This window comes from Methylomonas subterranea, from assembly GCF_024505185.1.
In the GTDB taxonomy this organism is placed as follows: domain Bacteria; phylum Pseudomonadota; class Gammaproteobacteria; order Methylococcales; family Methylomonadaceae; genus Methylomonas; species Methylomonas subterranea.
The window spans coordinates 1-115,343 of sequence record NZ_JANIBJ010000005.1; the positions used below are offsets into that span (position 1 = coordinate 1).

The 115,343-nt window shown below is 54.6% G+C and carries 116 protein-coding genes and 3 tRNA genes; 43 read left to right on the top strand and 76 right to left on the bottom strand.

The genetic code is table 11. The features are described 5' to 3' along the window. Positions 1–71 precede the first annotated feature (71 nt). Positions 72–287 (top strand): transposase, encoded by a 216-nt coding sequence (locus tag NP590_RS03635; RefSeq protein WP_256600872.1) that lies wholly within the window; start codon positions 72–74, stop codon positions 285–287. 382 nt (positions 288–669) lie between these two features. Continuing rightward, positions 670–810: a hypothetical protein gene (locus tag NP590_RS03640; RefSeq protein ID WP_256600874.1), complete on the top strand. Its 141-nt coding sequence runs from the start codon at positions 670–672 to the stop codon at positions 808–810. 170 nt (positions 811–980) lie between these two features. On the opposite strand, the gene NP590_RS03645 is transcribed toward NP590_RS03640, so the two are convergent. The 16 genes from NP590_RS03645 to map all read right to left on the bottom strand — a co-directional run bounded on the left by NP590_RS03645 (position 981) and on the right by map (position 20,062). Further along, a tRNA-Pro gene (locus NP590_RS03645) sits at positions 981–1,057 on the bottom strand. Positions 1,058–1,127: 70 nt separating this feature from the next. Further along, positions 1,128–1,481 carry a MerR family transcriptional regulator gene (locus NP590_RS03650; RefSeq protein ID WP_013818383.1) on the bottom strand — a complete coding sequence of 118 codons (354 nt, stop codon included), beginning with the start codon at positions 1,479–1,481 and terminating at the stop codon, positions 1,128–1,130. Beyond that, positions 1,465–1,761: an integration host factor subunit alpha gene (gene ihfA / locus NP590_RS03655; RefSeq protein WP_443192664.1), complete on the bottom strand. Its 297-nt coding sequence runs from the start codon at positions 1,759–1,761 to the stop codon at positions 1,465–1,467. The genes NP590_RS03650 and ihfA overlap by 17 nt, the downstream gene beginning before the upstream one ends. A 10-nt stretch (positions 1,762–1,771) precedes the next feature. Next, positions 1,772–4,147 (bottom strand): phenylalanine--tRNA ligase subunit beta, encoded by a 2,376-nt coding sequence (gene pheT / locus NP590_RS03660; protein ID WP_256600877.1) that lies wholly within the window; start codon positions 4,145–4,147, stop codon positions 1,772–1,774. Positions 4,148–4,161: 14 nt separating this feature from the next. Next, complete coding sequence (pheS, locus tag NP590_RS03665; protein ID WP_256600878.1) at positions 4,162–5,181, bottom strand: phenylalanine--tRNA ligase subunit alpha; 1,020 nt, start codon at positions 5,179–5,181, stop codon at positions 4,162–4,164. A gap of 142 nt (positions 5,182–5,323) precedes the next feature. Further along, complete coding sequence (rplT, locus tag NP590_RS03670) at positions 5,324–5,686, bottom strand: 50S ribosomal protein L20 (protein WP_256600879.1); 363 nt, start codon at positions 5,684–5,686, stop codon at positions 5,324–5,326. Between the two features lie 29 nt (positions 5,687–5,715). Next, entirely contained in the window at positions 5,716–5,913 is a 198-nt protein-coding gene (gene rpmI, locus NP590_RS03675) for a 50S ribosomal protein L35 (RefSeq protein ID WP_256600880.1), read from the bottom strand. A 145-nt stretch (positions 5,914–6,058) separates the two neighbouring features. Further along, a complete protein-coding gene (gene infC, locus NP590_RS03680) occupies positions 6,059–6,583 on the bottom strand; it encodes a translation initiation factor IF-3 (protein ID WP_256601020.1) in 525 nt (174 codons plus the stop codon). Between the two features lie 22 nt (positions 6,584–6,605). Next, the gene (gene thrS / locus NP590_RS03685; protein ID WP_256600881.1) at positions 6,606–8,513 is read right to left on the bottom strand and encodes a threonine--tRNA ligase; all 1,908 of its coding nucleotides are present in this window, start codon (positions 8,511–8,513) and stop codon (positions 6,606–6,608) included. A 49-nt stretch (positions 8,514–8,562) separates the two neighbouring features. Beyond that, positions 8,563–8,639 (bottom strand) — tRNA-Val (locus tag NP590_RS03690). 78 nt (positions 8,640–8,717) lie between these two features. Continuing rightward, on the bottom strand, positions 8,718–12,635 hold the full coding sequence (locus tag NP590_RS03695; protein WP_256600882.1) for a DUF3683 domain-containing protein: 3,918 nt from the start codon (positions 12,633–12,635) through the stop codon (positions 8,718–8,720). A 190-nt stretch (positions 12,636–12,825) separates the two neighbouring features. Beyond that, complete coding sequence (locus NP590_RS03700) at positions 12,826–13,521, bottom strand: PEP-CTERM sorting domain-containing protein (RefSeq protein ID WP_256600883.1); 696 nt, start codon at positions 13,519–13,521, stop codon at positions 12,826–12,828. A gap of 454 nt (positions 13,522–13,975) precedes the next feature. Further along, on the bottom strand, positions 13,976–14,665 hold the full coding sequence (locus NP590_RS03705; RefSeq protein ID WP_256600884.1) for a transglutaminase-like cysteine peptidase: 690 nt from the start codon (positions 14,663–14,665) through the stop codon (positions 13,976–13,978). Beyond that, positions 14,652–16,559, bottom strand: coding sequence for a bifunctional diguanylate cyclase/phosphodiesterase (locus tag NP590_RS03710; protein WP_256600885.1), 1,908 nt, complete (start codon positions 16,557–16,559; stop codon positions 14,652–14,654). The genes NP590_RS03705 and NP590_RS03710 overlap by 14 nt, the downstream gene beginning before the upstream one ends. A 111-nt stretch (positions 16,560–16,670) precedes the next feature. Further along, positions 16,671–19,301, bottom strand: coding sequence for a [protein-PII] uridylyltransferase (gene glnD, locus NP590_RS03715; protein ID WP_256600886.1), 2,631 nt, complete (start codon positions 19,299–19,301; stop codon positions 16,671–16,673). After that, complete coding sequence (gene map / locus NP590_RS03720; RefSeq protein WP_256600887.1) at positions 19,298–20,062, bottom strand: type I methionyl aminopeptidase; 765 nt, start codon at positions 20,060–20,062, stop codon at positions 19,298–19,300. Before map ends, glnD begins: the two co-directional genes overlap by 4 nt. 264 nt (positions 20,063–20,326) lie before the next feature. Here map and rpsB point away from each other — a divergent pair, with 264 nt between their 5' ends. The 9 genes from rpsB to NP590_RS03765 all read left to right on the top strand — a co-directional run bounded on the left by rpsB (position 20,327) and on the right by NP590_RS03765 (position 28,487). Then, positions 20,327–21,070, top strand: coding sequence for a 30S ribosomal protein S2 (gene rpsB, locus NP590_RS03725; RefSeq protein ID WP_256600888.1), 744 nt, complete (start codon positions 20,327–20,329; stop codon positions 21,068–21,070). 126 nt (positions 21,071–21,196) lie between these two features. Next, entirely contained in the window at positions 21,197–22,081 is an 885-nt protein-coding gene (tsf, locus tag NP590_RS03730) for a translation elongation factor Ts (protein ID WP_256600889.1), read from the top strand. A gap of 84 nt (positions 22,082–22,165) precedes the next feature. Beyond that, positions 22,166–22,885: a UMP kinase gene (gene pyrH / locus NP590_RS03735; protein WP_256600890.1), complete on the top strand. Its 720-nt coding sequence runs from the start codon at positions 22,166–22,168 to the stop codon at positions 22,883–22,885. A 1-nt stretch (position 22,886) separates the two neighbouring features. Beyond that, complete coding sequence (gene frr, locus NP590_RS03740; RefSeq protein WP_256600892.1) at positions 22,887–23,444, top strand: ribosome recycling factor; 558 nt, start codon at positions 22,887–22,889, stop codon at positions 23,442–23,444. 17 nt (positions 23,445–23,461) lie between these two features. Continuing rightward, complete coding sequence (uppS, locus tag NP590_RS03745) at positions 23,462–24,226, top strand: undecaprenyl pyrophosphate synthase (protein ID WP_256600893.1); 765 nt, start codon at positions 23,462–23,464, stop codon at positions 24,224–24,226. Between the two features lie 36 nt (positions 24,227–24,262). Then, the gene (locus NP590_RS03750; RefSeq protein ID WP_256600894.1) at positions 24,263–25,168 is read left to right on the top strand and encodes a phosphatidate cytidylyltransferase; all 906 of its coding nucleotides are present in this window, start codon (positions 24,263–24,265) and stop codon (positions 25,166–25,168) included. Then, positions 25,165–26,349 carry a 1-deoxy-D-xylulose-5-phosphate reductoisomerase gene (ispC, locus tag NP590_RS03755; protein WP_256600895.1) on the top strand — a complete coding sequence of 395 codons (1,185 nt, stop codon included), beginning with the start codon at positions 25,165–25,167 and terminating at the stop codon, positions 26,347–26,349. Before NP590_RS03750 ends, ispC begins: the two co-directional genes overlap by 4 nt. Beyond that, on the top strand, positions 26,349–27,713 hold the full coding sequence (gene rseP / locus NP590_RS03760) for an RIP metalloprotease RseP (protein ID WP_256600896.1): 1,365 nt from the start codon (positions 26,349–26,351) through the stop codon (positions 27,711–27,713). Before ispC ends, rseP begins: the two co-directional genes overlap by 1 nt. 63 nt (positions 27,714–27,776) lie before the next feature. After that, a complete protein-coding gene (locus tag NP590_RS03765; RefSeq protein WP_256600897.1) occupies positions 27,777–28,487 on the top strand; it encodes a DsbC family protein in 711 nt (236 codons plus the stop codon). A 72-nt stretch (positions 28,488–28,559) separates the two neighbouring features. On the opposite strand, the gene mutS is transcribed toward NP590_RS03765, so the two are convergent. Beyond that, positions 28,560–31,157, bottom strand: coding sequence for a DNA mismatch repair protein MutS (gene mutS / locus NP590_RS03770; protein WP_256600898.1), 2,598 nt, complete (start codon positions 31,155–31,157; stop codon positions 28,560–28,562). A gap of 166 nt (positions 31,158–31,323) precedes the next feature. Between mutS and NP590_RS03775 the strand changes: the two genes are divergently transcribed. The 8 genes from NP590_RS03775 to hbs all read left to right on the top strand — a co-directional run bounded on the left by NP590_RS03775 (position 31,324) and on the right by hbs (position 43,045). Further along, entirely contained in the window at positions 31,324–32,622 is a 1,299-nt protein-coding gene (locus tag NP590_RS03775; RefSeq protein WP_256600899.1) for a tyrosine-type recombinase/integrase, read from the top strand. Positions 32,623–33,033: 411 nt separating this feature from the next. After that, positions 33,034–33,939 carry a WYL domain-containing transcriptional regulator gene (locus tag NP590_RS03780; RefSeq protein WP_256600900.1) on the top strand — a complete coding sequence of 302 codons (906 nt, stop codon included), beginning with the start codon at positions 33,034–33,036 and terminating at the stop codon, positions 33,937–33,939. Positions 33,940–34,017: 78 nt separating this feature from the next. Next, entirely contained in the window at positions 34,018–36,387 is a 2,370-nt protein-coding gene (locus NP590_RS03785; RefSeq protein ID WP_256600901.1) for a type I restriction-modification system subunit M, read from the top strand. A 9-nt stretch (positions 36,388–36,396) separates the two neighbouring features. Next, positions 36,397–37,497, top strand: coding sequence for a PDDEXK nuclease domain-containing protein (locus NP590_RS03790; RefSeq protein ID WP_256600903.1), 1,101 nt, complete (start codon positions 36,397–36,399; stop codon positions 37,495–37,497). Continuing rightward, the gene (locus tag NP590_RS03795) at positions 37,490–38,794 is read left to right on the top strand and encodes a restriction endonuclease subunit S (RefSeq protein ID WP_256600904.1); all 1,305 of its coding nucleotides are present in this window, start codon (positions 37,490–37,492) and stop codon (positions 38,792–38,794) included. Before NP590_RS03790 ends, NP590_RS03795 begins: the two co-directional genes overlap by 8 nt. Next, a complete protein-coding gene (locus tag NP590_RS03800) occupies positions 38,794–39,450 on the top strand; it encodes an AlbA family DNA-binding domain-containing protein (protein WP_256600905.1) in 657 nt (218 codons plus the stop codon). The genes NP590_RS03795 and NP590_RS03800 overlap by 1 nt, the downstream gene beginning before the upstream one ends. Before the next feature lie 252 nt (positions 39,451–39,702). Next, positions 39,703–42,705, top strand: coding sequence for a type I restriction endonuclease subunit R (locus NP590_RS03805; protein ID WP_256600906.1), 3,003 nt, complete (start codon positions 39,703–39,705; stop codon positions 42,703–42,705). 67 nt (positions 42,706–42,772) lie between these two features. Then, the gene (gene hbs / locus NP590_RS03810; protein ID WP_256600907.1) at positions 42,773–43,045 is read left to right on the top strand and encodes a non-specific DNA-binding protein Hbs; all 273 of its coding nucleotides are present in this window, start codon (positions 42,773–42,775) and stop codon (positions 43,043–43,045) included. 11 nt (positions 43,046–43,056) lie between these two features. Here the strand turns inward: hbs and NP590_RS03815 are convergent, their stop codons facing one another. The 3 genes from NP590_RS03815 to NP590_RS03825 form a co-directional block, all read right to left on the bottom strand. Continuing rightward, complete coding sequence (locus NP590_RS03815; RefSeq protein WP_371927232.1) at positions 43,057–43,374, bottom strand: hypothetical protein; 318 nt, start codon at positions 43,372–43,374, stop codon at positions 43,057–43,059. A 235-nt stretch (positions 43,375–43,609) separates the two neighbouring features. Next, a complete protein-coding gene (locus tag NP590_RS03820) occupies positions 43,610–44,098 on the bottom strand; it encodes a PIN domain-containing protein (RefSeq protein WP_256600908.1) in 489 nt (162 codons plus the stop codon). Between the two features lie 6 nt (positions 44,099–44,104). After that, positions 44,105–44,449 (bottom strand): UPF0175 family protein, encoded by a 345-nt coding sequence (locus NP590_RS03825; protein WP_256600909.1) that lies wholly within the window; start codon positions 44,447–44,449, stop codon positions 44,105–44,107. A 619-nt stretch (positions 44,450–45,068) separates the two neighbouring features. Between NP590_RS03825 and NP590_RS03830 the strand changes: the two genes are divergently transcribed. From NP590_RS03830 to NP590_RS03840, 3 genes are all read left to right on the top strand, one after another. After that, positions 45,069–46,001 (top strand): HsdM family class I SAM-dependent methyltransferase, encoded by a 933-nt coding sequence (locus NP590_RS03830; protein ID WP_256600910.1) that lies wholly within the window; start codon positions 45,069–45,071, stop codon positions 45,999–46,001. A 102-nt stretch (positions 46,002–46,103) separates the two neighbouring features. Beyond that, positions 46,104–46,586, top strand: coding sequence for a hypothetical protein (locus tag NP590_RS03835; protein ID WP_256600911.1), 483 nt, complete (start codon positions 46,104–46,106; stop codon positions 46,584–46,586). A 204-nt stretch (positions 46,587–46,790) separates the two neighbouring features. Next, positions 46,791–46,988 (top strand): hypothetical protein, encoded by a 198-nt coding sequence (locus NP590_RS03840; RefSeq protein WP_256600912.1) that lies wholly within the window; start codon positions 46,791–46,793, stop codon positions 46,986–46,988. A gap of 57 nt (positions 46,989–47,045) precedes the next feature. Here the strand turns inward: NP590_RS03840 and NP590_RS03845 are convergent, their stop codons facing one another. From NP590_RS03845 to NP590_RS03855, 3 genes are all read right to left on the bottom strand, one after another. Further along, positions 47,046–49,496 carry an acetate--CoA ligase family protein gene (locus NP590_RS03845; protein ID WP_256600913.1) on the bottom strand — a complete coding sequence of 817 codons (2,451 nt, stop codon included), beginning with the start codon at positions 49,494–49,496 and terminating at the stop codon, positions 47,046–47,048. Positions 49,497–50,269: 773 nt separating this feature from the next. Beyond that, the gene (locus tag NP590_RS03850; RefSeq protein WP_256600914.1) at positions 50,270–52,009 is read right to left on the bottom strand and encodes a sulfite reductase subunit alpha; all 1,740 of its coding nucleotides are present in this window, start codon (positions 52,007–52,009) and stop codon (positions 50,270–50,272) included. A gap of 103 nt (positions 52,010–52,112) precedes the next feature. Next, positions 52,113–57,596 carry a glutamate synthase-related protein gene (locus NP590_RS03855; RefSeq protein WP_256600915.1) on the bottom strand — a complete coding sequence of 1,828 codons (5,484 nt, stop codon included), beginning with the start codon at positions 57,594–57,596 and terminating at the stop codon, positions 52,113–52,115. A gap of 251 nt (positions 57,597–57,847) precedes the next feature. Here NP590_RS03855 and NP590_RS03860 point away from each other — a divergent pair, with 251 nt between their 5' ends. Continuing rightward, positions 57,848–59,068, top strand: a complete 1,221-nt coding sequence (locus NP590_RS03860; protein ID WP_256600916.1) for an FAD-dependent monooxygenase — start codon at positions 57,848–57,850, stop codon at positions 59,066–59,068. 230 nt (positions 59,069–59,298) lie between these two features. Continuing rightward, a complete protein-coding gene (locus tag NP590_RS03865; RefSeq protein WP_256600917.1) occupies positions 59,299–61,113 on the top strand; it encodes a S8 family serine peptidase in 1,815 nt (604 codons plus the stop codon). A 296-nt stretch (positions 61,114–61,409) separates the two neighbouring features. Here the strand turns inward: NP590_RS03865 and NP590_RS03870 are convergent, their stop codons facing one another. The 33 genes from NP590_RS03870 to NP590_RS04025 form a co-directional block, all read right to left on the bottom strand. Then, positions 61,410–62,174 (bottom strand): DNA adenine methylase, encoded by a 765-nt coding sequence (locus NP590_RS03870; RefSeq protein WP_256600918.1) that lies wholly within the window; start codon positions 62,172–62,174, stop codon positions 61,410–61,412. Continuing rightward, positions 62,125–62,331, bottom strand: coding sequence for a Com family DNA-binding transcriptional regulator (locus tag NP590_RS20550; protein WP_371927233.1), 207 nt, complete (start codon positions 62,329–62,331; stop codon positions 62,125–62,127). The genes NP590_RS03870 and NP590_RS20550 overlap by 50 nt, the downstream gene beginning before the upstream one ends. Before the next feature lie 127 nt (positions 62,332–62,458). Next, positions 62,459–63,145 (bottom strand): DUF4376 domain-containing protein, encoded by a 687-nt coding sequence (locus tag NP590_RS03875; protein WP_256600919.1) that lies wholly within the window; start codon positions 63,143–63,145, stop codon positions 62,459–62,461. An 8-nt stretch (positions 63,146–63,153) separates the two neighbouring features. Further along, the gene (locus tag NP590_RS03880; protein ID WP_256600920.1) at positions 63,154–64,095 is read right to left on the bottom strand and encodes a phage tail protein; all 942 of its coding nucleotides are present in this window, start codon (positions 64,093–64,095) and stop codon (positions 63,154–63,156) included. 22 nt (positions 64,096–64,117) lie between these two features. Next, positions 64,118–64,696, bottom strand: a complete 579-nt coding sequence (locus NP590_RS03885) for a hypothetical protein (RefSeq protein WP_256600921.1) — start codon at positions 64,694–64,696, stop codon at positions 64,118–64,120. Next, complete coding sequence (locus NP590_RS03890; protein WP_256600922.1) at positions 64,687–65,733, bottom strand: baseplate J/gp47 family protein; 1,047 nt, start codon at positions 65,731–65,733, stop codon at positions 64,687–64,689. The genes NP590_RS03885 and NP590_RS03890 overlap by 10 nt, the downstream gene beginning before the upstream one ends. Further along, positions 65,730–66,131: a phage GP46 family protein gene (locus tag NP590_RS03895; RefSeq protein ID WP_256600923.1), complete on the bottom strand. Its 402-nt coding sequence runs from the start codon at positions 66,129–66,131 to the stop codon at positions 65,730–65,732. The genes NP590_RS03890 and NP590_RS03895 overlap by 4 nt, the downstream gene beginning before the upstream one ends. After that, a complete protein-coding gene (locus tag NP590_RS03900) occupies positions 66,132–66,629 on the bottom strand; it encodes a phage baseplate assembly protein domain-containing protein (RefSeq protein ID WP_256600924.1) in 498 nt (165 codons plus the stop codon). Then, entirely contained in the window at positions 66,622–67,584 is a 963-nt protein-coding gene (locus NP590_RS03905) for a phage baseplate assembly protein (RefSeq protein WP_256600925.1), read from the bottom strand. The genes NP590_RS03900 and NP590_RS03905 overlap by 8 nt, the downstream gene beginning before the upstream one ends. Further along, the gene (locus tag NP590_RS03910) at positions 67,577–68,734 is read right to left on the bottom strand and encodes a DNA circularization N-terminal domain-containing protein (RefSeq protein ID WP_256600926.1); all 1,158 of its coding nucleotides are present in this window, start codon (positions 68,732–68,734) and stop codon (positions 67,577–67,579) included. Before NP590_RS03910 ends, NP590_RS03905 begins: the two co-directional genes overlap by 8 nt. Further along, positions 68,734–70,719: a phage tail tape measure protein gene (locus NP590_RS03915; protein ID WP_256600927.1), complete on the bottom strand. Its 1,986-nt coding sequence runs from the start codon at positions 70,717–70,719 to the stop codon at positions 68,734–68,736. The genes NP590_RS03910 and NP590_RS03915 overlap by 1 nt, the downstream gene beginning before the upstream one ends. Positions 70,720–70,964: 245 nt before the next feature. After that, positions 70,965–71,264 (bottom strand): phage tail assembly protein, encoded by a 300-nt coding sequence (locus NP590_RS03920; protein ID WP_256600928.1) that lies wholly within the window; start codon positions 71,262–71,264, stop codon positions 70,965–70,967. Between the two features lie 81 nt (positions 71,265–71,345). Beyond that, positions 71,346–72,797, bottom strand: a complete 1,452-nt coding sequence (locus NP590_RS03925) for an SGNH/GDSL hydrolase family protein (RefSeq protein ID WP_256600929.1) — start codon at positions 72,795–72,797, stop codon at positions 71,346–71,348. Between the two features lie 9 nt (positions 72,798–72,806). Further along, a complete protein-coding gene (locus NP590_RS03930; protein WP_256600930.1) occupies positions 72,807–73,169 on the bottom strand; it encodes a phage tail tube protein in 363 nt (120 codons plus the stop codon). Positions 73,170–73,204: 35 nt separating this feature from the next. Next, positions 73,205–74,665 carry a hypothetical protein gene (locus NP590_RS03935; protein WP_256600932.1) on the bottom strand — a complete coding sequence of 487 codons (1,461 nt, stop codon included), beginning with the start codon at positions 74,663–74,665 and terminating at the stop codon, positions 73,205–73,207. After that, the gene (locus tag NP590_RS03940) at positions 74,662–75,150 is read right to left on the bottom strand and encodes a phage tail terminator protein (protein ID WP_256600933.1); all 489 of its coding nucleotides are present in this window, start codon (positions 75,148–75,150) and stop codon (positions 74,662–74,664) included. Before NP590_RS03940 ends, NP590_RS03935 begins: the two co-directional genes overlap by 4 nt. A 2-nt stretch (positions 75,151–75,152) precedes the next feature. Then, on the bottom strand, positions 75,153–75,647 hold the full coding sequence (locus tag NP590_RS03945) for a phage protein Gp36 family protein (protein WP_256600934.1): 495 nt from the start codon (positions 75,645–75,647) through the stop codon (positions 75,153–75,155). Next, on the bottom strand, positions 75,647–76,291 hold the full coding sequence (locus tag NP590_RS03950; RefSeq protein WP_256600935.1) for a hypothetical protein: 645 nt from the start codon (positions 76,289–76,291) through the stop codon (positions 75,647–75,649). Before NP590_RS03950 ends, NP590_RS03945 begins: the two co-directional genes overlap by 1 nt. Positions 76,292–76,389: 98 nt before the next feature. Continuing rightward, positions 76,390–77,289, bottom strand: a complete 900-nt coding sequence (locus tag NP590_RS03955; protein ID WP_256600936.1) for a Mu-like prophage major head subunit gpT family protein — start codon at positions 77,287–77,289, stop codon at positions 76,390–76,392. 36 nt (positions 77,290–77,325) lie between these two features. Next, positions 77,326–78,330, bottom strand: a complete 1,005-nt coding sequence (locus tag NP590_RS03960; protein ID WP_256600937.1) for a phage protease — start codon at positions 78,328–78,330, stop codon at positions 77,326–77,328. A gap of 431 nt (positions 78,331–78,761) precedes the next feature. Beyond that, on the bottom strand, positions 78,762–79,166 hold the full coding sequence (locus NP590_RS03965; RefSeq protein ID WP_256600938.1) for a hypothetical protein: 405 nt from the start codon (positions 79,164–79,166) through the stop codon (positions 78,762–78,764). Between the two features lie 2 nt (positions 79,167–79,168). Further along, positions 79,169–79,621 (bottom strand): regulatory protein GemA, encoded by a 453-nt coding sequence (locus NP590_RS03970; RefSeq protein ID WP_256600939.1) that lies wholly within the window; start codon positions 79,619–79,621, stop codon positions 79,169–79,171. After that, positions 79,618–79,797: a hypothetical protein gene (locus NP590_RS03975; protein WP_256600940.1), complete on the bottom strand. Its 180-nt coding sequence runs from the start codon at positions 79,795–79,797 to the stop codon at positions 79,618–79,620. Before NP590_RS03975 ends, NP590_RS03970 begins: the two co-directional genes overlap by 4 nt. After that, positions 79,797–80,306 (bottom strand): host-nuclease inhibitor Gam family protein, encoded by a 510-nt coding sequence (locus NP590_RS03980; protein ID WP_256600941.1) that lies wholly within the window; start codon positions 80,304–80,306, stop codon positions 79,797–79,799. Before NP590_RS03980 ends, NP590_RS03975 begins: the two co-directional genes overlap by 1 nt. A 93-nt stretch (positions 80,307–80,399) precedes the next feature. Further along, entirely contained in the window at positions 80,400–80,954 is a 555-nt protein-coding gene (locus tag NP590_RS03985) for an HI_1489 N-terminal domain-containing protein (protein WP_256600942.1), read from the bottom strand. Then, positions 80,951–81,190, bottom strand: a complete 240-nt coding sequence (locus tag NP590_RS03990; protein ID WP_256600943.1) for a hypothetical protein — start codon at positions 81,188–81,190, stop codon at positions 80,951–80,953. Before NP590_RS03990 ends, NP590_RS03985 begins: the two co-directional genes overlap by 4 nt. Positions 81,191–81,198: 8 nt before the next feature. Beyond that, on the bottom strand, positions 81,199–81,360 hold the full coding sequence (locus NP590_RS03995; protein WP_256600944.1) for a hypothetical protein: 162 nt from the start codon (positions 81,358–81,360) through the stop codon (positions 81,199–81,201). Positions 81,361–81,368: 8 nt separating this feature from the next. Then, the gene (locus NP590_RS04000) at positions 81,369–81,563 is read right to left on the bottom strand and encodes a hypothetical protein (protein WP_256600945.1); all 195 of its coding nucleotides are present in this window, start codon (positions 81,561–81,563) and stop codon (positions 81,369–81,371) included. A 10-nt stretch (positions 81,564–81,573) separates the two neighbouring features. Further along, positions 81,574–82,512 (bottom strand): AAA family ATPase, encoded by a 939-nt coding sequence (locus tag NP590_RS04005; RefSeq protein WP_256600946.1) that lies wholly within the window; start codon positions 82,510–82,512, stop codon positions 81,574–81,576. Between the two features lie 10 nt (positions 82,513–82,522). Next, a complete protein-coding gene (locus NP590_RS04010) occupies positions 82,523–84,154 on the bottom strand; it encodes a Mu transposase C-terminal domain-containing protein (RefSeq protein WP_256600947.1) in 1,632 nt (543 codons plus the stop codon). 41 nt (positions 84,155–84,195) lie between these two features. Then, positions 84,196–85,230, bottom strand: coding sequence for a hypothetical protein (locus NP590_RS04015; protein ID WP_256600948.1), 1,035 nt, complete (start codon positions 85,228–85,230; stop codon positions 84,196–84,198). Then, on the bottom strand, positions 85,223–85,567 hold the full coding sequence (locus tag NP590_RS04020; RefSeq protein WP_256600949.1) for a hypothetical protein: 345 nt from the start codon (positions 85,565–85,567) through the stop codon (positions 85,223–85,225). Before NP590_RS04020 ends, NP590_RS04015 begins: the two co-directional genes overlap by 8 nt. Next, a complete protein-coding gene (locus NP590_RS04025; RefSeq protein WP_256600950.1) occupies positions 85,564–85,812 on the bottom strand; it encodes a helix-turn-helix domain-containing protein in 249 nt (82 codons plus the stop codon). The genes NP590_RS04020 and NP590_RS04025 overlap by 4 nt, the downstream gene beginning before the upstream one ends. 48 nt (positions 85,813–85,860) lie before the next feature. Between NP590_RS04025 and NP590_RS04030 the strand changes: the two genes are divergently transcribed. The 6 genes from NP590_RS04030 (at position 85,861) to NP590_RS04055 (ending at position 88,091) form a co-directional block, all read left to right on the top strand. Next, on the top strand, positions 85,861–86,193 hold the full coding sequence (locus NP590_RS04030; RefSeq protein ID WP_256600951.1) for a hypothetical protein: 333 nt from the start codon (positions 85,861–85,863) through the stop codon (positions 86,191–86,193). A 114-nt stretch (positions 86,194–86,307) separates the two neighbouring features. Further along, complete coding sequence (locus tag NP590_RS04035) at positions 86,308–86,586, top strand: hypothetical protein (RefSeq protein ID WP_256600952.1); 279 nt, start codon at positions 86,308–86,310, stop codon at positions 86,584–86,586. A gap of 361 nt (positions 86,587–86,947) precedes the next feature. Next, the gene (locus NP590_RS04040) at positions 86,948–87,343 is read left to right on the top strand and encodes a helix-turn-helix transcriptional regulator (protein ID WP_256600953.1); all 396 of its coding nucleotides are present in this window, start codon (positions 86,948–86,950) and stop codon (positions 87,341–87,343) included. A gap of 39 nt (positions 87,344–87,382) precedes the next feature. Further along, positions 87,383–87,610: a hypothetical protein gene (locus NP590_RS04045; RefSeq protein ID WP_256600954.1), complete on the top strand. Its 228-nt coding sequence runs from the start codon at positions 87,383–87,385 to the stop codon at positions 87,608–87,610. A 2-nt stretch (positions 87,611–87,612) separates the two neighbouring features. Further along, a complete protein-coding gene (locus tag NP590_RS04050; protein ID WP_256600955.1) occupies positions 87,613–87,879 on the top strand; it encodes a hypothetical protein in 267 nt (88 codons plus the stop codon). A gap of 35 nt (positions 87,880–87,914) precedes the next feature. Next, on the top strand, positions 87,915–88,091 hold the full coding sequence (locus tag NP590_RS04055) for a hypothetical protein (RefSeq protein ID WP_256600957.1): 177 nt from the start codon (positions 87,915–87,917) through the stop codon (positions 88,089–88,091). Here the strand turns inward: NP590_RS04055 and NP590_RS04060 are convergent. From NP590_RS04060 to NP590_RS04080, 6 genes are all read right to left on the bottom strand, one after another. After that, positions 88,064–88,306, bottom strand: coding sequence for a hypothetical protein (locus NP590_RS04060; RefSeq protein ID WP_256600958.1), 243 nt, complete (start codon positions 88,304–88,306; stop codon positions 88,064–88,066). The two genes, NP590_RS04055 and NP590_RS04060, sit on opposite strands and share 28 nt — an antisense overlap. A gap of 10 nt (positions 88,307–88,316) precedes the next feature. Continuing rightward, positions 88,317–88,475 carry a hypothetical protein gene (locus tag NP590_RS04065; protein WP_256600960.1) on the bottom strand — a complete coding sequence of 53 codons (159 nt, stop codon included), beginning with the start codon at positions 88,473–88,475 and terminating at the stop codon, positions 88,317–88,319. A gap of 73 nt (positions 88,476–88,548) precedes the next feature. Beyond that, a complete protein-coding gene (locus NP590_RS04070; protein WP_256600961.1) occupies positions 88,549–88,704 on the bottom strand; it encodes a hypothetical protein in 156 nt (51 codons plus the stop codon). A gap of 105 nt (positions 88,705–88,809) precedes the next feature. Continuing rightward, the gene (locus NP590_RS04075; RefSeq protein ID WP_256600962.1) at positions 88,810–89,019 is read right to left on the bottom strand and encodes a hypothetical protein; all 210 of its coding nucleotides are present in this window, start codon (positions 89,017–89,019) and stop codon (positions 88,810–88,812) included. Then, the gene (locus NP590_RS20555; RefSeq protein ID WP_371927234.1) at positions 88,982–89,218 is read right to left on the bottom strand and encodes a Lar family restriction alleviation protein; all 237 of its coding nucleotides are present in this window, start codon (positions 89,216–89,218) and stop codon (positions 88,982–88,984) included. Before NP590_RS20555 ends, NP590_RS04075 begins: the two co-directional genes overlap by 38 nt. Next, on the bottom strand, positions 89,215–89,910 hold the full coding sequence (locus NP590_RS04080) for a DUF2786 domain-containing protein (RefSeq protein ID WP_256600963.1): 696 nt from the start codon (positions 89,908–89,910) through the stop codon (positions 89,215–89,217). The genes NP590_RS20555 and NP590_RS04080 overlap by 4 nt, the downstream gene beginning before the upstream one ends. Positions 89,911–90,256: 346 nt before the next feature. Between NP590_RS04080 and NP590_RS04085 the strand changes: the two genes are divergently transcribed. The 13 genes from NP590_RS04085 to NP590_RS04145 all read left to right on the top strand — a co-directional run bounded on the left by NP590_RS04085 (position 90,257) and on the right by NP590_RS04145 (position 99,227). Further along, positions 90,257–90,601: a putative holin gene (locus NP590_RS04085; RefSeq protein WP_256600964.1), complete on the top strand. Its 345-nt coding sequence runs from the start codon at positions 90,257–90,259 to the stop codon at positions 90,599–90,601. Beyond that, complete coding sequence (locus NP590_RS04090) at positions 90,601–91,206, top strand: transglycosylase SLT domain-containing protein (RefSeq protein ID WP_256601021.1); 606 nt, start codon at positions 90,601–90,603, stop codon at positions 91,204–91,206. The genes NP590_RS04085 and NP590_RS04090 overlap by 1 nt, the downstream gene beginning before the upstream one ends. Further along, entirely contained in the window at positions 91,203–91,541 is a 339-nt protein-coding gene (locus NP590_RS04095) for a DUF4406 domain-containing protein (RefSeq protein ID WP_256600965.1), read from the top strand. Before NP590_RS04090 ends, NP590_RS04095 begins: the two co-directional genes overlap by 4 nt. Next, positions 91,538–92,044, top strand: a complete 507-nt coding sequence (locus NP590_RS04100) for a hypothetical protein (RefSeq protein ID WP_256600966.1) — start codon at positions 91,538–91,540, stop codon at positions 92,042–92,044. The genes NP590_RS04095 and NP590_RS04100 overlap by 4 nt, the downstream gene beginning before the upstream one ends. Continuing rightward, a complete protein-coding gene (locus NP590_RS04105; protein ID WP_256600967.1) occupies positions 92,025–92,354 on the top strand; it encodes a hypothetical protein in 330 nt (109 codons plus the stop codon). Before NP590_RS04100 ends, NP590_RS04105 begins: the two co-directional genes overlap by 20 nt. 2 nt (positions 92,355–92,356) lie before the next feature. Next, positions 92,357–92,851, top strand: coding sequence for a DUF1804 family protein (locus tag NP590_RS04110; RefSeq protein WP_256600968.1), 495 nt, complete (start codon positions 92,357–92,359; stop codon positions 92,849–92,851). Between the two features lie 243 nt (positions 92,852–93,094). After that, a complete protein-coding gene (locus NP590_RS04115) occupies positions 93,095–93,280 on the top strand; it encodes a hypothetical protein (protein WP_256600969.1) in 186 nt (61 codons plus the stop codon). Between the two features lie 197 nt (positions 93,281–93,477). Next, positions 93,478–95,172 (top strand): phage terminase large subunit, encoded by a 1,695-nt coding sequence (gene terL, locus NP590_RS04120; RefSeq protein WP_256600970.1) that lies wholly within the window; start codon positions 93,478–93,480, stop codon positions 95,170–95,172. Next, entirely contained in the window at positions 95,162–95,401 is a 240-nt protein-coding gene (locus NP590_RS04125) for a hypothetical protein (protein ID WP_256600971.1), read from the top strand. The genes terL and NP590_RS04125 overlap by 11 nt, the downstream gene beginning before the upstream one ends. Continuing rightward, positions 95,394–96,980: a DUF935 domain-containing protein gene (locus NP590_RS04130; protein ID WP_256600972.1), complete on the top strand. Its 1,587-nt coding sequence runs from the start codon at positions 95,394–95,396 to the stop codon at positions 96,978–96,980. The genes NP590_RS04125 and NP590_RS04130 overlap by 8 nt, the downstream gene beginning before the upstream one ends. Further along, complete coding sequence (locus tag NP590_RS04135; RefSeq protein ID WP_256600973.1) at positions 96,977–97,297, top strand: hypothetical protein; 321 nt, start codon at positions 96,977–96,979, stop codon at positions 97,295–97,297. The genes NP590_RS04130 and NP590_RS04135 overlap by 4 nt, the downstream gene beginning before the upstream one ends. Next, positions 97,294–98,601, top strand: coding sequence for a PBECR2 nuclease fold domain-containing protein (locus NP590_RS04140; RefSeq protein ID WP_256600974.1), 1,308 nt, complete (start codon positions 97,294–97,296; stop codon positions 98,599–98,601). The genes NP590_RS04135 and NP590_RS04140 overlap by 4 nt, the downstream gene beginning before the upstream one ends. A gap of 104 nt (positions 98,602–98,705) precedes the next feature. Then, positions 98,706–99,227: a phage virion morphogenesis protein gene (locus NP590_RS04145; protein ID WP_256600975.1), complete on the top strand. Its 522-nt coding sequence runs from the start codon at positions 98,706–98,708 to the stop codon at positions 99,225–99,227. A gap of 411 nt (positions 99,228–99,638) precedes the next feature. Here NP590_RS04145 and pnp read toward each other — a convergent pair whose 3' ends face one another. From pnp to NP590_RS04215, 14 genes are all read right to left on the bottom strand, one after another. After that, on the bottom strand, positions 99,639–101,717 hold the full coding sequence (gene pnp, locus NP590_RS04150) for a polyribonucleotide nucleotidyltransferase (protein ID WP_371927235.1): 2,079 nt from the start codon (positions 101,715–101,717) through the stop codon (positions 99,639–99,641). Between the two features lie 88 nt (positions 101,718–101,805). Continuing rightward, the gene (gene rpsO, locus NP590_RS04155; RefSeq protein ID WP_256600976.1) at positions 101,806–102,075 is read right to left on the bottom strand and encodes a 30S ribosomal protein S15; all 270 of its coding nucleotides are present in this window, start codon (positions 102,073–102,075) and stop codon (positions 101,806–101,808) included. Between the two features lie 112 nt (positions 102,076–102,187). Beyond that, entirely contained in the window at positions 102,188–103,099 is a 912-nt protein-coding gene (gene truB, locus NP590_RS04160) for a tRNA pseudouridine(55) synthase TruB (protein ID WP_256600977.1), read from the bottom strand. After that, positions 103,099–103,500 (bottom strand): 30S ribosome-binding factor RbfA, encoded by a 402-nt coding sequence (gene rbfA / locus NP590_RS04165; protein WP_256600978.1) that lies wholly within the window; start codon positions 103,498–103,500, stop codon positions 103,099–103,101. The genes truB and rbfA overlap by 1 nt, the downstream gene beginning before the upstream one ends. Positions 103,501–103,503: 3 nt before the next feature. Then, on the bottom strand, positions 103,504–106,161 hold the full coding sequence (gene infB / locus NP590_RS04170; protein WP_256600979.1) for a translation initiation factor IF-2: 2,658 nt from the start codon (positions 106,159–106,161) through the stop codon (positions 103,504–103,506). 14 nt (positions 106,162–106,175) lie between these two features. Beyond that, positions 106,176–107,687, bottom strand: coding sequence for a transcription termination factor NusA (gene nusA, locus NP590_RS04175; protein WP_256600980.1), 1,512 nt, complete (start codon positions 107,685–107,687; stop codon positions 106,176–106,178). Continuing rightward, the gene (rimP, locus tag NP590_RS04180; protein ID WP_256600982.1) at positions 107,677–108,162 is read right to left on the bottom strand and encodes a ribosome maturation factor RimP; all 486 of its coding nucleotides are present in this window, start codon (positions 108,160–108,162) and stop codon (positions 107,677–107,679) included. Before rimP ends, nusA begins: the two co-directional genes overlap by 11 nt. A gap of 137 nt (positions 108,163–108,299) precedes the next feature. Next, positions 108,300–108,375: transfer RNA gene (locus NP590_RS04185), tRNA-Phe, on the bottom strand. Between the two features lie 92 nt (positions 108,376–108,467). Continuing rightward, the gene (locus NP590_RS04190; protein WP_256600983.1) at positions 108,468–109,664 is read right to left on the bottom strand and encodes a TFIIB-type zinc ribbon-containing protein; all 1,197 of its coding nucleotides are present in this window, start codon (positions 109,662–109,664) and stop codon (positions 108,468–108,470) included. Next, on the bottom strand, positions 109,665–110,759 hold the full coding sequence (locus NP590_RS04195) for an SPFH domain-containing protein (protein ID WP_256600984.1): 1,095 nt from the start codon (positions 110,757–110,759) through the stop codon (positions 109,665–109,667). It abuts the gene before it with no gap. Between the two features lie 10 nt (positions 110,760–110,769). After that, a complete protein-coding gene (locus tag NP590_RS04200; RefSeq protein WP_256600985.1) occupies positions 110,770–111,939 on the bottom strand; it encodes a toxic anion resistance protein in 1,170 nt (389 codons plus the stop codon). A 31-nt stretch (positions 111,940–111,970) separates the two neighbouring features. Continuing rightward, complete coding sequence (locus NP590_RS04205; RefSeq protein WP_256600986.1) at positions 111,971–112,828, bottom strand: 5-bromo-4-chloroindolyl phosphate hydrolysis family protein; 858 nt, start codon at positions 112,826–112,828, stop codon at positions 111,971–111,973. 597 nt (positions 112,829–113,425) lie between these two features. After that, positions 113,426–113,950, bottom strand: coding sequence for a PepSY domain-containing protein (locus NP590_RS04210; protein ID WP_256600987.1), 525 nt, complete (start codon positions 113,948–113,950; stop codon positions 113,426–113,428). Positions 113,951–114,207: 257 nt separating this feature from the next. Next, positions 114,208–114,867, bottom strand: coding sequence for a response regulator (locus NP590_RS04215; protein ID WP_256600988.1), 660 nt, complete (start codon positions 114,865–114,867; stop codon positions 114,208–114,210). Between the last annotated feature and the right edge of the window lie 476 nt (positions 114,868–115,343).

The following is a 115,343-nucleotide window of genomic DNA, read 5'->3' on the forward strand; positions in this document are numbered from 1 at the left end:
GGGGGGAACAGTATGCGGGGACATTGGGGTCAGGTCTTGCAATCAAGCAAACATGATCTATCCTAACACCCATGGCAAGACCACTCAGATTAGAATTAGCGGGCGTTTTATATCACGTGACGTCGCGGGGGAATGCGCGGAACGCGATATACCTTGATGATGAAGACCGATTAAATTGGCTAGAATTGTTTAACGATGTTTGCGTCCGGTTTAATTGGATTTGCCACGCCTATTGTTTGATGAGCAATCATTACCATGTGGTTGTCGAGATGCTAGAAACTCGATAATGTGAGCGGATAGGATGTCGCCGTCAGGCGCATCTGTCGAGTGAGCCAACCCAAAGATCAGGCCGCCGAACTCTGCTTTCGGTGGCCTATCTTCCCACCCCGAAAATCCTGAGCCACGGCCGTACGGCGGATCAACTTTGCGCCGGGTTGTAGGGTGGATTCGCCGCTAGGCAATCTGCGCTTGCTTGCCGGCCAGGTGCCGTTAATACGTCCGCGTAGGCTAGCCGGCGGCATCCTTGCCGCCAAAACCTCGAAACCACCCGGCGTTTTGCTAGCGCGAAAACGCCCTACGGTCCTCGGCATCACAGCGCGTGCCTTTACGGCGTTTGATTCATCGGAAACTTCGAAAATGGTATGCAGTGGCGATCAAATCACCTGCATTATGCAATATACCGACCACAGCATCCGGACGCTTTACGATGCCGCCGGCCAAGCCCGTCAAATACAAGCCGTCGAAAAAGGCTTCATCAGTCTGCTGGCGGACCACATCGACCTGCCGTTCGTGCCTATGCAAAGCCTTTAATGCGACAATGGCTTGGCGGTTCTTAAAGTACTCGCAGAGCTGTGTCAATAAAAAAAGTGAACGCCAAGGAGTTTACGTTTAACGACAGATAGCCGATTAAAAAATCGGTATCAGGGAATAGATGCTTCAGATTTACTTCGAAAGATGACTTTTTACGTCATTGATTTAATTGGTCGGGACGGCGGGATTCGAACCCACGACCCCTTGTCCCCCAGACAAGTGCGCTACCAGGCTGCGCTACGCCCCGATTATTGTTTGAAATTGATTTTGTTGTAAGCAACAAAGAAGCGGCATTTTAACACATTATTCGACCAGTGTTACTTCAACAATTCCAAAATATCTTCAAGTTCGCCGATCATTTGATGAATCAGTTGCTTGGTGCGCAAGGAGTCTTCCTTGGCGTTGTCGCTGGATAGGTGGGCTCTGGCGCCACCAATGGTGTAGCCTTGTTCGTATAGTAGCGCCCGAATTTGACGAATCAGCAGTACGTCGTGGCGTTGGTAGTAACGGCGGTTGCCGCGGCGCTTGACCGGGCTCAGTTCGCTGAACTCCTGCTCCCAGTAACGCAGTACGTGCGGCTTTACGCCGCACAGTTCGCTGACTTCGCCAATGGTGAAATAGCGCTTGGCCGGTATGACCGGCAGTTCGTTGTTATTACTGGGTTCCAGCATAGGCTTCCACTCGGGCTTTTAATTTTTGACCGGTACGAAAGGTTACCACGCGGCGCGGGGTAATGGGGATTTCTTCGCCGGTTTTGGGGTTTCTGCCGGGTCGGCCGCTTTTATCGCGTAGTTCGAACTTTCCGAAACCGGAAATTTTGACCTGTTCGCCGCTTTCCAGTGAGTGTTTGATTTCTTCGAAAAAAAGCTCGACGATTTCCTTGGCCTCGCGTTTGTTCAGGCCTAAATCCTCGAAAAGTTTTTCCGCAATATCTGCTTTGGTTAATGCCACAATCCCACCTTTAATCCCTCAGTTTTGCATTTAATTCTGCTGCCATTTTTTCCAGCAACCTGCGAAATATAGCATCAATTTCAGAGTCGGTAAGTGTTTGGGTGAAATCTTGCAGGATCAGACTCAGCGCCACACTTTTGAAACCTTCTTCGATGCCCTTGCCTTGGTAAATGTCGAAAACATTTACCTCCCGAATCGTCGCTTCCCGGCTGTCGTTGATGCAGTTGACGATGTCTGACGCGCAAATCCCTTGTCTGACCAGCAGCGCCATATCGCGGCGAACGCTTGGAAATTTGGACAAAGCCGAGAACTTCGGTAGCGCGCGTTGCAGAACGGCATCTTGGGCAATTTCGAACAGGAATACAGGGCTGTCGAAACTCAATTGTTTTTCCAGGGTGGGATGCAACATGCCCAGCAAGCCTACCACGTTGGAGTCGGCATCGACGATTTCGGCGGTCTGGCCGGGATGTAAGGCGGGATGCCGGCCCGCTTTAAAGCGTAAGCCGCCGGCGGTCAGGCTGAGTAGGGCTTCGACATCGGCTTTGACGTCGAAAAAATCGACGTTTCTGGATTTTTCACCCCACTGTTCGGCGTATAAGCCACCCATGGCCAGACCGGCCAGCATTTTTTGCTGCCGGGTCTCGCCGTTTAGGCGCGCGAAACGCAAGCCCGATTCAAACAGGCGCACCCGGGTTTGCTGACGGTTGATATTGTATTGCGCCGCCCCCAACAGGCCGCACCAGAGGGTGGTGCGCATGACCGCCAATTCAGATGAAATCGGATTTTGCAGCCGGATAAACTCGTCGTCGGGCGCCACGGCGGTTTGCAGGGATTCATCGACGAAGCTATAGGTAATTGCTTCCTGATAGCCCCGGTCCACCAGGCAATCCTGTAGCCTATCCAGGCTTAAGCGGGTTTCCGGGGCCTTGCCCAGTTCCGTGCGCATCAACAGGCTGCTGCCGGGCAGGTTGTCGTAACCGACGATGCGGCCAATCTCTTCCAGCAAATCCGCCTCGATGGCGATATCGAAGCGCCAGCCAGGCGGGGTAATCTCCCAACCTTCGGCGTGCTCGGCCACGTGCATGCCCAGGCCTTGGAAAAGGCAGGCGATTTCGTCGCTGGACAACGTGATGCCCAGGATTTTTTCGATGCGTTGGCGGCGTAATTTAACTGGCGAGCGGGCAGGGAAGTGGCTTTTGCTAATGACTTCATTGACAGGGCCAACACTGCCGCCGGCAATTTCGACGATCAACTGAGTGGCGCGTTCGATGGCACGTCGTTGCAAGTTAAAGTCGACGCCGCGCTCGAAGCGGTGCGACGAGTCGGTGTGCAGGCCGAATTTGCGTGCCTTGCCGGCGATGCCGAGCGGGCTGAAGAAGGCGCATTCCAGGAAAATGTCGCTGGTATCGGCGGAAACCGCGCTGCTGTCGCCGCCCATGACCCCGGCCAGGGCCAGGGCTTGCTGTTGATCGGCGATTAGCAGGGCTTCGCCGTCCAGCTCTATGATTTGGTCGTTCAGCAGGCTCAGTTTTTCGCCGGGGCGGCTGCTTCTGACCACGATGGGGGCGGATAATTTAGCGGCATCGAAGGCATGCAAGGGTTGGCCGAGCTCCAACAGTACATAGTTGGTGACGTCCACCACCGGACTCAGGCTGCGGACTCCGCAACGGCGCAGGCGTTCTTGCATCCACAGCGGGGTGACGGCGGCTTGATTAATGTTCTTGATCAGGCGTCCGAAATAAACCGGGCAGGCATCCGGCGCTTCGACTTGTATGTCCAGGGCTTCCTGGTGGTCAACGGGGGTCTCCGAGATGGCGAGTGGCTGAAAAGCCAGCCGGTTCAATACGGCCACTTCGCGCGCCACGCCTTCAATACTGAGGCAGTCGGCGCGATTGGGGGTCAGGCCCAGCTCGATTACATTATCGTTCAGCAGCAAATAATCTCGTATGTCGCGGCCCACCGGCGCATCGGCTGGCAATTCCATCAGGCCGTCGGAACTGGCGGCCAGCCCCAGTTCCTTTTCCGAGCACAACATGCCGAAGGATAGTTCGCCGCGCAGTTTGGATTCCTTGATTTTGAAATCACCCGGTAAAACCGCGCCGATCAGGGCCGCGGGTATTTTTAAGCCGGGGCGCACGTTGCCGGCCCCGCAAACGATTTGTAAGGGTTCCGGCTGGCCGACATCGACCCGGCAGACCTTGAGTTTGTCGGCATTCGGGTGTTGTTCGGTGCTGACGACTTTGCCCACCACCACGCCGCTGAATTCGGCGGCTACCGGCTGCACGGCGTCGACTTCCAAGCCGGCCATGGTCAATTGCGCGACCAGTTGACCGGTATCTATGGGTGGATTGATCAGTTCCCTCAACCACGCTTCACTTACTTGCATGACTCAAACCACTCTTATCTAAACTGTTGTAAAAATTTAAGATCGTTTTCGAAAAACATTCTTAAATCGTTAATGCCGTATTTCATCATGGCCAGACGTTCGACACCTGTGCCGAAAGCGAAGCCGGAATAGCGTTCCGGGTCTATGCCGACCGAATTGAATACTTCCGGATGGATCATGCCGCAGCCGCCGACCTCCAGCCAGCCGGTTTGCTTGCAGACCCGGCAGCCTTGGCCGTCGCACATCACGCAGGAAACGTCGAATTCGGCGGAGGGTTCGGTAAACGGAAAATAAGACGGGCGGAAGCGCACCTGTACGTCTTTTTCGAAGAAGGCGCGCAAAAATTCGAAGATAACCCCTTTAAGGTCACCGAAGCTGACGTCGGTATCCACTAAAAAACCTTCCACCTGATGAAACATCGGCGAGTGGGTCATATCGGAATCGCAACGGTAAACCCGGCCGGGAGCGATGACTTTCAACGGCGGCTGGGAGGATTCCATGACGCGAATCTGCACTGGCGAGGTGTGGGTGCGCAATACCGTGTGGGCGTCGAAATAAAAGGTATCGTGCATCGCCCGGGCCGGGTGATGCGCTGGAATGTTCAAGGCGCCGAAGTTATGGTAATCGTCTTCGATTTCGGGACCTTCGGCGATGCTGAAGCCGGCATCGGCAAAAATCTTGGCGATTCGGCGCATGGTGATGGTGACGGGATGCAATCCGGCAATGGCTTGGCCTCTGCCCGGCAGCGTTACGTCGACGCATTCGCTGTTCAGGCGCGCTTGCAGCTGTTCGGATTCCAGAGTCAGCTTGCGGTTGTCCAGCGCGTCCTGGAAGCTGTTTTTGGCGGTATTGATGACTTGTCCAACGCTTTTGCGTTGTTCCGGGTCCATATTGCCCAGCTCCTTCATGTGCTGGGTGAACAAGCCTTTTTTGCCCAGATAATTAACCCTTACCAGATCCAGCTCGGCAAGGTCTTTTGCATGTGCAAGCGCTTGTAATGCCTGCGTAAGAATTTCTTCGATACTAGCCGACACGACGCAGCTCACTTTTTGAATTAGGAAGGGTGACACCCGAATAGATTTCCGTCGGCTATGCCGCTCGAAAAACTCCCCGCAAAAGCGGGGAGACGATCTTTATTTCATTTGCCGGCATGGGCCGGCGGCAACCCAGGCTGACTTAGGGTTTGCTTTGGTTGGCGATGGCCACTTTTGCGATTTCGGCGAAAGCGTCCATGTCGCGCACGGCCAAATCGGCCAATACTTTACGATCAATAGCCACGTTGGCTTTGTTCAAGCCATTGATCATGCGGCTGTAGGAAATGCCGCACAGACGGGCCGCCGCGTTGATACGCACGATCCACAGGGCGCGGAATTGACGTTTTTTCTGTTTGCGGTCGCGGTAGGCATATTGACCGGCCTTGATGACCGCCTGTTTGGCTACGCGATAAACCCTGCTACGGGCACCATAGTAACCCTTGGCCAGTTTTAAAATCTTTTTGTGTCTTGCTCTTGCGGTGACGCCGCGTTTAACTCTTGCCATGTTCTTCTCTCTTTAAAGGATGGTATCGATCAGCTGTAAGGCAGCATGCGTGCTACCAATGGCGTATCCGAAGGGTGAAGAATGGCTGTTTTACGCAACTGTCTTTTACGCTTGGTGGTTTTTTTGGTCAGAATATGACGCTTGTGCGATTGCTTGCACTTGAAACCGCCGGTACCGGTTTTCTTGAAGCGCTTGCCGGCGCCGCTATGGCTTTTCATTTTTGGCATTTGTTTTCTCCAATGATTAAAAATAAAGTCCCTGAGATAAAACCCAGTGAGGCAAAATGCTTGGCCCCATTGAATTTTTGGCGGACAAAAGCCGCCTCAACCGAATCGTTCCTGAGTCGGCAAACTGTTTTGCAAACAGTTAAAACTATTTTTTCTTTTTCGGTCCCATGACCATGACCATTTGCCGGCCTTCCAGCTTGGGGAATTGCTCGACGGCGGCGTATTCTTCCAGGTCGGTCTCGATTCGCTTCAACAAATCCATGCCCAATTCGCGGTGCGACATTTCCCGGCCCTTGAAGCGCACGGTAATTTTGGTCTTGTCGCCCTCGTTGAGGAACTTGATCAAACTGCGCAGCTTGACCTGATAGTCGCCTTCCTCGGTGCCGGGCCGAAATTTGATTTCCTTGATCTGGATTTGCTTCTGCTTTTTCTTGGCGGCTTGCAGTTTTTTGTTTTGCTCAAACTGGTATTTGCCGTAATCCATGACTTTGCAAACCGGGGGATCCGCATTGGGCGAAATTTCGACCAGATCCATGTTTGCATCATAGGCAAGTTGTAATGCTTCGTTGATTGAAACAACCCCGACTTGTTCACCTTCAGCGCCTATTAACCGTACCCGTCTGGCGGTGATTTCGGTGTTTAAGCGCGTTGCATCTTTTTTAGAGCTGATACCCTAATCCTCCAAGTTGTTATTATTTTCTGTCCGCAATCTCGGCATTCAAACGTTCGATCAACGCGCTAATTGCCAGACTTCCCAGGTCTTCACCCTGTTGGGTGCGGACGGATACTGTTTGATTATCCAGTTCTTTGTCACCAATAATCAAAAGATATGGCACACGCTGCATGGAATGCTCGCGGATTTTAAAGCCTATCTTCTCATTTCTCAAGTCAATTTTGCTTCTAAAGCCTTGTTTTTCCAGTTCTAGGCGGACTTTTTCGGCATATTCGGCCTGACGATCGGTGATATTCATGATCATTATCTGCACCGGGGCCAGCCATAAGGGGAAATTGCCGGCGTGCTGCTCGATCAAGATGCCGATGAAACGCTCCAGCGAACCCAGGATGGCGCGATGCAGCATCACCGGCACGTGTCTGGCGCTGTCTTCGCCGATATAGGAGGCGCCCAGGCGCTCCGGCATGGAGAAATCGACCTGAATGGTGCCGCATTGCCAGACCCGGCCGATGCAGTCTTTCAGGGAGAATTCGATTTTGGGGCCGTAAAATGCGCCTTCGCCGGGTTGCAACTGCCAATCCAGGCCTTTGGTATTCAAAGCCAGTTCCAGGGCGTTTTCGGCCTTGTCCCAAACACTGTCGTCGCCGACCCGGTTTTCCGGTCGGGTGGACAGTTTGATGATGACTTCCTCGAAACCGAAGTCTTTGTATACCTCGAACAGCAGGTCGATGAAGGTGGCTACTTCGGATTGAATCTGGTCTTCGGTGCAAAAAATATGCGCGTCATCCTGCACGAAATTGCGCACCCGCATCAGGCCGTGCAAGGTGCCGGAGGGTTCGTTGCGGTGGCAGGAGCCGAATTCGGCCAGTCGCACCGGCAGGTCGCGGTAACTTTTGATGCCTTGGTTGTAGATTTGGATGTGGCAGGGGCAGTTCATCGGTTTGACCGCGTAATCGCGGTTTTCCGAATTTGTGGTAAACATCATGGCGCTGAATTTGTCCCAGTGGCCGGATTTTTCCCACAGGCTACGGTCGACGATTTGCGGCGTTTTAACTTCGCCGTAGCCATTCACGCGCAGTTTTTCCCGCACGTATTGCTCGACTTGCTGATAAATTGTCCAGCCCTTGTCGTGCCAGAATACCATGCCGGGAGCCTCTTCCTGGGTATGAAACAGGTCCAAGGCCTTGCCGATCTTTCTATGATCGCGTTTTTCCGCTTCTTCCAGGCGGTGCAGATAAGCCGCCAATTCCTTGCCGTCGGTCCAGGCCGTGCCGTAAATGCGTTGCAGCATTTCATTGTTGGAATCGCCGCGCCAATAGGCGCCGGCGATTTTCATCAATTTGAAGGCTTTCAGTTTGCCGGTACTGGGTACGTGCGGGCCGCGGCACAGGTCGGTGAATTCGCCTTGGCTGTACAGGGACAGGTCTTCGTTGGCGGGGATGGAGGCGATGATTTCTGCTTTGTATTTTTCGCCCAGGCCCAGGAAAAAGTTAACAGCCTCGTCGCGCGACATCAGCGAGCGGCTGACCGGCAGATCTTGCGCCGCCAGTTCCAGCATTTTTCTTTCGATGTCGGCCAAGTCGTCCGGCGTGAATGAGCGCTCGAAGGCGATATCATAATAAAAGCCGTTTTCTATCACCGGGCCGATGGTGATCTGCGCGCTGGGAAACAGCTGTTTAACGGCCTGCGCCAACAGGTGGGCAGTGGAGTGGCGGATAATTTCCAGGCCCGCTTCATCCTTGCCGGTAATGATTTGCAAGCTGGCATCGGCATCGATCAAGGTGCCGGCGTCTACCAATTTGTCGTTGATTTTGCCGGCCAAAGTGGCTTTGGCTAAACCGGAACCGATGGATTTGGCAACGTCCATGACTGTTACCGCGTGGTCAAATTGACGCTGTGAACCGTCGGGAAGAGTAATTACAGGCATGTTCGATTCCGCAATAAAAAAAGCACCGGCTAGCGGTGCTTTAAATGTATGGTAGGCGCGAGTGGACTCGAACCACCGACCCCCACCATGTCAAGGTGGTGCTCTAACCAACTGAGCTACGCGCCTAAAGTCTGTCGTTCGAGCCGCACATTATATCGGCATTATTCCATTGTGCAAGCTATTTCTGCCGGAACAGCGGTTTTATTACACCAGGACCCGTTCGATGCCGCCGTTGGAGGCCTGCTTGATATAGTTTTTCATCCAGTCCTTACCCAAAACGTGCTTGGCGATTTCCACCACCACGTAATCGACTTCCAGTTGCTCGACCTCGCCTTGGTAACGTTGCAATCCCTGCATGCAGGAAGGGCAGGAGGTGAGCATTTTCATCGGACCGGAATAGCCATCGCCGCGCAGTTTTTCGGCATCGTTTTGCAATTCCTCGGCCTTGCGGAAGCGTACCTGGGTGGAAATGTCGGGACGGGCCACCGCCAGAGTGCCGGATTCGCCGCAGCAGCGGTCGGATTTGTTGACCTTGGCGCCGACCAGGCCGGACACGGTTTTCAGAGGGTCTTGCAGTTTCATCGGGCTGTGGCAAGGGTCGTGGTAGACGTATCTGTCGCCGCCCACGCCGTCGAGCTTGACGCCTTTTTCCAACAGGTATTCGTGAATGTCGATCAGGCGGCAACCGGGAAAAATTTTGTCGAATTCGTAATCCAGCAATTGATCCAGACAGGTGCCGCAGCTGACTACCACGGTTTTGATGTCCAGGTAATTCAGAGTGTTGGCGACCCGGTGAAACAATACCCGGTTATCGGTGGTGATATCGCGGGCCTTGTCGTCTTGGCCGGCGGCGCGTTGCGGATAACCGCAGCACAAATAGCCGGGCGGCAGGACCGTCTGCACGCCGATTTCGAACAGCATGGCCTGGGTGGCCAAGCCGACTTGCGAGAACAGCCGCTCGGAACCGCAGCCGGGGAAATAAAATACCGCCTCCGAATCGGTTTGAGTTTTATGCCGGTCGCGTATGATGGGCACAATCTGATCGCTTTCTATGCCCAGCAAGGCTCTGGCGGTTTTGCTGGGCAATTTGCCGGGCATTTTGCGGTTGGTGAAATGAATCACGTATTCGCGCATCTCCGGCTTGCCGGTCGAGGAGGGTGGATGCGCCAGTTGCGCCCGGCCCCAGGGGCGTAGAAAAAAACTGCCCAGCCGTTGCGCCTTGTACGACCACTCGATCAGCAGTTTGCGCATCAGTTTGACGCTGCCGGGACGTCCGGTGCTTAAAAAGGCAATGGCGGCGGTTTTGACCGGGTTGAAACTTTGCTTGCCCATTTTGCGCAGCAGGCTGCGCATATTCATTGAGACATCGCCGAAATCGATGTCCACCGGGCAGGGGTTGAAACATTTGTGGCAGACCGTGCAATGGTCGGCCACGTCTTCGAACTCCTTCCAATGGGTGATGGAAATGCCGCGGCGGGTCTGCTCCTCGTACAAGAAAGCTTCGATCAGCAATGAGGTGGCCAGGATTTTATTGCGCGGCGAGTACAGCAGATTGGCGTTGGGCACGTGGGTGGAACAAACCGGCTTGCATTTGCCGCAACGCAGGCAGTCCTTCACAGAATCGGAAATGGCGCCGATATCGCTTTGCTGCATGATCAGCGATTCGAAACCCATCAGGCTGAACGAGGTGGTGTAGGCGCTACGTAAATCAGCGCCCGGCATCAATTTGCCGCGATTGAAACGGCCATCCGGGTCCACCTGTTGTTTGTAGGCATGAAAGCCGGCCAGTTCTTCGCTGCTCAAAAACTCGTATTTGGTGATGCCTATGCCGTGTTCGCCGGAAATCACTCCGCCCAGGGAGCGCGCCAATTCCATGATGCGCGCCACGGCCTGATTGGCTTCCCGCAGCATTTCGTAGTGATCGGAATTGACCGGCAGGTTGGTATGCACGTTGCCGTCGCCGGCGTGCATGTGCAGGGCCACGAACACCCGGCCGCGCAAGATTTCCTTGTGCAGGGCTTCGATACGCTCGACGATGGGGCGGAAATTGTCGCCGGCGAAGATTTCCTTCAGGCGCGGCAGCAGTTCCTGTTTCCAGGACACCCTTAGCGAATGATCCTGCAGGCGATGGAACAGAGTAGGGTGGGCGGCGCGATTGCTCAATTCGCCGGCCTGAATGTCATGCTCCGCAAACAGCGCCTCGGCCCGAGCCAGCGGCAGGTCCAGATTGTCGTAAATCCATTGCCAGCGGGCTCTTATTTGCTGGATAGCGGATATCGCTTGCTGGCGGCGGTCGTAAATCAAGGCGGCTTTGTCGACGCCCTCTTCGTAGAAGCGCACCGGCAGGTCGCCCGCTAAAAAAACGCCGAGAGCGGCGCATAAGCGCAATTTGTTGCGCAGGGACAGTTCGATGTTGATGCGCTCTATGCCGTCGCAATAGTCGCCCATGCGCGGCAGGGGAATCACCACGTCTTCGTTGATCTTGAAGGCGTTGGTATGCTTGGCGATGGCGGCGGTGCGGGCCCGGTCCAGCCAGAATTTTTTGCGGGTTTCCGCGCTGACCGCAATAAAACCCTCGGCGCCGCGGGCGTTGCAGATGCGCACCACTTCCGAGGCGGCCCAGGCCACCTGACTGTCGTCGTCGCCGACAATGTCGCCGATCAAGACCATTTTGGGCCGGCCTTGTTGCTTGGCCTTGCTGGCGTAGCCGACGGCCTTCACATAGCGCTCGTCCAGATGCTCCAGGCCGGCCAGCATCACCCGGGTCGAGCCGGTTTTGGGCAGCGAAGCCAGATAATCCCGAATTTCCACGATGGACGGCACGGCTTCGCGCACCTGACCGTAAAATTCCAGGCAAAAGGTGCGGATGTGCGGCGGCATTTTGTGCAAAATCCAGCGCGCCGAGGTGATGATGCCGTCGCAGCCTTCTTTCTGGATGCCGGGCAGGCCGCCGAGGAATTTGTCGGTAACGTCCTTGCCCAATTCGCCCTTGCGGAAATCCGAACCGGACATGACCAGCTGTTGTTCGGCCTGCAGGGTTTGCCGTTTGGCGTCGTAATATTTCAGATTGAAAACCACTCGCTCCTGGTCGTGAATCTTGCCCAGGTTATGGTTGAAACGCTCGACTTCCAGCCAGTTGCCGTCCGGGGTGACCATGCGCCAGGACAGCAGATTATCCAGCGCCGTGCCCCACAGCACGGCCTTTTTGCCGCCGGCATTCATGGCGATATTACCGCCCACGCAGGAGGCGTCGGCCGAAGTCGGGTCGCAGGCGAATACCAGGCCGGCGTAGTCCGCCACGTCCATGACCCGCCGGGTTACCACGCCGGCGCCGGTATGAATGGTGGCATAGCTTTGTTGCAGGCCCGGCGGGCGGCTGTCGGTTTCGACCCTGCCTATTTCCACCAATTTTTCGGTATTGATCACCGCCGAGTAAGGTGTCAGCGGAACCGCGCCGCCGGTGTAGCCCGTGCCGCCGCCGCGCGGAATGATAGTCAGGCCCAGTTTGATGCAGTCGCGCACCATGTGGCCGACTTCGTCTTCGCTGTTGGGATAAAGCACCACGAACGGATATTCCACCCGCCAGTCGGTGGCGTCGGTGACATGGGAGACGCGGGCGAAGCCGTCGAAGCGAATGTTGTCCTTGCGGGTGTGTTTGGAGAGCAAATGCTGGGCTTTGCGGCGCATCTCGCGGGTGCGGTCGAAGTGGGCGGCAAAGCTGTCAACCGCTCGGCGCGCCGCCTCTATCAGGGACATGACCCGGCGGGCGCGGTCGGGATTTTCGGCTTCGTGTTCCGCGTAACGTTTTTCCATTTGCCGCAAGCGGTGGCGCAAGGCGTCCAGCAAGGCGCGGCGGCGCTTGGCGTTGTCGAGCAGGTCGTCTTCCAGATAGGGATTGCGCCGAACAGCCCAAATGTCGCCCAGCACTTCAAACAGCATGCGGGCGGAACGGCCGGTGATGCGCTCGTCGCGCAACGATTCAAGCACCCGCCAATGCTGTTCGCCCAGCAGGCGGATGACGATTTCCCGGTCGGAAAAAGAGGTGTAGTTGTATGGAATTTCGCGGAGCCTGGCCGGCGCCGTATCGGTAAACAACGGAGAAAATGCGTGATCCACTGACATCCTGGTTAATGGCGTGGTTAAAGGAAGCCTGATTGTATCACCCGCCGTTAGCCGGAAATACCTTAAACAGCGGAATGAAATGTTTTGCGATTGGGGGTTGAGTGGGGGATGCCTCGAGAATTTTCCATGGGGCTAAACAAAAACGCCGGCATCGAGCCGGCGTTTTTGATCGGAGCTGAAGGCTTTGGTTTTAGCCTTGTTTTCTGAAGCGTTGAACGCCGAAACCGAACAGACCGATGCCAAGCAATGCGATTGAGCCTGGTTCTGGCAGGTCTTCATCGCACAAAGCAGGGTTGGTTAGACAGCTTGGAACTGTCTTGTCGCTGGTTCTGGCGTACAAGGCGTTATGTGACAGACCTTGTTGCACGACCAAATCGAATGAGCCGGTCGTGGATGTGGGGGTGCTCGTCAACAGAAAGTCATTAAAGAAAAAGTAAGCTATGCCTGCGCCGCCGTTGGAGGATTGGGTGCTGCCAGCCTTGAAGGAAAATACCAAGTCGATGTATAGCGGCAGGTTAGGCAGAGCGGCGCCATTTGTGTCAGCCCAGCTGAAGGTGAAGGTATCGACATTTGCGCCAACGTTAACACCCGTCAGGGTGAGTTGAATCGAGTTAAAAATGCCGGTTTGAGGTGATGTGTTAAATACTTCGGTAAAGCTTCCGCTGCCGTAAGTGCTGCTGCTAAAAGTTGGCAGTGCTGCTGTATTCAAGGTGTTCAACTCTACTGCAGGAGAGCCAAATGTGGTGTAGCCATAACATGCGTCGGCGTTAATTGTCGGATTTGTGCCTAATGACACTTCAGTTACCGCGCAGCTAGTTGCGTGGGCGGTATTGATGCCCGTGCCGGCCAGCATGAGTAATGATGATGCCAAGATGATTTTGTTCATTTTTCCTCTCCCATAAATTGATGAACTGATGGAAATTAAAAGGCATTATCTGTGCCAACAGTTGCGCAATTTTAAGAGAAATTTTGTAAATTATTGAATATCAGTGAGTATTCATTTAAGTCCGAAACGGGGTTGTACGTCTTTACAGGCTTTCACCAAGCAAAACGGGGAAAAATAGGCTGGGCGTTTGCCAAGCTAAAACCCACGTGTAAAAATTTATGACATGCCGATGAAAAGCTGCGCGGTCGAGAGCCGGTCGGGAGCCCGGGGACGGTCGAAAATCGCGCTGCAAATCGACCGGCGCTTAATTCTACTTTGTCAGATTCTTAAAGGAATTCGTCATTCCGGCGGGGATTGCCGGAATCCAGGCTATGGGCCGAAGCCTGCCTCCATGGTGCTGGGTACCCGCTTCCAGGCGGACATGACGGCGGTTTTTAAATGTGACAAAGTAGAATTAAAGATTCATCTCAAGCATTCTGAGCTTTAAATCTTCCCAGGCATTGATACTGCCGGCGGTTCCGAGATTCAGATCGATAGAACGTAGTTTGGCCAGCCACAAACCGCTGCCGTTAAAGCTGTATACCGGTTCCAGGTCCCGGCGTTCGTCGGCGGAGCGGATGTCGGGCTTGATATTGTCCAGTACCAAGGGCACTGCCGCCGGCGATTCATAATATGTCAGCACCATATGGGCTTGATTCAGTTCCAGCGCCTTGACGTAGGTTATTCTAAGTTTGCTGTCGTCAACGCCCATTTCCAGCAGGGTAAAGTATTTGGCTATGGAAAAATCCTCGCAATCGCCCGCTCCCTTGATGATGAATTCAAAAGGCGTGGCCCAGTAATCCTGGGCTTTCCAGAGTACCTTGTCGTCAACAAACAGACTGGTTTGGTTGAAAAAGTCGTTGCTCAGGCGGAGCTTTTCCAGTTCCGTTGCGTTTTTGCCTTGTTCGATGAGTTCTTGCCAGTCCACAAAGCGTTGGCGGGTGGAGAGGCCGTGAGTTTGCTCGATGTTGTCCAGCAAGGCCGGGGTAAAGCGCAGTCCCACAGTTAGGCTAGGTTCCGGAGTGTGTTGTTGGTAGAGGGTCAGGCAGGTGTAAAATATTCCGACAGTCAGCAAGGAAAGCAGTAGTTTGTTAGCGACTGACACCCATGATCCCTATCTTGTGCAAGGCCTGATGATCCTCATCGGCCAGTATGTTTTCAGCCAGCACGCTTATGCCGAGTAATTTGCTCATCTCGAGCACGGTCGTGACGAATTCCAGTTTTTGCGGCGATTTGCCGATGCCGTTGCCGATATCGCGCGCCAGGCGGATAAAGTCCGGTTTTAGTTGTTTGTTGATGCTCGGCGGCAGCGATTGGGGTTCGAAGCGTTTGATCATGACGCGTCCGCCCCATTGATGCAGACTGTAAAAAAAGCTGACATGGGCGTTGACATCTTTACCGACGGCGTAGGCGGAAAAGCCAAATACCAGCTGTCTGGTTGCGGCCCGGTTTTGTTTGGTCAGCGCTTCCAGCCAGGCCATGAATTCGGCGTTTTTGATGGAGCGGCTGGAGACGTTGACCGCCAGGGCGTGTTCGATGCCGGACTGCTGAATGTAATCCAATACTTTCAATATCACGCCCTTGTCAAAGTCGATGATCTTGGCGTATTTCTCCGCAATCGAAATAAAAGGGCCTATGGCGATGGGCTGGCCTTGCCTGTCGTGCGCCTGGGAAATGGCTTCTTCCATGATGATGCGGCCGCTGTTTGGCGCAAGGATGGGATTGGTATACGCGACGGTGTAGTTGGAACTGTCGACGCATTCGAATACCAGCGATTTCCAGGCCGCAATATCCCGTGCGATATGCTGGCCCGCGAGATTGATGTGGTAGCTGTTGGGACCGATCAAGCTGGCCTGTTCGTAGGCTTCCTGCGCCGCAATCTTTATGCTGTCGGCCGATTCCAGCGGATTTATCTGGCAGGCGCCGATATGAGCCAGGTCGGCTTTGTCGAATTGTCGGCCCAGTTCCAGCATGTCCCTGCTCAAGGCTTCGCAGACTGTTTTTATCTTTTCTACGTCGTCGGTTTCGATCAGCAGGGCAAATTCGCCGCCGTATAGCCGATAGGCTTTGATCCGGGAGGCGTCGGCCGCTTCGGCTGGCCGCCGTATCAGGCCGGCAAACTCTTGCAGTAAGCGGTCTATGGTATCGCTGCCTTGCTCCTTGATCAGTTCGGGTAGGCTGTCGACTTTTATCAGCAACAGAAACGCCGGGGTATGTAGGCCGAGCAGATGCGTTATGTCGGAATCGAGCAAGGATTTGGTATACAGCCCGGTCAGCGGATCGCGTAACAGTTTTTCCGCGCTGATTTCCAGTTTGTCGCGCAGCGATTGAATGGTGTCCTGGATTTTTTGCGACATGCTGTTCATGGTGAGGGCGAGTTCCTTGACGTCGCTGGTCCAGGGCAGTTTTTCCAGTTTTTCGAAATGACCCTCGGCGATTCTTTTGGCTTGATGCCCCATGCTTTTCAGGGAAGCAAGCGTCAAGCGCAACAGTAGCGTGAGTGTCAGTATGGAAACGATCAAGGCGGCCAGTGAGTAGGAAAGCGAGGTCTTGGCCTGTTGATACAGCGCGCTATAGGCGTAGGCGGGGTTGACGCTGACATAGATGGTGCCGCTGATGGTCCAGCCGGAGCTGATTTCGCTTTGGGCGACGGCCGGCGATATGGGCAGCAGGGCAATGAACCAGTCGGGCACGCCGGCGGCTCGCCGGGTGTTGTTCAGCGAAATCAATTCGCTGCCGCCCGCATCCAGCAGGCGGATTTGTTGGTAGTAGCCCATATCGAAGACGGCGCTGACCATGGCCTGAATAATGGGGTCGCGAGGGGATTTCATGTAGGGACTGATGGATAAGCCGAGCGATGTGGCTGTGTCTTGGGCGTGGTTTAAGGATTCGTTTTCCAGATACGTCTTGCTGTTATTGATGCTTAGCGCCAGATTGACGCCGAATATCAGCATGAATAACGCGGAAACCAGAATGAGCAGTTGTTTTGATAAAGACATAGCGGACTTAATGAATGGGTTGTATTTTAAGCGCTGTAGGCTGACCGGACCTGGCGAATAGCATTAAAATCGAATTAAAACCGCTTTGTCGTGCCTTGCGGCTGACGAGGCTTAATGCGAGGTGCTTAGGTATCGCAGGATGGTATCGCGTATGCGCTGTCTTTCCTGCTCGTCGTTTAGCGGCTGATTGTTCTGGTCCGTTACATAAAACATATCCTCGGCCCGGCTGCCGATGGTGGTGATTTTGGCGTCGTGCAGTTTTATGTTGAGTTCGATGAAGGCGCGGCCTATGGTGGATAAAAGCCCCGCGCGGTCGGTGGTGATCAGCTCTATGGTCGTGTGTTTGCCGGACGGGTTGTCCAGAAAGGTCACGCTGGTTTCGATCGGAAAATGCCGGGCCTGTCTGGATTGTTTGTGTATGTTTTTCGACAGGCTGGCTTTTTTGTTGATCAAGCCTTGTCGCAAGGTGTCGCAGATATGGATTTCCCGGTACAAATCGTTGATGGCTTCGCCAGACTGTTCCAGTACCTGAAAGCTGTTTAAGATGTATTGGTCTTCGGTAGTGATGATGCGGGCATCCAGAATGGTCAGGCCCAGGTGATCAAGGGTGGCCGTGCAGATCGAAAATATCTGCGCTTCATCGCGGGCGTAGACAAATATTTCGGCGCTGCCGCGTTGGGTTTGCGGGCGAAGCAAAACCAGCGGCAGTTCCCGTTCGTTGGATGCGGCAATGGCAATGGTGTGCCAGGCGATTTCGTCGGCGGAATAGCGCAGAAAGTAATCGTCGCTCAAATGTTGCCAAGACTTGGAAATGGCGCTTTCGGCTATGCCGAGTTTAAGCAGTTCGCGCTTGGCTTCCTGTTGGGTTTCCTTGATGCGTTCCGAGCGGGCGACCGGATTTTGCAGGCCGCGGTGCAAGGCTCGGTGCGTGGCGATATACAGATCTTTCAGCAGGGCATCCTTCCAGGCGTTCCATAAACTTGGATTGGTGGCCCGAATGTCGGCCACGGTCAACAGGTACAGATAGTTCAGGTATTCGATGCTGCCGACCTGCAGGGCGAAAGTGTGAATTACGTCCGGGTCGCTGATGTCCTTGCGCTGCGCGGTCATCGACATCAATAAGTGATGGCGAACCAGCCAGGTTATTAGTTTGCTGTCCTGTCCCGACAGGTCGTGTTGTCGGCAAAAATCCAGGGCGATGTTTTCGCCCAGCGTCGAGTGGTCGCCGCCGCGCCCCTTGGCGATGTCGTGGAACAAGGCGGCGATATACAGCACGTCGGGTTTTGGAGTCAGCAGGAAAATGTTGTTGCAGAACGGCAATTCCTTGCTGTGTTTATCCAGGGCAAAGCGTCTGAGATTTCTGATTACAAACAAGGTGTGTTCGTCCACGGTGTAAATGTGAAACAAATCGTACTGCATGCGGGCCACGATGTTGGCGAAATCCGGCAGGTATGCGGCCAGCACGCCGTAGCGGTTCATGCGTTTGAGCTGATGGGTGATACCGCGCGGCTGCCGCAGTATTTCTATAAACAGGCGGTTAGCCTGTTTGTTGCGGCGGAATTGGTCGTCTATCAACGCCAGGCTTTTGCGAATCAGTCTGATGGTGCCGGCTCTGATGCCTTTCAGCGAGGGCGACTGCTGCAGCAGGAGAAATATTTCCAGTAGCGCCAGCGGGTGATTTTGAAATACGTCTTCGCGGCTGACTTCCAGATAACCGGCTATGGATGAGAAATTGGCGGTGATGGGGCTGGGGGTCAGTGCTTCCTGATTGTTGATCAGGCGTTCGTTGAGCAGTTGCAGCAGCATTTCGTTGAGTCGTTCGATGTCCACGACGGTTTTAAAGAAAAACTGCATGAATTGTTCGACATCCGGATTGCCGTGCTGGTCCGTGTAACCGAATAATTCCGCCATTTCGCGCTGGTGGTCGAACAGTAGACGGTCTTCGCAACGGTTGGTCAGGCAATGCAGCGCAAAACGCAGGCGCCACAATATGTCGCGGGCGGCTACCAGATTGTCGTATTCGGCGCGGGGCAGAAAGCCGTAATTGATCAGCTCGCGCAAGGATTGGGCATTGTAATGGTGCTTGAAAACCCAGCCTATGACTTGTATGTCTCTTAAGCCGCCCGGCCCTTCCTTGATATTGGGTTCCAGATTGTAGGCGGTGTCATGGAATTTGCCGTAGCGCTGTTCCTGTTCGCTCATTTTGGCCAGGAAAAACTTTTCCGAAGACCAAAGCTGGGTGTTGATAATTTGTTTGGCAAGGGTTTCGAATAAATCCCGGTTACCGCTGATCAGGCGCATTTCCAGCAAGCTGGTGAAAATGGTTTGATCCTGCAGGGCAAAGGCCACGCATTCGTTGGTAAAGCAGGTTCTCAGGCCGGGCTTTAGGCCGATGTCCCACAAGAAGTTGCTGAACGCCGATAGTCCGTCCTGGATTTTGTCGGTAAAGGCCTGATTCAATACAATCAGAATGTCGATGTCGGAATGGGGGAACAATTCGCCGCGCCCGTAGCCGCCGGTGGCAATCAGGGCCTGATGGGCGGCTTCGTCGGCTAAAAAGTGCGTCCAGCAGGCGGATAACAGGCTGTCGATAAAACGGGCTTTTTCGCCGAGCAGGTCGGCGGGCGATTGGGCGGGCGTAAATCGTTGTTTTAACCGCGCATTCTCGCCGGCGATAGCGACTTTAAAGGCCGAAATCGGGTTGGTTTCCGCAAAGGCTTCGGCGAATAAATATTCGGTCACCGTTCTTCCTGGCGCAAGGTCAGAATTTCGTATCCGGAATCGGTTACCAGAATGGTGTGTTCCCACTGCGCCGACAAGCTGCGATCCTTGGTGACGGCGGTCCAGCCGTCGGACAGGATTTTCATGTGCCGTTTGCCGATATTGATCATGGGTTCTATGGTAAAAATCATGCCCGGCTCGATCACGGCGCCCTCGCCGCGCTTGCCGAAATGCATGACATGCGGATCTTCGTGGAATTTCTTGCCGATGCCGTGGCCGCAAAATTCCCGCACTACCGAGTAGCGGTTGTTTTCCGCGTGTTGTTGAATGGCGTGGCCTATATCGCCGAAATGGGCGCCGGGCTTGACTTGCTCTATGCCGAGAAACAGGCATTGGCGGGTGATTTCCACCAGGCGTTTTGCGTGGGGGCTGACGTCGCCGACACAGAACATCTTGCTGGTGTCGCCATGGTAATCATCCTTGATGACGGTAATGTCGATATTGACAATGTCGCCGTTTTTGAGCTTTTTGTCGCTGGGGATGCCGTGGCAGATCTGATAATTGATCGATGTGCATATGGATTTCGGAAAGCCGCGGTAGTTGAGCGGAGCCGGAATCGCCCGTTGTTCGTTGACTATGTAGTCGTGGCAGATTTGATCCAGTTCGTCGGTACTGATGCCCACGACTACGTGCGGGGCAATCATTTCCAATACATCGGCGGCCAATCTGCCGGCGATGCGCATTTTTTCAATTTCTTCCGCTGTTTTTATGACAATGCTCATCAGAGAGTCTGAGGTTTATTGATGGACGATGGGGGTAAATAACGGCCGTCGCGGCGGCGTTTTCAGGGGAGTCTAACAGAGTTGCTATTGTTGTGAAATTGTAATCGTGGTATAAAGTGAAGTTCACCATGTTTAATACTCACGTCTGTCGACACGATTGATGGGGTGCTTGTTGCAATGGAAACATTGAAACGGGTCATCAGTCGGGACAGTGCGGAGGCGTAACCCAAAGCCGAATCATTCGGCAAATCTTAGGAGAAATAAATGGCAGCAGTGTCAATGCGTCAAATGTTGGAAGCCGGTGTGCATTTCGGACACCAAACCCGTTACTGGAATCCGAAAATGGCTTCCTACCTGTTCGGTGCCCGTAACAAGATCCATATCATCGATTTGGAGCAAACGCTCCCAATGTTCAACGACGCCATGAATTACCTGGGTCAGATGACCGCCAACAAGGGCAGCATCCTGTTTGTCGGCACCAAAAAAGCAGCGCGCAAGGCGGTGGCCGAAGAAGCCAAGCGTTGCGGCATGCCTTACGTCAACCATCGCTGGTTGGGCGGTATGTTGACCAACTTCAAAACCATCAAAAAATCCATCAACCGTCTGAAAGAGCTGGAAGCGATGAAGGCCGACGGCACCCTATACCAACGTTTCAGCAAAAAAGAAGCCTTGGGCATGGAGCGTGAACTGGAAAAGCTGGAACGCAGCCTGGGCGGTATCAAGGACATGCGCGGCACGCCCGATGCGATTTTCGTCCTGGATGTGGGCTATGAGAAAAACGCCATCATGGAAGCCAAAAAATTGGGTATTCCCGTGATCGGTGTGGTTGATTCCAACAACTCGCCCGACAATGTCGATTATGTGATTCCGGGCAACGACGATTCGATTCGCGCGGTGACGCTGTATTGCCAAAGCGCCGCGGCAGCTGTTCTGGAAGCCAAGGCCCTGCGTATGGACGCAGGCTCAAAGTCGGATGATTTCGTCGAGGAAGTTGCAGCGGAAGCGTAAGTTTTTGCAGTCCGGTCTTTTGGACCGGGCGCGCCGGGAGCCGATTTTCGTCGGCTCCGGATTTCGGTTTTTTAAACGCCTCCTTTGTGAGGCGTTTTTTTAGTTAATAATCTTGAGGAAAAAGTAATGAATATTAGTGCGGCGATGGTTAAGGAACTGCGTGAACGTACGGGTTCCGGCATGATGGAATGCAAAAAAGCCTTGGTTGAAGCTAATGGCGATATGGAACTGGCCATCGAGAATATGCGGAAGGCAGGTCTGGCCAAGGCCGATAAAAAATCCGGCCGTATCGCGGCCGAAGGCGTGATCGGTGTAAAAGTCTCCGCCGACGGTAAAACCGTGGTGATGGCGGACGTAAACTGCGAGACCGACTTCGTGGCGAAAGGCGACGATTTCAGCGGTTTTGTCAATGACGTAGTCAGTGGCTTGCTGACAGCCGATGTCGAAAGCGATGAACAATTGCAAGCCCTGGTGCTGGCAAACGGACAAAGCGTGGACGAAACCCGCCGGGCCTTGATTGCCAAATTGGGTGAAAACATCACCGTCAGACGCTTTGAAAAGTTTGCTACCGTCGATGGCGGTCAAGCCTGCTACCTGCACGGCAGCAAAATCGGCGTTATCGTGGAGTTGGCGAAAGCCGATGCCGAGTTGGGCAAGGACGTCGCCATGCACATTGCGGCCAGCAAGCCGATGTGCGTTTCCGCTGATCAGGTTGCGCCCGAATCCATCGAAAAAGAGAAGGAAATTTTCCTGGCGCAGCAAGAGGAAAAAATCAAGGGCAAACCGGCGGATATCGTCGAAAAAATGGTTTCCGGCCGCATCAATAAATTCCTGGCTGAAGTGACTCTGCAAGGGCAAGCCTTTATCAAAGACGATAGCAAGACCGTTGCCCAGTTGTTGAAAGAAAAAGATAATTCGGTGTTACGCTTTGCCCGTTTCGAAGTGGGCGAAGGTATCGAGAAGAAAGAAGAAGATTTTGCCGCCGAAGTCATGGCGCAGGTAAGAGGTTAACCTCTCCTGGAAAACCCGGTGAAAACCGGGTTTTTTCTGCGCGGAATTGCTTGCTTTAACCCTTCAACCCAGGATACTTCGATTATGAGTCAGATCATTTGTCAGAGAATTTTACTTAAATTAAGCGGTGAAGCGTTGATGAGCGAACAAGGGGGCAGTATAGACCCCGAGATCGTGCAGCGCCTGGCGCAAGAAGTCAAAGACTTATGCGACGCCGGAATTCAAGTAGGCTTGGTGATAGGCGGCGGCAATATTTTGCGCGGCTCCGAAAAAGCTTCCGATGGCCTTAACCGGGTAACCAGCGATCAAATGGGCATGTTGGCCACCGTCATCAATGCATTGGCCATGCAGGATGCCCTGGAATACTTGGGTCAACCCGTGCGGGTCATGACGGCGCTAAAAATCAATCAGGTGTGCGAAGATTATATCCGCCGCCGCGCGGTTCGCCATTTGGAAAAAGGCCGGGTGACCATTTTCGCCGCCGGTACCGGCAATCCGTTTTTCACCACCGATACCGCCGCCAGTCTGCGCGCCATCGAAATCGATGCCGAATTGATGATCAAGGCCACCAAGGTCAAGGGGGTCTATTCGGCCGATCCTAACAAAGTGGCCGACGCGGTGTTTTATCCACGCCTGACCTATGACGAAGCCATCGATCAACGGCTGAATGTGATGGATACCACGGCCTTGGTGCTGTGCCGGGACAACAACCTGCCGATGCGGGTAATGAATGTTTTCGAGCCGGGAGCAGTCATGCGCTTGATGCGCGGCGAGGACATCGGCTCTCTAATTGTGAGGAAATAGAATGATCAGCGATATTCAACAAGATGCCGCGGCGCGCATGGCGAAAAGCATAGAAGCGTTGCAAAAAGCCTTCACCAAAATCAGAACCGGCCGGGCCCATCCCAGTCTGTTGGACCAGATTAGCGTCAGTTATTACGGAACGGAGTCGCAATTGTCCCAAGTGGCCAACGTGTCGGTGGAAGACGCCCGAACCCTGAAAGTGGTGCCGTGGGAAAAAGGCATGGTACAAGCCATCGAAAAAGCCATCATGTCATCGGGATTGGGCTTGAATCCGGCTACCCAGGGTACCGTGATCAGAATTCCGTTACCGGCCTTGACCGAGGAACGCCGCCGCGAGTTGGTCAAGGTGGTCAAGAATGAAGCCGAACAAGGCCGGGTGTCGATCAGAAATATTCGCCGCGACGCCAATGCGGCCATCAAGGATGCGTTAAAGGAAAAACTGATTTCCGAGGACGATGCTCGCCAAGGCGAAGACAAGATTCAAAAGCTGACCGATCAATACATCAAGGAAGTAGAAAAGCATCTTGAAGAAAAAGAAGCCGATCTGCTGTCCATGTAAATCAGTTGAGCATAACCATGGCGGATGAACTTGCTAGCAGTGTGATAGTCAACGGGAGCATTCCCAGGCATATCGCCATTATCATGGACGGAAACGGCCGTTGGGCGCAAAAGCGCATGATGCCCAGAATCATGGGTCATCATGCGGGGGTCAAGGCCGTCAGGAAAATCGTCGAATATTGCGCGAAGCAAAATGTCGAAGTATTGTCGCTGTTTGCCTTCAGTAGCGAGAACTGGCGTCGGCCCAAGGACGAAGTCAGTCTGTTGATGGAATTGTTCATGAGTACGCTGCAAAGCCAAGTCGACAAACTGGATAAAAACAATATCCGCTTGCGTATCATCGGCGATAAGGAGGCTTTTCCGGACAAGTTGCGGGAGAAAATCCACGCGGCCGAAGCGCAAACCGCCCAAAACAGCGGTTTGACACTGGTGATAGCGGCTAATTACGGTGGCCGCTGGGATATTGCCCAAGCCGCGCAAAAAATCGCCCATGCGGTCAAGGTGGGCCAAATCGATGAACGGGATGTCAACGAGGACTTGTTGAATCGCTATTTGGTAACGGCGGATTTACCCGAGCCGGATTTATTCATTCGTTCGGGTGGCGAAGAGCGAGTCAGTAATTTTTTACTGTGGCAGTTGGCTTATACTGAGTTCTTTTTTACCGATGTGTTATGGCCGGATTTCGATCAGGCCATGATGCAGACAGCCATGGACAGTTTCAAGGGCAGGCAGCGGCGATTCGGACATACCGGCGAACAAGTCATTGATAAACGTATTCTTTAGGCATTTTTCATAACCATAATAATTAAAAAGCAAACTATGTTGGTACAACGCATATTAACGGCCTTGGTGTTAGCGGCTGTCGTCATTTTGGCGGTTTTTCAATTGCCCGCCGTCTATTTTTCATTGTTTATCGCCATCGTCACCTTGGGAGGGGCTTGGGAATGGTTGTCCCTGACAGGCGTGGAACAGCCCGGCAAAAAGTGTTTGTTTTTCGCTGCTCTGATTTTTCCCATGTTGGGCGTCACCTATTGGACGGTGTTTCTGGAGTTATTGGGCGAAGCCTTGGAATGGCCGGAAATCAAGGAATATTCCGACGCCTTGGAATGGCTGGTGATTGCGCCGGTGTTGTTCTGGGTGTTGGCCATGATAATCATCAGACAGGCCGCCGGGCAATTGTTGCAGACGGAGTTCAAACCCCGCGCCAAAGCCTTTGTGGGCTGGTTGGTGTTATTGTCCGCCTGGATGTTCCTGAGCAAACTCAGAGCTTATTACGGGCCGGGCATGGTGTTGTATTTCCTGGTGTTGATTTGGGCAGCCGACATCAGCGCTTATTTCGTGGGTAAAAAATGGGGCAAGGATAAGCTGGCGCCGGAAATCAGTCCTGGAAAAACCGTTCAGGGCATGTATGGAGCGCTGCTGTCCGCGGTGATTTGCGCCATAGGCTTGCGCATTTATTACGGCTTGGAAGCGCTGCAATCCGAAGAAGCTTCCTTGGCGATTCTGATGAGCGTGGATTTGTTGATACTGTCGGTGTTGACCGTGCTGGTGTCGATATATGGCGATTTGTTTTTCAGCTTGGTCAAGCGGCAAAAAGGCGTCAAGGATAGCGGCAGCCTGCTGCCGGGCCATGGCGGTATTTTGGATAGAGTCGATAGCCTGATCGCCGCCGCGCCGTTTTTCTATGCCGGCATCGTGTTGATCGGCCGGAGCGTCTTCGCATGAAAGGTATCTGCATCCTCGGAGCCACGGGTTCGATAGGGGTCAGCACCCTGGATGTGGTGGCGCGCCACCCGGACCAGTATAAAGTCGTGGCTTTGACCGCGAACGGCAACATCGATGTGTTGTACGAACAATGCCTTGCGCACCGCCCCGAATACGCGGTGGTGGTTACCGAAAGCAAGGCGGAGGAATTCAGGCAGCGCATAGCCGCATCGCCGCTTGCGGAGATCAAGGTTTTGGCGGGCGCGGAAGCATTGATCGAAGTGGCGACCTTGGATAATGTCGACGCCGTGATGGCGGCGATTGTCGGCGCGGCGGGCCTGTTGCCAAGTTTGGCGGCCGCGAAGGCCGGCAAGACCGTGCTGCTGGCCAACAAGGAAGCTCTGGTAATGTCCGGGCAGATTTTCATGCGGGCGGTCAGCGATTCCGGCGCGGTGTTATTGCCGATAGATAGCGAGCACAATGCCATCTTCCAATGCATGCCGGCCGGTTATACGCCCGGCCATAGCGCCAAGCAGGCGCGGCGGATTTTATTGACGGCGTCCGGCGGACCCTTCCGTAAAACGCCGCTCGAGTTGCTGCCGAATATGACTCCCGATCAAGCCGTGGCGCATCCGAAATGGGACATGGGCCGAAAAATATCGGTGGATTCGGCGACCATGATGAACAAGGGCCTGGAATTAATCGAGGCCTGCCTGCTGTTCAACATGGATCCGGACCAGATTCAGGTAGTTATTCATCCGCAAAGTATCATTCATTCCATGGTCGATTACGTCGACGGCTCGGTGCTGGCGCAAATGGGCAACCCGGATATGCGCACGCCGATCGCTCACGCCATGGCTTGGCCGGAGCGCTTCGATTCCGGCGTGGCGCCCCTGGATATATTCGAAGTAGGGCATATGGATTTCGAAAAGCCCGATCTGCAGCGCTTTCCCTGCTTGAGACTGGCTTACGAAGCCATAAAAGCCGGCGGCATCATGCCAACCGTGTTGAATGCGGCCAATGAAATTGCCGTGGAAGCCTTTTTGAACGAGGAAGTGAAATTCACCGACATCGCCATCATCATCGAGCGCAGCATGGCGCAATTCACGCCGGACAGCGCCGATAGCCTGGAACTGGTGCTAAGGGCAGACAGCCGGGCCCGTCAAGCGGCCAAATCCGTGATCGAAGGCTTGGCAGCCTGATGGAAACCCTGCATACCCTGTTTTATTTCACCGTCGCCATCGCGGTGCTGGTCGCGTTTCATGAATTCGGCCATTTTTGGCTGGCGCGGCTGACAGGGGTCAAAGTCATTCGTTTTTCGATAGGCTTCGGCAAAAAATTATGGGCTTACCAAAAGTCTCCCGAACAAACCGAGTTCGTGGTGGCCGCCATCCCGCTAGGCGGCTACGTCAAAATGGTCGACGAGCGCGAGGGCGAGGTTGCCGAGGCGGATTTGCCCTACGCGTTCAACCGGCAGACGGTAGCCGTCAGAACTGCTATCGTGGCCGCCGGGCCCTTGTTCAATCTGATTCTGGCCGTGGCCTTGTTTTGGCTTGTCATGGTGGTGGGCGAAACTGGCCTGAAACCCATACTGGGCAATGTCGAAACCGGCAGCATAGCGGCCGAAGCCGGCTTTCAGGCGGGCGATCAGATCATCAGCGTCAACCAAAAGTCCACCCCGACCTGGGCGATGGCATTGGATGAACTGTTTTCAGCCGCCATCAACGGCCAGCGCGATATCGTGGTCGATGTGATAACCCGGGAAGATCAAAGGCAATTTCGGGCCATCGTGTTGACGGACGAAGATGTACGGACGCCGGAAGTCCTGAATCAGCGCTTGGGGCTGAAACCGTTTATTCCCGTGATCAAGCCTATCATAGGAAAACTGTTGGACGAAGGTTCGGCGAAACAGGCCGGATTGCAGAGCGGCGATTTGATACTGCGCGCCGACGATCAGCCGATCGAGGATTGGCAGCAGTGGGTCGATTATGTGCAAGCCAGACCAGACCGGGAAATCAATGTTACCCTGGAACGCAACGAGGTGGAAACGCAACTCACATTGACGCCGCGCCGGGAAGAGCAGGCGGACGGCAAGGTGATCGGGAAAATCGGCGCCGGCGTACATATCCCCGAAGCAACGATGCGCGATTTACAGGTGGAATATTCGCTGTCGCCCATGGAAGCCCTACCCGCCGCCCTGGAAAGGACTTGGTTCTACTCGATCAGCACAATCAAAATGATAGGCAAAATGTTCATCGGCGCTGCCTCGGTGGAAAACTTAAGCGGGCCTATCAGCATTGCCCAGTATGCCGGCCAGTCGGCCGAGATGGGCTTCACGGCATTTTTGAAGTTTCTGGGTCTGATCAGTGTCAGTCTGGGTGTATTGAACCTGTTGCCGGTGCCGGTGCTGGACGGCGGTCATCTGCTTTTTTATTTGGTGGAAGTCATCAAGGGCAGCCCGGTGTCGGATCGGATGCAGATGGCTTTTCAACAGTTGGGCATGCTGGTGTTGATATGTTTAATGGCGCTGGCGCTGTTCCTGGATTTGGATCGATTATTTCAATGACGCTGAACAAAATGTTCAGCGCGAAGTCCACCCCACTTTATCAAACCTAGCATTGGTCAGACCATGAAAAAACTCACTGGAATTTTATTGTTTGCGCTTGCCGTACTGACGGTCAACAGCGTGCGAGCCGACGAAGCAGCCATCAAAAAGGCCCTTAACGAATTTATGCCGGGCGCGCAGGTTGAATCGATCGCGCCCTCGGAAATCAAGGGCTTGTTTGAAGTTGTCAGCGGCGGCAATATCTTCTACGCCTCGGAAGACGGACGCTACCTGTTGCAAGGTCAGATGTTCGATGCCGTCGAAAAGAAAAACATTACCGAAAACAAGCTGGCCGGCGTGCGCAGGCAAGCCTTGGAACAGGTCGGCGAAAAGAACATGATCATTTTCAAACCGGCGGCCGGCAAGCACGTGGTGTCGATTTTTACCGATATCGACTGCGGTTACTGCCGCAAGCTGCATTCGGAAATCGATCAATACATGGCTCAGGGCATCAGCGTGCGTTATTTGTTTTTCCCCAGAGCGGGCAAGGGGTCCGAGTCTTATAGCAAGGCGGTTTCCGTCTGGTGCGCCGCCGACAGACAAAAAGCCCTGACTACGGCGAAAAAAGGCGAATCCTTGGAGACCAAAAACTGCGATAATCCCGTTGACCAACACATGGCATTGGGCGAGTCGTTTGGCATGAACGGCACGCCGATGATAGTGACCGAAAAAGGCAACATCCTGCCGGGCTATGTTCCCGCGGCTCAACTGGCGAAAATCCTGGCCAAGGAATAATTAAGCGGTATGCGGAGAGGACTGGGTGGCAGCGCCGCCCGGTTTTGCCGATAGCCTTTTCGGCTTATTTTTTTACTTCCATTCCTTCAACATTTTCTTCAACCGATACAACTCGTCCAGCGCCTGCCGTGGGCTGAGATTATCGGGATCTATTCCTTCCAGCAGTACCACGGCCGGATGGCATTCACGGCTGGTGAACAGGTCCAACTGATTCACTTCATTATGGCTTTGCAGCTCGATATAAGCGCTGTTCTCCAATTGGGCCAGCTTGGTTTTGGCGTTAGCGATTACCGCTTGCGGCACGCCGGCCAGCGCCGCTACCTGCAAGCCATAGCTCTGGCTGGCCGGGCCGTCCTTGACCGCATGCAGAAATATGATCTTGTCGCCGTGTTCCATGGCATCCAGATGAATGTTGTGAATGTTGGCTTGTTCCTCCGCCAGCGTGGTCAGCTCGAAATAATGGGTGGCGAATAGCGTGAAAGCCCGGCTATGCCGCGCCAGATAATCGGCGCAGGCCCAGGCCAGCGACAAGCCGTCGAAGGTGCTGGTGCCGCGGCCTATTTCGTCCATCAAAATCAGACTGTTGCTGGTGGCGTTATGCAATATGTTGGCGGTTTCCGACATTTCCACCATAAAGGTCGAGCGGCCGCTGGCCAGATCGTCCGAGGCGCCGATGCGGGTGAATATTTTGTCGATGGGGCCGCAGCGCAGCGACTGGGCCGGTACATAACAACCAATATGCGCCAACAACACGATCAAAGCCGCTTGGCGCATATAAGTCGATTTACCGCCCATGTTGGGGCCGGTGATCACCAGCATGCGCCGATCGTTGGAAAACTCCAGATCGTTGGCGACGAATGGAATACTGGACAAGGCTTCCACCACCAGATGGCGTCCGCCGCTTATGCTTATGCCGGGTTCCTGGTTCAGAATCGGTTGCGATAGGTTCAACGTGTCGGCGCGTTCCGCAAAGTTTACCAATACATCCAGTTCGGCCAGGGCGTTGGCGCACTGTTGCAAATCGAGCAAGGCATCGCCTAGCGTGGTCAGCAGTTCGTCGTACAGCGCTTTTTCGAAGGACAGCGACTTTTCCCTGGCGCTCAATACCTTGTCCTCAAAGGATTTCAATTCCGGCGTGATGTAACGCTCGGCGCCCTTCAGTGTCTGCTTGCGGGTGTAATGCACCGGCACCTTGTCGGCCTGGGCGTTGGAAATCTCGATGTAATAGCCGTGTACCCGGTTGTAATTCACCTTCAGAGTGGCGATGCCGGTAGCGGCGCGCTCCCGTTGTTCCATGTCGATCAGGAACTGGTCGGCGTTCTGGCTGAGGTTGCGTAGTTCGTCGAGTTCGGCGTTGAAGCCCGGCGCGATGACGCCGCCGTCGCGGATCAATACCGGTGGATTGTCAATGATGGCGCGCTGCAACAAGTCCAGTAATTGCGGCTGTTCGCGCAATTGCGAGCGCAGCGTCTCCAGATGCGGATTTTCGCTGTCGGCCAAATGGCTTTGCAGGCTCGGCAAAGTCGCCAGGGTATGGCGCAGCACCAATAAATCGCGCGGGCGGGCCGATTTTAATGCGATTCGCGAGCTGATGCGCTCGATGTCGCCGACCTGGCGCAGACTGCCCTGTAATTCCCGGTACAACTGATTGTCCAACAGGCTGGCAATACAAGCGTAACGGCCGTTGATGATGCCGTGGTCGCGCAAGGGTCTGTGTATCCAGCGCCTTAGGCAGCGGCTGCCCATCGCGGTGGCGGTCTGGTCCAGCACGCCCAGCAGGGTATATTGCAGCTGGCCGCTGGGGTGGCTATCCAGTTCCAGATTACGGCGGCTGGCGGCGTCCAGGCTGATGCCATCGTCGGCATGCTCGATGGCGATGCCCTGGATGTGGGGTAGGGCGTTAAACTGGGTGTCGCGCACGTATTGCAACAAACTGCCGGCCGCGCAAATTGCCGCCGGCAAATGTTCGCAGCCGAAGCCTTTCAAATCGTGGCAGTTGAATTGCTTCAGGATCAGCTGCCGGCAACTGTCCAGATCGAAATGCCAGGGCGGCCGTCGGCATAAACCCTTACGCTCCCTTAGGCAGGCGGGCAGAGACAGGTCTTCGCTATACAGCAACTCGGCCGGGTTCAGACGTTCTATTTCGCTGAGCAACGGGGTGTTGCCTTCCAGTTGCTGCAGCACGAACTTGCCGCTGCCCAAATCCAGGCAAGCCAGCCCGTAAAATTTATCGAAGGCCGCCAGCGCTACCAGCAGATTGTCCTTGCGGTCTTCCAGCAAGGCTTCGTCGGTGACCGTGCCCGGCGTGACGATACGCAGCACCTTGCGTTCAACCGGGCCCTTTGATTTGGCCGGGTCGCCAATCTGCTCGCAAATCGCGATGGATTCGCCCTGTTTCAGCAGTCGGGCGATATAGTTTTCGGCGGCATGATAGGGAATGCCCGCCATCGGAATGGGGTGGCCGCCGGAATGTCCGCGCGCGGTCAGGGTGATGTCCAGCAATTGCGCGGCGCGTTTGGCATCGTCGTAAAACAGCTCGTAAAAATCGCCCATGCGATAAAAAAGCAGGGTATCCGGGTGCTGGGATTTGATGCGCATATATTGCTGCATCATCGGGGTGTGCTGCGTTTTCTCGTCTTGCTTGGCGCCTTGTTTTTTCTGGTTATTCATTTGTAACAATTTGATACATAAGTAACATTCTTTGGTTTTCTGTTGAGTCTAACATTGTCGACACTTATCAAAACTTTCCTGCACTTTGCTTTTTAGTATAGGTTTTAGTATAGGTTTCTTCAGGTTATACTCGCGTCATCATTCGCCACAAAAAACCTATACTGAAATGCAATTCGACGCCCGCACCGCTAAAGCTTTGCTACCTGGACAGCATATGGCTTTTGACGATTACCCTGGGCTGCGTTTGTCTGCCATGGCAAAGGTGAGAACTTGGTTTTATCGGTATAGAAGCACTGTTGATGGACGCCTTAGGCAGGTGTCAATTGGTCATTGGCCGTCTATGTCATTCCCAGTGGCTATTGTCGCTTGGGAAGCTTTGAAAAACCAGCGTGATTCTGGTAATGATCCTGTATTAGAGGCAAAGCAAGCTAAATTAGAGGCAAAAGCTTTAATATTGAAACAAGAGGCGGCAAATTCTGAAAACGCTTATACAGTCCGCGTGCTATGTGATGAATACTTAGCTGGACATGTTTGTCGCCACAGAGCCAAAAAAGGTTCTACTGAAATTACTAGGATGTTTAACACGATGCTGGGTGATATGGCGGATTTACCATCCACTGCAATTACCCGCGCAATGGCTTTTGATTTGATTCAAAAGTACGCCGCAATATCGCCCGTGCAGGCCGGAAAATTACGATGTGAGTTAGGAGCAGCATGGGATTTTGCAATGGATGCCGGCAGATTGCCTGAAGCCGCGGTAAATTGGTGGCGCTTAATTTTACGTGGAAAAATTAGATCAAAAGGAAAGACCATAGAAGGTAAGAACATCGGCGTGGTCAAACGCGTACTCACTGAAGACGAAATCGGTGAATTGATAGCTTGGCTTCCAAATTTCGCACCGATAATTACTGACGTTCTAATGTTATATCTTTGGACCGGAACTCGCGGCTCAGAAATTGTTGGCATGTCAGGAACTGAAATTAGTGAAGAGGGCGGTCAAGTTTGGTGGACGATACCGAAAATTAGAACGAAAAATGCCCGACATGAAACTGCTCCAGATCAAAGGGTGCCCTTATTCGGTAGAGGTTTGACCGTAGTTTTACGGCGGAAAAAACTATATGGAGACGGTTTTCTATTTCCATCCCGTCATAAAGTGGGGCACATCGAACAAAAATACGTCACTGAACAGGTATTTTATAGGCAACCCTATAGTCAGATTCGCCCTGAGCAGGTGAGGCCTCGATTAACGGTGACTCATTGGGCACCGCATGATTTGCGACGGACGTCACGCACCTTGCTTGCAAAATTAGGATGTCCAGATTCCGTAGGTGAAACGATTCTCGGTCATATGTTACCCGGTGTGGTGGGAACTTATAATCGGCATCAATATGACGATGAAAAACGCCTATGGCTCTTTAATCTGTCAGAGCATCTTGAGTCATTGGCAAAGCGTTTCGAGATTTAGGTTTGCCGTTGCGTCCGCCTATTGCCGTTTAGGGGGGCAATAAATCGGGCCATAGGCCCTCCAAATGTTGAGTTATGAATGCGGCTTTATCGAGTCATCTAAACCGTCAAAAGCCGCGGGTTAATTACTTCTCTTTCCTAGCGCCTATAAACGGTTTGCCGTCGGACTTAACATCCATGAATCGGCCGGTGTTGGTATCACGTTTGACCCAATGGCCTGAAGGCGTTTGGGTTTGCGAGCGTTCACGCACGGCACCATTGCGATGACCATCGCCTGCGGGTGGATTTGTAGCCATAGCACCTCCTATAGGTTATAGAAAATGATCCATATGAAAATAATACATAATCAAAATGATCATGTCAATTATTCAAAAAGTTGATTTATGCGCTAGAGTCTTTAGAATGTGCTGGCATGAATAGCGAAACACAGCCAGCATCTGCCATCGACATACTGAGCCACACCCAGCGCGAACGACTCCTCTTTATCGAATTTCGTTTGTACTTTCTCGGAGACATTGGGCGCCAAGATTTAATGCAACGGTTTGGCATCGCGCCTGCGGTTGCCACACGAGATTTTGCGCTGTACCGCGAGCTGTTTCCGAGCAACATAGGGTTTGATAACAAGTCAAAAACCTATGTGATCGGGCCTGCGTTCTCGCCAGCATTCCAGCACTCCGCGGAACGCGTATTGACGGCGTTGTCACGCGGATTCGGCGATGGCATCGGCGGCAGTAGTGAGCCGTTGCTGACCTGCGAATTACCGAAAGTGCTTAACCAGCCTTCAATGGAAATCCTGGCGCCAATTGCTCGAGCGATACACCAACAAAAGGTCGTCAGCATCGACTACACCTCGCATAGCAGTGGATTTTCGACGCGCGAAATCGCGCCGTTCGCTTTGGTCAATGATGGTTTACGTTGGCATGTCCGCGCCTATGATCGTAAAAGACCCGATTTTCTGGATTTCGTTATTACTCGGATACCCAGAAGCCAACTGATCGACGACGGAAAGGTTTTACCTCACGAACAGCCTAGTGCAGACATCCAATGGAATAGGATCGTGGAATTGGATTTAGTGCCACACCCCAATCAAAAGCATCCCGAGATTATCGGAAACGATTATGGGATGACCGACGGTGTATTGCATTTAAAGATGCGAGCAGCCGTTGCCGGCTACGTATTACGGCAATGGATAGTCGATTGCTCGTCCGGGCACAGCCTACAAGGCAACGAATATCGGTTATGGTTAAGAAATCACCTAGCACTCTACGGTGTTTCCAGTGCCAAGTTTGCCCCTGGCTATGAATTTCCCGAGGTTTGAAAGCCCAAACGCAATACCCGAGGGGCACAAGTCAAATAGGGACACGTTTTTTACGAATTGGACAAGTAAAACCAGCGCATGAATCACGCAGCACACAATAAACTCGTTTCCTTTATATGGTCGATCGCCGACGATTGTTTGCGCGATGTCTACGTCCGCGGCAAATACCGCGATGTCATCCTGCCGATGGTGGTATTGCGCCGCCTGGATGCGCTGTTAGAACCCAGTAAAGACAAAGTTTTGGAAGAACTGGCGTTCCAGAAAAACGACATGGGCTTGACCGAACTGGACGATAACGGTCTGAAAGAAGCGTCCGGCTATGTGTTCTACAACACCAGCAAATGGACGCTCACGCAATTATTGAAAACCGCCACCAACAATCAGCAAATCCTGTTGGCGAATGTCGAAGACTACTTGAACGGCTACAGTGCCAACGTCAAGGAAATCATCGACAAGTTCAATCTCAAAACCCAAGTTCGACATATGGCCGGCAAGGATGTTTTGCTCGGCGTGCTGGAAAAGTTTACTTCGCCCTATATCAACCTCACACCATACGAAAAGGAAGATCCAGACGGCAACCGGCTACCCGTCCTCAGCAATCTGGGCATGGGTTATGTCTTTGAAGAGCTGATCCGAAAATTCAACGAAGAAAATAACGAAGAGGCCGGCGAACACTTCACGCCCCGCGAAGTGATCGAGTTGATGACACATTTGATCTTCGATCCCGTTAAAGATCAACTGCCGCCGGTCATGACCATCTACGACCCGGCTTGCGGTTCCGGCGGCATGCTCACCGAGTCGCAAAACTTCATCAAGGACGAGGACGGCGCGATTCGCGCGACTGGCGATGTGTATTTGTACGGCAAGGAGATCAACGACGAAACCTACGCCATTTGCAAATCCGACATGATGATCAAGGGCAACAATCCGGCCAACATCCGTGTCGGCTCCACGCTGTCCACGGACGAATTCGCCGGCACCCGCTTTGATTTCATGCTCTCCAATCCGCCTTATGGCAAAAGCTGGGCCAGCGAGCAGAAATACATCAAAGACGGCGGCGACGTGATCGATGCCCGGTTTCGGGTGACGCTAAACGACTATTGGGGCAATGCGGAAACGCTAGACGCCACGCCGCGTTCCAGCGATGGCCAATTGCTGTTTCTGATGGAAATGGTCAGCAAAATGAAGCCGCTGGATAACAGTTCTCATGGCTCGCGCATCGCTTCCGTGCATAACGGTTCCAGCCTTTTCACCGGCGACGCTGGTAGCGGCGAAAGCAATATTCGTCGGCACATTATCGAAAACGATTTGCTGGAAGCCATTATTCAGTTGCCCAACAACCTGTTCTATAACACCGGCATCACCACTTATATCTGGCTACTGTCCAATCACAAGGCACCCGAACGCAAAGGCAAGGTACAGTTGATCGATGCCAGCCAGCTTTACCGCAAGCTGCGCAAAAATCTCGGCAACAAAAACTGCGAATTCGCCCCCCAACATATCCGGGAAATCGTCGCCACTTACTTGGCATTGGCAACCCAGGAACGCCAAACCGATGATGCGGGTATAGCCGCTCAGGTGTTCGACAACAGCGATTTTGGCTACTACAAGGTCAATATCGAACGCCCGGATCGCCGCAAGGCCCAATTCAGCCAGGAGCGCATTGAAACCTTACGTTTCGACAAGGCGTTGAATCAGCCGATGCAGTGGATTTACCAGCAATGGGGCGATGCCGTCTATCAACCCGGCTGCCTGGCGCAACACGAAAAAGCCATTCAGGCCTGGTGCGAAGATAACGAACTGGGCCTCAATGCCAAAAATCGCAGCAAATTGCTCAGCCTGGATACTTGGTTGAAACAACAAAACCTGATGCAAACAGCGCAAACCTTGATGGCGGCGATCGGTACCGACCAATCGAGCGATTTCAACCAATTCAAGGTTTCCGTCGACGCCATACTCAAGGCGCAAGCGATCAAACTCACTGCCAGCGACAAAAACGCCATCCTCAACGCCGTCAGTTGGTACGACGAAAGCGCCGAAAAAGTCATCGCGCAAACCTTCAAACTCAATGGCGATATGCTCGAAAAAGTCTTGCAACGCCTGGATTGCAGCGAAGATGAGCTACCCGATTTTGGCGTTTACCCCGCCGGTAAAAAAGGCGAATACCTCAGCTACGAATCCAATGCCGATTTGCGCGACAGCGAATCGGTGCCATTGAACGACCAGATACACCGCTACTTCCAGGCCGAAGTGAAACCGCATGTCGCGGAAGCCTGGATAAACCTGGATTCGGTCAAAATCGGTTACGAAATCAGCTTTAATAAATACTTCTATCGGCACAAACCGCTGCGTACTATGAATGACGTGGCTCAGGACATCATCGCTCTGGAAAAGCAGGCTGAAGGCTTGATAGCGGATATTCTGGGTATTGACGTAAACCTGCTTTAGGCGACGATGATGAACGATGCCGAACCATTGAAATCAGCAAGTGCACATCCGTCGCTAAACGATGGACTAGCGCCGCTTTTCAGTAATATTGCCCTGGTCATTCAACAGTCACGTCAACAAGTACAGCAGGCCGTGAATAGCGCGATGGTGCAATGTTATTGGCAGATTGGCTGTTTGATCGTCGAGCACGAACAACACGGACAGGCCCGAGCCGCCTACGGTAAGCAGCAATTGCAGATATTATCCGCGCAATTAACTGTGGAATTTGGCAAGGGATTCGACGCTCGCAATCTGCGCAATATGCGAAGCTTTTTTCTGGCCTATCCAAATTGGAACGCAGTGCGTACCGATTTGAGCTGGACGCACTACCGCACCTTACTCCGAGTGGAAAATCCAGGCGCCAGAAGCTGGTATCAACAGGAGGCGATAGAGCAGTGTTGGAGCGCTCGCGCACTGGAACGGCAGATCGACAAACTCTACTACGAACGCCTGTTGTCCAGCCAGGATAAAGCGCCGGTTCAAGCTGAGGCGGAACAGCATATCGCCGCTGAAAACCTGCGGCAACAGCAACTGCGGCCTCAAGATGTATTGCGCGATCCCTATATTCTGGATTTTTTGAACCTGCCCAGCCAGCACTTGTTGGAATCCGACCTGGAACAAGGCCTGCTGGATAACCTGCAAGCCTTCCTGTTGGAATTGGGCAAAGGTTTTGCCTTTGTCGCCCGGCAACAGCGCATCCGCACCGAAGACCAGGACTTTTACATCGATCTGGTGTTTTACCATTTCAAGCTAAAGTGCTTTTTACTGATTGACCTGAAACTGGGCAAACTCAGCCATCAAGACGTGGGCCAGATGGATAGCTATGTGCGCATCTACGACCAACAGCAACGCTCGGCGGACGACAACCCGACCATCGGCCTGATCCTGTGCAGCCAGAAAAGCGAAGCAGTGGTGAAGTATTCGGTGCTGACCGACAGCGAACAGTTGTTTGCCGCCAAATACCTGCCGTTTCTACCGACCGAGGCCGAGCTAAAACGCGAATTGGAACGGGAGCGGATTAAAGTGCAGGCGCAATTGATGAACAAGACTGACGAGGCGGACGATGATTGAGCAACTGGCGGCTTTGCCGACTTATGAGACTTATAAGGATTCCGGGGTGGAATGGCTGGGGGAGATTCCAGCGCATTGGAAAGTAGTTCCACTTAAGTACTCCTTGTCATTGAATTCTGAAAAAATTTCCAGTCGAAATTCAACATTGAAGTATTACGGCATGGAAAATATCGAATCATGGTCTGGACGCTTCATAGAAACTGAATCGGAAGTCGAAGGATTAGCCAACAAATTCAGTGAAAACGACATTCTTTTTGGAAAACTAAGACCTTATTTAGCCAAGGTCGCTTTAGCTACGTGCGAAGGAATATGTTCAACAGAATTTTTGGTTTATCGAGCAAAAAAGCAGTCAGCTAATTTCTTTAAATACTTACTCCTTTCAACTGACTTTATTAATTTGGTTGATGCCTCTACCTATGGCTCGAAAATGCCGAGGGCTAATGCTGATTTTATTGGCATACAACGTTTACCGATACCTAATCTCCCAGAACAAACCGCCATCGCCGCCTTTCTGGATCGTAAAACCGCGCAAATCGACCAAGCCGTGGCGATCAAGGAACAACAAATCGCCTTGCTGAAGGAGCGCAAGCAAATCCTGATTCAAAACGCCGTCACCCGTGGCCTTGATCCCAGCATACCGATGCGCGATTCTGGTGTCGAGTGGATCGGCGAGGTTCCGGCGCATTGGGAGTTACTGGCAAACCGAGCTTTATTCAGAGAAAGAATCGAACAAGGCGAAGAGGGCTTACCGTTATTATCCGTTTCAATTCATACAGCCGTTTCTTCAGAGGAAATATCCGATGAAGAAAATATCCGTGGCAGAATCAAAATTGAAGATAAAACCAAATATAACTTGGTTCAGCCTGGCGATATCGTCTTCAATATGATGCGAGCTTGGCAGGGGGCGATTGGCGCAGTGGCAGTTAAAGGTATGGTAAGTCCTGCCTATATCATTGCCACACCGAGCCCTAAAATAGCCTCTTCATATTTTGAGTATCAATATCGTTGCCCGGAATTTATTCAGCAAATGGACAGAAATTCAAAAGGAATTACCGATTTTCGGAAAAGACTGTATTGGAATGAGTTTAAGCAATTGATGTCTGTCGTCCCGCCTATTGAGGAACAAACCACCATCGTCACCCACATCGAAACCCAATCCGCCAAAATCGATCAGGCCATTGCCATCCAGCAACAGCAAATCGACAAACTCAAGGAATACAAAGCCACGCTGATCAACAGCGCCGTTACCGGTAAAATCAAGGTGCCGGAACTTGTCGAAAGCCAGGATACCGCTTGATGACGTTAGAACGTAGCCATGACTATTTATTGTCCTTACTCAGGGAATTGGTGAAGTTACCCAAGGAAACGGAGTGGGTGGAGTTCAAGCAGAATCATGATCCCGAAAAAACCGGTGAATATATTTCCGCGTTAGCGAATGCCGCCGCGTTGATCGGCAAGCAGTCGGCTTACATGGTGTGGGGAATTGAAGACTCCAGCCATGAAGTTGTCGGTACTCATTTCACACCGGCTACAACAACGTATAAACAACAAGAGCTGGAAAGCTGGTTGTTACAAAAGATAACCCCCAAAATTCATTTCCGCTTTTTTGAGTTTAAAGCGAGTAACGACAAGCCGGTGGTGATTTTAGAAATTCAAGCCGCCAGTCACACGCCTGTGCAGTTTGATGGTGTCGAGTTTATTCGTGTGGGTTCGTACAAGAAAAAACTGCGGGAATTTCCGGAAAAAGAACGCGCATTGTGGCGCGTATTTGACCGGGTGCCTTTTGAGCGGCAAATGGCGGTCAAAGATGTTGATGAAGCCGAGGTATTAAAGCTTTTGGATTACCCGGCTTATTTCGATTTGACCAACCAGCCTTTACCGGAAGGTCGTAATGGTGTTTTACCGCTATGTGCCGTTTTGGGCATGACCCGTTTTCATTTGACGGTCATTTGATCGTGCAAGCATTCGATACAAGGAGGTTTTTGTTTTGTACATACAAATCAAAAGCATACGAAGAACGCTTCATTTGATGGTGAGTGGCTGTTTTATGGGCTTTGACTACGATGGAAGTTTTATGAATCGTTTAAGGAGTCCCTATCGGCAACAAATCAGTTTGTGGAGCGTGTATTTAAAATTAGACTCCACAAACTTATTTGTGGCGCGTCTGGACTCTGCAAAGCTCCGCCTATTTAGCCAAGGAAAGCCATGACCAGCAAAACCACCGAGAAAGAACTGGAAATCGCCATCGAAAAACAGCTGACCGGCACCTGTCTGGAGGCGCAAAAGGGTGTTGCCGAAGCGGGCGAGCTGCCGTTCAGCCCCAACCACGGCTACCAGCTCGGCTTGCCGCACGATTTCAACGCCCGTTATGCCATCGACAGCAAACGCTTTTGGGCCTTCTTGGAACACACCCAACCTAAAGAGCTGGAAAAGTTGCAAAAGCACAGCGGCGATTGGCAGCTTAAAGTGCTGGAACGCTTCGACAAACTGATCAAAAAATACGGCCTGCTGCATTTGCTGAAAAAGGGTTTGAGTGTCGACGATGCCACTTTGCACCTGATGTATCCGGCGCCGCTGGACAGCAGTTCCGACAAAGTGAAGCAGAACTTTGCCGACAACATTTTCAGCAGTACCCGTCAGGTACGTTATTCCCTGAGCAATACCCTGGAAGAAATCGATCTGGTGTTGTTCATCAACGGTCTGCCGTTTGCCACGCTGGAGCTGAAAAATCCCTGGACCGGTCAAACCGCGCGTTATCACGGCCAGAAGCAATATCGCGAAGATAGGGACATCAATCAGCCTTTGCTGCAATTCGGCCGCTGCCTGGTGCATATGGCAGTGGATACCGATGAAATCTACATGACCACCAAACTGGCCGGGCCGCACACCTTCTTTTTGCCGTTCAACAAAGGCCATAACCACGGCGCCGGCAATCCGCCCAATCCAAACGGCCACAAAAGCGCCTATTTATGGCAGGAAGTGTTCAGCAAAGACAGTGTCGCCAACATCATTCAGCATTTCGTGCGATTGGACGGCAGCAGTAAAGAGCCGTTGGATAAGCGCAGCTTGTTTTTTCCGCGTTACCACCAACTGGATGTAGTGCGCAAACTGGTGGCGCATGCCAGTCAAAACGGTGTTGGGCAAACCTATCTGATCCAACACTCGGCGGGTTCCGGTAAATCCAATTCCATCACCTGGGCAGCCTATCAATTGATTGAAGTGTATCCGTCGGGGCAGGAAAAACCGTTGTTCGATTCGGTCATCGTCGTTACCGACCGCCGCCTGCTGGACAAGCAGTTGCGCGACAACATCAAGGATTTTTCCGAAGTCAAAAACATCGTCGCTCCGGCGTTTAAGTCTTCGGAGTTGAAAAGCGCCCTGGAGCAGGGCAAGAAAATCATCATTACCACCATCCAGAAATTTCCCTTCATCATCGACGGCATCGCCGATCTGAGCGACAAACGTTTTGCGGTGATCATCGACGAGGCTCACAGCTCGCAGAGCGGTTCAGCGCACGACAATATGAACCGGGCGATGGGCAAGAGCGAGCAAGCCGAGGAAGAGCTGGATGTGCAGGACAAAATTCTGCAAGCCATGCAATCCAGGAAAATGCGCGGTAACGCCTCCTATTTAGCCTTTACCGCAACGCCGAAAAACACCACCTTGGAAAAGTTCGGGGTTAAACAAGCGGATGGCAGTTTCGAGCCGTTTCATTTGTATTCCATGAAACAGGCGATCGAGGAAGGCTTTATCCTGGATGTGCTGGCCAATTACACCACCTATAAAAGCTATTACGAGATCCAGAAATCCATCACGGATAATCCGTTGTTCGACAGTGCCAAGGCACAGAAAAAGCTGCGCGCCTATGTCGAGCGCCATCAGCAGACCATTGCCGTGAAAGCGGAAATCATGCTGGACCATTTCATTCCGCAGGTGGTCAACAGCAAAAAGCTCAAAGGCAAAGCCAAGGGTATGGTGATCACCCAGAATATTGAGGCGGCCATTCGATATTACCGGGCGATTAGCCAGTTATTGAAGGACCGCGGCAATCCGTTCAAGGTTGCCATTGCCTTTTCCGGCACCAAAGAAGTTGACGGCATCGAGTACAGCGAAGCGCAAATCAATGGTTTTGCCGAAAATGAAACCCGCGATTATTTCGATCAAGACGAGTACCGTTTGTTGATCGTCGCAAACAAATACTTGACCGGATTCGATCAGCCCAAGCTCAGTGCGATGTATGTCGATAAAAAATTACAAGGCGTACTGGCGGTGCAAGCCTTGTCGCGCTTGAATCGGGCAGCGCCCAAGTGGGGTAAGAAAACCGAAGATTTGTTCATCCTGGATTTCTTTAATTCGGTAGACGATATTAAAACCGCCTTCGATCCTTTTTATACCGCCACGCGCTTGTCGGAAGCCACGGATGTCAATGTATTGCATGAGTTAAAAGATGCGCTGGATGAGGTGGCGGTGTATGAGTGGTTTGAGGTTGAGCAGTTTGTCGAACTGTATTTTAGTAATACCGATGCCCAGCAGCTAAGCCCTCTGATCGATACGGCGGCGGACCGATTCAATCAGGAATTGGCGCTTGATGAACTGGCTAAAGCCGACTTCAAGATCAAGGCCAAGCAGTTTGTCAAAATCTACGGACAAATGGCCGCCATCATGCCATTTGAAATTGTTGCGTGGGAAAAGCTGTTCTGGTTCCTGAAATTTTTGATCCCCAAGCTGATCGTGAAAGACCCCAATGCGGATCAGATTGATGAATTGCTGGAGTCGGTGGATTTGTCGTCTTATGGTTTGGAACGGGTCAAACTCAACCACCACATTGGCTTGGATGCCAGCGAAACCGAGCTGGTGCCGCAAAACCCCAATCTCCGTGGTGCGCATGGCGGCAATCAAGAACATGATCCGTTGGATGAAATCATTCGTAGCTTTAACGAGCGCTGGTTTCAAGGCTGGGGTGCAACGCCTGAAGAGCAGCGCATCAAGTTCATCAATATCGCCGACGGTATCAAAGCGCATCCTGATTTCCAGGAAAAATATCAAAACAACCCCGATGTGCATACCCGAATCTTGGCGTTTGAAAAGATATTTGAAGACGTGATACTCAAGAATCGCCGCAATGAATTGGAACTCTATAAATTGCTTGCCAACGATCCCGCATTTAAAGCCGCCATGCAGCAGAGTTTGCGGCAAATGGTGGCGTGATGCGCCGATAGCTGTATTTATTGAATGATCTAAATTTATTAACTTTTAAAACCATCAACTCTCAATTATGAACAAATCCGACCTCATCGACGCCATCGCCAGCCATGCCAACCTGACCAAAGCCGATGCCGGCCGCGCATTGGATGGCATTACCCGGTCTATACAGTCAGCTCTCAAATCGGGTGATTCAGTGGCACTGGTGGGCTTCGGAACGTTTGAAGTGAAAGAACGTGCAGAGCGCACTGGTCGTAATCCCCAAACCGGCGAAGCAATCACGATAGCCGCCGCCAAACTGCCATCGTTCAAAGCCGGTAAAGGCCTGAAAGACGCCGTTCAGTAATTCGGCCGCCTTTATTGCGGTCCCATACCCCCACCTTCCAGCTCAGATTGCCGTTTGACCGTAGGTACATCCAATTCGGTCATCCGGCCTTGGGTGCGGGTCAACGTATCTTGGCGTGTGGTCGTGGTGGCGCCGTATTTTTGTGGATTGAGCCGACTGCCAGTACCGGTCAGTTGATCGAGATTGAGCATGGAGGCTGCATTGGCGTCTGTCGGTAAATGCCCGGTCTGCGCCAGAATGCCCAACCATTCGTCCAGGTTGACTTGAGTCCAATCGACCCGATCCAGACCCGAGAGGTAATAACGCGCGGCACCATGATTCGATGGCATTCGGGACAATCGACAGTTGCATGATGTCCATTGAACATCGAGTGATTTGATCGAGTTTAAATCGATTGGCTGGGCCGTTTGAACCGTTCTGAGAGTGATGACTGTGAAGACATTGTTTTCTCCATGCCTAAGTTGCTGGGCAATCGTACCGCGATTGAGCTAACGTTCTGAGTCGGTTTTTTAAATCAAAACTATTTCAACAAGGCAAAGAAAATTAGCCTGAATATCGATTCGATTATTCGCTGACACTCGCCAGAATTTTGTTGATTGCCGTAGCCGAAATTCGAAAATCCGATCGGTGCAAGACTTCAAAAGCCGCTCGAGCAGACGCAATCAAACCTTGTTTCTTGGCTAGACCAATGACTGCGGCCGTACCGACGAACTGCAGTTGATATTCTTTGGCCACAGCCCGGCCGGCACGTTCATCCATGATCAGCAAATAGTTTTGGGGTGACGATAGCGCGATGTTGATGCAATCCGTTTCACCAACGTCCAGGTCGATATCCAAACGTGGTGTGATGGATTCATGCCATACCGTCAACCAACCTGAATCGAATGCATGGAACAGCGCTTGTTCACCCGGCGCCGATTTGCCGGGTAACACTTCCTGTTTCACCGATTCAGGTACGAAAACCTCGCCAAATAACTGGGGCAGCCAGATTAAACCCTCCACCAACGCCAGTCCGATCAATGGACTGGCATCGACAATGACTTTTTTGGTCATCCGCGATCAGGCTTGGTTGAGCCACTGGTCCAGAGTGTCCAAATCATCCTCGACTTCATCCGCTGTTTGCTCGATGACGGAAATACCCAGGCGCGAGACGTGCGCAATAAAGTTTGCCAATGGCATATCGGCCAGTTTAGCGGAGCGGGCAAGGGATAAATTTCCGTCTTTGAATAAGGCTGTCGCCAAGGCCTTGCGAACACCAGGCATGCCGATGATTTTGGTGGATTTTAGGCCAACCATCACCGCGTCCGGTTCGTTTCGATTCATAACCAGGACCATATCCTCGTGAGCCATGCGCAGAGCTTCGCTGGGGTTGTTCTTTAGACCGCTAACATTCACTGTTTTCATAGCCTGATTACATAGGAAGATTAGATAGGTGGATTATAATCCTCTAAATGAAAATTGTTGCATAAAGTTGTTTCCCTGGGCGTTGAATCGACCCCTATGTGGCTACGACAACGTCGCTACTAGGATTGATTACTCGGTGATGATTCTGGTTTTAGGGATTTGGCTTAGCATGCACATTTGGCAGACTTGCGGGTATTTACAGCCATGAATGACTAAATAGGGCGTATGGCAGGTCGTACAGTAACGCTCATGAAGGCCTGGCAATCACCCCGGCATATGAAAGTCAACGGCGTTATGTCGTTAGTTTTTGGGCGGTTGACACGTGACTTTCAGAGTAACGTTCATGAAGGCCGGGCGATCGCCCCGGCAAATGAAAGTAGTGCAGCTGGGCACGGTTCCTCGCCGGACAAGACGCCGTAAATACGTCCGTGTAGGCTCGACGGCAGCATCCTTGCTGCCGTCGCCTGTCCAACAAGCAACCGTTCCCGCTCGATTTTTTACTTTCAGAGTAAGGTAATTCAGCGAGTCCGTCTCTCAGGGCTTCGACGATAATTCAGGCTTCATCGAAATTTGCTGGCTGTATGCGGCCAAATGGTCGGCGTTCTTGGATATTGCTTGGATGGAATTCGCAAAAAGTGTCCCAGGCCAGGAAATCAACCCGGAAACCAACGCCATCTGTAAAGCCGATTTGTTGCTAAAGGGCGAAGGCGAAGAGGCCGAGAACATCGTCGGCGGCGCGGATAAATCCACCTTGTCGGCTGACCGGTTTCCGGCGCGTGAATTCGACTTCATGCTGTCTAATCCGCCGTACGGCAAAAGCTGGAAAACCGACCTGGAACGCATGGGCGGCAAAGCCGGTTTTACTGACCCGCGCTTCATGGCCACCCGCGACGGTGACCCGGAATACAAACTCATCACGCGTTCCAGCGACGGCCAGTTGATGTTTTTGGTCAACAAACCGCGGAAGATGAAGCACAACACCCCATTGGGCAGCCGTATTGCCTTGGCACATAACGGCTCGGCGCTATTTACCGGCGATGCTGGCCAGGGCGAAAGCAACATCCGCCGCGAGGCCCTCGAAGTGCATTTTGCGGTGGACGACAGTGAAGTGGCGTTTTGCACGCATTTAACCGGCAAAACCTCGTGGTTTTTACCGTTCAACCAGGGCTGGAACAGCGGTGCCGGCAATCCGCCCAATCCGGACGGGCTGAAATCCGATTACCTGTGGAAGCGGGTGTTGGCCAAGGAATTGCTAGCCAACATCATCGAAAACTTTGCCCAGATCGTCGAAGAGGAAGGCGAGCGCGGTAAGAATAAGCGCAAACAGGTATTTCCGCGCTTCCATCAACTTTGCAGGGTGCGGGCCTTGTCGCGCCGCTACGGCGCCGAAGACGTGGGCCGCCGTTACCTGATTCAACATCGGAGTTGGACCCGATCCTGGATGTTTGCGTCGAAGCGTGCCAACGGCAATTGGATGAAAATGCCCAAATCGAGTTTAAAGGCAAAGCCAAGGCCTTCGTGCACAGCTATGGTTTCCTCGGTGCGATATTGACCTATGGACACCCGGCTTAGGAAAAACTGGCGATTTTTCTGAATTTCCTGATCCCGAAATTACCGGCACCGAAAGAGGAAGACCTTTCCAAGAGCGTGCTCGATGCCATCGACATGGATAGTTAGGCGCGATTTTCTGAATTTGGCTGACTTGGCTGCCGTGGAAGCCCGCGACCAGCTCTCGGCGAGTCATATTCTGTTCCCTGTGTTGAATTTGCTGTCCGCGCACGACGTGGGCGTATTGCGCCGCGAGTTTATCGAAGGCGACATGGAATATTCCAATCGTTCGTTGAGTTTTGCGATGTCAGGCAGCGAGCGGCGCTTGACTATGCGGATTGGGCCGATAAGGTGTCGATTCGCTGGACGGTGCCGGCGCAGGCCGCCGAGACGATGCGAGGCAGTCATGGGCAGTAAGTTGAGCAAGCTTTTTAGTTGGTTTCCCGAGCTTGGAAAATTTTACGGGGCGAGCTCCGCTAAAGAGTTCGATGAATTTCTCGAACTGCATTTTGCGCGCAGTATTCAGCGTATGGAAGCCGAGGCGCATCATTTGGCCGACGATAGCGAAGAAAGCTGTCGGCGTTTTTAGCCGCCGCCTAAAGTAGGCCGGGATTGTCGATGGTTCGCGAAGCATACAGCAATGGCCGCGTCGATCTTACCATCCGTTCGGAAAGTTTATTGAGCGCCGAGCAACGGCTGGCTAAAGCCAAAATTTATGACGGCCCCGCTTACCATGCGCAAGCCATCACAATTAGTGGCTCGGTATTCGACTGGCAGACAGCCGAGCGCTTACGTGATCGAATACGTCAAAAAGCCCGATATTGCCAATATCGTTTCGCGCTTGCGCAAGCAAGCCGGCGCTGAGTTGACGGAGCGGCAGGAAGGTTCAATCACCGGTCACAATATGCGTTGGGCTTATGTCGGAAGGCATCTGCATGGCAGCGAGGAGTTGCTTAGGGTGGTGCATATCAATATCAACTTGAAGCAATGACTGCCATTTTCGCTGGCGAACGAAACGCCGTTGGCGCAAATGTTACAGCTCGTTTCATCACGGGTGCAAAATGGCACTATGTGATTTTTCATAGCCATGGTTGGTGAATTTCAGCAGTCCTTGTCGTATTTCGTCGTTAGAACATTCCATGGCAAAGGCAATTGCACCGGCAAATAGCGCACTAAAAGCCATGCTGTCTATTGAAACATCCGGCGCGGTCGGCAATTGCCCGCTGCTGAAAATTACTTCGGCTCGCGCAAGGGTTCCCAGCATCAATTGATATTCCGAGGAATCTCCCGCCAACCAAGCGCCGGTTTGACCCGATTCCAGATGCTGGGTTAGTTGCGGATTGCCGGCATCACCGGTAACCAATATTGATCGATTGTGGGGTAATGCATCGACTTGTGCCAAGCAGGCCGGATTGTCGGCATTAACAATCACATAACGACGAACGCGCTCTAGTTCATAATCGAAGCCCGTACCGGCCGGCAAATTCAACAACGCGGTTACATCGCACAAATCGTACGGAAAACCGTTCTGTGAAATGTCATCGGCTGTAAGTGCCATGACGGCTGCATCGGTTTGCTTCCGGTTGAGCAAATAACGTCCGCCATTAAAGCCGGACCAGTCCCAAAACACTTGTTTTTCTTCACCAAGCCAAACAGCTTGTGCGCAACTGAGACCGGTGCTTCCCTGTTTTTCCAGCATGATCGCATGCAGCATGCGGGCAATAATACTGCTCTCGCCGATGATCGTGGCGATGGGAATCCTGCCGTCAGACCCGTTCAGCAGGTAGTCCAATACTTCAGCATAGGCTTCCGGGCGAGTAGCGCTAAACATGGGCGCTGCGTTGATTTCATTGATGACGCCGCCGGCGGCATGCCAGGGTTGAGTGATATCGGAAATCAATATATCCACACCGGCAAAATCCAATCCGACTGCCTCGGCGGCTCGTCGCGCCAAATTAACGTTCTCGGGATGCACTTGGTCAATGACGTTTGCCCTCGATCCGCCATTAAAGGTACTGGCCATCCGCTTCAGTTGCACGAAGCGGCCGTTTTCCGGAATCGATTCCTCCGTCATATTCAGTTCGGCCAGCAGTTCATGCGATTCTTGGTCCAGAATAAGCTTTGCGGTCGTTAGGCTGTTTTCCTCGTTACGCGCGGCCAGTCGTTGGATGGTGTCAATGCCGTTGCCCGTGACGCCCGCTGGGCGAATAAGCGTCGCCTGAAGCAAACGGCCTCCCAGAATATTCAACCGCAGACTGACGCCGGGTACGTGGTTTTCCACGGCAATTCGGGAAGAGTGCTCACTGGCCGCCCGATAGGCTTTTTGTAGTGACGCCGGGTTGTTAATACCCACCGACACGCCAAGCGCCCGATCCAAATCGTCGGGCTTGACCACGACCGGGTAACCAATCGATTTGGCGGCCTTCAAAGCGTCTTCAACGCAGTTTATAAGAATGTGTGTCGGTACCGGTAAGCCTGCCTGGCGTAACAACTGCAATGCGAAAGTCTTATTTCTGGCGAGATAGGCACCCGCTCGGCTGGTTTGATCGGTAAAGGTAGTGTGCAACCAACGCTGCTTGTTCCCGTAGCCAAACTGATAATGGAAACCGGCCCTGTTCACCCAAGGCAAACCCCGGCTGTCGGCGTTAGCTAGAAAGGCCAACATATCTTTGGACCCCAACGCCGCTGCTTTCCAGTTCTCCCGCAACGATTGCAGTTGCGTCTTCAACTCATCCGATAAGGCGCATTCGGGATTGCTTAACATGGAATTCAGTACGGCGCCCATCCACTTCAACACTTTCATTGCTGTATCGCCGTCGTCGTAGGGAATCGCTAGCAAAAACTGATTCGCCGACAGTTCGATCAGTGAACCCTCCGAGAAAATCGGATGGCCGGCGGCCTGTTGCAGTTTGCATGCGCTCAGAAGCAACAGTTGCGCCAGCCATTTGGCGTGGGTTGCATCACTGAGCGGGGCTGGGTTAAAAGATAATTCCAGAACTTCTTGTAATTGGGTAATAAGCGTTGTCCGATCAATTTCCGTTTTGGTGTTGACTGAAATCCGCGCTTCCAACACGGGCTGACGAATGCCATGGCGCCCGCCTTTTAATACCTTGCAATTTAACACTTGCAGCGATCTTTCCACGGGTGAAAAGGCTTCGCGAATTTTTTTCTCCAACCGTTGCGCGGGTTCTCCTCGCAAGCCTCGACGTACAGCGTCGACAAAAACCGCGACGGCTTGTCTATCGCCTAAAGCTATCAATGCCTCGACATAGGCCACCCAGTAAGCCGCTTCGTCGGCATTCCGGTCCAGGACATTTTTAAAATGCACGGCAGCCAGCTCGACACGTCCAAGTTGCTGCTCCGTCAGCCCCAAATAATAACGGGCTTGTTCATGGTTGGGCGCCTTATTGAGCAGTTTTACCAAGCTTTTTTGGGCCTTGCCCAATCGGCCGGCATCGTAATGCTCCACCGCTTGGATGAATAAATCGCGAGTTGTCATGATTATTGAGATGGAGGCTCGATCCTGTGATAGATATTTTTCCGTTCATCACCTGCATGATTCGGTCGTTGATGAACTTGCAGTATTATGCGATTTGCCATCCGAATGTGGCAAACGCTGACATTAAGTTCTAGGGTTGTAAATAAGCGCAAATTTTGCCGACGTGTTACGCAAGCATGGACGCAACGAAGGCTGTGTGCCATGGGAACCGCCCGAGCTATCCGGGCATAGTCTCGAGTCTAAATCCACTTGGTTTGAAATGCTTGTATTTTGCTAATTATTCAGTCTAAACAGCGTAGATCAAACGTAGAATAAGCGAAGTGCATCCGTCATGGTGGATGCGTGGGGCATATCCACCCTACGCTTCACAATCGCTGAACAGTGACGAATTTTGGTTTCCTGGCCCGGTCGGTTTGAAAAAAAGCCTAGGCATAGTGGCTGCAGGGGCTTTTTTATGCGTTTTAGTTTGGACGGCGCTTAGGATTTCGCCCCTAATTCTACTTTGTCAGATTCTTAAAGGAATTCGTCATTCCGGCAGGGATTGCCGGAATACAGGCTCCATGGATGGACCGAAGCCTGCCATCCATGGCGCTGGATGCCCGCTTCCAGGCAGGCATGACGGCGGTTTTTAAATGTGACAAAGTAGAACTAACTTCCCTATTTATATTCCTCACCCTAACCTTCTCCCCGGGGGAGAAGGGACTGATCGGCTTTTACGACAACCTTCGGTGGGAGAGGGAATAGATTGCGGAAGTCATTGTGGGCGGAAATCCTTAATACACATCTCTGACGTAACGTTTGTCTTTTTTCAGTTGGTTGACGTAATCCACGGCTTGAGTGACGGTTTTGTTACCGTGCAGGCGGACCACGTCGTGCAGGGCTTGGTCGACGTCCTTGGCCATGCGGTAGGCATCGCCGCAGACGAAGAAGTAGCCGCCTTGTTCCAGCCAGGCGTATAACTCGGCGCCGTGTTCCAGCATGCGATCCTGCACGTAGATTTTTTCCGCCTGATCGCGGGAAAACGCCAAGTCCAGTCGGGTCAGCAGGCCGCTGGCCCGCATGGCTTCGATTTCGTCGCGGTAGATAAAATCGGTAGCCGCGTTGCGGTCGCCGAAAAACAGCCAGTTTTTACCGCTGGCGTTGCGGAATTCGCGTTCCTGCAGAAAAGCGCGGAACGGGGCGATGCCAGTGCCGGGACCGACCATGATCATCGGCAGACTGTCGTCGTTGGGCACCCGGAAATTGTTGTTGGGGGTGAAGAAAATTTTCACTTCGCCGCCTTCGCCGGCCAAATCGGCCAGATAGGTCGAGCACACGCCTTTATGTTGGCGGTCGTGGGCTTGGTAACGCACGCTGGCCACGGTCAAATGCACGCTGTCCGGATATTTTTTACCGCTGGACGAAATGGAGTAGGCGCGGTGTTGTAGCGGCTTCAGCAGGCGTAAAAATTCGGCGGCGGAAAATTCCACGGCTGGGAATTGCAACAGCAGGTCCAGGGTGTCGCGACCCCACAAATAGTCGTTCAGTTTGTCTTTGTTGCCGGCGCTCAGCAAGGCGTTGAGCTCTTGGTCGCCGGAGCGTTTGGCGAGTTCTTCCAGCAACTCCTTGCTGGGTAGTTTGATTTCAAACTGGGTGCGCAAGGCTTCCGACAGTTTCATCAACTCGCCGTTGACCGGTTCTTCTTCATCGCCAGCGCAACCCAGGGCTTTTAATATGTCGGCGACCAGTTCAGGACAATTGGTGGGAATTACGCACATAGCGTCGCCGGCTTCGTAGCTCAGGCCGGAACCGGCTATGGAAATTTCGTAATGGCGGGTTTCCTTGGAGGAATCCAACGCCGTGAGGATTCGGTTGACGCTGAGTTTGGCCGGGAATGGGTTTTTCCGGTTATAAGTGGATTTTCCGGCATGGTTTTCGGTATCGATGACCGCAACGGTGGCGGCTCCTTCCGCCATCAGCGGTACCACTTCGCTGATCCATTTTTCCGCCGGTGCTTCGAAATCGACGTCACAATCGACTCGTTCGAACAGGCGTTTGCCGCCCAATTCTTCCAGGCGCTTGTCCCAATCTATACCGGCTTGGCAGAATAAGTCGTAGCTGGTATCGCCCAGAGCCAATACCGAATACTTCAGGTTTTCCATGCGCGGCGCATCGCTGCCGCTGGCGGCTTCCCACAGCATTTCGGCATTGTCCGGCATGGCGCCTTCGCCGTAAGTGCTGGTGATGATCAACAGGTATTCCATTTTGGCCAGTTGGCCGATTTCCACTTCGTCCATGCTTTTGACGATGGGCCGTAAGCCATGGCTTTTGGCGCTGGCGGCGGCATCGTTGGCCAATGATTCGGAATTACCGGTCTGGCTGCCGAACAGAATGTGCAAGATGCGGGCGTCCGCCTGATTAACGCTGCCGGCACTGTGCAGCATGTGGCTGTGCATGCCGGCGAAAAAGCCGCTTAGCCAAGCGCGTTGTGTGTCACTGTAAGGGGCGTTTAATGGGATAAAAGGTGCTTTCATTTGGTTACCAACATTTGAGCCGATTCTGTTCGGGTCGATAGCTATACATTTCAAGGTGGGCGGGGTTGAACGCAAGCGCAACCCGGCCCACCTTATCGGTTTATCAGGCCGCTTCGTTTTCCAGCATGTCCTTGACGATGGCCAGGCTTTCCAGGCTGGCCAGATTTTTATCGATGGACGGTACCCCGGCCAAGGCTTGACGGTTGAGGGTGTCCTGTTCGATGATCCAGGCGGTGGAGCCGATGGAATAAATGCTTTGCACGTCTCGCAGCATCAGGGTGGTTTTGTAGTCGTTAAGACGTTTTTCCGCCATCAGAGTCGCCAGCTGAGCGTCGTCGTATTGGCTATAGGCTTCGCGGATATTCTTGATCAAGGCATCCTGCAATTTTCGCGGTCTTTCCATCACCAACTTGCGCGCATGCCTGTCGATTAGGGCCTCGCTCAATGGTTGGCCGGCTTTATTGAGTTGATCCCTGGCAATTTGTTGTGCCTTGTCGACGACGGCATAGCTGTTGATCAGCTTTAAAGTCAACTCGCTGTCGATGTCGCCGTAGCCGGGGATGGCGCCGTTGAATAAGGTGGTGTTATTTTTATAAGCCTGTTTGATCAGCTCTATCTGCTTCTGCGCGTAGGCCACGGACAGTTCTTCTATCATGGTCTTGCGGTCCATGGATTGACTGAGGAACTCGGCGGTTTGGGTTCTGTTCAGCCACAACGGCAGCGCGAATTTGAAATGTCGGCGCTCTTGCGGCCAGTTGCTCAGAATGGTTTTGGCTTTTTCCGAACCGGTATGTTCGATGTGTTGCTCCAGCATGTACAGAATGAATTGTTCATGACTGGCCGCGACATCGGTATCGTCGGTCAGGCTGTGAATGCTGACGGAGGTTTTGTCGTACAAATCCCGCAGACGGTCTTCCGGATCGTATTGGTAGGCGTTGCCGCCGGACATGCCAGTGCAGAAGCCTTTACCGAAGCCGCCCAGATTCAAAACCGCGCCGTTGATCATGTATTCGCAGCCGAAGTCGCCGACGCCTTCCACGACGGCCATGGCGCCGGAGTTACGCACCGCGAAACGGTCGCCGGCTTCGCCGTTGATGAAGGTTTTGCCGCCCGAGGCACCGAACAGGGCAAAGTTGCCGATCAGCACGTTCTCGCCGGGTTTTTGCGAGCCGCCGCCAGGCGATTTGATGACGATGGTGCCGCCGCAAGCGGTTTTGCCGACGCCGTCGTTACAGGTGCCGGTGTGTTCCATGCGCATGCCGTCGTTATTGAATGCGGCATAACTTTGGCCGGCGGAACCGTGGGTACGGACGATGATGGTGTCGTCGGCCAGATAGCGGCGGCCATGCTGGTTGGTATAGATGATTTTGGAACCGGCCAGTTGGTCGGCATTCAGGCCGTATTGCAGCATACGCTCCAGGTCGATGGCGGTTTGTCCGCCCACCGTTTTGTTGCGGTTGTTCAGCTTGAACTCGTCGCCCGCGACGATCACCTGTTTTTGGCCTTGTTCGAACAGGGCCGTTTTGACTTGGGCGAATATTTTGTCGTCGATGGCAAAATCCTTTTCCAGATAAATCGGTTTGTCGATTTTGATTTCCTGGATTTCCGCCAGTAGTTTATGCAGATGAATTTGGCCGACCATGCTGGAATGGTTGATCAGGTGCAGCAGTTCGGTTTTGCCACGAATTTCCCGCAGACTGCCATAGCCGAGGTTGGCCAGAATTTCGCGGACTTCATGGGCCAGATTCAGGAAAAACTGCGCCAGTACCCGCGGGTCGCCCTTGAATTCTTCATGGGCGGTGGTCAAGCCGGCCGGGCAGCGGATGTTGCAGTTTTTCGCCATCACGCAGCGCAGCATCATCAGCGCGGTGGTGCCGAATTCGAAGGAGTCGCCGCCGAGTATGGCGGATTTGACCACGTCGACGCCGTTTTGGTGGGCGGCGCTGCAGCGCAAGACGACTTTTTCCCGTAAACCGTTCGCCGCCAGCGCTTGGTGCACCTCGGCAATACCGATTTCAGGCGAGCGGCCGGTGTTTTTCAGGCTGGTAACCGCCGCGGCGCCGGTGCCGCCGGTGTTGCCGGCCACGTTGATTACATCGGCACCGGCTTTCGCCACGCCCACCGCGATGGTGCCTATGCCTTCGGACGATACCAGCTTGACGACGACTTTGACCCGGGCAGCCTTGGCGTCGTGTATCAATTGACCCAAATCCTCGATGGAATAGGTGTCGTGATGTGGCGGAGGGCTGACCAGTTCTACCTTGGGCGTGCCGCCGCGCAAGGCCGCGATTTCCACCGAGACTTTAGGCGCGGGTAATTGGCCGCCTTCGCCGGGTTTAGCGCCCTGGCCGATTTTGATTTCGATTTCTTCTATGGTCGGGTCGGCCAGATAGCCGGCCCAGACGCCGAAACGGCCGGAGGCGAACTGTTTGATTTTACTGGACCGCAACGTACCGAAACGGCTGGAATGTTCGCCGCCTTCGCCTGAGTTGCTTTTGGCGCCGGCAATGTTGGTACCCATGGCCACGGCTTCGTGTGCTTCGGCCAATAAAGCACCATGGCTCATGGCGCCGGAAGCAAAGGTGGGAGTAATTTCGTGCGCGGCTTGAACCTTGTCCAGGGCAATGGCTTCGCGGGCCGTGCGTAGATTGTTCAAATAATGGTAAACGAGGCTGTCGCTGTCGTTGACGCGCAGACTGATAGCCGTGTTTTCGACGCTCAGGCCGAAATCGTTGCCGGCGAAGCGGGCTTTCAAATGCTCGGCCAACTGTTCCAGACGGGCCTTGCTGTTGTCGTTGCTCAGACTCAACGTAAAGACGACGCCGTTGCTTTTTTCGACTCGCAAGCCGCGCACCAGGAAATTATTGTTTCCGAGTAAGTTCTGACTGCCCAACAGACGGTCGAAATCAGCCGTGCTGTTGGCTGCGGTAATATCGACCGGAAAATCCATCACGTCGCGTAATGCCGCCGGACGATTGGCCCGTTCCTGTGCCAGATTGCGGCTGAAGCTGCGGTAGGCGGGGGTAATGCCGAACGCGTCGATTTGCTCCGGCGTGCGTTTTTCGTAACCGAAATCCAGGTAGGCGGTGTCGCTGGCTTCCGCGGTTTGTTGCCGCGGAACGTACAGAATCGCCTCGTCGGTCATGTTGATATATTCGCGCACGGCCGTGTTACCGAAGGTATGGCCGGCGCCTTCCTGACGCTCTTTGAACAGGCCCAGGAACGGGATATCGTTTTCGTCTTTGACGGACAAGGCTTTGTGGTGCCATTCGCTGGCGCTAGCGGCGATATCCGCATAGCGGACGCCGCCCACGGAGGCGTTGATGTTGGGGAAATAAACCTGTAGCTTGGGTTCGTCGGTATCCAGATAATTGGATTCGAAGAATTCGCCGCCGATATAACTTTCCGCCGTACACAGGCCGAATTTGCCCATGGTTTTCATCAGCGATTTTTCCACGCCTTTCTGGAAGTTGTACAAGGCTTTTTGTCGGGATGCGGTGTCGCCGTATTCGGTCATCACCCGGTTGTGCACGCTCAGCGGACAAATAGCCGAGGCGCCGAAGCCCAGTATGGTGGCGACGTCGTGCGGGCTGGCGGCTTGGCCGGTTTCCAGGATCAGCGACGAGTTGAAGCGCAAGCCGTGTTTCACCATATGCTGGTTGGCGGCGGCGACCATCAACAGCGCGGGGATAGCGGCTTTGCTTTTACCGATGTTGGCGTCGCTCAAAATGATAATTCCAACATTGCCGCGGGCGGCTTGCTCCACCTGCTGGCAAACATTTTGCAGCGCCAGTTCCAGGGCTTTTTCGTTTTGGACCGCATCGTCGAAGTCAGGCGTATAGAGCATGTCCAGCGTGACGGTTTTGACCTGGGTTTGCCGGCGTATTTGTTCAAGTTGGGTGCGCTGCAGGATGGGCGACTCTATCATCAGCTGCTTGCTGTGGCTAGGTGCGAAGGTTGGTTTGGCGCCGAGCGCTACACGCAAGGTCATACCGTCGCTTTCGCGCAACGAGTCCAGGGGTGGATTGGTGACTTGCGCGAAGCGTTGGCTGAAGTAGCGGGACATGCCGCCTTCCGCCGCGCTCAAGGCGTTCGGCGCCAAACCGTAGCCCATGGCCGAGACTTTTTCCAAGCCGGTTTGCAGGATGGGGTCGAGCAGGAATTTAAAGCTTTCCTGGTTCAACGAATAGGCGGTGTGACGTTGGTCGATATTCAATTCGTGATCGTTGCCGATTTCGGACAGGTCTACTTTGGGTAGGTCGTTCAAGTGTAGGCAGCGCTCCGCCAGCATGGTTTTGTAGTCTTTCTCCTTGGCCAGGCGTTCCATGACTTGACGGCTATTGTAGGATTGGCCGGTGGCGTGGTCGAAGTACAGCATGCCTCCGGCTTCGATGCGGCCGCGGTACAGCACTTCTTCGGGCGGAAAGTCTATTTGGCCGGCTTCCGACATTACGGCCAGATATTCGGTGGTTTCCACTGAACGCAAGGGGCGCAGGCCCAGCCGGTCCAGGCGGGCGCCGACTCGGATGCCGTCGTTGAAAATCAATGCGGCTGGGCCGTCATTTTTTTCCTCGTACAGACTGAAGAACTCCAGCATGGCACGGACTTCTTCGGACAAGGTGGGGTCGTTTTCCCAGGCCGGCGGCATCATGGCCAGAATGGCGGTCACGATATCCAGCTCGTCTTCGTTAATGCGGCGGGTCAGGGTTTGGTCCAGTCGGCCGGAGTCGGATTGTCCGCAAGGGAATACTATATGTTTGTTGTTTTGACGGGCGATGGCATTTTCGCTCAGGCGGTTTTTCTTGTCGGTGTTCAATTCGCCGTTATGCGCCATATAACGGAAGGGCTGGGCCATCATGGTGGCCGGCGCGGTATTGGTGGAAAAGCGGGTGTGAAAAAACAGCGTGCTGATTTCGTGGTCGGTATCGTATAGATCGACGAAATAAGGGATTACCTCGAATGAATTCAGGCGGCCCTTGTAGACCTGAGTGCGGGAACTCATGGACAATGGGTAGAAGCCTCGCAATTCGGGTCTGCCAAAGCCGTCCGCTTCTATGGTCAGCAACGCTTTTTGGATGTGGCGCTCGAATTCTTGGTGGCTGGCGTCTTTTAGCGCGGCTGGGCGACCGAAAATCAGTTGCTTGATCGGTAATTGCGCCTTAACGGCCGCGGCATTCAACACCGATTTGTCTACCGGTACTTCGCGCCATTTTATGACGGGCAGGTCGAACTCCTTCAGATGGCTTTCCACCAACTGTGTTGCCGTGGAGTCGTAATGGGCGTGGTCTTCCGGGAAAAAGAAATTGGCCACGCCGAATTGGCCCAATGCCAAGTTTTCGATACCGGTGATTTTGCGGAAAAACTTTAAAGACAAGTCGATGTTCACGCCAGCGCCGTCGCCAATACCCTCGGCGCTCATGCCGCCGCGATGCGGGATGGTACATAAGGCTTCGTGCGATTTGACCAGAAGAGCGTGTGTCTGCTTGCTGTCCTTGCGGGTGATAAAGCCTACGCCGCAGCTGTCTTGAGATAAATCGGCATCGTAAAGCATATGTATTGCGTTGTTTTTCTGGGCGTTATTGATCATTGCTATCCAGATCCTGTCTTGCTGGTTAATTGCGTCGCCGGGTAATTACCTTAAGGACAACGCCGTTTATGGTTTTTCTCGTTGCCGCGTGTTAGAGTCATCGAAAGCAGCAACAAACTTGCGAGTTTGTCCGAAATTTCAGTTGGTGAAACTTTCCAATCATAACACGCGGCGGCTTTCCTGTCATTTCATCAGCCATGTAAATACCGGCCGCGTTGTCAGACTAACGTTTTAATACTCTGTGACAAAATATGAAACAAGAATTTGATGTGGTGATAGTGGGCGGCGGTATGGTCGGTGCCGCGGTTGCCTGTTGCCTGGGCGGCAGCGGGCTTACGGTGGCGATTATCGAGGCTCAGGTACCGGAGGCTTTTTCACCCGATCAGCCCCATGATTTGCGGGTTTCCGCCTTGAGTATTGCGTCGCGGAATATTCTGGATGCGGTTGGCGCCTGGCGGGGCATTGCCTCAAAGCGCTATTGCCCTTTCAAGCGCATGCGGGTTTGGGAAGGCATGGGCGATACCACTTTTAACAGCGACGATATTCGTGCGTCCGAGTTGGGCTATATCGTTGAAAACCGAATTACCCAATTGGCCTTGCTGGAGCGATTGGCCGATTTTGCCAATGTCACGCTTTTGATGCCCGGGTCTATTGCCAGGATTGATTATGACGGTCATCAGAGCGAGGTGATGTTGGTGGATGGGCGGATATTACAAGCACGGTTGCTGGTGGCCGCGGACGGCGGCCAGTCTCGGGTCAGGCAGGCGGTCGGGCTGGGCGTCACCAGCTGGGATTACAATCAACATGCCCTGGTGATTTATGTCGAAACAGCCTATCCCCAGCAGGATATAACTTGGCAGCGTTTTGTGCCTAGTGGGCCGCAAGCATTTTTGCCCTTGACCGGGAATTATGGCTCGATCGTGTGGTACCAGTCTCCCGACGAGGTGCGGCGTTTACAGAGTTTGCCCTATGATCAGCTCAAAGACGAGTTGTTGGCGGCGTTTCCCGATTGTTTGGGGCAGGTCAATCAGGTGTTGGGGGTGGCCAGCTTTCCGTTGAGGCGCCAGCATGCGCAGAGTTATGTCAAGCAAGGCGTGGCATTGGTGGGTGATGCGGCGCATATGATCAATCCGCTGGCCGGGCAGGGGGTCAATATAGGTTTGCTGGACGCGGCCGCGTTGGCCGAGGTTTTGGTTGAGGCGCATGGGCAGGGTAAAAACATAGCCGACATGTCGATTTTAAAGCGCTATGAAGCCATGCGGCGAAATGAAAATTTGAAAATGATGACCGTGATGGACGTATTTTATAAATCGTTCAGCAACGACATCCCTCCGCTTAAACTCATCCGCAACTTGGGGTTGGGGTTGGCGCAACGGCTAACGCCGATCAGAAACAAGGTGATGAAGGCTGCCATGGGGCTGGAAGGGCGCTTGCCCAAACTGGCGCAAGGGAAAAGTTTGAATTTGGGTTGAGGTATTTGACTTGGTGAGACAGGTGACTCACTAAACGATGTTTTTTCCGGTGGTTTAATTTGACGAAACGATCACGGTTTTTATGCTGGACTGAATTACACTGACCTCGACCCTCAAGATTGTTTTTTATTTAACAACCGAGATAGGAAGCATCCCTTTTGAACAATAGAATTTTCTCATAACAGGGATATGATCAAACCTCAAATTTTAGATGATGCAGGTGGTGTAACATGAAAATAAAAAGATTATATATAGCGGGGATGGTGTTGCTAGCGGTGCCGGCTTTAATCTACATGGGTGGATATTTGCGGGATGATTTGTTAGGAATCATTAATAAAGATATTGAGCAAACACCTCCGGCAGCCGGCATTCCCGATAAAAAGTGGAGAGCAGGGCAAATACTGGTTAAGCCCAAGGCTGGTTTGTCTGATAGAGAATTTAATGATGTTTTGAGTAAAAATCAGGGTAAGGCGGGAGAAAAAATCGGTAGTTTACCCCTGCACGTGGTTTCGGTGCCTAAAAATGCCGAAGAAGCGGTCGTTCGGGCCTTATCAAAAAACCCGCATATTGAATTTGCCGAACTTGATATGTTAGTGCAACTAACCGAAACCACTGTCAACGATCAGTATTTTTCCATTGCTTGGCATTTGCCTAAAATTCAGACGCCCAGTGCATGGGACGTCACAAAGGGTGAAGGAGTTACCATAGCCGTACTGGATACGGGGGTTGATGGTGGTCATCAGGACTTGGTCAATCAACTTCTTCCCGGCTACAACGCCGCGGATGGAAGCGGCACAACCTCCGATGTCATGGGGCACGGCACGGCTGTGGCGGGCACTGCTAGCGCGCAGACGAACAATTCCGTGGGCGTTGCATCCATTGCATGGGGAGCGAAAATACTCCCTGTCAGAGTCACGAATGATCCCACCGGGGCTGCATATTACAGCGACATTGCCCGGGGCTTAAACTGGGCGGCTGATCATAACGCCGATGTGGCTAATATAAGTTTTGATGGAATAAGTAATAGTGCTTCCGTAACTACCGCTGCGCAATATATGCGCGGAAAAGGTGGAGTGGTTATAGCTGCGGCTGGAAATAGTGGAATAGATCCTGGTTTTACTGATAATCCTTACATCATTTCTGTTTCCGCGACTGATAGCAATGATGCCAAAGCCAGTTGGTCTAATTATGGCAGTTTTATCGATGTCGCCGCGCCAGGGGTTTCAATTGCCACGACAAAAATGGGGAATGCCTACAGTAAGTGGAACGGCACATCATTTTCCTCTCCGGTTACCGCTGGCGTTGCTGCTTTGATTATGGCGGCTAATCCAAATCTTACTCCTGATGATGTTGAGAAGGTTTTGAAAGAATCAGCTGACAAGATTGCGGGCACCGATTTTCATCCCTATTTCGGTAATGGCCGTGTGAATGCGGCAGCGGCGGTACAACTGGCGTTGAATACCACATCCAAGGATACGGTTCCGCCGATGGTAAGTATTTTTTCGCCCACTGCCGGCAGTGTGATCAGCGGAATATCGCAGGTTGATGTCAGTGCTAGCGATAACATAGGCGTTAGCGAGGTGTCGCTGTTCGCCAACGGTGTATTGGTGGGAACGGATAACGTAGCGCCGTATCAATTTAGCTGGGATAGTAAAGGTGTTTCCGATGGTAGCGTGGTACTTACTGCTTCCGCGAAAGATGCGGCCGGTAATCAAGCGTCTTCCGGTAACGTATCGATCACTGTAAAAAATCAAACGGCACTGGCGCCGCAAGATCAATCCCCGCCAACGGTTCAGATAACCAACCCTGGAAATGGGGCAAAGGTTACTGGAGTGATCTCCGTCAATGTTGCGGCGAATGACAATGTCGGGGTTGCCAAATTGGAATTGTATGTTGATGGCAAATTGGTCAGTTCCACAACATCAGGTTCTTTGACATACAAATGGAATACTAGCAAAGTTGCGTCAGGTGCCCATGTTATTTCGAGCGTAGCCAAAGATAAGGCAAATAATATCGGCCAAACGAGTATTCAGGTTAGTAAGTAATTTTTATAAACGCTGAATTATAAATAGTTTAATTATGATAGCCGGCAAATACTTTGCCGGCTTTTTTACGCAAATTGAATGCTTGGGGGAATTTTGCAAAACTTTGATCAAACTTTGGTTCGTGGTTTTGCGGGCTGGAACAAATTGTCTCGGGATAGCTTAATCTTATCTGGCTGATATTGACCGTTTGGGTCTGATTTGCGGGAGTAAAGCGCGGTTGAATTCCGGACAAAATGCGTTTGAATTCCGGACAAGGAATAAACGCATAAATGGCTTGAATTCAGGACGCGAAATATTCACTCAAAATTCCTGATAATCAACTCGCGCGCGAGCTTTCTTTTTTCGCCGCCGCCGACGGTGTAATCGATACCGACCGACTCAATAAATAACCCATCAAACGCCTTTCGCATTTCCGGTATATCGTTAACCGACACAATCATCTTGCCTTTGATCGATCGCGCAAATTCGGCCATCTTGTCGTAATGCTCCAGACCGAAATCAACGCCATAACCTTCAGTGCCCCAGTAAGGCGGGTCAAGATAAAACAGCGTATGTTCGCGGTCGTAGCGACGAATACAATTGTCCCAGGTCACATGCTCAATAAACACGCGCGACAAACGCAGATGCGCCGACGACAATTCCTCCTCTATTCGCAGCAGATTCAACCTGGGTGGACTGGTCGTGGCCGTGCCAAAGGTCTGATTGGCCACCTTGCCGCCGAAAGCCATTTTCTGGAGATAGTAAAACCGGGCGGCACGCTGAATGTCCGTCAGGGGTTCAACAGGCGTTTGCTTGAGCCATTCGTAAATCTGCCGACTCACCAACGCCCATTTAAACTGCCTGACAAACTCCTCCAAATGGTGTTTAACGACCCTATAAAGGTTCACCAAATCGCCATTGATGTCGTTCAACACTTCGACTTCGGCGCGCTCCTTCATAAACAACAGTGCCGCGCCGCCGGCGAAGGGCTCCACGTAGCAGCTGTGATCAGGAAACAGGGGTAGGATATGTTTAGCCAGACGACGCTTGCCGCCTACCCAGGGAATGATCGGTTTTGCCATCGTAATCCTCATTATCAGGCGCTCGTGGCACTCGGGTAAGAGGCTCAATGGCCTTCAAATCGTTCAATGTCCCGCAACGGGTACATTTAATAACCAGACGTGTAAAGGCCGCTTCGGCCAATTTGCGGCCGCAATGACCGCAACGTATCGTTTCCATAATTGCCACTTTAGACTAGGCTTACACCGCTGTGTGCACAGCACGGTGCCTTGGCCTGAAGCAGCTCACCCCTGCGGATGGTGGCTGGTCTCGATGTTAGCGCATCGAGACACGTCGCACCGTTTAATTACTCGCCGAACACGGCCGGCCAATTGGCCAACACGTCATAACCCGACAAATCCTCAGCTGAATTAATAGCTGCTCTGTGAACCTGACTCGCGGCAAACACCAATGCTTGCTGCAACCCGGCGCTGCTGACTAAATCAAACGCCAACTGCGCGGTAATCGCCACCGGCGAACCATCCATCGTCGACCAATACACCGTTTGACCGGAAATGGTGATAGCGTCAGACATAGCCCCGCCAGCCGCCAGCAAATCACGGGCTTTATCTTTTAGCCCCAGGTGCTGTGTCAGGCTAAATTCATCGGAATGAAACCATTTTGTAATACCGCCGCCTATTTGCACCGGGAATCCTGCACGCCAACGCCGCGAGCGCTCGACATCCAAAGCCTCTAACAATTGCGCCACCGTAACAGGGGCGGACTCCAACGCATACGGCGGCGGCTCAATGCCCAATTCGGCGATTTCGTGGCGGCTGCCGTCTGGCAGGTAATACACTGCGCCGCGATGATCAGGCACATTGACCCAAGCGCCGCTTTGCCACACCGGCCAAGCGCCAGGCTCCGGCGTTGGCGCGACATCTACAGAGTGGGTGGGTGCAATGAATTGGCCTGGCACCAGCGGGCTTTCTTGCGCGTCATAAGTGCTGCGATATGCGCCCGTCGATGGGTCGTATAGATACACTGTTTTCATAAATTGCCTCAGAATTTAACGCAGAATTTGACACGGTGACCGGCGGCTTTGTTAAATGCGCCGCCCGTGGAAGATGTGGCCGTCAATACACCAGCCGCCTGCGATCCGCCAGCAAATGCAGGCGCTACGCCAACCTCGCGGTAGTAGTTATGCGTATGGGCAATCACCTCACCGATTGTCGCGGAACCGACGCCACCAACCCCAGCCTGCAAAACGGTATAATCCCCAGGCAGCCACGGCATCCCAAACGTGGTGGCGCCATCCCCCACACCCCATGGATACCCCTGCGCCGCGTAGACATCATGCAATTTGGCATAGGTGGCACGGGATAGATTTGTTTGCGCAGTCGGCAGTGCCAAATAACCATCCGGCACGGTCGGACCGGAAAATATTTTGATAAACCCCACATCATCGGACGCGGCAATGATTCCCTTGGCCGGGTTCATCAATACCCACTTATCCAACGTCAGGTCATAGCGCAATTCCGCCCAAAATCCTGCGCCGGCTATATCGCCCGCAACCAATGGCAGGTTGTTGCCCTTGACAATAGTCTTATGCGCAATCGTGCCATTATTCGGCGTAAACGTCGGCGTCGCGGTGGCATTGGGCGCCAAGGCGCGTACATATAGCGTCATCCCGTCAGCCGAACCAAGCCCGGTAATCGCCGGAAAAAACGCCGCCACAATCGCATCCGGCGCGCCCACCACGTCGGCGCTGGCCGCTTTATAGGTATCCGCCTGCACGGCGATTTTGGCCGCATAATCACCGCCAGGGTCGACGGCGGCAAATTTGGCCTGTAGGGCCTGCAACAATTGCCCGTTATTGCTCTTATTCAACGTGATTTCAGCCCACTGAATCACGTGCACCAACTCCATCTGCACCGCGTTCAGCCATTCGGCGGTAATCTCGGTCGGCGGACGGTTCAACAACGGGTCTTCCCAGACGAACATACCGGCCAAATTACCGGCGCCATCAATCTTGTGCATAACTCACCTCGCCGCCGGCGGCGGAAATATCTTCAAACCACAGAAACACATGCGCTTGCTTAAATGCATTCAGCGCCTGCCACAATAAATATGGGTCAACCACGGAGCGGTAATAGCGCACCCGCAAGACATACCGGCCGCGACTGCCCCAGCAACGATCCCCCACATGACTGCCCACCCGTAACGGGCCGACCAGATGATCCACTTGCACCAGCGGCACGGGAAACACGGCATCGGCATGCCATAAACGCACACCCACACAACTGCCCACGCGGGCGGGGGTTCTGGGGATAGATTCGTTAATCGAGGCAACGGCCTGATTGGCTACGGCCCGGTATGCATTGATATGCCAATTTGCCGAGCCGGGCCGATGTATCTCAATCGCCCGATCCAACACCTTTTGCGTTTCGGCTTCGACGCGTGCCAGCTCTTCGCCGGTTGCCTGCAAGAATTGCAACCCCACGCTGCCGGCCTGCCAATCCCACGCCGCGCCGGGCGGTAACAAGGCCTGAATGCTGGCTGCATAGTCGCCGGCGCTGTGCTGGGTGATCTGCATTAAACCCATAGCACCGGATTCAGCACAAACAACTCACCCGGCCCCACCGCCAAATCTGCCAGCGGCGCTAAACGCGTGTACTGTTGCGTCACACTGGCGATCGCCGCATCGATCTCCGCCATGGTCAACAGCGCGGTTTCGGCCGATTCGGATAACACCAGTGCCGCCAGTGCGGCTTGGATAGCGTCGCGATTCGCCAGGCTATCGTAGCCGGGCAATAAATCGACGGTCACATTCACAGGCTTGACCAGCGGCGATACCACGCGCCAATCGGCCGTGGCCGGAGCGATGTTGGTTAAATAATCGGCGACGGCATTTAAAACCGCCAAGGTAGGCAACCGGTCTGTCAAGGCATTGCAAATCGGCCGCACGATCACCGAGCCCATGCCCAGCACATTCGGTTGCACCAACGCACCAGTCACGGAGGGGTGTGCGGTTTTAGCCCAGAATCGATAATCCGCCGACTTACCGGACCGTCCGCCGCGCACTACCATCACCCGCCATTCATCGGCCACCCGCACCCGCCAATTTTCCAGCGACTCTTCTTCTTCGCCGCCGGTCAAACCATTGCTATCCACTGTTAAGGTGCTTGATACGCCGGGCACGGGATCGACCAATGTGAGCGTTTGCGCGAACAGCAAGTTGCCGGCATTGCCGGCCGTCATGCACCGCACAGCCACCGGCGTATTACCGGCCGTCAACGTCACCGCCGCCAGCACCGTATAATCGTAACCATTCAGGCCGCGTAACACGGTATCCGCCAATAACGGCGTACCAGGCGTGCCGGTGGCCAATACCGTGCCTTCGGCGGGCGTGGCCACCAATCGGTCCACACCGTACAGCGCCGCCCAGTCATACAAGCGTTCCAGCTCGCACGTTAGCGGGCTGCATTGCTTATCGATCCACTCCAAAAAACCGTGCTGACTGTGGCAAGCCCGGCCCCAGGTCGCCGCCAGCGGCCCGCGCAACACCGCCGGCATGGCCGCCAGATCGGTATCGATGCGGGCTTTCAGTTCAGGGTAGCTGGGGCGAACGTAATCGGTCACAAGGGCACGCTCATAGTAAAGGTGCGACCATTATGCAAACCGCTGATGCGCAGGAACACGCCGGAAACGTTTCCAGCGACGCGCGGGTCTTCCGTGACAGACACCGACGTCACGCCATGATCGATTAAGGCCTGCTCCACCATAAACATCGCCTCGCGGCGGGCAGAATCGCTTAAGGCTTGCCGGCGCACGTGCCAAAGGCCGGTACCGGCTTCCGCATCCGCCCACCAGCCTCGCCGTTCATACCGATCAGGCACCCGGTTTTCAGGGGCTTCGGCATCGGTAAACAACACGGCATATAGCAGGGATTGAATCGCGGCCTCCTCCGGATCGACGCTCAATGTGTCGTCAAATACCACATCAAACACGCCATTATCGGTTTGCACCAGATTCAACATTTACCCTCCCACCGGCTGGCCGGTTTCGCCATCGCCGGACTGCACATCGCCGTGCACATGCTGTTTTAACGAAATGCCATCGGCAATCACATCGCCGCCGTTCACCTGCACCGTGCCGTCATTCACAACCACGGTCGGCGCATTATTAATAGTCACGTCATGCCCGCCGCCCTCGATCACAATGCCCTCGCGGGTCAAAATAATCCGGTGATTCAATTCATCGTCATGCAGCGCCACTTCGCCTTCCTGCAGATCCAGCTGATAACGTTTGTCGCCCACCACCAACGCCACGCCATAACTGCGGTCGCCAGACGGAAACGCCAGATACACCTGCGCGCCTGGCTTGGGGCGATAACTCAACCCATACGGCTCAACGCGATTGATGTTATCCAGCACCTCTTCATCCAATACCCGCGTCTGCACCTTGCCGGCACTCACCAGCGTGGCGACGCCTTGCGCAAACACCAGCTGCAGTCGGTTCCAGATTTGATTATTCACCGGCAAACGCCTCCCGCTTCATCACGCTCAATTGCGTCATGCTGCCGCGCTGGTCGTCCAGGGTAAACGCCAGGTCACCGATCAAATACACGCCGTCGACATTCTCTTGCGGAATCGTTACCCGCACCTGAGTGTTAATTGCCCACACGCCACCGGCATGGGTCCAGCCGGCTACATTCAATTCGATGCGATTAGCTCGCGCCTGCCGGCGGTTACGCTCCAACTCCGCGCGGCGTTCGCTGCCGCCCAGACCCTGGCCGGTTTTATCGGCGATGATGTGCAATGGCCGGTAAAACCCAATGCCGCTATCTTTGGCGGCGCCTTTCAACGCCTGGTCGTTTTGGTAGTCGTAACCCTTCACCAGATACTCGGAATAGCGCAACTTGTATTCATCCACCACGGTGTAACTTTCGATGTGCTCGCCATAGCGCAGTGTTGCCACCGGTGCCGCGCTGCTGGGCTCGGTCAACATCAGTCCGCCGTCCGCCGTCGGGTACAGCAGCAAGTTAGCCGCGCGGGCGGCGTTGATCAGCGCGTTGGAAGGCGATTCTGATTGCAGGCTAAAATCCGGCACCAGCGTGGTTTTGGCATTGACGTTTACAGGCACGTTAAAGGTGCTGCAAAGCCGCTTTACCAGCTCTTCCAACTTCAGACCGGACAGGGTTTGCGAGTATTGGCTGTCAATCAACTCGCGCGCCAGTGAGCGCCCCTCGATGGCTATGCCATGGCTATTGGCATCCACATGACGGCTGATCGAATCGGCGCGGATCGTCGTCACCACCGCGCCGTCAATCAGCACCTCGATCACCGTATTGGCATCCACACCCAAACGCTCGCCGGTACCGGAACGGGTAACGGCCAAATTCACCGACGCGGCCAAATCATCTACCGAGCTACGGATGTGCACCTGTTGCCAGTAGGCATAGCGCTGGCCGTTGAACTTAATCTCAACCATACACCCGCCCTTGCACAAACAACGGATGCCGCACGCCATTACGCGCAATCAACACCGCCTCGTCGATCTGCATCCGATGCGCCAACACCGTGCTCGGCAGCGGCTGCACCACGTCGCGGATTTGCCGCGGCTTGAGGTCTTGCGCCATCACCGCCTCGAGCAAGGCCGCGCGGGCGGACACCGCCGCCTGAAACACCGGATCCGGCATGCTGGGCAGCAAGGCGTCGTAAGCCGCGTCCACCGCCGCCAAACTCGCCGCCCGATCCGCCTCGGTCACATACTCGGTTAACGCGGCCTGCATGGCGGCGCCCAACCATAAGCGTCCATGCAAGGCGGCATCGGCGGCTAAATTGGCGCGCAAGGGCGTATCGATGACCGCCCAGGGCGACAAATCGCCGTGGCCGGCATGCAAGGACACTTGCGCCAAGCGCGCGACCAGCCGGGGCCGTTGCGCGGCGGTCAAGTCGGCGCCGCCGCCCAGGCCCACCAGATTGGTTAATCCACGCACGGCGGCCGCGTATTTCGCCGGAAACCCGGCCAAGGTGCCAACCTCGGTTCTGATACTGCCCACCACGCCCATGATTTGCCGCGACCAAGTCAACGGCAACGAGGCCAAGGACACCGCCTGCCGGACGTAATCCAACCCGCTTTGCACATTAGCTACGAACGTGCCCAACGTATCGGTAGACATGCTGGCCAAATCGAAATCGGCGGACACCGTATCGCTATAAATAATCGTCCATTCGTTGGCCGCGTCTACCTTATCCTGACTGGGCGCCGGCGGCGAAGCGCCGCCCGCCACAAATTCAATCGACAGGGTGCAAAAGCCCTGCTCCTGATTGGTTTCCCGCCGTGTCCAGCTGCGGGCGCGCACCCACAACCGGCCCAGCCAAGGGTGAATCAAATAATCCGCGCCCGGTTTGTTCAGTTCGCTAATCAGCGCATCGCATTCGGTGTCGTAGTCGGCGCCGATAAAATAGGCGTTCAGCGTCCAGCCCTTGGCCTGGCCGCCCAAATCCTCCACCACCGGCAACTCGGCGCCGGGGAATTCATGCACCGCCAAGCGCCGGCCGGACTTGGCGTCGTGGCTGTCGGTTAAAAACTCGATGTCGCGAAAGGCGGCGGTTTGCCAGCGGTCTTGGTAGCTCATTAGGGTGATCCTGGTGCGCCGGTGCGCCAATTGCCGGTATTACTGCCTCTTATTTCAGTAGAAGCAACACCGCTTGATTTTTGTTTGTCCACCCGCGCTACGTACCCCATGTCTTTGGGCTCGATTATCACATGCACCAAGTTCTTAGCCGACTCAACCAGATCATAAGCAGAACTACCTAACGTGGTATTTTTATCACCTGTAAGATTTTGCACTTGTTCATCAATCCATGGTTTCACGGTATTGTCGCCAAAATCCTTGCCAATATTCCATCCGACAATAGCGGCTAACGCAGCCCCAAATTTTGATATGCCGCTCGATGCAGCAATAGCGGCTGCAGATAGCCCAGCTCCGCCTCTAGCACCACCCAGCGCTAACGTTGTCACCCCTACTGCGGAGCCAAACGCAATAACTGGCGGCGTTGCGCCCACCACGGCTGCGCTCAAATCTGGATAGCGCTGTGACAAATCACTAAAACCTTGCGCAACTTTCCCAATCGTCGGCGTCAATACATCCATCGCATTTTTTTGGGCAATAGCCGCTTGCTGCTCAGCTTCTCGCACCTTAAAGCCAGCCGTATCACTAATCACTGAAAATGACTTATCGACTTCACCGCCTGAATTGACATTGTTGGCGTTAATTTTTGCCAATACTTTTGCCATTAATTCTGGATTGTTTCGATAGCCTAAAAACGCCATCAGTGCTTGCCTGTCATTGATGATTTCGCCAATGCCGGCACTTTCAGCGATCTTGGTCATGCTTTCCAATACTGCTTTACGCTCACTGTCGCTTTTGCTGCTTTTCAACTGTTTCTGCAGATCACGATAATCGGAACGCCTGGAAACATTTTTATCGACCAATTCGCCGAATGCATCCAACGTATTAACACCTTGTTTCAAGCGTTTTTCAAAATAAGAGGCGGAATTAACCTTTAGCACTTTATCTATCTTGCCGCGCGTATCCTCTGAATTGATTTTGCTTAACAGGTTTTCGACATTGATACCGGCCTCGTTGCTATTTCCTGCCGTTGTCACGGCTGCCTGATTCAGCGCCACAATACTGGCCAAACCCTTTGTACCTGAGAACCCAAGACCTTGCGCAGCGGCTAACTGACTAGGCAAAAACTTAGCTTGGTCGGTAAATTCAAATTTGCCTGCTTGTCCGCCTGCCGCCGCCATATTAAATACCGCTGGCAAATTTTCGGGAGCTACTCCCATATTTTGCATGGCCGCCAACCCAACTTGCACAACATCGGCGGCAGACGTGTTAGTTGCAGTTGAGGTTTTAATCACCTGTGGCAATAGCTTAATAGCGTCTTGCGTTGTAAATGCGTTGGATGATGCTAATAACTCTAATGCGGACAATGAATTTTCGCGGGTTCCACCGAACTTGATTGAATCATTAACAGCTTTTTCAAGTTCAGCTTTTCCGGCCTTTCTGCCCCTTACGTCAAGTTCATTGTTTGCCGTGTTGCTGAGGTATGCAATTCGCTCGTCGAAACTCATGGCGTTCATTACCGGCGCTTTTAGCGTATAGCCTGCGGCGGCAATACCGGCGCCCACCGCCACACCCGTCCTAATCCGGTTTTGCGCCGTTTCAAACTGTTTGGCGGCCTTGGCGGCGGCTTGCTGCTCTTTTGTCAGCTTGCCCATTTCGTTGGTCAGGCGGGTGATTTTTTGCCGAGTCTTTTCGGCGGCGCGGGTGAGTTCGTCCTGGCTGAGTTTGCCGGATGCGGCCAGTCGTTTGTACGCAGATTCGGTGCGCGAAATTTCTAATTGAATTCGCTTTTCAGAACGCATGCCCAACTGCTCGCGAGCATGGCTCAGGCGCTCGTAACTGGAACGCTGGCGATTGTTGGATTGGTTGACCAGGTTTTCCGTTTGCTTGGTCTGCTGCTCGATGCGCTTGGCGACTTTGTCGATGCCCGACGTGGCACCGACGTCCTTAAACTTGAGGCGTAATTCGGCGGTGGCGGCTGCAGACATAAAAAAACTCCGGGGTAGTTTGGGCCGGAGTTTACGGGGGTAAAGCGGTGCGAGTTAGGCGGGAAATGTTTCCAGGGATTTCATCCCCTTTTGCAAAAGCACCCACAGGGCATAAAGGAGACAGAGGGGGATTTGTCAATCAAACTTCCGCCCCTCCATCGCCGCCGCCATCTTGGCCCACACAAACAACTCAGCCAACGGCAGGGCTTTAACGACCGGCAGCGGCTGATGCAGACCGCGCGCGACTAATCCGACAGCGGCGAGGATTCTAACGACTTTTTTTCAGCGGCTTCCGCTTGCGAGGCATCGGCCTCCAGCATGTCGCTGGCGATCTTTTCAGCGCGGACATAATCCGGCCCGCGCAACTGCTTGATCAAGGCCTCATCCGTGCCGGTCAGGCTGGCGATCAGCGCGATCCGCTGCGCCACCCCGCCGCGCTGGTCGAAAGATAGGTAATCCTCGGCGGTGGTGTAGGCACGGAACTGCAATTCGGTGATTTGTTTTTTGCCGAAATTTAACGGCGTCGATAATGTGAGTTTTAGCATGGTGTGTTTTTGGGTGGATTGGCGTAGGGCGTTTTCGCGCTAGCAAAACGCCGGTTGCTTAAAATATTGGTGGATTGCTGGTTACCTATTTGCATTAATCACAGCCAGAGCGATCTGCGCATACAGTAAACTTCCGGCGTCATTTAAATGCAGACCGTCTTGACTGTAATTCGGCGTCGTCCCTGCGCCATCCGACAATTTGTCGAAACTAGTGCTATCGCTTAGTTTTGCATACGCACTTACAAATAGATACCCGCGCTCAGCTGCCAGTAATTTTAAATTTTGATTTAAGAGATTGGTCGCAGCGACTTTAGCTGCGTTGGCCGATGCAAATGCGCTAAACGGATTATTGTCACTCAGAATTACCCGCATATTGAGACTGTCCGCAACATCACACATGTATGTAACCGCAGCCATTACTGTTGCTGGCCCATTAACTGTATCGGCGTTGATATCGTTGTATCCGAAATCGCATACAAACAATGTGTCGTAGGGCATGCCCAAATTATCTGCACATTGCTCGTCCCCTTCCGTGGAGAAAAATCTAACGGTTTTCCCTCCCAAAATTGCCTCGGCGAACGTTACAGACACGGCCTCAGTCATATTTACTGCGTTAACCGATGTTGGCCCCAACTGATGAGCAGTAGACCAACCGCCTCTGGCGTGTATGGCACAAACCCCCAGGCCTTCGTTACCCATCAATGTGTTTAGCTGGCCGGCTATATTGTGCGGCTCATCCAGCCTAGAGTCACCGACCGCCAATATATGAGCATACGGTGTTACTGGGAATTTTTTGGCGGAGCCCTGAGAGAGCTTACCGTTTCCATCCATGCTCCATGCATTTGTAGTGTCGAATGCAGCACTATAGCCTGGGTAAACATAATCGCCGGCGCATCCTCCGCTATCGGCAGTTAATTTTTCCCACTGAAAATCTTTGAATTTTATGCGCTTATTTCCGACATTTGAATCAAGTCCAACACCCAAACGAAAGGTTGTTGTGCCACCAAGCATGGATCGGAACACGGCGCAATATCTACCGATCCCAGCAGCAGCCAGTTTTGTTTCGGTAATGTCGCCAGAATAGTTATCAATAACTGCAGTTCCTGCTGTTTTCAGACGGAATCCCGAATTTGCTCCTGATACCATGCCAGACATTTCTGTGACATCAAAACTGATGGCGTACCACGTATCGGCATCTAGTGTTAGCGTCCCGGAATAGAACGCACGACCGGCACTTAGAGAATCTAAATCGAGCAGTCCCGATTTAACCCCATGCGCATTGGCTACCCTTGATGCTGTTGCTGTAGCTGTTCCGAGTGGAGATGCCGTAGGAAATCGTGCAGTTTGAGCACTAATATTTCGAACGACGCGTGGTGATCTACGAATTTCGTCTACGAGATAACTGCCATCAGAATACCGGCCAATTCCAGCTATAACAACATGTCCGGCGCCATACAGCTTAGCCCCACCATCCGCCTCAAACTCCGCCATCGAGTCATATTCCCAAATCTCCCGCGCTCTCCGCTTGCCCATATCGCCCCCCTATGCAATCCGCTCGGATGTATTGCTCATGATGACGATGCGGCTCTCGCCGTCGCCGAAGCCCACCGGATCGGTGACGAAGGCTTGGCTCATCATGTACACCTGACCGTCTGTCAAGCGAATGGTGACGTCTTCGCCGTCTACCGCGTTCAAGGCATCCATATCGATGCCGGCCTGCAGGTTAATGTTCAGTTCCAGTTGTGCCGGGGCGCTGGTGGTTTTAAAGCCGCCGTCTTCCGGCAGGCGGCCGGCCATGTGCTGGCGTTTTTGGCCGCTGGGGGTGAAGGTGCCGGGGTTTTCCGACAAGGGCAGCTTGCCCAGGCTGGGCACCGATACGGTGCGAATGTTGTTGAGTTGGGCCATGTGTGACGCTCCGTTAAAGTATCGTTAATCGGTGGTTAAACCCGCTTCGCAAACTGCGCACGGCCGGCCAGGATGTAGAACGGCGACAACAGTACCGGTACGTCCAGGTAATTAAAGCGGCTAGGGTTGGTCGGGTCTTGCTCGACCACCAGCGTCGATTTGTAGTGGTCGTAGTTTTGCACCCAGCCGTTTTCCCGCATTAGCACGTTTTGATACAAGCTCAGCAAAAACGCCCGCACGCTGTCTTCCGTGGTGATGCGCAAACCGGGTTTATAGCCCTCGTTGGTTTTTGCCGCCGCCGTGCCGACGAATTGCTGAATGGCTCGGATGCGTTGCACGTAGCGGATGCGCTCCAGTACCTCTGGGGTATTCACATCCAGATACGCATCATCCGCCGAGCCGTCCGGACGGTATTGGTGCAGGGTGATCAGGCGCTTGATGCTGCAAGAACCGTCTTGGGCGATTTGCATCACGCTCATACCTTTAAACAGCAGGCTGTTGGCGTTTGTCCAGTCGTGGTAGGTCACGCCGATCATGCCGGGCAGAGCGCGGCCTTCCAGCGATTCGACCGGGCTGTTGTATAGCTTGGGCGCGGCGGCTGCGCAGACAATCGCCGCCGCTTCCCATGTCGGCGTGGGGTTAATCTCCAGCGACAGGTCGCAAATATGCTCGTAGTTTTTGGTTTCGCCAAAGCCTGAAGCCGCCGCAAAATCCCCGCGATGGGCGGTAAACACTCTAAAACCTGCTTGCACTGGGGGTTGATAACGGCGCTGGCTTTCGGTGTGCCAGGCGGCCAGGGTGGCGGCATCGTTAATGCCCAAAGCAATGTAGCGGTACCAGCGGTTGGCGCCCAACAGCGTAGCCAGGTTGCCCGGCGCCGGGTCGCCCGATCCACCGGTCATGGCGGTCAATGTCAAACCCAAACCGGTCGGCTTGAGTTCGCCGTACAGATTCAAGCGCATGTCGATGCTGTTGCCGCAGGTGCCTTTATGGCGGGCGGTCAAAGTCACGACGCTAGCCACGGCGGCGGCCGTGACCGGAATATCGGCATCGGTAAACGCGGCGGCAATCGCGGTGGCGATTTGCGCGGTAGTCATAGTGCTGGTAATGCCGACACTGATCAACTTACCGGCTACATATAATGATAGAGTGCCATCGGCGGTGGCGACGTTGGTGACCGTGATAGTACCGGTCGCGGCCACGCCGGCGCCGTTGTCGCTGTAGGGCAGCATGTAAATGTCTAGCGTTTGATCGATGGCCCGATAGCGCGCGGCCATTTGCGCCAGCATGGAGCCGGCGCCGGCTTTTTGCTGGGCGTCGTATACCGAGCTGATACGGGTAATCTCGCCGGCCACGGCGCTGCCGCCGGCCAACTTTTGCCCCACCAGCAACACGGCGGGGATATCCTCGCCCAGGCCGGCCTGGCTGCCGTCGATTTCGATATAAACGCCGGGGTAGCGTAAGGCCTGCGGCACGTAGTCGTAACTGATGGTCATAGTGCGGGTGCTCCTGTGTAAACCAGCTCACTGAACGGGCCGGGGTCGGGTAAATAATTGGTGATCAGGGCGTTAAACGCGTAACGGTCCGCCCAGTACATGTCCTGTTGGGTGTATTCCAGCACCCGGCCGCCCTTGAACTGAATCGGGTTGATGTCCGGCTCAATCTCCCAGCCTTGCAACAGCGTGCGCACGGCATGGCGGTAGGCCAGCAGTACGTCGTCGGTTTCGCCGGCGCGTTGGGTGCGGGTGTTCTCGATGGCGATAATCGCATCAAAGCCCAAGCCTACATCGGCGGCGCGGCCTTCGTTGTCCACATCCTCAATCTTATCGGCAGCCCGTACCAGCCAGCAGGCCGGCAGCGGTAGCGCTTCCACGCGCACTTGCGCGAATTCGGCGGCACCGGCCACATCCCGAAACCATGCATGGGCAAAGCCGGCCGGTTTGGCGGATAGCAGTTGGATCAGTGGGGTTAAGGAAATCACGGTTACCAGTCCTCGATCACGGTCGACATGCCGCCGTAACGGCGGGACGAACTTTCAAACAGCACCAAGTCTTCCGACAGTTCCGGCGCGTCCGGTTCCGGCGGGATCAAGCTCAGCAAACCGGTAGCGTGGGCTTTTAACGTATCCAGCACGCCTTGGTAGGCCTTGGCGACATCGTCGGTCATCCGTTCAGCGCCTTGCAGGTAATACAAAGCCACGGTAGACGACAGCCGCGCCACCAGCGGGGTTTGCAGAGTTTCCGGCAAGCCGTAGCTCAACAGCAGCGCATCGGCATCGGCCAAGGCTTCGTCGATCGCATCCAGCGCGCCGGCCAACGCGATTTGTTCCGCCGGGCTGTAACCGGCCAGGCTGCCGCCGTCGATGGCGACGCGTAACGCGGCTTCCGGCGGCATCGCCATGTCGGCCGGCACTGCCAGTTGCGCCAGGCGACGGGCGTTGGTACGGGCAAGCAGATCGGCGCGGGTGGCGAAGGGCATTATTCAGCCGCCGCTTGGGTTTTGATTTGGCTCCAGGCTTGGTCGCGCTCGGCGGCCAGCACGTTAAAACCGGTCAACGCAACCACGGCATCCAGGTTTGGCCGACCGTCTTTTAACCACTGCTCGGCATTGTTAGCGTCCAATTGGGCAATGGCCGCTTTGATGGCGTCCATGCGTTGATCGCTTCCTACCTGCGCTTCGGCAGCGGGTACGCTTGCTTCGGCTGCCACGTCGGCGGGGTCTTGTTGAACTGCATCAGCAACAGGATCAGACATATCGCCAGTCGTTTCAGCATGGGTCACCTCGGTATTAACAGATTCAACATTGGCCACCGGGGAGGCGGTACCGGTATCGGTTCCTTCCGCCGCAATCTCCCCAGTCGATCCCTCTGCAGTTGCATCGCTCTCGGGTGTGTTATTCGGGGTAACAGCCGTTTCAATCGCTCCGGCTTGGGTGGCGGCGGCCACTTCAACCAATACGGTGGGGGTGTCGCTCACTTCCAAATAAGGGTCTTCTTGCAACGCCGCCAAGGTGGCATCATCAATGCCCTCCAGCTCTTTCCAGTCGCGGCTAAACCGCTGACCGGCGCGGTCGCGCTTTTCAATCTCGGTGCGTGGGTTCACGCGGCAATACAATTTAGGCATATCGTTCTCCAATCAATCAGATCGTAGGTCCGATTAGCGTTAGCGTAATCGGACGCATGTTTTAAATCCTTCCTCCGATTACGCTTCGCTAATCGGAGCTACACCACCCAAGGCGAGACCAATAAATCCACCCGCTTGTAGTTGGTGTTGCTTTCGCCGTTGCCGATCATTTCTTTCGCCAGCAAGGTTTCAGCCGCCACGCGGTTAGCCGGGCCACACACCAACAAACTGGGCACGGTGCCCAAAATGATGTTGCCATCGCCTTTTTGCGACAGCATGCGGTTGTAAAGCTCATCGAAGTTGGTAGTGTTCAGCGTGGCTTTGGAACCGTGGCAACACTGCCAAAAACCATACGCCGCCGCACCGCGCCAACGGCCGCCAAAGCTATACACGTCGTTTTCAAACACGTTGCTCGATTGGTTTGCGTTGGTTTGGCTTTCCAATTGCGCCGGCACCCGCTCCTGCAGAATCAATGCCGGAGCGTTAGAGGCAAACAAGTACCACGGTGAACCCGCACCGGCCTGGATGTTCGAGGTTGGCGTCACAGCGCCGGTACCGTCGGTATTGGCATACACCGGGTGATCGGTGTCGAAAAAGAATTGATCGTCATAGCAATTGGTGCTCCAGCCCGCCGCCAACGCTGCAAAAATCAGCTCGTCTTTCAAGCGGGCAGCGGCGGCACCGTGGCCACGCGCCACGTTGGCGTAATGGCCGAAATCATCGTCTTCCACGTCGGTACGCTGTACGTCAATGGTGGCTTCGTACTTGTCGTTGATGACGGTGTAGGCCTTTTCAGCAATGGCCTTATGCAAGCGAGCGCCCACCCATTTACGGAAGGACGGCCACTGCGTTAACCACGCATAGGTATTGCTTTTGCTGGTCGACCGCATCAACTCGGCGATGCGGTTCCAGTTGGCCGGCGTATCGATCAGGCCTTGGTCAAAATTGGCCCGCAGTGTGGTTTTGAGTGCGTCAATTTGCGCTTGTGTGAGTGCCATTTGTGGCTCCTATAAAAATAAAATCTGGCTAGGCCGTTACTTGCCCGCGTACTTTTTCTGCGTAGCGAGGTATTGCTCTTCCGTCACGCCCATTTGCTCCGCAATCTTCTTTTGCTCAGTGGTCAATGCGGCGGGGCCGGTACTGTGTTCATCACCGGTTTGGCGTTGGGTAAGTGGATGATCGGCCAGTTTTTCACTCATCGCCTTTAAATCCGCCAAGCTCAGAGTTTTAAGCCCATCAAGAATCACAGGTTCCACTTTCTTAGCTAGCGCATCCAGCAAATTTGTTTTTTCTGTTTCTTCTGCTGCCTGCGCCGCATCGGCTTTTTCTTTAGTCAGCGCCGCAACCTGGGTTTCCAGGTCGTCGCGTTCGGCGGTTAAGGCGGCCAGCGAGGTTTTTAAGGTATCGCGCTCGGCGGTCAACGCGGCCAGCGTGGTTTCGGTTTGGGCGTGCGTCACGCGCAGCGCGGCCAGTTCTTCTTCGGGTCTTGGCATGTCGGTGTTCTCCGGATTGAGATTGGGCAGGGAAAAGCGTTTGGAAAGGGTGGCAATGCCGTCGTCATCGTCGAGACCGTCAAGGCCGTCGATGGCGGGTGTATTGGTGAGCGCGACGGAAATCACATCGAGCACTTCGCCGGTCGCGCTGTAGTAGTAAAAGACGGCGCTGATGTAGCGATATTCTTTGTCGGCGATGCGTTGTTTGGCGGCCGCAGTCCAGTCCACGCCCATCGCGTAAAGGCCTTTGCCGTCTCGCCATTCCATGTCGTGAAACCAACCGGCGGCGATAACGGGCTGACCGTTGTATTCGGAACGCAGCGATTGGTGTTCGTAATCGATCAGTGTGTCATTCTTGCGCTCGCGCAGGCGTTGGATGACGTTTGCGGCAATCGCGGCATCCAGTTGCCAGGCTTCGCAATCCCAAGGCCGACCATCGTCGGCGCGGAACGGACCGACCGGCAGCAAATGCGCTTCGGTCGACACATTGGCGCCGCCGGCGATCTCGAATGCGAGCGACGCAACTTTGACAGCGGGTTTTGACATAACGGCCTCAAAAAATCAGTTGAGGCTATTGTCTGGATTTACGGGGCGATTGGTTAGGCTGGAAATGTTTCCGGGGGGGGGGGGCGGTGCGGGCTGAAGCGCGTGATCGAACGAATTACAGCATAGAACTCATTCGAAAACCAACCAGGAGCCCGTTTAAAAACCCGGAGAAACGTTCACAAATTTTTGACAGGGCCAATGCTTGGGTTTTGTGATAGGTGCGGCTTAGCGGGGCTTAAATTCGATCAACGGGACAAACGGCGATTTCGTTCGGCCCCGTCTCGTGGGGCCATGCCGATCGATGCGCCGGCGGGAGGTAATTGCGCCGGGTCGACTGCGGGTGTTTTGGTAGCTAGCTCACCGCCCGCTGGAGCCGTTGCCCCCGTGGGGCTTGTTCTGATCCATTTTCGTGACGCCACGAAAATGATCGGTCAGTCGAATAAATCCATCTGTCGGCTAACGTCTTCGCCTTCGCGGCGGATGTTGGTAATCATGCGCACAGTCAGTTGATATGCGCGGGCTTGTTGTGCGGCGGACTGCCAGTCTTTGTTGGCGTTGATGACAGCGTTGCGGTGGCGTATCCACAACTTGTCGATCTTCGGCACGCTAAAGCGGTCGTTGCTGTCCAGGTGCGGGGCCAGGGTGACGCGCAGGCGTTGTAATTCGTCGTCGCTGAGACCCAGCGCACGGGTGTGGTGTTTAGGGAGATTGATAAGCAGGCCGCCCCACGCCCGCAGCCATTCCTGGGCGCGGATGTAGCCGAGCGCCCGCACCACCGCCCGCAATACGGGCGGCAGGGAGCTCAGCAGTTCGGGGGCGACGTCGGGGAAATCCATTTTTAGCGTGCCATCCAGGCTTTCAGGGCTTCGATAATGGCCTGCCGCTCTTCGGGCGTCAGGCTATCCAGGTCGGGGACATTGTGGGCGGTTTGGCGGCTGCAAAAGGCCAGCAGGGCCGGGCGGGCGGCGTTGTTGACTTTACCGGCCTGCCCAAGCTTGCCCCATAGTTTAACGATCATGCCGATCTGCGGCGATACGACCTTTGGGCGAGTATCGCCCTTGGGTGCATATTGTTTGCGGCGCGGCCAGCCCCGGCCGGCGTAATCGTCCAGCACTGCTGCCAGTTGCGGCACTTTGAGCGTGCTGGCGCTGATGCGGCCGTTTTCGCCGGTGGCGCCATGCCGCGCCAACAGCTCGCGGTGCATGTCGTCATCCCAACCGGGCAGGTTTTTGCCTGCCCAGGTATTGGCAATGCCGACCAGTTGGCGGTAGTGCTTTATGAGGTCGCTCATGACTGCGCGTCCCGCAGTTGCGCTTCCAGCTCGTCCGCTTCGTTTTCGGCGCGGGCCGAGGCCCGCATGTCTTCGTTGTACGCGGCACGGCTGTCGGCATGCTGCGCGGCATCGGTTAAGCGGACAGCGCGTTGGCGAAGTTCTTTGATGCGCTCTTGGGTGGCTACGCGGTCCATCACGCCACCTCCTGCTCGAACGGCACCACGGCGAAATCCTCGATGCCGCTGTTGATGGTGATGCCGGCGATGCCTTGCACGGCTTTGGGATCGGCCAGCACCGCTTCTTTGTTCAGTTCGTCCTTGGTGCGGATAAAGCGGCTCAGGCCCAGGTTGCGCAGGGTTTCCAATACCTTGTCCACCGAGCGCACGCCGACGCTGGGCGGGCGTTGCCGCCACGATACTTCGCCGGTGATCAGGTTGGCGGTTTTGCCGCCGTCCTTGCACAGCTCGGCACGGTTGGCTTCACACCAGGTTTGTATGCCGGTCACCAAGCTGTCGATGCGGGTTTTAAGCGCCTCGATCTGGGTTTTTCGGCTGTCGGTAATCGCGGCGATTTCGTCGTTTAGTTCAGTTTCAATGCGGGTCAGTTCGCGCTGGGTGTCGCCCAGTATGCGGATCGCTGCCATGGTTTGGTCTTTGTCTTGGCAGACGTATGACGCCGCCGGGGCTTTGTGTTTTTTGGCCATGTTTGGCTCCTATGATGGTGTTAATGTAGGATGTGCTGAACAACGTGAAGCGCATCTGTCGCGATCGATGCGCTTCGTTTCACTCAGCACATCCTACGAAGTGTCGTTTGGTGCAACGGGGCCTTTCCAGCCCTTAGGCGGCTTGCTCTTGGTTTTGGTCTGCGCCTGGGCGGCCAGGTGGGCGACCGATACCGGTGCGCCGCCGACGTTGCTGCGGTTGCGGGCCTGCTCGATCTTGTCTTGCTCCAGCTTGGCCGCCGCCCGCTCGCCACGCCCGGCGATCATGCTGAGCAAATAGCCGTTGCCTTTCAGTGGCAGTACCAGGGTTTCCGGCCGGTTGACGACTAGTTTCATCATTTCGGCCTCCCAAATGCCTGCCGGTGCCGAGTAAGCAATGCCGTTGCGCTTGATCTGCGCCTCTTTGATCAGCGGTACCAGTTCTTTGGTGAGAGCCAGACGGCGGCTCCAGCGCAGTTCCTGCTTGGCCGGTTTGAACAGCTCCAGGTAACGCAGCAGCGCACCGACCAGACTGATCGGCAGGCCATTGAGCAAACCGGTCCATTCGTTGCCGGCCACCATTTCCATGGCCTGGACGATGTCGATGTCCTTACCGCAGTACGGGCAAGGGATGGCGCAAGCGTTACTCACAGGCTGCACTCCAGGCCGGCCACGCTCAACACCGGAGCGGCGGCGTACTGCCAGAAAACCACCAGCAGGCAGGCGATAGCCACGCCGGCCACAACGCAGGCGCCGTTGCGTTGGCCGCGCAGTTCGTCGATCTCAAGCACCTGATCCTCGATCAGTCCGCCGTGGCTGGTCAGACGCGCTTCCAGGTCTTCGATGGTGCGTTGGTAGATTTTGGTTTTGTCGATATCGGTTTGCATGTGGCCTCCTAATAAAATGCCCATTCGGATTGCACCCGCACCCGGTAACGGCTGTGCGGTTTGCAGCATTGGCGGGCGACCAGTTTTTTAAAGTCGGTTTGCTCGCGGCGGGTTTTGCCGTCGAACTGGCCGGCGTTCATGCGGCTGAGCAAGGCGTTATTCAGTGCCATGGGCCACCTCAATGACGGGTATCGGCCTGATACGGCGAGGATTGCGCCGCCCGCCGTTGCAGGTATTGGTTAACGTTTTCGACCATGGCCGCGCCCAGTACCAACGCTGGGGTATCCAGTGCGCCGGAAGGGTCGGCGACCTCGTTCGATTTGATTTCCACGCCGGTGTCGGTATCGCGGAGGGTGATGATGTACACGCTCATAATCCCCCCCCTACGCCACCGATTGCAGACACAGCGCCTGCTTGGCCACCGCATCCACCAGCGCCACATTCAACTCGCGGCCATTGCGAAATTGCTGGATCGCCGCCACCAGGCCCTCGATCAGCATCCGCGCCGAACCTTTGCTGTAGGCATACAGCCGCTTGATCACCTCGTCGGATACGTCCTCGTCGCCAAACGCGGCCTGGATCAGCGCGCCGGCGTCCTCGGCGGTAATGGCCTTGACGGTTTCCGGCCAGAAGCCGGTGCGGCTGCGGATTTGGTCGAACTGGCCATGGGCTGGGCGAATCAGGCCGGTCAGGTGCTCTGTGCCGGCCAGGACGATGCCAATGTTGGCCAGGTCGCGCAGGCGGCGTAGGGTGTGCAGCACGTGCGGGGTCAGCGTATCGGCTTCATCCACAATCAACAGGCTGTCGGTGTTGGCCAGGCTATCGACGGTGGCGCGAAACTTGTCGTCGATGCTGCCCTTGCCCTCGTAGCCGGCTACGGTGCGGGCCAGCAGCTTGATCAGGCTTTGCACGGTCATGGTGGGCGTGGCCTCGATCAGATAGGTGTTGGGCGTGATGCGCTGGTAATGGCGCACGGCAAAGGTCTTACCGGTGCCGACGAAGGCGCTCAGCACCGCAAAGTTGCGGTAGCGGCGGGCCATTTGGCAGGCGGTCAAGGCCAGCCGAAACACGCTGGTCTCCACCGGCGCCACGGTATCGCTGGCGGTGTCGTCGGCGTGTTTCATGGCGTTGGCGACGTTGACCAGCATCTTGCTGGGGCTGGTGGCATAACTGCCGCCCAGGATTTGGCTCAGCGTGCTGCTGGACACGCGGGCCAGCCGGGCCAGCGCCGCTTGTTTGTAACCGCGCTCGGACAGCCAGGCTTTGATCTGCTCGATCTGGCTGATGTCGTCCGGCGTGTAGTGTTGGGGATAGTTGCTCACGGGGTTTGCCTCACTCAAAGTTAAAAAGGTCGATCTCAATGGGTTCCGGCAGTGCCGGGGTTTGGTCCAACAGGGTTTGCGCATCGCTGGCGACGGCGTCGGCGTCGATGACCAGGCCTGCGCGAGCTTTCAGTTCGTCCAGCTTTTTCTCGATGCGCTTGGCTTGATCCGCCACCCGCTTGTCGCGGCGCTCTTCCAGGCGGGTTTTGTCGACCGCATCGATGGCATTGATCAAATGCGCATCGCAAATCCAGCGACCGTCCTGGGTGCGGATGACGGCGACGCGGTTGTCCATCAAGTCATACTCCAGCACTACCGGCATGTGGTTGTAAGCATGCAGGTCCGGGTGGCCGTATTGGCGCCGGTTGTGGGTGATGCTGGCCCGCTTGACGGTCAGCACCACCGCTTGCCGCTTCATTTCCAGCAGGTCGGCATGCGGCGGCAGCGGCGACAATTCGCCCCACACCTGCGCACGGCTGACGTGCTTGTTCTCCGGGTGTTGGCGTTGCACGTAGCGGGCGATCCAGGCGTTAAAGGCGTCGGCGAACTCCATCAAAGTCGGAGCTTGCAACTTGCCGGCCTTGACGGCCTTGAGGGTTTCGGCGCGGGCTTCGTCGCTCATGTCGTCGCCGCAGTAAAACGCTGGCCGCCAAGCCTTTAGAAAGTCGCGCTTGACCTCGACAAAGAAGCGCTCGATCCAGCCTTTGCCGTGCGGATTGCCCGGTATGGCGTGAATCACCTCGATGTTGTGGCGGGCGTAAAAGCCGGTCATGTCATCGCTCATCAGTTTGTTTTTGTGTCCGGAACCGTTATCCACATACAGAAACAGCGGTACGTGGTTCCAGCGGGAGAAAGTCTCGGCCCAAAGGTTTTGCACGGCCGTAGTGCCTTCGTGCTCGTCGGCGCGCCAACCGACAATAAAGCGGCTACGCAGGTCCATGGCCACCGTCAGTTCCGGCCGCCAGGGGAATTTGCCGTCGATGGGGTTGACCAAGTAAATGTCGGCCATGTACCCGTCTGCCACGTAGACGTCGCCCGGCAAGGCGCGCTCGGTGCAGCGGCGGATGTAGGCTTTTTCGGTCAGGCGATACAGGCGGCGACCGATTCGCGCCGGGCTGTGCCTGCCCAACATGGCCGGCACGCTGCTTAGATAATTGCGCACTTGGTCGTAGGTGCAGGCGAAACCGTCCACTTCGGCCAGTTGCCGCCACACCACCGACATTTCCGGCCGGCTGGGTTGGTTGTAATACTCCAACGCCGGCCCCCACCAGGCGGGTTGTTCGGTGACCACGCGGCCTTTGTGTTGCTCCAACAAATCGACTCTACCGCCGCCGGCTTTGACCGTTTTCAACCACTCGAACAACACGCTGCGGGTGGGCGCCAAGCGATTGGCCTTGGCAGCGGTTTTCATGGCATTTTGCAGGTAGGCATGCAGCGAGCCAGTTTCCGCGCGGGCCAGCAAAGTTTCGATGGCCTTGTTGGCACTAAAGCCGTTGCGTTCCATGTCTAAAATGCTGTTGACGATATCGAACCGCGCCGTAGCGACCGCGCGCTGGCCGTCGTTGGCCTCTTTCCAGGGATCGCGCTGGCGTAGTGCGATGACCTGGGCAGTTGGGCGCACGGCGGGGCTGTTATCGCTCATCCTTTGTACGAGTGGGTTGGTGGTGGCCATGGTGCATACCCTCATTTGTCCTTTTTGCTCGGCCGGCCGGGGCGTTTGGGTCGCGCGTCTTCACGCTTGGCCTTGGCCGCTTCGTGCTTGCGTTCGATCAGCGGATAATCCAGCAGCCAGCGCTGCGCTTCGTCGTCTGAGAGCATGTGCTTGCTGGTGATGGTGCTTGGCAGATCGACCAGGCTATGCAGGCGGATATACTCCATCACCGTGGCGGCGCGGGCGGCGATGACGTTGGCGGTCACCCATAACTGCTCGATGCGCAGGTCTTTTTCGGTCAATTCGATATCGTTCAACTGCTCGTTAAACACCGCTTGCAGGCTGTTCAAAGCCACTTCGCATTCCGCTTGGTAGGCCAGGCACTCTTCGCGGACGGTGTGGGTTTTCCAGTGGAACTCGTAGTCGCGGTTGTCGCGCTGTTTCATCCGGTCGATTAGGGCGTCGCGGTGTTCGATTTCCGTATCCTTTTGTTGGCTCTTGCGCTGTTCCTGCTTTAACAAGTCGCGCAGCTGGTCGTAGGTCATGGTTTCGGCTTCGTCGAGAATGTCCGTACCGTTTTCCGCGACACTATCAATTACTTCCTGCGGCATCTTAGCCAGCAACAGCGCCTGCTTTTTGCCGATACTCAGCATCTTGCCGCGTTGGTTTTCCGGCAGGCGGGCGTAGTATTTGGCGAGGCGTATACATTCGTAAACGCGGGCCTCAACCAACCCAGACTTATCGATCCATTCCTTAAAATTAGCGACTGCGCCGCCGGCGTAGTCTTCATTTTTGATGGTTTGCTGCGCAGACCAAAACGCTACACCGGCCTTGCAGGCTTTCAGCATACTTGTGTTCAACTCTTCTATGCCGACAGCCATTAATCCGTTTACATCCATATCCAACAGCCCAAACTCGCGCAAACAAAGTTGCAGTTGCGCTTGCTCCGCTGTGGCCGCCGGCGTCAAGGCTTTTTGTTCGGAATCCAAATCCACCAATTCGCCATCGACAAAGGTTTTAACCGACGGCAGCTCGCCCATATCCAATTCGAAATCGATTTCAGCCATGATCGACCTCCTGTGACCGCTCCCAAGCCCGTCCGGAGACGGCCAGATTCTTGCTCACCTCGTCTTGTACTAGCACCGGGCAATGGCGGTAGTTGTCCAGCAGTGCTATTTCTCGCGGCGTGGTGGCCACATTGCTCGAACGTACGCCGGCCAGCACATAGGCCACGTCCACGCCCAATTGCGAAACGGCTTGCCAGTAATACGGCGTGGGTTCCAATTCGCCGGCCTCTAATTGCAGTTGGGTTGCGTCCGCCACGGCGGCCATGTCGCCCAGGGATTTTGGGCTTAGATGCAGGCGTTCGCGTTCCGCGGTGAGTCGTTTGGCTAGTGTGCTCATACGGTTTTCTCCTCGTTGTCGGTTTTAATCAATTCCTCCAAGCCGTCGATCACCGGGGCGCCGATGGCCTTGGAAAGGTCGCGCAAAATGTTGAAGGTGGTAATGCCGCGCGGCACGCGGCCGGTGCCGGCATAACGGTGCACCACCTGTTGCACCGTGCGGGCCTCGTAATTGTTGGCCTTGGCAAAGCGACGCAAGTTGCTGTTGCGCTCGATCAGCTTGGCTCTCACTTGGTTGGGTGTCATGACAATGTCTCGTGTGGTTAAATGGTTTTTTTGTTCGCAGGTAAAAACATGCAGAAACTCAAATCGATTACGCCGCCGGAACTGGGCGATGGCCCGCCGACGCCGGAACTTTTGGAAAAATGGTGCAGTTGGCTGGAAGACATCGCCACCGCCGAGCGTGACATCGGCCACGCCGACCGCATCGTCATGCTGGAAGTGCTGGTTGAATTGGCCCGAAGCGGCTTGATCGACATCAATCGGCTCCTGAAAAACCTGACGCGCCACTTGCCGCATCAGGATCACGAAGGGGAGCGCTTGGCGCTGAAGCTGACGATTGACGAACTGGCGCAAGTATTAACGCCAGCAGCGACCGCACTCCCCGGCGAAACGCCAAAACATTAGGGTCGCTATCGCGCCAAGCGCGGTGCTGGCGTTGGAACTCGGCATAGCGCCTTTTGCTGTCTGCCAACCGCTGTCTAAACGCTTTATCCACATAACACTCAGGATGTAATAACGATGACAAATTCAACGAATGAACAACTGGCTGATATGGCTGAGAAATTTCAAGCGCTGGCGTTTCAGAACACGGTGCTTCAAGAGCGCCAGGCAGCTCTGGTTCAAGTGATAAATTGGCTGCTGACACGCCATCCGGATGCGTCTCTGCGCTATTTTGCTGACAATCTGGCGAATACCGAGGGTGATCCTGATTCGACCGAGCTCGTTGATATGATGAAAAATATGGAACGAGAGCTGCAAGATTGGTGCGCTTGGCATAGTCCAGATAGTCTTTTGTGAACGGGTCAATATCCTCGGGCACTGTCTCTGGATGCAGTATCCACTCGTTGACCTGCTGCATTTTTTGCTCTAGCCGCGCATGGTCGCGCGCCATGCGTTCCTTGCGGCGTTGCGCCAGCACCTCTTTGGGTATGGCGTACGACTCGGGTTGCGGCTTAGCAGCCAGCCGAAAGCCCAGCTGTTCGGCGCAAGCGCCGACGATGAGGGTGGCGGATTGGTGGACGGCTTGTTTCAGGGTGGTCATGGTGTTGTCCTCGGTTTGCGTTTTTGTGTTCGCTTGATTGTTCTTAAAATCGTATGATGTACGCGTTATGAATAATTGTATACTCGTTTTGCGAATTGTCAAATAAAAATACTCAATATGAATACATCTGCTAACAACGTTATCGATCGGCTAGCGCTGATATTTGAAGCCAAAAACGACAGCGACCTCTGTAAATACCTAGGTTTGGCTAGGACAACCTTAAGCACGTGGAGAGGGCGGGACTCCGTGCCTTACGCAATTTGCGTACAGATTGCACAGGAAAAAGGAATTTCATTAGATTGGCTATTGGCGGGAGAAGGCCCCATGTACCGCAACCAAGTCGCCGAAGTGTCGGAGGGGTATACGTTAGATCAGCGCCATACCAACCTACTGGCATTATTCGATGCTGTCACTGACGAACAACAACGGGAAATACTCGCTGCTGCTCAGGAAAAGGAACGCCTGAACCGGCTGGAGGAACAATTGGGGGCGTTAGCTAAAAAGCTGGGTTAAACTGTTCGCATTTGGAACAACGCAGAAAGGAGAAAAGGAATGACCGAGCACCACGACGGCGATGAACCCTGCATGGAGAGCAAGCTATTGGCGCTGCATACCTCCACCGTCTGTTTGGCGCGGGCGCTGGTATTGAGCGGGGCGTTGGACCGGGAGGTTTTCCACTACCAATTGGACGAGGCGCGGCGTTGGCTGGCGCAATTTGATGAGTGTGGGCATAACGTGGCGGCCTTTGACGAACTGCTGACGATGCTGAAGCAGGTGTGACAATGAGTAATATTTATAAGCATCCGACTTGGTGGGATAATAAAAACACTACTCAACCACCGGAGCCGCCAGATATGGAACTGAATGTACGTGTTGCCAAATTGGAAGAAAAAATCAACGGTTTCGACAAGCGTCTCGATCTGGTCGAGAAAGATTTGCGCGAATTAATCAAAAAGGTAGACGGCCACTTACTGATTTTAAGTGGCATGATCATCACCGTGGCTGTTGGCCTGGCCGGATTACTAGCCAAAGGTTTTCACTGGATTTAGCCCGCGTAGGGCCGTAGGAGGAACGAAGTTAAAACATGCGTCCGATTACGCTGTCGCTAATCGGACCTACGGCCCTGACCGCCGCCTTGTTGGAAAGCGGCAAATTTAATGACTTCGTGCGTGATGTACGCGCCGAGGCCAAGCAGACCCCGGCGGCATTAGCCGTATTCGATGCGATCTACGATCACTTGGCGGGCAAAATTGACGCCTGACGCATGAGCTCGGCGGCTTTATCAACCCCGACCACCATTTGCATGGCGAGCCATAGAGCATTCCCCTGCCTATAACAGGCGGTTTCTGGGTATTTCTCGCTGATGTATCGGTATATATCGTAGGCAATGAGCGTTTCTTCGCACCCTCGGGTGACGGCTGGCGTCATGAAGGCTTCGCGGTGTTTGGTTTGAAGGTCTTCCAAATAGTCTTGCATGGTGGTTCTCCTATGATCTAACGGCCCAGCCTTTCGCAGGCATGTATTCATCCCATGCGAAAGGCTTGGCTTGCTGGTTATTGGCCTGCTTTTCAGCATAGGCTTCGGCAATTTCAAAGGCTTTTTGATGCTGCTGTTTTAATGTGTCTTTCCATTGCTGTTCGTTCATTTTGACCTCGCTAAAAAAAGGGGCTCAAAGGCCCTCTGGGTTTGGGCGCTCGATGGCGCTCTAGTTATCCACCCTACGTCATCCGCCGGACCGCATAGCGGCTGGTGATAAACTTGGCACCGTCCGCAAACTCGACCAGCGCCGAATTCATGGTTCCGGTCGCCAGTACCCGGCAGCGGCTGCCGAAACGCTCCGGCAGGTATTTTTTCCGGCGCCACTTATGCGTCACGGCGTTTTTGCCAGCGTTCCGCCAGCCACTCGATGGCGGCGACGATAACCGCGACAACGAATGCCGATCCGCTGAACAGCGGCCTGTTTATAATCGCTTGCATGCCTACCTCCTATCGATTGGCGGCGGATTGTCGCCTTTTGGTAACTTCAACATCGCCCGCCAAACCCGGTTGAAAAGGCGCGGATCGACGGTCACTTTGTGCCATTGGGTGCCGCCGCGCGATTCGTAAAACGCTTTGATGCGCTGGTAGTTTTGTTCGGCGCGGAGTCGCCATTCAGGTTGTTGCGCCGGCACGGCGATTCCATTTTTCAACCATCATGTCCCTGTGCATACTGACCAAGTTGGAATGCGATGCCTGCGAAAACACCAATTCCATCGCAGCGGGACAGGCGGAACACCGAATGACAATCCTGTGACGGTTCCGCCCAATACGTTCGATTTCTTCGCCAACCTCTACGGCGGCACCGCAAAACGGACACGGCAGTAGTTGGGTTGCATCTAGCTTTTTCATGATGCACCCAAATACGCTCCACGCTTACTCTGCACGGGTTTATGCAGCGATACGGCCTTGGCGGCTTGGTAGCCGGCTTCGCTGGCCCGCCTGTCGTTGTTTTGTTTGGCGATGGCGTGGCGGCGGCTATCTTTTTTCAAGCTGTCGCCGAATTGTTTTTCCTTATAGGCTTCAATCGCGGCCTGTTCCTGTTCGCTGCCGGCGAATTCATGCACTTGACGGGCGATGCGGGTTACCCAGGCTTGGCAAAACAAGTCGGCGCGGCGGATTTTGGTTTGCCGTTTGCAGCGCGTGAGGGTGGCGCTGTAGGTTTTGCGGTCCTTCGCCAGTTGGCGGTTAAGCACGGCGAAGGTGTAGGCGGCTAACTCGGGCTTGATGCCCAGGCCGTAAAAGCGAAACTGCGTGGGCGTATTGCAAAATCCCAAGTCGCCATGGCTGCCGCAGCCGAAGGCTTTGGCGATCAGGACGGCCAGTTGCCCCAGGTAAATTGGCGGCTTGTACGGCGAGCCTAGGCCGATCTGTTCTTCATGCACATTGGCTGCCGCCACATCCCCGCTGGTGAGGTTGTACTTTTTCATCAGCGCGTCGGCCTGGCGTTTGGCGGCCGCCGCTTCGCCGGGGTTGTCGCTGGCCGCCAGGGCCAGGCACTTGGCTATTTTGTCGGCAATCTTTTTCAGTTCGGCGGCGGTCACGGCGCAAACCCTCCCGGCATTATTATCCAAATCGTCAAACAGGGCAGCGGCTGAATGGTCAGGCGTTTGTTACCGGGCGACCAGTGCAGCCCTATCCAACAGGAATACGGCCTATATCGCCAGCCGTAGCGCCACGCTTTGAATGGGTTGTCCGGCATGTCGGGTTGCCGTGTGGGTTTTGCGGGTCGGGTATGGCGCATGCTTCCTCCTAATTCTGGCCGCGCATTCTCCGCCGCTCGATTGCCGGCGTCTGCTCCGGAAACGTTTCCAGCGTCGGCAAGCCTCGCGCGCGCGCGTAATCTGCAGTCTCCGACAGGTATTTATTTTTTTTCAGGAGATCGACCTTATGAAACTTCCCCGTTTATCCACTTGGCTGGCCATTGCCGTGGTGCTGTTGTGTTTGACCTTGGTGCTGTTTCCGCAGCAACTCGGCGTTTTACTCTTTAAAGTAACGCTGATCGCCACGGCGGGCGTGGCTGGGTATTACCTGGACCGTTCGCTGTTTCCCTATGCGCGCCCGGATGGGTATTTGGCGGAAACCCCGGTTAACCGCTATGACAACCCGTTACCCAGTGACAAAGAGGCCGATTTTCGGGTTAACGAAGGCTACCACTTGGTGTTTTCCCTGGCGATGATCCGGCGCGCGCTGATCGTGGGTTGCGCCATGCTGGCCGTGGGCTTGGGTGCGTGATGCGCTGGCTGCTACGCATTGCGATTGCAGCCGTGTTGGTGCTGATCGGCTGGGAGGTAAAAGCCCAGCCGGTCTTGCCCCGCGCCGCTGTGCACTATCGCGCGGAGTTAACCCGCATCGCCCATGCCGAATGGGGCCTGGATGCGCCGCTGGCCGCTTTTGCCGCCCAGATACACCAGGAGAGCGGCTGGCGGCCGGATGCGGTGAGCCGGGTGGGCGCCTTGGGCATGTCGCAGTTTATGCCGGCCACGGCGCGTTGGTGGTGCGAGTTGCAGCGCCAACGCGTGCTGGATTGCCAGCCGACCAATCCGGCCTGGGCCATGCGGGCCATGATCGGCTATGACCGGTGGTTGTTGCAGCGCGTGAAAGGCGCTTCCGAGTTCGACCGGCTGTGGGCGGCCTTGCGCAGTTATAACGGCGGCCTGGGACATTGGTTGAACGAGGCCAGAAACGCCGGCAGCTATCAGCGCGCGGAGGTGGACCGCGCTTGCGGATCGGCCCGCCGATCAGTGGTGCATTGCCGGGAAAATCTGGATTACCCCCGGCGCATTCTGTTAACCCTGCAACCTCTCTACGCCGGCTGGGGTGGGGAGGTTACGCCATGACGCCTAACATTCGATCCGGCCAAGACCGGATTTATCTGGCCGGCCCGATGAGCGGCATTGCCGACTTCAATTACCCGGCCTTCAAGCAAGCCGCCGAGCAGCTGCGGGCCAAGGGGTTCCACGTCGAAAACCCGGCCGAGAATCCGCCGCCGGAAAACAACGATTGGTGTCAATACATGCGCATGTCTATTCGGCAGATGCTGACTTGCGACATGGTTGCGCTGTTGCCGGGCTGGTCGCAATCGCGCGGCGCGGCCATCGAACAGGAAGTGGCCGCGCAGTTGGGCATACCGGTACATATGTTTGACGACTTGCTGCAGCGGGAGGCTGTATGAATCCCTTGGCCCTGGCGGCGATGATCGGCTTGGCCGTCGGTTCCGGTGCGGGCTGGTTTGTGACAGATGCGGTGCTCGGCGCCGATATCGCCATGATGCAAGCCGAGCAAGCCGATGCGCTGGCCCAGTCCGAGCAAATGTACCGGCGCGCCCTGGCCGGCGAGCAGGAACGCGGGTTTGTGTTATCGGACCGCTTGGCGCACACCGAATCCCAACTCACTCAACGCACCCTGGAGGTGTCCCGTGCCTTACAAAAAGTTACCACCGGTCGCGCTTGCCTTGATGCTTCCGCTGTGCGCCTGCTCAACGGCGCCGCGCATGACGATGGCGCCATGCCCGAAACCGCCGGCCCATCTGTTGCAGAAAGTGCCGCCATTGCCACCGATACCGACGTCGCCGGCTGGATCGGCGGCGCCCAGTATCACTACGACACCTGCCGAGCCCGGCTCGGTGCCCTAATTGACTTCGAGACAGGAAGACCCGATGACCGAACAGAACAGTAACGAAGCCGCCCTGGCCCAACAAATCGGCCATTTGACCGGTGAAATCCGCGCCATGCATGCGGCGGTAATTGCCAGCATCGAGCATTTACGCGAGGACATGCGCCGGGTCGAAACGTCCAGCAATGCCAGAATCGATAGGTTGGAAGACAAAATGTCCAGCCGGTTTGGCAGCGTAGAGGGCAAGATCGGCGAGTTGCAAACCGAGGACAAGCGCATTATCGAAAAGGTGGCCAAGATCGGCGCCTTGGGCGGCGGTGCCGGCGGCGCGCTGGTAGCCGGGATGGTCGAAATATTGAAACGGATGGGCTAAACATGGCGCACACGCCGGAAACCCGCTCCAACGTTCGCCGCATGTACGTGGAAGGCATGGCGCTGACCGCTGCGGCTGCTTGCGGCAATGTCAGCTACGACACGGCGCGCGAGTGGAAGCGGCTGGGCAAGGAACGCGGCGACGATTGGGACACCGCGCGGGCGGCGTATCGGATCAGCGAGCAAGGCATCGACGAGCTGAACAAGAACATGATCGAGGATTTTGCCCGGCTGGTGTTGACCACGACCCGCGAGCTGGACAACTCGACCATTCCCGCCCACGAGAAAGCCGGCGTGCTGTCGCAGCTGGCCGACGCGCATGCCAAGTTCGCCAAGGCCTTTTCGCGCATCAATCCGCAGTTTAGCGGGCTGAGCGTGGCGCTGGATACGCTGAAAACCGTGGTGGATTTGTTGCAAAAGCGCGATCCGCAAGCCTTGCGAGCCTTGCAGCCGCATATCGATGAGATTGGGGCGGTTTTGGGGAAGCGGTATGGGTGAGGAACTGACGCGCGACGAATTGCTGAATTGCCTGCGGTCGTTTTTTCGCCGTAGACACGGCGCCAAGCAGCGTAACAAAACCGGCCGGGGCAGTTCCGTGTTTTTGCCTGTACACAAAGAATATCGACTGATGGTCCGCCGCTATGTGCAGCGTATTAGGGCATTGGACGGCAATCAAAATAATGTAGGGCGGGTTAGCGATAGCGTAACCCACCAATCCTTTGACAATAACGTGAGGTGTGTATGTCGCCAATCATGAAATATTTTAACTACGAACACCTGCCGGAGCATTTGCAGGAAGTCAGCAAGCCTATTGGCGACTTAGCCAGGCAGATGGATGAAGCATTGCCGGACGGAGCGGAGAAAAGCGCCGGCCTACGCAAGCTGTTAGAGGCTAAAGATTGTCTGGTTCGGGCTAAGTTGGGTTAGGCAGCTGAAATGAAAAGAACAGTTGAAATCCTGCAATGTGACATTTGCGGTCGCGAGTCGAAACGTGATGAAGAACTAAAAAAATGGTTGCAGTGGTCACAAGATCATCCGGTTTTGGATAGGGAGTGGATCGATAGGTGCGCCTGTCCCCATTGTGTTGAAGACATCAAAGTCGCGTTGAGTAACAAAGCCTAGTCATGTCTGACGCCATCGACATCCAAGAAGTCCGCAACTGGCGCGAGTTCGAGAAAGAGCTGGCGGTACTCGGTGAGCAGATTCGTCAGCAGATCGAGCTGGAGTGCGAGGCGTTTGCCACCGATCCGGCGGCGAGCCGCGAGCGGCGGGAACGCGCGTGGCACGACTACGGCTATTTCTGCAAAACCTATTTTCCGCACTACGTCCCCACGCCGCATTTCAGCCAATTTCACCAGTTTATCTTCGAGCGCTTCCCGGCCTGCATCGACAGCAAAACCGACGCCCGCGAGGTGCATCAAGCGCCACGCGGCGAGGCTAAATCGACCTACGAAACCCAGCTCGGTTCGCTGTGGTGCATCGTCACCGGTCGCAAGCACATGATCGGCATCATTATGAATACGGAAGAGCAAGCGGCGGAGATGCTGGAAAGCATCAAGGCGGAGTTGGATACCAATCCGCGGCTGATGATGGACTTTCCGGACGCTTGCGGACGCGGTCGAGTGTGGCAAGCCACAACGGCCATCACCGCCAATAACATCAAGGTCCGCATCGGCGGTACCGGCAAGAAAATCCGGGGCATGAAGCACGGCCCGCACCGGCCCGACCTGATCTTCCTGGACGACTTGGAAAACGACGAGAACGTCAAGGACAAAGGCCAGCGCGATAAGGTGCAGAAGTATGTACTCAGTGCGGTGCTGGGCTTGGCCGGACCGGGCGGCGGCATGGATGTGTTTTGGGTCGGTACCAGCTTGCATTACGACGCGGCGATCAACCGTGTTAGCCGCGCGCCGGGCTGGCGGCGCAAGGTTTTCCGGTCGATTTTGAAATGGCCTGATCGGATGGACCTGTGGGACCAGTGGGAAGCGCTGTACACCCGCAGCGGCGACGACGAAGAAAAGGAACAGTTCGAAGCCGAGGCGCTGGCGTTTTATCAAAAGAACAAAGCCGCGATGGATGCCGGCGCGGTGTGCAGTTGGCCGGACGTGCGGCCGCTGTACCGATTGATGTGCATGCGGGCGATCAATCACGACGCTTTTGGCCAGGAACAGCAAAACGAAGCCGGCAACGACGAGAACGCGCCGTTTAAGGACATTCAGTTTTGGGTCAACCGGCTGTCTGACTGGGTGTTTTTCGGATCGATCGACCCGTCGCTTGGGAAAAAAGGCACGGTCAAAGGCGACCCGTCAGCGATTTTGGTGGGCGGTTTGGATCGTAAAAAGATGGTGCTGGATGTGGTGGAAGCCGATATCGCCCGCCGCGTGCCGGATTTGATCATCAGCCGCGCCATCGATCTGCAGGCTGAATACGGCTGCCTGGCCTGGGCGGTCGAAACCGTGCAGTTTCAGGCGTTTTTGCATAGCGAGTTGATCAAGCGCGCGGCGCTTAAGGGCATTGCGTTTCCCGGCATTCCGGTACAGCCGGATACCGACAAGGCCTTGCGCATTATCAGTCTGCAACCGCACATCAACAACGGGCTGATTCGGCTACACCGCAGCCAGTCCACGCTGATCGAGCAGCTGAAGTTCTGGCCGGAAGCGGACCACGACGACGGCCCGGACGCGCTGGAAATGCTGTGGCAAATCGCCAAACAGTTTGGCGGCGAGTGGGATTACACGCCGGCGGGCAGCAGTCGCGGACAGCGGCGCTCGACCAGTCGGGGCAATAGCGATTATGACGAGGATTGGGATGATGATTGAAATCAGCGACTGGCAACCGATTGAAACAGCCCCAAAAGATGGGACTTTCATTATCGCCGGCGAAAATTTCTGCCGTGTCGATGACAACGATAAAGAGTATCCGCCAGACAAAATGATTGTTCGATGGATAAGAGATGGATGGGTTTGTTTCGGCATGATAGTCCGATCGTTCGAACCCACGCATTGGATGCCATGCCCAAAATTGCCGATTGAGGTTGCCGATGATTAAACAAGCCAAAGCCGCCCTGGCCGCGCTGGCGGGTGTCAGTAAAAAAGGTCTGCAAGTGCTGCAAGCCGGCGCTCGCTCAACGCAAAGCACGCCGATGAATTACAACAGCGTCAATACGCTGGACCCGACCCGGCTGGCGAATGCGTTTGCCCAGGCCGACCAGGGTTATATCACCGATCAGGCCACGCTGTTCGAGCTGGTCGAAGAGCAGGACGCGCATATTTTTTCGGAGCTGGCCAAGCGCCGCCGCGCGGTGACTGGGTTGAATTGGGACTTACATCCGAAAGACGATGCCACCCAGGCGGAGATCGACAGGGCCAAAGAGCTGAAAGACATGCTGTGCCAGATCAAAGGCGTTGACGATTCAGGGCAACGAAAATACCAAAGCTTTTCCGACGTGCTGTTCGATTTAACGGATGCGATAGGCAAAGGTCTGGCGGCACAAGAGATTCAGTGGCGCACCGGCGCGGAATGGGTACCGGCGGCCTTACATTGGGTGCCGCAACGGGAGTTTCAAATCGATATCAAAAGCGGCGAGTTGATGTACCGCAAAAACGGCATGCCGGAGTCGCTACGCGAGTGGGGCTGGGTGATTCACGAGCACCGGGCGAAGTCAGGGTATATCGAGCAGGCGGCGCTGTTCCGTGTGTTGGCCTGGACCTATGCCTACAAAGCCTACAACGTGCGCGATATGCAGCGGTTTTTGGAGGTGTACGGCATGCCGCTGCGCTTGGGTAAGTATCCGGCCGGCATCGGTAAAACCGAGCGCGACCAGTTATTGCGCGCGGTGCGCAATATTGGCAACGACGGCGCCGGCATCGTGCCCAGCACCATGACCATCGATTTTGTCACCCAAACCTCGACCGGCAACGTCACCGATTTTTTGAACGCGATCCAGTATTGGGAGCGCAAGCAATCGATGGCCATCCTGGGCGGGACGTTGACGAGCCAGGCCGACGGCAAGACCAGCACCAATGCGTTGGGAGCGATCCACGACAAGGTGCGGCGCGAAATCATGCTGCACGACGTGCAGCAGATTCAACCGACCGTCAACCGCGATATCGTCCGGCCGATTGTGCTGTTGAACGGGATGTTCCCGGAAGACCGCATGCCGGAATTTTGCTACGACACGTCCGACGAAGTGGACCAAAAGGCGATGGTCGAGGTGTTGGAGAAAGGCGCAGCGTTGGGGATGGAGATCGATGTCGATTGGGCACATCGGGCGTTGCAGATTCCGCGCGCAGGCGATCAGGCAAAGATTTTGACGCCGGCGGGCCGTTCTGCGGCGACGAGTCCGGCCGGGGCGGCGCTGTCCCGCCTGGCGGCGCTGGCCAGGCAACAACAAGACGGCGATATCGTCGGCAATTACAGCCAACAATTGGCTGCGCTGTGCATGCCGCACGAAGAGGCAGCGATTCAGCAGATTGCAGCGGTGGTGGCGGCGGCAGGTTCGTTTGACGATGCGATCGCGGGCATTGAGGCGTTAAATCTGGACAGTAAAGCCTGGGCCGGATCGTTGCAGCTGGGCATGGCGGCGGCGCATTTGGCCGGGCGCGGCGATATCGGTACCGGCGAATGAGTACGGTGCATATCGAGATTAAACAAGCGACCGTCAGGCGCTTCGAGGTTGGCAAGTCTTACGATAACGCAGATCCGTTTAACCTGATTACCACGCTGGATTTTATCGGTCGCGGCGAGGTGCAGATGGGCGGCGACCTGGCGTTTCCGGACGCGCCAATCACTCGCGCCGATTTGCGCGAATTAAAGCGGCAATTGATCGAAGACCATAAGGTTAAGCGCCTGTATTGCTGGCGGACCAAGGGACATAAACCGCCGTATCCTGGTCGGGCCATCCGGGAAGACGGCAATTTGGTGTATTGGGAGATGGTGTTTTGACGACCAATCCCGCGCAACTACCATTTTCAGAGGCCATTGATTTTTTTAAGAACAAAATCAAGCTACCTACTGCCAGTTGGACTGATATTTGGCAAGAACAGCATAGTTACGCAGCGGTAATAGCCGGCGCAAATCAAGATGCATTATTAGAAGACTATTTCAATGCCATGATGACCGCTAAACAGAGCGGCAATGGCTACGATGAGTTTGCAAGCAAATTCGACGATATCGCCCAAAAACACGGATGGACATATAACGGTTCGCCGGGCTGGCGAAGCCGCATTATCTACGATACCAACATTATGCAGGCCTATAACGTTGGACGATATGTGCAAATGATGAAGGTCAAGCACCTGAGGCCATATTGGGAATACGACCATACGTCGATCGAGCACCCGCGTCTGGAGCATAAAGCCTGGGACGGGTTGATTTTGTCTGCCGACGATCCGTGGTGGGATACGCATTACCCCCAAAACGGCTGGTTGTGCCGTTGCCGGGTTAATTCACTGTCACATTATGAGGCCGAACAAGCCTGGCAGGAAAAGGGGAAAACTGGCCCAGATACTGCGCCGCCGATTGAATGGGAAACTAAAACCGTCGGTAAAAGAGGCCCATTTCCGCGAACTGTGCGTGTGCCCAAGGGGATTGATCCTGGGTTTGCGTATAACCCTGGCAAGGCCTATCTGGAACCGCTGACAGTACCGCCGTTGACGGCGCATGGCCACGTTTTAACCCTCCGCAAAAAGCCATGGCCTACGGAATTTAAAGCACCGGAAGCAAGCCCAGCTTCTAAGGTTTCCGCCAATATCCGCATGCCAAAAGGCACCGATCCAGAGGTTGGCGTTGATGAGTTTTTAGGGATTTTTGGTGCCACGCAGGACGAAGGGGCGACGTTTACGGATGCCGTCGGCATGACGATTGCCATTACCAAAGCATTATTCCAAAACGGTAAGGGCGAATTTAAGTGGCTGGCCGATCCTGATAAAGCCGATCGATTTGAAAATATCAATCTATTGGCTATGACGCTACTGGAACCTGATGAAATTTGGCAGAATTGGGAAGAAGACCGCGAGTTTAGCCGGGATAATCCTGATCAACCAAAGCGCTGGCGATTGAAACGCCGCTATTTGCGGGCGTTTGAAATTGAGGAAACCGGCGAGTATGGGATTGTGGCGTTTGAGTGGGGTCGAACTGGCTGGATTGGCTCTACTGCATTTACACCCGACAGGCCAAATCCTGAAAAGCGCCAAGCGTATTTTGATAAGCAACGTATTGGCAGGTTGATTTTTAAACGGAATAAGTAGGCGCTGAATCTGCCCATTCGGCGCCCTGTGGCCGCATTGTGGAGGGGCTGGGCAGAGCCACTCTCGCTGACACCACACCTTTATTATAGGAGCGTTTTAGCATTATGCAATTTGAGATCGAGTTCGACACCAGTCATTTGGAACATATTTTGGAGGCTGCCAGGCGTGAGATTGCGACGCCGGCGGAAATGTTGGGCAGTATCGGCGAATCGTTGTTGCGAGTAAATCGTCGGCGTCATGAGCAAGGTGTAGATCCGGAAGGTAAAGAGTGGAAACCCTTGTCTGAATTGACGCTGGCGGCTGGCAGTCGCAAAGGTGGACCATTGAATAAAACCGGCCGAATGTTGGCAAGTTTTCTGTATCAGATAGATAACGAGACGTTGATTCTGGGGTTTGATGGGCAGCGAGATGCTACGTTGGCAGCATTACATCAAGCCGGTTCCGATCCTTATGTGATCAGGCCAAAAACGAAAAAAGCGCTGGCGTTTGCGGGTATTGTTCGGCAGCGGGTAAATCATCCAGGTTTACCGAAACGGGAGCTGATTGGGTTTCCTGATAGCGATAAGAGTTTGGTTGAAAATGTGGCTATCGATCATCTCACACGGGTTTTAAACCGGGTTCGATGATCGTTTGAAGAGTATTTAATCGGCGTAATCTATGATTTCGCAGTGGATTACAAATCCGGTTAGGTATGGCAGGCCTTTTGGTATGCCGTATTCTTTCTCGGTCATTTTGCTGATCGACCAATTCATCCATTGGTCGACGGCGGCAGGTTTTCAAGCGAAAACCGGGTGAAATTACCCTTATTACGCAGCTAATTTATGCCGATATTCTCGGGATATTTCCTACAATTGAGCCCGATTTTGTCCGGAATTCAAGATTTTTGATGTTTCGGTGAGAATCTAGTGTTTTCGCGGGTTTCCGGGCGAATGTTGGTGATTGTATCTGTCCTGTTTCCACCCTCTCCCTACTGCGGGATAGTCAATAAAAAGGGCCTTGTCAGGCCCTTTTTTCACAAGTGACTGGCAAGACCAGCCTTACTCGCTATCGATATCCTTCATACTTAATCTAACCCGTCCTTGACGGTCTATTTCCAGTACCTTGACTTTAACCATGTCGCCTTCGGACAATTTGTCGCTGACTTTTTCGACCCTTTCTTCCGAAATTTGCGAGATGTGCACCAAGCCGTCCTTGCCGGGCAGGATGGTGACGAAAGCTCCGAAGTCCATCAAACGTACCACTTTGCCTTCGTAGGTCTTACCTACTTCGACTTCGGCGGTAATTTCTTCGATCATGCGTCTGGCTTCTTCGCCGGCGGCTCTGTCGACGGAAGCGACATTGACCACGCCGTCGTCGGTCAAATCGATGCTGGCACCGGTTTGTTCGGTAATGGCACGAATGGTGACGCCGCCCTTGCCGATGACTTCGCGGATTTTAGCCGGATCGATTTTGAAGGTAATGATGCGCGGCGCGAAGTCGGACATTTCGGCGCGGGTGCTTGACAGGGCTTTGTTCATTTCGCCCAGGATATGCAGGCGGCCGTGTTTGGCTTGTTCCAGCGCGACTTTCATAATTTCCGGTGTGATACCGTCGATTTTGATGTCCATTTGTAGTGCGGTGATACCGTTTTCGGAACCGGCCACTTTAAAGTCCATGTCGCCCAAGTGGTCTTCGTCGCCCAGGATGTCGGATAAGACCGCGAACTGGTCGCCTTCCTTGATCAGACCCATGGCGATACCGGCCACCGGCGCTTTCAACGGTACGCCGGCATCCATCAACGCCAGACTGCTACCGCAAACGGAAGCCATCGAGCTGGAGCCGTTGGATTCGGTGATTTCCGAAACGACGCGAATTACATAGGGGAATTCGCCGATAGCCGGTGTGACGGCTTGAACGCCGCGTTTGGCCAGCCTGCCGTGGCCGATTTCGCGGCGCTTCGGCGAACCGGTGCGACCTGTTTCGCCCACGCTGAACGGCGGGAAATTGTAATGAAACAGGAATGTATCTTTATATTCGCCGGCCAATGCGTCGATGATTTGCGCATCGCGCTCGGTACCCAGTGTGGCGACAACCAAGGCCTGGGTTTCGCCGCGGGTGAACAAGGCGGAGCCATGAGTTCTCGGCAAAACGCCGGTGCGGATGGTGATCGGCCTGACCGTGGTCAAATCACGGCCGTCGATACGTTTGCGGTCGTTAAGAATGGCGCCGCGCACGATGTTGTATTCCAGGGTTTCGATGGCGTCACGAATATCGCCTTCTGCGAATTGATCGTCGGCGGTCAGTTTTTCCACCACGGCGCTACGGATGGCGCCTAGTGCGTCTTGTCGGGCCAATTTTTCGGCGATTTGATACGCGGACTTGATTTGGACTTCGGCTTCGGCGGCGACAGCGGTTTTCAAGGCTTCGTTATCCGCCGGCGCTGTCCAGGCCATTGCCGGTGCTCCGGCTGCCGCGGCAAATTCGTTGATGGCGTTGATCGCCACCTGCATTTGTTCGTGGCCGAACAGTACCGCGCCCAGCATTACATCTTCGGGCAGCAAATCGGCTTCGGATTCGACCATCAATACGGCTTTGGATGTGCCGGCAACCATCAGGCGTAAACGCGATTCCTTGAGTTGCGGCAAGGTCGGATTCAGCACGTATTGATCGTTGATATAGCCGATAGTGGCCGCGCCCAGCGGGCCGTTGAACGGCAGTCCCGAAATCGCCAGCGCGGCGGATGCCCCTATGATGGCGGGTGCTTCGGTGTCGATTTCCGGATTCAGGGACAGCACGGTGGCAATGATTTGTACTTCGTTGGTGAAGCCTTCGGGAAACAGCGGACGAATCGGGCGATCGATCAGGCGCGATATCAGTGTTTCGTTTTCGCTCGGGCGGCCTTCGCGTTTGAAAAAACCACCGGGAATCTTGCCGGCGGCAAAGGCTTTTTCCTGGTAGTCAACCGTCAAGGGGAAAAAATCGCCGCCGCTGCTTTCTTTTTTTCCGACCACGGTCACCAGTAACGTGGTGCCCTCGACGTTGATGATCACCGCGCCGTTGGCTTGGCGGGCAATTTCCCCGGTTTCTAACGTGACGAGACGATCGCCGTACTGAAATTCTTTCCTGATAGGATTCACTATAAGGTTCCTTTGTGTTTAAAGGTGGTTTTGAAAATTTGCCATAAAGCGAAAAACGGCACTTTTGGTGCCGTTTTCCCTTAATACTTTACTTACGAATGCCCAAGCGCTCGATCAGCGAACGATAACGGACAACGTCAGTGTCTTTCAGGTAATCCAACAATTTGCGGCGTTGGTTAACCATGCGCAACAAACCACGGCGCGAATGGTTGTCTTTTTTGTTGGCGGCAAAGTGGGGGGTCAACTGATTGATGTTGGCGGTCAATAAAGCAACCTGAACTTCGGTGGAACCTGTGTCGGATTCCGACAAGCGATATTCTTCGACGACTGCTTTCTTTTGTGCTGCGGTTAATGCCATTCTTAATCCCTATCGATTAAATGTTGTTAAAAATAAAGCCATGCATGTTGATGGCGGGTAATCACCGTTCCCACAATAGGGTGCAGGAGCGAATGAATTTTTGGCTGAAGAATCAAGCAACTTGACCGTTCAGGTTAAATATTTTTTTCGGCGCTAGTTTATCATCCAAAAGGATTTCTCCCAACCCCAAAAAGGTTTGTTCGTTATACATGCGCACGGAGCCCGGCGGATGGCCGCCAATTCGGATTTGCCGACCCTGGCGGATATCGACGGCTTGCTGGTCCGACAGGCTGACAGCCGGTAATTGTTGCAAGGGCGCATCCACGGGAATCAGGCATTGCAAGCGTTCCGACTCGGACATGGCCTCCAGTTGCTCTAGGGTGTGGGCGTTTTCCAGCCTAAACATGCCGGCCGCCGTGCGGCGTAATTCGATAACCGTGGCGCAACTGCCCAAGGCGTGGCCCAAATCCTCCGCTAGCGAACGGATATAAGTGCCCTTGGAGCAGTGCACGTCCAACTTGACGGTTTCGCGGTCGTATTCGAGCAGATTCAGTGCGTAAATGGTGATATGTCGGGCTTGCCGCTCGACGGTTTTGCCTTCCCTGGCCAGTTCGTACAGCTTTTTACCCTGATGCTTCAAAGCCGAATACATCGGCGGCACTTGGGCGATGGGGCCGGTAAAGCGTTGCAGGCAGCTTAGTAAATCGGCCGAGGAAAAAACCGGAATCGGCATTTGCTTGACGATGGCGCCTTCGCTATCGCCGGTGTCGGTCATCAGGCCTAGACGTAGCGTGACTTGATAGCGCTTGTCGTCATCCAGCATCAGCGCGGATACCTTGGTGGCTTCGCCGAAGCACAACGGCAGCAGGCCGCTGGCCATGGGATCCAGGCTGCCGGTATGGCCGGCCTTGTTGGCGTTCAATAAGCGCCTGACTTCCTGTAGGGCCTTGTTCGACGATACGCCCAAACGTTTATCGAGCAGCACGATGCCATGCACATCGCGCCCGGACTTGCGTTTTGCCATCAAGCGTCCCGGTGCGGCGGGTTGTCCGTTTCGCCGGCATCCGCGGATGCGTCGTCATTCACTTCGTGCAGCAATTCGCTGACGCGCATGCCGGTATCGAAGGAATGATCGTAAAGAAAGTGCAACTCGGACATATGTCGCAAGCGCATGCGCTTGGCCAGTTCGTGGCGAATAAACGGCGCAATTTCGTTCAAGGCTTTCACATTGGCCGTTTTACCGGCCTCATCCGCATTCAACACCGTAATGTAAATTTTGGCGACCGCCAAATCCTTGCTTAACACCACCTCGTTGACGGTCACAAAACCCACCCGCCTGTCGTGCACATCGCGTTGCAGGATCAGCGCCAGCTCTTTTTGCATCTGGGACGCAACCCTTTGGCTGCGGCCGAACTCTTTAGGCATGGATTAAATTTCCCGTTTCACTTCGATGCGTTCGAATACTTCGATTTGATCGCCCGGTTTGACATCATTGTAGTTTTTCACGCCAATACCGCACTCCATGCCCATTTTGACTTCGCTGACATCGTCCTTGAAACGGCGCAAGGATTCCAACTGGCCTTCGAAAATCACCACGTTGTCGCGCAGTACCCGGATTGGAAGGTTACGCTTGACGAAACCGTCGGTGACCATACAGCCGGCGATGGCGCCGAATTTGGGCGAACGGAATACGTCGCGCACCTCGGCCAGACCGACGATTTTTTCCTGGATGTCGGGTGCCAGCATGCCGCTGATGGCGCGTTTGACTTCGTCTATGGCTTCGTAAATGATGCTGTAATAATGCAGATCGATGTCTTTTTCTTCGATCAATTTACGCGCCACCGCATCGGCGCGGACATTAAAGCCGATCAAAATTGCGCTGGAAGCCAAGGCCAGATTGGCGTCGCCTTCGTTGATGCCGCCGACACCGCCGTAAATGCATTTAACCTGAACTTCATCCGTCGACAGACCGACCAGCGATTCGCGCAGGGCTTCCAGACTGCCTTGCACGTCGGTTTTAATGACGACGTTCAGAGTAGCGGTTTCGCCGGCGGTCATTCTGGAGAACACGTCGTCCAGCTTGGAAGCATGCGCGGCGGCATGACGGCTGGATTTTTTACGGTCTTCGCGGTGGGCGGCCAATTCGCGGGCCACGCGTTCGTTTTGCACCACCAAAAACTCGTCGCCGGCGTCCGGCGTGCCCGACAGACCCAAGATTTCCACCGGGGCGCTGGGGCCGGCCGATTTGATGGAGTGGGCGTTTTCATCGAACATGGCCCGGATACGGCCGTACTCGTGGCCGCACAAGACAAACTCGCCCTTGCTCAAGGTGCCTTTTTGGATCAGTACGGTGGCAACCGCGCCGCGACCCTTGTCCAGGCGCGATTCGATACAGATGCCGGATGCAATGCCTTCGGCGGGCGCGGTCAATTCCAAGACTTCCGCTTGTACGATCAAGGCTTCGATCAATTCGTCGATGCCAGTACCGACCTTGGCCGACACCCGCAGGAATTGCACGTCGCCGCCCCATTCTTCCGGAACGACATTTAAAGTAGCCAGTTCCTGCATGACCCGATCCGGGTTGGCTTCCGGTTTATCGATTTTGTTCAAGGCCACGATGATGGGCACATTGGCGGCGCGGGCGTGCTCTATGGCTTCCTTGGTTTGCGGCATCACGCCGTCGTCGGCCGCCACTACCACGATCACGATGTCGGTCACTTCGGCGCCTCGGGCCCGCATCGCGGTAAAGGCGGCATGGCCCGGGGTATCGAGGAAGGTTACCGAGCCGTGGTCGGTTTTGACCTGATAAGCGCCGATATGCTGGGTAATGCCGCCCGCCTCGCCGGCAGCGACGCGGGTTTTGCGGATGTAATCCAGCAAGGAGGTTTTACCGTGATCGACGTGGCCCATAATGGTGACGATGGGCGCGCGCGGCAGGGATTTTTGTTCCTCCACGTCGCCCATGACTTCGGCCAGCATTTCCTGTTCGAAGTCGTCCTCGCTTTGCATGATGGCTTTATGTCCCATCTCTTCCACCAGGATGACTGCGGTTTCCTGGTCTATGGCTTGGTTGATGGTACTCATAATGCCGAGTTTCATCAGGTGCTTGATGACTTCGGCGGCCTTGATGTTCATTTTGGCGGCCAAGTCGGAAACGATGATGGTTTCCGGAATGGTGACGTCGAACACGGTCGGGGCGACGGGCTTCTCGAACCTGTGCTTGCCGCCCTGCATTTCGATTTCATGCTCGGGCTTTTCGCGGCGGCCGGGTTTGCTTTTCTTGCCCTTGCCACGGCGCGCGGCATCGCTGGTATCGGCGGCGATGTCGGTTGCGGGGCCGCGAGTCGGCTTGAAATCCTGCTTTTTCTTGTGCAGGGTTTGTTGTTTGGCTTCGGCGGCCTTGCGGACTTTTTCCGCATTGCGCTCGACTGCGGCTTCCAGACGTTGTTTCTTTTCCTGTTCCAGGCGCTCGGCTTCGCTCAATGGTTTCGGCGTGACAGCCTCCTTGGCTGCAACTTCCGGCTTTTTCGCAACCGGTGCGGGCGCGCTTGGGGGGGTGACGGATTCGGTCGCTTCGGCTTGCAAGGTTTCCGTCGCTGGAACGCTTGCGGGCGCGGGTTGGGTCTTTCCGGCCTCGGCTTTTAATTGGGCTTCATGCTGACGGCGCTTTTCCTCGTCGGCGGCTTGGCGGCGCTTTTGCTCTTCCAGGGCCGCCAGGGCTTGCTTGGCCTGCTCTGCTTCTTTCTGGGCGTCGCTGACGCTGGCTTCGCTACGTTTGATGTAGGTCTTTTGTTTCCGCACTTCGACGCTGACCGTTTTGGTGCCGCTGCCGGGGGCGGACGACTGTCTGAGTTCGGTCTTGGTGCTGCGTTTCAGCGTGATACGTTTCGGCGTGCTGTTATCCTGGCTGACATCGGTTTTGCCGTGACGTTTGCGCAAGTGGGCCAGCAATTTGACTTTTTCCTCTTCGCTGATGATGTCGTCGGGATCGGTGGCGCTCAGGCCGGCCTCCTTCAGTTGCTCCAAAAAACGTTCCAAGGGAATGCCGACTACCTCTGCCAATGCCTGTACTGTTTTATCGCTCATTGAATCCTCCTGCCTTAGCCCTTGTCCTCGGCGAACCATGATTCGCGGGCTTTCATAATAAGTTTACCTGCCCGATCTTCATCCATGCCGGTAAATTCGATAATGTCGTCGATAGCCTGTTCGGCCAAGTCGTCCAGCGTGACTATGCCCTTGGCCGCCATTTCGTGCGCCAGTTTGTCGTCCATGCCTTCCATCTCCAGTAATTCCTGGCTGGGTTCGGAGGTTTCGATTTTTTCTTCCGAGGCAATGGCTTTGATCAATAATGCGTCCTTGGCGCGGCTGCGCAAGGCTTCCACCAATTCTTCGTCGAAACCTTCGATTTCCAGCATTTCATCGACCGGAATGTAGGCGATTTCTTCGATGTTGCTCAGGCCCACTTCCACCAAAACATCGGCGATTTCTTCGTCGACGTCCAGCAACTCCATGAATTCTTGTTTGGCCTTGGCGGCGGTTTCGTCCAGATTCTTGTCGACTTGCGAGGCATCCTGGATATTCAACTCCCAGCCGGTCAATTCGGAGGCCAAGCGCACGTTTTGACCGCCGCGGCCGATGGCTTGCGACAAGCTGTCGCTGGTGACCGCTACATCCATGCTGTGCTTGTCTTCGTCGACCACGATGGACTGGATTTCAGCCGGCGACATCGCGTTGATTACAAACTGTGCTTCGTTGGGGTTCCACAAAATGATGTCCACCCGCTCGCCGGCCAACTCGTTGGAAATGGCTTGTACCCTGGAGCCGCGCATGCCGACGCAGGCGCCGACCGGATCCAGGCGAGGATCGTTGGCTTTTACCGCAATCTTGGCGCGCGAACCGGGGTCGCGGGCCGCCGCGATAATGTCGATCAGGCCTTCGCCGACTTCGGGTACTTCCAGTCGGAACAGGGCAATCAACAGCTCGGGCGCCGTGCGGCTGACAAACAGCTGCGGGCCGCGCGGTTCGGAACGGACTTCCTTCAGATAGCCGCGTACCCGGTCGCCCATGCGCACCGGTTCCCTGGGTATCATGTCTTCGCGGGCGATATAGGCTTCCACATGGCCGCCCAAATCCAGGTAAACGCTGCCTTTTTCCAGGCGCTTTACCACGCCGGTAATCAGTTCGCCGACCCTGTCGCGGTAGGCTTCGACGATTTTCCGGCGCTCGGCTTCGCGCACCTTTTGAATGATAACCTGTTTGGCGGTCTGTGCCGCAATGCGGCAAAACGCCACGGATTCGATTTCTTCCTCGACATAGTCCCCTAGCTGTATGTCGGCGTTCTCAATTTGTGCCACTTCCTGCAGAACCTGCCAACTGGGAAACTCCACGTCGCCGTTGATGTCCGGATTGGCGGCCACCACTAGCCAGCGGCGGTAGGTGACATAATCGCCGGTTTGGCGATTGATGGCGACCCGCGCCTTGATGGGGTTTTCGTAACGCTTGACGGTTGCGGCTTCTAGGGCGGACTCAATGGCCTGAAAGATAATTTCCTTGTCTATTTCTTTTTCGTTAGCAAAAACATCCGCTACCAGTAAAATTTCTTTATTTGCCACTACGTCCTCCTTTTTTGAGTAAATATTCCGGCACCAAACGCGCCTTGCTCATTGCATGAAAGGGTACTTTGAGCGTCTGTTCGCCTTCCTGTAATACGACGTTGTCACCGTCGACGGCCAGAATCAGGCCGATGATTTTTCTACGTTTATCGATGGGTTTGAAAAGGCTGACGTTCACTGAGCTGCCTATATATTTTTCGAACTGCTCGAGCTTGAAAAACGGCCTGTCGTCGCCGGGCGACGAGACTTCCAGTTGGTATTCGCCTTGAATCGGATCTTCCACATCTAGCATGCCGCTCAGTTGATGGCTGACCTTGGTGCAATCGTCCAATAAAATACCGTTCTCGCTGTCGATATAAATGCGCAGCATGCCGTGCCGCGGGTGGGGGGTGTATTCTATCCCCACGCATTCGTAACCAAGACCTTCGACAATTGGTTCGATCAATGCCACCAAATGCTCTGGAGCCTGTTTCATTTTTCGTTTCGCCTTTTAAAACCCAAAAAAAAAGAGCCACCGGCTCTTCCATAAACATCTATAAACCCAATGGACTTGTTAAAGCCCTTAAAACAAAAAACCCCATGAAGGGGCTCTTTGAAAAAACCGGGTAAGCATGGTGCCCAGGGACAGAATCGAACTGTCGACACGAGGATTTTCAGTCCTCTGCTCTACCGACTGAGCTACCTGGGCATTTGTTGTTTGCTTGTTGCTGACAGCAAGTAGTCAACAATCCGGCCATTCTACAGTACGAAATGGATTAAAGCAATCGCGGCGTGACAATTTTATTGCCAGCCCGCCGGAGCCGGTGGGTAAGGGTAGGGCTGAATGGTTATGGCAGCGCCTTGCGGATTGCCAAGGGCGCCGGCAGCTTCCAGATAGTAATAGATGCCGGCGGCCAACAGTAATGCGCTCAGGCAGGCCAAGGCGATTTTCCAGATACTGTAAGGCCGCTCGCCTTGCACCTTGCCGGTTCTGCCGTTGATGACGAAACGATAGGATTTGTCCCGGTAACGGAAGGCGGCCGACCAGACCGGCAGCAGACAGTGCTTATAAGTGGTATTGCCGTGACGGGTGTCGACCCGGTGGATACGTTGGTGGTCGCCGCCGATGTCCCGGCAAATGTCCAGATAGATTTGGTCGTCCATCACTTGCCGGGCCCGATCGAAGCCGTCGGCCAGTTCCACCTGATAATATTCGCTGCGAAAGCCGCTCAGATAATTTTCGTCGTAGGGGACCAGGGCGTGTAAATCCCAGGGTTGCAGGGCGTCCAGAATCTTGCGCGGCAAGGAATGGCTGGCACCCACCAATACGTCGTCGAAAAAACGCTGAACCCGGCCGCCGACCGGTGTCCAACGTATCTTGGGCACTTGCCGGGTCTCGGTGACCACCCGGTTGTTTCTGACCACTTGCACCTGTTCCCGAACGTAATAGACGTCGCCGCGCTCGCCGCTGTAGGTCGTGGAGGTTTGGCTGTCGAAGGTCCAAAACGGCAGATAGACGCCGCTTAATTTGGTATCGCCGCGAGCGTACTTTTTGACCGCATTCGGTGCGAACCACAGACCGGCAATCCATTGTTGAAAGCGCCGGCGCGCGGCGGCTTCATCGATGCCGAACGGCAACAGGGCTTTGGGTTGTATGGGTTTAATTTCCGCCGTGGCGGCCACGATAGGCGTGCCGCAAAAGGGGCATTCGCCGGCGTGGATTTTGGCCTCGAATTGAAAACCGGCTCCGCATTCATTGCAATGTATGGTGGGCGCGGCCGCCGTGCTTGCGGGTGATTGGGCCAATTGCCGCAAGGCTTGCCCGAGGTCGTATTCCTCGATGGCGCCGCCGCGCGCTTCGATAAGGTTTTGCGTGCCGCAATGCTCGCACAGTAAATGCGTGGTGCCCGCTGCGTATTTAAGTACCGCGCCGCATTGTTGACAGGGAAATTGCAGATTGGCGGGCTTTTGGCGTACGGCCTTGAAAACGGCTGACATTTAAGTTTTCGGCAGGGGCGGCGGCGCGTGGGCAAATGCGGCGGCCAAGGCTTCAACATTTTCGGCCGCCGTCCATTCAACCAGCGCCGCCGTCCACACCAACGTGTCTCGGCCGACTTCGCCGATTTTGATTTTCTCCCGCAATTGCTCGGCGTTGAATGGTCCTTGTTGCCTGCCGTCTATCGCGGCGAAATAGACCGTATCCAGGGGTAACGGCGGCGGCGATACGCTAGCCGGGGCCGGCGGATTGCCATGGGCCAGATTTTGCGCCATCGCAAATCCCATACCCAAGCCAATGCCTTCGCCGGCCGCGCCGGAGGGATTTTTCGCCGCCGCCGCCAAGGCCTCGGCGGTTTGAAATTGGCTATAACGGCCCAAGTCGCCGATGATGCCCATGCTGGTGCGCTTGTCCAGCGCGGCTTCCACTTCGGGCGGCAGTGAGATATTCTCCACCAGCAATTGCATGACATCCAGGCCGTAGGCAGCGAATTCAGGGCGGATTTTTTGGGTGATGAACTCGCCCAATTCGTCGTAGTTGGCCGCCAAGTCCAGCAGCGGTATGCCGGACTCGCCCAAAATATCGGCAAAACGGGACACGATCAGATTGCGCAATTGATCGGAGATGTCGCCGGTCTGGAAATGGCCGCCGCTGCCGACGATTTCCAGCAGGAATACGCGGGGATCGCCGACGCGCAGCGTATAGGTGCCGAAAGCCCGCAGCCGCACCGGGCCGAACTCCTTGTCGCGCAGCATCAACGGGTTTTTGGTGCCCCATTTCAGATCGGTAAAGCGGCGCATGTTGATGAAGTACACTTCGGCTTTGAACGGGCTGGAAAAACCGTGCGGCCAGCTTTGCAGCGTGGTCATAACCGGCATGTTACGGGTCTCCAGCTGATACAGGCCGGGTTCGAACACATCGGCGATGCGGCCTTCGTTGACCAAAATCGCCGTTTGCGACTCGCGCACGGTCAGCATCGCGCCGTATTTGATTTCGTTGCCGTAGCGTTCGAAGCGGTACAGCATGGTGTTGGGCGAGTCGTCTGTCCACTCGATGACATCGACAAACTCGCCGAACAATTTGTCTAAAATTCCCACCGCTAAACTCCTAGGCCGAAGCAGACGGGCTGTTTTGCGCCGAAACCAGTGCCTTCTTCAGCTCGGCTTCGCATTCCTGCAACTGCAGCACGGCCTCGTCGCGCATCTTTTTGCCTTCATCGGCAATTTGCAGGCTTTCCTGTATGGTGTCGATCAGGGCCTGATTGGCTTGCTTGATCACCTCGATATCGAACACGCCGCGTTCCAACTGTTTGCGGGTTTCCGCATTGGCCAGTTTCAGGTTTTCCGCGTTGGCGGCCAGCAAGTCGTTGGTTAGGTCGGTTGCTGCCTTGACGGTTTCGGCGGCCTGCGAGGACCGGAATATCGTCACCGCCGTGGCCAACTGTTGCCGCCAAAGCGGAATGGTGTTGACGATGGTGGAATTGATTTTGTTGACCAGGCCTTTGTTGTTTTCCTGTACCAAACGGATGCTGGGCAGGCTTTGCATGGCCACTTGCCGGGTCAGGCGCAAGTCGTGTACCCGTCGCTCCAGATCGTCGCGGACGGCCCGCGCATCGCGCAGATTTTGCGCCGCGAGAACGTCTCCGGCGGTTTCCGCGGCTGCAGCCAGCTCCGGCAGCACTTCGCCGTCCAGCTCGCGCAGCTTTTCGTCGCCGGCGGCGATGTAATCTTCCAGGGTATGAAAATACTCCAGATTGGCCTGATACAGTCTGTCCAGCGATGCGATATCGGTCAGCAGATTGGATTTATGCTTCTCCAGTCTGTCGGTGATGCTGTCTATCTGTTTACGGACTTCTTCGTATTGTTGAATGAACTTGACCACCGGCTTGGCCTTGCCCAGCAATTTGGCCAAGAAGCCGGGTTTTTTGTTGGGGTCCAGTTCGTCGATGTCGAAGCCGCGAATCGTGGCGACCATATCGTTCAAATCTTGGCCGGCGGGCCCCGTGTCCTTGTTTTTGACCCCTTCCAGCATGCGGTCGGAAATTGCGGTCAATTGCTCCTGGGCCTTGCTGCCGAAGAATAAAACCGACTGTGAATCCCTGATATCGATTTCCCCGGCCAGCTGGCGTATTTTCAGCTGTTTTTCCGCCGGTGCATCTGCCGGGGCAACGAGGTCGGTTCGCGCGCCGGCTAGGACTTCCCGGCCGGCGGCCGGCGGCGTTGCCGACTTTAACGGAGTCTCGGCCAGTCGGCTTATGGAGGTTTCTTTTGTGCTCATAACGGTTTGGTCCTGTAGTGAAAATACCCAATCAGAGAATGCCTTCGCGTTTGAGTTGCTGCGTCAATACCTCGATCTTGACGTCCAGATCAAACACATCTTCTTCCAACAATTTTTGTTGTTGTTCTTGAAAAGCCGCTTCAATTGCGTCCAGGGCTTGGGTGAAATTGCCTTCCAACGCCCGCGAACCGGCTTGCCGGTGGGTTTTGGCATAGCCCTGAATCACCTGCAGCACGTTTTCCAGGTACACGTTCAGGAACTTGCGCGCGCGCCGGATTCCGCGCGGGTCGGCTTCCAATTCGGATATCACGCCGTCGGCTATTTCACAGATTTTGGCTATGCGCCGGTTGAGTTCGGTATGGACGATGTTGCGATTGGCCTGCTCAATGTCTCTGATAATAGCCAGGGCGGCGGCCAGGATTTGCTTGATTTCCGCGCTGGAATAACCGTGCGCGGCCGTGATGGGATTGGCGGTGCGCCTATCGAAGCCGTAGCTCAAATACATGCCCAACAATGCACCGCCGGCATACAGGGCGGCCATTAACGGCTCTTGCCGAGCGCCGAAGACCGCCAACAACCCGGTGGTGGCCGCCACCAGCAGGGCCGAGCATAATTTTAATGGCCATTTCGCGGGGCTGGTGAGGCGCGCGCGCGGGGTGGGGTCTTCCGCCCGCAAGCCCTTGCGCAGTAAAACGGCGGCTAAACAATAGCAGGCAAAGGCGCCGGCGTTGATCAGCACCGCCATGGCATGACCCTTGATGAGACCGATCACGACCGCCGGAATCAGCGCCAAGGCCAGAAAATACAACAACAGGCCGCGCGGCGAGTATAACCGCGCGGCTTCGCCCGTGAAGCGTTTGGCGGCGTTAAGTTTGGGGACTTGAGGCATGGGCAACTACCATTAAGTGCTTGGCTTGGTTCGACTTGCCGCTATGACGGCCAGCCTGGAATGGTGTCAACGTGGGCGAACGGCGGTCGAATCGGCGAGCGGTTCGGCTTTCAGCATGGACTGGCAAGTGGCCAAACCCATTGTCGACAGCAACAGAATAAACCCCAGGAAGCGTATGAAAAATTTTGACATGCTGAATAGTAACTACACTGGCCGATAAAAAACAACCCGATTTGTGCTTCAACGCTAAACCGTGAAATCGAGAAGGCCGGACCGATCAGGTTTTGCTGTTCAACGGCAACCGGGCGCAGCCGGATTGACGCTCATAATCAATCCTCGGAACCGAGTGCTAGCATTCTACGGGCCTTAAAACCTGTTCAAGCTCATTCGCCGAAACAAGCGTTTCGGCGGGGAAGCGCTTTACGCTCCGACCGGCACCAAAGCCAAACTGCATCGATGATGCGAGGCTTGCAGTTGATGCCGCGGTTTCGGCCGAGCAGGCTTTATGATGGTGAAATACCGCCTCGGTTTACCGCATAGGATTTATACGGCAGCGCCGATGGCGTTTGAATTAAAAAGTCGGGGCGATACGGGCTATCAACGTCTCTCGTCGCTTTCTTCGCCGATTTCCCATTCCTCGATGGCGGTCTCGATGATGTTACCGCTGGCCGCATCGACCTCGACTTTGGTTTCGATGCCCTTGTCGTTGACGATATCGAATTCATAGGACGAGGCGCCTGTGTCCTCTATTTCGTACTCGACTTCCTCTATCTTGCCGGGGTTGGCTTTCAGGGCAATCGCGGCGGCGTCTTCTTCGGTGATTTTGACGTTTTTCTTAAAAGCCTGGCTGTTGGGGTCGGCGACTTCAGCCTCCTTCTCGATCAGCTTGCCGCTGTCCGCCTCACACATAAACTCCCATTCCCGCCGGTTATCGTCGCGCAGTTCCAGTTCGTAAACGCCCTTGCCCGACACATTAAGTTTTTCCAGCTTGATCAGCTCGCCCGCCTTTTCCTTTTTGACCGCCCGAATGCAATTTTCAAGGCCTTGATCGAAAGCCGGGGCGTTGACGGATAGTAGGCTAAGACCGCTTAATGCGGCAATTTTCAATACTGTATTTTTCATGAGTTACCTTATTAAAAAATAGAAAAAATTCCCGAATATAGGCTGTCGTTGCTCGCAGCCGACAATCGGGCCATGTTTTGGGCGAAATCCACCCGGTTTTTCCGCCCCGCGCAGGAGGGGCTTGTGAGACAAACTCCCGCGTTGGTGGCGCGGCGATTGACCGTGGTTCGGCGGCCGATACCCGGCCGATGTGGCGCGGAGCAGGCTTCGACCTGAACGATGACCGCCAAGCGGCGACGTTCCCGATCACCGATGCCTTATCGGTCCGCCACCTCCTTGATTAAGCCGTGGCGGTTGGCTAGCAGGGCCAGTTCCGACAGGGTCTTGATGCCTAGTTTATCCTTGATGGTGGTGGCGTTGTTGCACACGGTTTTGTGGCTGACAAATAATTGCTCGGCCACCTCGCGGGTGCTTTTCCCCTTGGCCAGCAGGCAGAAAATATCGAACTCGCGCGGAGTCAATTGCTTGATCCTCTTCTCCTGCAAGGCTTCGTCGGACGTATTCATGGCCAATTTTTGCGCCAATACCGGCGCCACGAAAGTGCCGCCGGCGGCAATGCAGGTCACCGCCGTTATCAATAGTTCGGGGTCGCTGCTTTTCACCAAATAACCCTTTACGCCGGCCTTGATGGCGCGGGAAACGTAGATCAATTCATCATGAATGCTGAATACCAGAATCTTGCACTGCGGGTCGCGGCTCAGCAGGCGGCGGATTACCTCAAAGCCGCCGATGCCCGGCATCGATAGATCCATCACCACCACCCGCGGTCGGTGTAGTTCGTATATTCGGCAGGCGCTTTCGCAGCGGTCGCTCTCGAATACAGAGCCAATGTGTTCCGAAAGTCCCAGATAGGTTTTGAACCCGGTTCGTACCACCGCATGGTCATCCACCAACAGCACGCTGATCTTTTCGTCCAAAATAATTACCTCCGTTTAGCCAAGTTTATTAACGCCGACATCTCGAACGGACTAAATGGTCGCCCTAAGCGGGCCCAATTGCTATTGGGAGATTTTCCCTTTTGACTACAAGCACTACCGGACAGCAACAGCTAAACGGGAAAATAACCCGCTTAAATCAAGGCTTGCGGCCCTGTTTGACGCGGCTCCTATCCCGATAAAATGGCCGGTTGAACGCGACATTCGGGAATTGTTCCCGGTCTAATCAGGGCCTTATTCCCTGTTGATGGACGGGGGCTATCCATAAAATGTGACTCGGTTAACGGATTGCCGACACTTGCGACAAGGATGTTGCGAACCAACCCGAATTGAATGTGTTTCCCTCGATTTTTACCGACTCAATCTGCGCCGCGAAAGTCTTTGCCACGCAGATTTTTTTTGGCCGCCGAAAGGGGAGGCGAGCTATCGATTGATGTGACCGGCCCCCGCGCGGGACA

Coding starts and splice junctions, on each gene's coding strand:
- NP590_RS03765 (WP_256600897.1), top strand. CDS start 27,777: ATGAAAAAACTCACTGGAATTTTATTGTTTGCGCTTGCCGTACTGACG.
- NP590_RS03710 (WP_256600885.1), bottom strand. CDS start 16,559: ATGTCTTTATCAAAACAACTGCTCATTCTGGTTTCCGCGTTATTCATG.
- NP590_RS04190 (WP_256600983.1), bottom strand. CDS start 109,664: ATGTCAGCCGTTTTCAAGGCCGTACGCCAAAAGCCCGCCAATCTGCAA.
- NP590_RS03910 (WP_256600926.1), bottom strand. CDS start 68,734: ATGAGCTACCAAGACCGCTGGCAAACCGCCGCCTTTCGCGACATCGAG.
- NP590_RS03650 (WP_013818383.1), bottom strand. CDS start 1,481: ATGCTGGAACCCAGTAATAACAACGAACTGCCGGTCATACCGGCCAAG.
- NP590_RS03795 (WP_256600904.1), top strand. CDS start 37,490: ATGATTGAGCAACTGGCGGCTTTGCCGACTTATGAGACTTATAAGGAT.
- rimP (WP_256600982.1), bottom strand. CDS start 108,162: ATGAAACAGGCTCCAGAGCATTTGGTGGCATTGATCGAACCAATTGTC.
- NP590_RS03830 (WP_256600910.1), top strand. CDS start 45,069: ATGGAATTCGCAAAAAGTGTCCCAGGCCAGGAAATCAACCCGGAAACC.
- NP590_RS04135 (WP_256600973.1), top strand. CDS start 96,977: ATGAGTACGGTGCATATCGAGATTAAACAAGCGACCGTCAGGCGCTTC.
- NP590_RS03785 (WP_256600901.1), top strand. CDS start 34,018: ATGAATCACGCAGCACACAATAAACTCGTTTCCTTTATATGGTCGATC.
- NP590_RS03820 (WP_256600908.1), bottom strand. CDS start 44,098: ATGACCAAAAAAGTCATTGTCGATGCCAGTCCATTGATCGGACTGGCG.
- NP590_RS03780 (WP_256600900.1), top strand. CDS start 33,034: ATGAATAGCGAAACACAGCCAGCATCTGCCATCGACATACTGAGCCAC.
- NP590_RS04060 (WP_256600958.1), bottom strand. CDS start 88,306: ATGCAAGACTATTTGGAAGACCTTCAAACCAAACACCGCGAAGCCTTC.
- NP590_RS03970 (WP_256600939.1), bottom strand. CDS start 79,621: ATGAGCGACCTCATAAAGCACTACCGCCAACTGGTCGGCATTGCCAAT.
- NP590_RS03960 (WP_256600937.1), bottom strand. CDS start 78,330: ATGTCAAAACCCGCTGTCAAAGTTGCGTCGCTCGCATTCGAGATCGCC.
- NP590_RS20550 (WP_371927233.1), bottom strand. CDS start 62,331: ATGGAAACGATACGTTGCGGTCATTGCGGCCGCAAATTGGCCGAAGCG.
- NP590_RS03695 (WP_256600882.1), bottom strand. CDS start 12,635: ATGTCAGTGGATCACGCATTTTCTCCGTTGTTTACCGATACGGCGCCG.
- NP590_RS03935 (WP_256600932.1), bottom strand. CDS start 74,665: ATGACCATCAGTTACGACTACGTGCCGCAGGCCTTACGCTACCCCGGC.
- NP590_RS03870 (WP_256600918.1), bottom strand. CDS start 62,174: ATGGCAAAACCGATCATTCCCTGGGTAGGCGGCAAGCGTCGTCTGGCT.
- NP590_RS03915 (WP_256600927.1), bottom strand. CDS start 70,719: ATGTCTGCAGCCGCCACCGCCGAATTACGCCTCAAGTTTAAGGACGTC.
- NP590_RS03955 (WP_256600936.1), bottom strand. CDS start 77,289: ATGGCACTCACACAAGCGCAAATTGACGCACTCAAAACCACACTGCGG.
- NP590_RS03945 (WP_256600934.1), bottom strand. CDS start 75,647: ATGCCCTTCGCCACCCGCGCCGATCTGCTTGCCCGTACCAACGCCCGT.
- infB (WP_256600979.1), bottom strand. CDS start 106,161: ATGAGCGATAAAACAGTACAGGCATTGGCAGAGGTAGTCGGCATTCCC.
- truB (WP_256600977.1), bottom strand. CDS start 103,099: ATGGCAAAACGCAAGTCCGGGCGCGATGTGCATGGCATCGTGCTGCTC.
- NP590_RS03995 (WP_256600944.1), bottom strand. CDS start 81,360: ATGGCACTGAATAACGCCTTGCTCAGCCGCATGAACGCCGGCCAGTTC.
- NP590_RS04125 (WP_256600971.1), top strand. CDS start 95,162: ATGATGATTGAAATCAGCGACTGGCAACCGATTGAAACAGCCCCAAAA.
- NP590_RS04010 (WP_256600947.1), bottom strand. CDS start 84,154: ATGAGCGATAACAGCCCCGCCGTGCGCCCAACTGCCCAGGTCATCGCA.
- rseP (WP_256600896.1), top strand. CDS start 26,349: ATGGAAACCCTGCATACCCTGTTTTATTTCACCGTCGCCATCGCGGTG.
- NP590_RS03775 (WP_256600899.1), top strand. CDS start 31,324: ATGCAATTCGACGCCCGCACCGCTAAAGCTTTGCTACCTGGACAGCAT.
- rpmI (WP_256600880.1), bottom strand. CDS start 5,913: ATGCCAAAAATGAAAAGCCATAGCGGCGCCGGCAAGCGCTTCAAGAAA.
- NP590_RS04035 (WP_256600952.1), top strand. CDS start 86,308: ATGACAAATTCAACGAATGAACAACTGGCTGATATGGCTGAGAAATTT.
- NP590_RS03905 (WP_256600925.1), bottom strand. CDS start 67,584: ATGGTTGAGATTAAGTTCAACGGCCAGCGCTATGCCTACTGGCAACAG.
- NP590_RS03865 (WP_256600917.1), top strand. CDS start 59,299: ATGAAAATAAAAAGATTATATATAGCGGGGATGGTGTTGCTAGCGGTG.
- NP590_RS04090 (WP_256601021.1), top strand. CDS start 90,601: ATGCGCTGGCTGCTACGCATTGCGATTGCAGCCGTGTTGGTGCTGATC.
- pyrH (WP_256600890.1), top strand. CDS start 22,166: ATGAGTCAGATCATTTGTCAGAGAATTTTACTTAAATTAAGCGGTGAA.
- NP590_RS04050 (WP_256600955.1), top strand. CDS start 87,613: ATGAGTAATATTTATAAGCATCCGACTTGGTGGGATAATAAAAACACT.
- NP590_RS03640 (WP_256600874.1), top strand. CDS start 670: ATGCAATATACCGACCACAGCATCCGGACGCTTTACGATGCCGCCGGC.
- NP590_RS04055 (WP_256600957.1), top strand. CDS start 87,915: ATGCGTCCGATTACGCTGTCGCTAATCGGACCTACGGCCCTGACCGCC.
- NP590_RS03920 (WP_256600928.1), bottom strand. CDS start 71,264: ATGCTAAAACTCACATTATCGACGCCGTTAAATTTCGGCAAAAAACAA.
- NP590_RS04065 (WP_256600960.1), bottom strand. CDS start 88,475: ATGAACGAACAGCAATGGAAAGACACATTAAAACAGCAGCATCAAAAA.
- map (WP_256600887.1), bottom strand. CDS start 20,062: ATGAGCATTGTCATAAAAACAGCGGAAGAAATTGAAAAAATGCGCATC.
- NP590_RS03860 (WP_256600916.1), top strand. CDS start 57,848: ATGAAACAAGAATTTGATGTGGTGATAGTGGGCGGCGGTATGGTCGGT.
- NP590_RS04085 (WP_256600964.1), top strand. CDS start 90,257: ATGAAACTTCCCCGTTTATCCACTTGGCTGGCCATTGCCGTGGTGCTG.
- mutS (WP_256600898.1), bottom strand. CDS start 31,157: ATGAATAACCAGAAAAAACAAGGCGCCAAGCAAGACGAGAAAACGCAG.
- rplT (WP_256600879.1), bottom strand. CDS start 5,686: ATGGCAAGAGTTAAACGCGGCGTCACCGCAAGAGCAAGACACAAAAAG.
- NP590_RS04015 (WP_256600948.1), bottom strand. CDS start 85,230: ATGGCTGAAATCGATTTCGAATTGGATATGGGCGAGCTGCCGTCGGTT.
- NP590_RS20555 (WP_371927234.1), bottom strand. CDS start 89,218: ATGAAAAAGCTAGATGCAACCCAACTACTGCCGTGTCCGTTTTGCGGT.
- NP590_RS03965 (WP_256600938.1), bottom strand. CDS start 79,166: ATGGATTTCCCCGACGTCGCCCCCGAACTGCTGAGCTCCCTGCCGCCC.
- rbfA (WP_256600978.1), bottom strand. CDS start 103,500: ATGCCTAAAGAGTTCGGCCGCAGCCAAAGGGTTGCGTCCCAGATGCAA.
- NP590_RS03700 (WP_256600883.1), bottom strand. CDS start 13,521: ATGAACAAAATCATCTTGGCATCATCATTACTCATGCTGGCCGGCACG.
- NP590_RS04020 (WP_256600949.1), bottom strand. CDS start 85,567: ATGAGCACACTAGCCAAACGACTCACCGCGGAACGCGAACGCCTGCAT.
- NP590_RS03635 (WP_256600872.1), top strand. CDS start 72: ATGGCAAGACCACTCAGATTAGAATTAGCGGGCGTTTTATATCACGTG.
- ispC (WP_256600895.1), top strand. CDS start 25,165: ATGAAAGGTATCTGCATCCTCGGAGCCACGGGTTCGATAGGGGTCAGC.
- thrS (WP_256600881.1), bottom strand. CDS start 8,513: ATGCCTGTAATTACTCTTCCCGACGGTTCACAGCGTCAATTTGACCAC.
- NP590_RS03875 (WP_256600919.1), bottom strand. CDS start 63,145: ATGAAAACAGTGTATCTATACGACCCATCGACGGGCGCATATCGCAGC.
- NP590_RS03805 (WP_256600906.1), top strand. CDS start 39,703: ATGACCAGCAAAACCACCGAGAAAGAACTGGAAATCGCCATCGAAAAA.
- NP590_RS03980 (WP_256600941.1), bottom strand. CDS start 80,306: ATGGCCAAAAAACACAAAGCCCCGGCGGCGTCATACGTCTGCCAAGAC.
- terL (WP_256600970.1), top strand. CDS start 93,478: ATGTCTGACGCCATCGACATCCAAGAAGTCCGCAACTGGCGCGAGTTC.
- NP590_RS03825 (WP_256600909.1), bottom strand. CDS start 44,449: ATGAAAACAGTGAATGTTAGCGGTCTAAAGAACAACCCCAGCGAAGCT.
- NP590_RS04040 (WP_256600953.1), top strand. CDS start 86,948: ATGAATACATCTGCTAACAACGTTATCGATCGGCTAGCGCTGATATTT.
- NP590_RS04200 (WP_256600985.1), bottom strand. CDS start 111,939: ATGAGCACAAAAGAAACCTCCATAAGCCGACTGGCCGAGACTCCGTTA.
- NP590_RS04025 (WP_256600950.1), bottom strand. CDS start 85,812: ATGACACCCAACCAAGTGAGAGCCAAGCTGATCGAGCGCAACAGCAAC.
- pheT (WP_256600877.1), bottom strand. CDS start 4,147: ATGCAAGTAAGTGAAGCGTGGTTGAGGGAACTGATCAATCCACCCATA.
- NP590_RS03850 (WP_256600914.1), bottom strand. CDS start 52,009: ATGAAAGCACCTTTTATCCCATTAAACGCCCCTTACAGTGACACACAA.
- NP590_RS03895 (WP_256600923.1), bottom strand. CDS start 66,131: ATGTTGAATCTGGTGCAAACCGATAATGGCGTGTTTGATGTGGTATTT.
- NP590_RS04205 (WP_256600986.1), bottom strand. CDS start 112,828: ATGCCTCAAGTCCCCAAACTTAACGCCGCCAAACGCTTCACGGGCGAA.
- NP590_RS04045 (WP_256600954.1), top strand. CDS start 87,383: ATGACCGAGCACCACGACGGCGATGAACCCTGCATGGAGAGCAAGCTA.
- NP590_RS04145 (WP_256600975.1), top strand. CDS start 98,706: ATGCAATTTGAGATCGAGTTCGACACCAGTCATTTGGAACATATTTTG.
- tsf (WP_256600889.1), top strand. CDS start 21,197: ATGAATATTAGTGCGGCGATGGTTAAGGAACTGCGTGAACGTACGGGT.
- NP590_RS04115 (WP_256600969.1), top strand. CDS start 93,095: ATGTCGCCAATCATGAAATATTTTAACTACGAACACCTGCCGGAGCAT.
- NP590_RS03885 (WP_256600921.1), bottom strand. CDS start 64,696: ATGGGTTTAATGCAGATCACCCAGCACAGCGCCGGCGACTATGCAGCC.
- NP590_RS03975 (WP_256600940.1), bottom strand. CDS start 79,797: ATGGACCGCGTAGCCACCCAAGAGCGCATCAAAGAACTTCGCCAACGC.
- NP590_RS03990 (WP_256600943.1), bottom strand. CDS start 81,190: ATGCAAACCGATATCGACAAAACCAAAATCTACCAACGCACCATCGAA.
- hbs (WP_256600907.1), top strand. CDS start 42,773: ATGAACAAATCCGACCTCATCGACGCCATCGCCAGCCATGCCAACCTG.
- rpsO (WP_256600976.1), bottom strand. CDS start 102,075: ATGGCATTAACCGCAGCACAAAAGAAAGCAGTCGTCGAAGAATATCGC.
- NP590_RS04000 (WP_256600945.1), bottom strand. CDS start 81,563: ATGAGCGTGTACATCATCACCCTCCGCGATACCGACACCGGCGTGGAA.
- NP590_RS03855 (WP_256600915.1), bottom strand. CDS start 57,596: ATGATCAATAACGCCCAGAAAAACAACGCAATACATATGCTTTACGAT.
- NP590_RS03815 (WP_371927232.1), bottom strand. CDS start 43,374: ATGCCATCGAATCATGGTGCCGCGCGTTATTACCTCTCGGGTCTGGAT.
- NP590_RS04100 (WP_256600966.1), top strand. CDS start 91,538: ATGAATCCCTTGGCCCTGGCGGCGATGATCGGCTTGGCCGTCGGTTCC.
- NP590_RS04110 (WP_256600968.1), top strand. CDS start 92,357: ATGGCGCACACGCCGGAAACCCGCTCCAACGTTCGCCGCATGTACGTG.
- NP590_RS04030 (WP_256600951.1), top strand. CDS start 85,861: ATGCAGAAACTCAAATCGATTACGCCGCCGGAACTGGGCGATGGCCCG.
- NP590_RS04210 (WP_256600987.1), bottom strand. CDS start 113,950: ATGAAAAATACAGTATTGAAAATTGCCGCATTAAGCGGTCTTAGCCTA.
- NP590_RS03845 (WP_256600913.1), bottom strand. CDS start 49,496: ATGACAACTCGCGATTTATTCATCCAAGCGGTGGAGCATTACGATGCC.
- rpsB (WP_256600888.1), top strand. CDS start 20,327: ATGGCAGCAGTGTCAATGCGTCAAATGTTGGAAGCCGGTGTGCATTTC.
- NP590_RS04105 (WP_256600967.1), top strand. CDS start 92,025: ATGACCGAACAGAACAGTAACGAAGCCGCCCTGGCCCAACAAATCGGC.
- NP590_RS03750 (WP_256600894.1), top strand. CDS start 24,263: ATGTTGGTACAACGCATATTAACGGCCTTGGTGTTAGCGGCTGTCGTC.
- NP590_RS03950 (WP_256600935.1), bottom strand. CDS start 76,291: ATGCCTAAATTGTATTGCCGCGTGAACCCACGCACCGAGATTGAAAAG.
- NP590_RS03835 (WP_256600911.1), top strand. CDS start 46,104: ATGCCATCGACATGGATAGTTAGGCGCGATTTTCTGAATTTGGCTGAC.
- NP590_RS03925 (WP_256600929.1), bottom strand. CDS start 72,797: ATGGGCAAGCGGAGAGCGCGGGAGATTTGGGAATATGACTCGATGGCG.
- NP590_RS04095 (WP_256600965.1), top strand. CDS start 91,203: ATGACGCCTAACATTCGATCCGGCCAAGACCGGATTTATCTGGCCGGC.
- NP590_RS03930 (WP_256600930.1), bottom strand. CDS start 73,169: ATGGCCCAACTCAACAACATTCGCACCGTATCGGTGCCCAGCCTGGGC.
- uppS (WP_256600893.1), top strand. CDS start 23,462: ATGGCGGATGAACTTGCTAGCAGTGTGATAGTCAACGGGAGCATTCCC.
- NP590_RS04130 (WP_256600972.1), top strand. CDS start 95,394: ATGATTAAACAAGCCAAAGCCGCCCTGGCCGCGCTGGCGGGTGTCAGT.
- NP590_RS03880 (WP_256600920.1), bottom strand. CDS start 64,095: ATGTTCGTCTGGGAAGACCCGTTGTTGAACCGTCCGCCGACCGAGATT.
- NP590_RS03790 (WP_256600903.1), top strand. CDS start 36,397: ATGAACGATGCCGAACCATTGAAATCAGCAAGTGCACATCCGTCGCTA.
- NP590_RS03800 (WP_256600905.1), top strand. CDS start 38,794: ATGACGTTAGAACGTAGCCATGACTATTTATTGTCCTTACTCAGGGAA.
- frr (WP_256600892.1), top strand. CDS start 22,887: ATGATCAGCGATATTCAACAAGATGCCGCGGCGCGCATGGCGAAAAGC.